Annotated in this window: 104 protein-coding genes, 7 tRNA genes, 1 pseudogene and 1 CRISPR repeat array (1 of these 113 running past the window's edge); of the genes and pseudogenes, 43 read left to right on the top strand and 69 right to left on the bottom strand. The window is 63.7% G+C overall.

Going from position 1 to position 111,166, the window contains the following annotated elements:
- From DNA98_RS08650 to DNA98_RS08670, 4 genes are all read right to left on the bottom strand, one after another.
- Positions 1-1,238, bottom strand: the 5' end (the start) of a protein-coding gene (locus DNA98_RS08650; protein ID WP_129865629.1) for an LPS-assembly protein LptD. 1,462 nt of this gene lie to the left of the window's left edge; 1,238 of the gene's 2,700 nt are visible here — the first part of the coding sequence; the start codon lies at positions 1,236-1,238; the stop codon falls past the left edge of the window.
- A gap of 14 nt (positions 1,239-1,252) precedes the next feature.
- Positions 1,253-2,293 (bottom strand): LptF/LptG family permease, encoded by a 1,041-nt coding sequence (locus tag DNA98_RS08655; protein ID WP_110529160.1) that lies wholly within the window; start codon positions 2,291-2,293, stop codon positions 1,253-1,255.
- Complete coding sequence (locus tag DNA98_RS08660) at positions 2,290-3,303, bottom strand: LptF/LptG family permease (RefSeq protein ID WP_110529163.1); 1,014 nt, start codon at positions 3,301-3,303, stop codon at positions 2,290-2,292. The genes DNA98_RS08655 and DNA98_RS08660 overlap by 4 nt, the downstream gene beginning before the upstream one ends.
- A 428-nt stretch (positions 3,304-3,731) precedes the next feature.
- A tRNA-Ile gene (locus tag DNA98_RS08670) sits at positions 3,732-3,808 on the bottom strand.
- Positions 3,809-3,952: 144 nt separating this feature from the next.
- Between DNA98_RS08670 and DNA98_RS08675 the strand changes: the two genes are divergently transcribed.
- Positions 3,953-4,029: transfer RNA gene (locus tag DNA98_RS08675), tRNA-Pro, on the top strand.
- Between the two features lie 43 nt (positions 4,030-4,072).
- Here DNA98_RS08675 and DNA98_RS08680 read toward each other — a convergent pair.
- The 19 genes from DNA98_RS08680 to DNA98_RS08765 form a co-directional block, all read right to left on the bottom strand.
- A complete protein-coding gene (locus DNA98_RS08680; RefSeq protein ID WP_110529166.1) occupies positions 4,073-5,281 on the bottom strand; it encodes a TIGR02710 family CRISPR-associated CARF protein in 1,209 nt (402 codons plus the stop codon).
- A 295-nt stretch (positions 5,282-5,576) separates the two neighbouring features.
- Positions 5,577-6,044: a type II toxin-antitoxin system VapC family toxin gene (locus DNA98_RS08690; protein ID WP_110529169.1), complete on the bottom strand. Its 468-nt coding sequence runs from the start codon at positions 6,042-6,044 to the stop codon at positions 5,577-5,579.
- 190 nt (positions 6,045-6,234) lie between these two features.
- Positions 6,235-6,369: a hypothetical protein gene (locus DNA98_RS18345; RefSeq protein ID WP_255418283.1), complete on the bottom strand. Its 135-nt coding sequence runs from the start codon at positions 6,367-6,369 to the stop codon at positions 6,235-6,237.
- 227 nt (positions 6,370-6,596) lie between these two features.
- Complete coding sequence (locus tag DNA98_RS18510) at positions 6,597-6,797, bottom strand: putative toxin-antitoxin system toxin component, PIN family (protein WP_370444441.1); 201 nt, start codon at positions 6,795-6,797, stop codon at positions 6,597-6,599.
- Positions 6,730-6,999 (bottom strand): putative toxin-antitoxin system toxin component, PIN family, encoded by a 270-nt coding sequence (locus tag DNA98_RS08700; RefSeq protein WP_110529172.1) that lies wholly within the window; start codon positions 6,997-6,999, stop codon positions 6,730-6,732. Before DNA98_RS08700 ends, DNA98_RS18510 begins: the two co-directional genes overlap by 68 nt.
- A complete protein-coding gene (locus DNA98_RS08705; RefSeq protein ID WP_110529175.1) occupies positions 6,996-7,205 on the bottom strand; it encodes a hypothetical protein in 210 nt (69 codons plus the stop codon). Before DNA98_RS08705 ends, DNA98_RS08700 begins: the two co-directional genes overlap by 4 nt.
- Before the next feature lie 44 nt (positions 7,206-7,249).
- A CRISPR array of direct repeats spans positions 7,250-7,512; the repeat unit is 36 nt; unit sequence GTTGCAATCCCCTTACGGGGCTTTTTGTTTGCGACT.
- A 344-nt stretch (positions 7,513-7,856) separates the two neighbouring features.
- A complete protein-coding gene (gene cas2, locus DNA98_RS08710) occupies positions 7,857-8,162 on the bottom strand; it encodes a CRISPR-associated endonuclease Cas2 (protein WP_110529178.1) in 306 nt (101 codons plus the stop codon).
- 1 nt (position 8,163) lies between these two features.
- The gene (gene cas1 / locus DNA98_RS08715) at positions 8,164-9,135 is read right to left on the bottom strand and encodes a CRISPR-associated endonuclease Cas1 (protein ID WP_110529180.1); all 972 of its coding nucleotides are present in this window, start codon (positions 9,133-9,135) and stop codon (positions 8,164-8,166) included.
- Positions 9,132-10,595 (bottom strand): TIGR02710 family CRISPR-associated CARF protein, encoded by a 1,464-nt coding sequence (locus DNA98_RS08720; RefSeq protein WP_110529183.1) that lies wholly within the window; start codon positions 10,593-10,595, stop codon positions 9,132-9,134. The genes cas1 and DNA98_RS08720 overlap by 4 nt, the downstream gene beginning before the upstream one ends.
- Entirely contained in the window at positions 10,549-11,337 is a 789-nt protein-coding gene (cas6, locus tag DNA98_RS08725) for a CRISPR-associated endoribonuclease Cas6 (RefSeq protein WP_110529186.1), read from the bottom strand. Before cas6 ends, DNA98_RS08720 begins: the two co-directional genes overlap by 47 nt.
- The gene (locus DNA98_RS08730) at positions 11,334-11,714 is read right to left on the bottom strand and encodes a type II toxin-antitoxin system VapC family toxin (protein ID WP_110529189.1); all 381 of its coding nucleotides are present in this window, start codon (positions 11,712-11,714) and stop codon (positions 11,334-11,336) included. Before DNA98_RS08730 ends, cas6 begins: the two co-directional genes overlap by 4 nt.
- Positions 11,714-11,968 (bottom strand): type II toxin-antitoxin system VapB family antitoxin, encoded by a 255-nt coding sequence (locus DNA98_RS08735; protein WP_110529192.1) that lies wholly within the window; start codon positions 11,966-11,968, stop codon positions 11,714-11,716. The genes DNA98_RS08730 and DNA98_RS08735 overlap by 1 nt, the downstream gene beginning before the upstream one ends.
- Before the next feature lie 31 nt (positions 11,969-11,999).
- A complete protein-coding gene (csm5, locus tag DNA98_RS08740) occupies positions 12,000-13,130 on the bottom strand; it encodes a type III-A CRISPR-associated RAMP protein Csm5 (protein WP_110529195.1) in 1,131 nt (376 codons plus the stop codon).
- Positions 13,127-13,999 carry an RAMP superfamily CRISPR-associated protein gene (locus tag DNA98_RS08745; protein WP_110529198.1) on the bottom strand — a complete coding sequence of 291 codons (873 nt, stop codon included), beginning with the start codon at positions 13,997-13,999 and terminating at the stop codon, positions 13,127-13,129. The genes csm5 and DNA98_RS08745 overlap by 4 nt, the downstream gene beginning before the upstream one ends.
- Positions 13,996-14,670, bottom strand: a complete 675-nt coding sequence (csm3, locus tag DNA98_RS08750) for a type III-A CRISPR-associated RAMP protein Csm3 (RefSeq protein WP_110529201.1) — start codon at positions 14,668-14,670, stop codon at positions 13,996-13,998. Before csm3 ends, DNA98_RS08745 begins: the two co-directional genes overlap by 4 nt.
- Complete coding sequence (csm2, locus tag DNA98_RS08755) at positions 14,667-15,077, bottom strand: type III-A CRISPR-associated protein Csm2 (protein WP_110529204.1); 411 nt, start codon at positions 15,075-15,077, stop codon at positions 14,667-14,669. The genes csm3 and csm2 overlap by 4 nt, the downstream gene beginning before the upstream one ends.
- A gap of 9 nt (positions 15,078-15,086) precedes the next feature.
- Positions 15,087-17,510: a type III-A CRISPR-associated protein Cas10/Csm1 gene (gene cas10 / locus DNA98_RS08760; RefSeq protein ID WP_110529209.1), complete on the bottom strand. Its 2,424-nt coding sequence runs from the start codon at positions 17,508-17,510 to the stop codon at positions 15,087-15,089.
- Positions 17,511-17,679: 169 nt separating this feature from the next.
- Positions 17,680-17,847, bottom strand: coding sequence for a hypothetical protein (locus DNA98_RS17800; protein WP_158531631.1), 168 nt, complete (start codon positions 17,845-17,847; stop codon positions 17,680-17,682).
- A 142-nt stretch (positions 17,848-17,989) separates the two neighbouring features.
- Positions 17,990-18,376, bottom strand: a complete 387-nt coding sequence (locus DNA98_RS08765) for a hypothetical protein (protein WP_129865630.1) — start codon at positions 18,374-18,376, stop codon at positions 17,990-17,992.
- 302 nt (positions 18,377-18,678) lie between these two features.
- Here DNA98_RS08765 and DNA98_RS08770 point away from each other — a divergent pair.
- Positions 18,679-18,755: transfer RNA gene (locus DNA98_RS08770), tRNA-Arg, on the top strand.
- A 325-nt stretch (positions 18,756-19,080) separates the two neighbouring features.
- Here the strand turns inward: DNA98_RS08770 and DNA98_RS08775 are convergent.
- Entirely contained in the window at positions 19,081-20,937 is a 1,857-nt protein-coding gene (locus DNA98_RS08775; RefSeq protein WP_110529215.1) for a phosphoenolpyruvate carboxykinase (GTP), read from the bottom strand.
- Between the two features lie 114 nt (positions 20,938-21,051).
- Between DNA98_RS08775 and DNA98_RS08780 the strand changes: the two genes are divergently transcribed.
- From DNA98_RS08780 to DNA98_RS08845, 12 genes are all read left to right on the top strand, one after another.
- Positions 21,052-21,276, top strand: coding sequence for a CDGSH iron-sulfur domain-containing protein (locus tag DNA98_RS08780; protein WP_110529218.1), 225 nt, complete (start codon positions 21,052-21,054; stop codon positions 21,274-21,276).
- A 127-nt stretch (positions 21,277-21,403) separates the two neighbouring features.
- Complete coding sequence (locus tag DNA98_RS08785; RefSeq protein WP_110529221.1) at positions 21,404-22,294, top strand: ferritin-like domain-containing protein; 891 nt, start codon at positions 21,404-21,406, stop codon at positions 22,292-22,294.
- A gap of 101 nt (positions 22,295-22,395) precedes the next feature.
- Positions 22,396-22,959, top strand: coding sequence for a sigma-70 family RNA polymerase sigma factor (locus tag DNA98_RS08790; RefSeq protein WP_110529223.1), 564 nt, complete (start codon positions 22,396-22,398; stop codon positions 22,957-22,959).
- Complete coding sequence (locus DNA98_RS08795) at positions 22,959-23,579, top strand: anti-sigma factor domain-containing protein (protein WP_110529226.1); 621 nt, start codon at positions 22,959-22,961, stop codon at positions 23,577-23,579. Before DNA98_RS08790 ends, DNA98_RS08795 begins: the two co-directional genes overlap by 1 nt.
- Before the next feature lie 77 nt (positions 23,580-23,656).
- Positions 23,657-24,145: a DoxX family membrane protein gene (locus DNA98_RS08800; RefSeq protein WP_110529229.1), complete on the top strand. Its 489-nt coding sequence runs from the start codon at positions 23,657-23,659 to the stop codon at positions 24,143-24,145.
- Positions 24,146-24,274: 129 nt separating this feature from the next.
- A complete protein-coding gene (locus DNA98_RS08805; protein WP_110529231.1) occupies positions 24,275-26,146 on the top strand; it encodes a heme o synthase in 1,872 nt (623 codons plus the stop codon).
- Positions 26,147-26,221: 75 nt separating this feature from the next.
- Positions 26,222-27,277 (top strand): cytochrome c oxidase subunit II, encoded by a 1,056-nt coding sequence (coxB, locus tag DNA98_RS08810; protein WP_110529234.1) that lies wholly within the window; start codon positions 26,222-26,224, stop codon positions 27,275-27,277.
- A 13-nt stretch (positions 27,278-27,290) separates the two neighbouring features.
- On the top strand, positions 27,291-29,681 hold the full coding sequence (locus tag DNA98_RS08815) for a cbb3-type cytochrome c oxidase subunit I (protein ID WP_110529237.1): 2,391 nt from the start codon (positions 27,291-27,293) through the stop codon (positions 29,679-29,681).
- A 130-nt stretch (positions 29,682-29,811) separates the two neighbouring features.
- A tRNA-Lys gene (locus tag DNA98_RS08820) sits at positions 29,812-29,887 on the top strand.
- 144 nt (positions 29,888-30,031) lie between these two features.
- Positions 30,032-30,910, top strand: a complete 879-nt coding sequence (locus DNA98_RS08825; RefSeq protein WP_110529519.1) for a tyrosine-type recombinase/integrase — start codon at positions 30,032-30,034, stop codon at positions 30,908-30,910.
- A gap of 2,857 nt (positions 30,911-33,767) precedes the next feature.
- Positions 33,768-33,843, top strand: a tRNA-Glu gene (locus tag DNA98_RS08840).
- Positions 33,844-33,890: 47 nt separating this feature from the next.
- Positions 33,891-33,966, top strand: a tRNA-Val gene (locus tag DNA98_RS08845).
- 284 nt (positions 33,967-34,250) lie between these two features.
- Here the strand turns inward: DNA98_RS08845 and xylB are convergent.
- Complete coding sequence (gene xylB, locus DNA98_RS08850; protein ID WP_110529246.1) at positions 34,251-35,771, bottom strand: xylulokinase; 1,521 nt, start codon at positions 35,769-35,771, stop codon at positions 34,251-34,253.
- Between the two features lie 30 nt (positions 35,772-35,801).
- Positions 35,802-36,479 (bottom strand): uracil-DNA glycosylase, encoded by a 678-nt coding sequence (locus tag DNA98_RS08855; RefSeq protein ID WP_110529249.1) that lies wholly within the window; start codon positions 36,477-36,479, stop codon positions 35,802-35,804.
- 98 nt (positions 36,480-36,577) lie between these two features.
- Here DNA98_RS08855 and DNA98_RS08860 point away from each other — a divergent pair, with 98 nt between their 5' ends.
- The 10 genes from DNA98_RS08860 (at position 36,578) to DNA98_RS08905 (ending at position 45,896) form a co-directional block, all read left to right on the top strand.
- On the top strand, positions 36,578-37,549 hold the full coding sequence (locus tag DNA98_RS08860) for a 4Fe-4S dicluster domain-containing protein (RefSeq protein WP_110529251.1): 972 nt from the start codon (positions 36,578-36,580) through the stop codon (positions 37,547-37,549).
- 44 nt (positions 37,550-37,593) lie between these two features.
- Entirely contained in the window at positions 37,594-38,478 is an 885-nt protein-coding gene (locus DNA98_RS08865; protein ID WP_110529254.1) for a bifunctional transcriptional activator/DNA repair enzyme AdaA, read from the top strand.
- Positions 38,479-38,550: 72 nt separating this feature from the next.
- A tRNA-Gln gene (locus tag DNA98_RS08870) sits at positions 38,551-38,624 on the top strand.
- 133 nt (positions 38,625-38,757) lie between these two features.
- The gene (locus DNA98_RS08875) at positions 38,758-39,159 is read left to right on the top strand and encodes a two-component system response regulator (RefSeq protein WP_110529257.1); all 402 of its coding nucleotides are present in this window, start codon (positions 38,758-38,760) and stop codon (positions 39,157-39,159) included.
- A gap of 68 nt (positions 39,160-39,227) precedes the next feature.
- Complete coding sequence (locus DNA98_RS08880) at positions 39,228-41,399, top strand: transglycosylase domain-containing protein (RefSeq protein ID WP_110529522.1); 2,172 nt, start codon at positions 39,228-39,230, stop codon at positions 41,397-41,399.
- A 5-nt stretch (positions 41,400-41,404) separates the two neighbouring features.
- A complete protein-coding gene (locus DNA98_RS08885) occupies positions 41,405-42,172 on the top strand; it encodes an RNA methyltransferase (protein ID WP_110529525.1) in 768 nt (255 codons plus the stop codon).
- Positions 42,172-42,489, top strand: coding sequence for a hypothetical protein (locus DNA98_RS08890; RefSeq protein ID WP_110529259.1), 318 nt, complete (start codon positions 42,172-42,174; stop codon positions 42,487-42,489). Before DNA98_RS08885 ends, DNA98_RS08890 begins: the two co-directional genes overlap by 1 nt.
- A complete protein-coding gene (locus DNA98_RS08895; protein WP_110529262.1) occupies positions 42,486-44,138 on the top strand; it encodes a sensor histidine kinase in 1,653 nt (550 codons plus the stop codon). The genes DNA98_RS08890 and DNA98_RS08895 overlap by 4 nt, the downstream gene beginning before the upstream one ends.
- Before the next feature lie 40 nt (positions 44,139-44,178).
- Entirely contained in the window at positions 44,179-44,736 is a 558-nt protein-coding gene (locus DNA98_RS08900) for a molybdenum cofactor guanylyltransferase (protein ID WP_110529265.1), read from the top strand.
- A gap of 47 nt (positions 44,737-44,783) precedes the next feature.
- Positions 44,784-45,896 carry an XdhC family protein gene (locus DNA98_RS08905; protein WP_110529268.1) on the top strand — a complete coding sequence of 371 codons (1,113 nt, stop codon included), beginning with the start codon at positions 44,784-44,786 and terminating at the stop codon, positions 45,894-45,896.
- Here the strand turns inward: DNA98_RS08905 and DNA98_RS08910 are convergent.
- From DNA98_RS08910 to proB, 9 genes are all read right to left on the bottom strand, one after another.
- Entirely contained in the window at positions 45,799-47,082 is a 1,284-nt protein-coding gene (locus tag DNA98_RS08910) for a VWA domain-containing protein (RefSeq protein ID WP_110529271.1), read from the bottom strand. The two genes, DNA98_RS08905 and DNA98_RS08910, sit on opposite strands and share 98 nt — an antisense overlap.
- A gap of 1 nt (position 47,083) precedes the next feature.
- Positions 47,084-47,983, bottom strand: a complete 900-nt coding sequence (locus DNA98_RS08915; protein ID WP_110529274.1) for a MoxR family ATPase — start codon at positions 47,981-47,983, stop codon at positions 47,084-47,086.
- 99 nt (positions 47,984-48,082) lie between these two features.
- Positions 48,083-48,910, bottom strand: coding sequence for a xanthine dehydrogenase family protein subunit M (locus DNA98_RS08920; protein WP_110529277.1), 828 nt, complete (start codon positions 48,908-48,910; stop codon positions 48,083-48,085).
- 91 nt (positions 48,911-49,001) lie between these two features.
- Positions 49,002-51,371, bottom strand: coding sequence for a xanthine dehydrogenase family protein molybdopterin-binding subunit (locus tag DNA98_RS08925; RefSeq protein WP_110529280.1), 2,370 nt, complete (start codon positions 51,369-51,371; stop codon positions 49,002-49,004).
- Between the two features lie 68 nt (positions 51,372-51,439).
- Positions 51,440-51,934 (bottom strand): (2Fe-2S)-binding protein, encoded by a 495-nt coding sequence (locus DNA98_RS08930; protein WP_110529283.1) that lies wholly within the window; start codon positions 51,932-51,934, stop codon positions 51,440-51,442.
- A gap of 189 nt (positions 51,935-52,123) precedes the next feature.
- The gene (locus DNA98_RS08935; RefSeq protein ID WP_110529286.1) at positions 52,124-52,735 is read right to left on the bottom strand and encodes an NTP transferase domain-containing protein; all 612 of its coding nucleotides are present in this window, start codon (positions 52,733-52,735) and stop codon (positions 52,124-52,126) included.
- Positions 52,736-52,764: 29 nt separating this feature from the next.
- Complete coding sequence (locus DNA98_RS08940; RefSeq protein ID WP_110529289.1) at positions 52,765-53,565, bottom strand: YihY/virulence factor BrkB family protein; 801 nt, start codon at positions 53,563-53,565, stop codon at positions 52,765-52,767.
- A 27-nt stretch (positions 53,566-53,592) separates the two neighbouring features.
- Complete coding sequence (locus DNA98_RS08945; protein ID WP_110529292.1) at positions 53,593-54,846, bottom strand: glutamate-5-semialdehyde dehydrogenase; 1,254 nt, start codon at positions 54,844-54,846, stop codon at positions 53,593-53,595.
- Positions 54,847-54,857: 11 nt separating this feature from the next.
- Positions 54,858-56,009 carry a glutamate 5-kinase gene (gene proB, locus DNA98_RS08950; protein WP_110529295.1) on the bottom strand — a complete coding sequence of 384 codons (1,152 nt, stop codon included), beginning with the start codon at positions 56,007-56,009 and terminating at the stop codon, positions 54,858-54,860.
- A 142-nt stretch (positions 56,010-56,151) separates the two neighbouring features.
- On the opposite strand from proB, the gene DNA98_RS08955 reads away from it, so the two are divergent.
- Both DNA98_RS08955 and DNA98_RS08960 read left to right on the top strand, forming a co-directional pair.
- Positions 56,152-56,421 carry a hypothetical protein gene (locus DNA98_RS08955; protein ID WP_110529299.1) on the top strand — a complete coding sequence of 90 codons (270 nt, stop codon included), beginning with the start codon at positions 56,152-56,154 and terminating at the stop codon, positions 56,419-56,421.
- Positions 56,422-56,610: 189 nt separating this feature from the next.
- A complete protein-coding gene (locus tag DNA98_RS08960) occupies positions 56,611-57,156 on the top strand; it encodes an NYN domain-containing protein (RefSeq protein ID WP_110529302.1) in 546 nt (181 codons plus the stop codon).
- Positions 57,157-57,175: 19 nt separating this feature from the next.
- Here the strand turns inward: DNA98_RS08960 and DNA98_RS18065 are convergent.
- The 9 genes and pseudogenes from DNA98_RS18065 to DNA98_RS09015 form a co-directional block, all read right to left on the bottom strand.
- Positions 57,176-57,319 (bottom strand): annotated as a pseudogene (locus DNA98_RS18065) (transposase); the annotation flags it as partial.
- A gap of 238 nt (positions 57,320-57,557) precedes the next feature.
- Positions 57,558-59,420 (bottom strand): DUF4249 family protein, encoded by a 1,863-nt coding sequence (locus DNA98_RS08975; RefSeq protein WP_110529305.1) that lies wholly within the window; start codon positions 59,418-59,420, stop codon positions 57,558-57,560.
- Positions 59,421-59,432: 12 nt separating this feature from the next.
- Positions 59,433-60,539: a YncE family protein gene (locus tag DNA98_RS08980; RefSeq protein ID WP_129865634.1), complete on the bottom strand. Its 1,107-nt coding sequence runs from the start codon at positions 60,537-60,539 to the stop codon at positions 59,433-59,435.
- 173 nt (positions 60,540-60,712) lie between these two features.
- Positions 60,713-60,895, bottom strand: a complete 183-nt coding sequence (locus tag DNA98_RS08985; protein WP_110529310.1) for a hypothetical protein — start codon at positions 60,893-60,895, stop codon at positions 60,713-60,715.
- Positions 60,896-60,906: 11 nt separating this feature from the next.
- Positions 60,907-61,653 (bottom strand): DUF6683 family protein, encoded by a 747-nt coding sequence (locus tag DNA98_RS08990; protein WP_129865635.1) that lies wholly within the window; start codon positions 61,651-61,653, stop codon positions 60,907-60,909.
- Between the two features lie 70 nt (positions 61,654-61,723).
- Positions 61,724-63,628, bottom strand: coding sequence for a hypothetical protein (locus DNA98_RS17805; RefSeq protein WP_158531632.1), 1,905 nt, complete (start codon positions 63,626-63,628; stop codon positions 61,724-61,726).
- A gap of 150 nt (positions 63,629-63,778) precedes the next feature.
- Positions 63,779-64,144: a carboxypeptidase-like regulatory domain-containing protein gene (locus DNA98_RS09005; protein WP_129865637.1), complete on the bottom strand. Its 366-nt coding sequence runs from the start codon at positions 64,142-64,144 to the stop codon at positions 63,779-63,781.
- 106 nt (positions 64,145-64,250) lie between these two features.
- Complete coding sequence (locus DNA98_RS09010; protein WP_110529322.1) at positions 64,251-66,392, bottom strand: S8 family peptidase; 2,142 nt, start codon at positions 66,390-66,392, stop codon at positions 64,251-64,253.
- 105 nt (positions 66,393-66,497) lie between these two features.
- Entirely contained in the window at positions 66,498-69,905 is a 3,408-nt protein-coding gene (locus DNA98_RS09015) for an AAA family ATPase (RefSeq protein ID WP_110529324.1), read from the bottom strand.
- 149 nt (positions 69,906-70,054) lie between these two features.
- Between DNA98_RS09015 and DNA98_RS18515 the strand changes: the two genes are divergently transcribed.
- Positions 70,055-70,201 carry a transposase gene (locus tag DNA98_RS18515; protein WP_370444442.1) on the top strand — a complete coding sequence of 49 codons (147 nt, stop codon included), beginning with the start codon at positions 70,055-70,057 and terminating at the stop codon, positions 70,199-70,201.
- 372 nt (positions 70,202-70,573) lie between these two features.
- Here DNA98_RS18515 and DNA98_RS09025 read toward each other — a convergent pair whose 3' ends face one another.
- Both DNA98_RS09025 and topA read right to left on the bottom strand, forming a co-directional pair.
- Complete coding sequence (locus DNA98_RS09025; RefSeq protein WP_110529330.1) at positions 70,574-70,834, bottom strand: hypothetical protein; 261 nt, start codon at positions 70,832-70,834, stop codon at positions 70,574-70,576.
- Positions 70,831-73,314 carry a type I DNA topoisomerase gene (gene topA, locus DNA98_RS09030; protein ID WP_110529528.1) on the bottom strand — a complete coding sequence of 828 codons (2,484 nt, stop codon included), beginning with the start codon at positions 73,312-73,314 and terminating at the stop codon, positions 70,831-70,833. Before topA ends, DNA98_RS09025 begins: the two co-directional genes overlap by 4 nt.
- Before the next feature lie 397 nt (positions 73,315-73,711).
- On the opposite strand from topA, the gene DNA98_RS09035 reads away from it, so the two are divergent.
- The 6 genes from DNA98_RS09035 (at position 73,712) to DNA98_RS09060 (ending at position 80,198) form a co-directional block, all read left to right on the top strand.
- On the top strand, positions 73,712-74,980 hold the full coding sequence (locus tag DNA98_RS09035) for an ABC transporter substrate-binding protein (protein ID WP_110529332.1): 1,269 nt from the start codon (positions 73,712-73,714) through the stop codon (positions 74,978-74,980).
- A 133-nt stretch (positions 74,981-75,113) separates the two neighbouring features.
- Positions 75,114-75,956, top strand: coding sequence for a carbohydrate ABC transporter permease (locus DNA98_RS09040; protein ID WP_233493162.1), 843 nt, complete (start codon positions 75,114-75,116; stop codon positions 75,954-75,956).
- A 90-nt stretch (positions 75,957-76,046) separates the two neighbouring features.
- Complete coding sequence (locus DNA98_RS09045; protein ID WP_110529339.1) at positions 76,047-76,877, top strand: carbohydrate ABC transporter permease; 831 nt, start codon at positions 76,047-76,049, stop codon at positions 76,875-76,877.
- Positions 76,878-76,911: 34 nt separating this feature from the next.
- Positions 76,912-77,889 carry a Gfo/Idh/MocA family protein gene (locus DNA98_RS09050; RefSeq protein WP_110529342.1) on the top strand — a complete coding sequence of 326 codons (978 nt, stop codon included), beginning with the start codon at positions 76,912-76,914 and terminating at the stop codon, positions 77,887-77,889.
- A 6-nt stretch (positions 77,890-77,895) separates the two neighbouring features.
- Complete coding sequence (locus tag DNA98_RS09055) at positions 77,896-78,894, top strand: Gfo/Idh/MocA family protein (RefSeq protein ID WP_110529345.1); 999 nt, start codon at positions 77,896-77,898, stop codon at positions 78,892-78,894.
- Between the two features lie 44 nt (positions 78,895-78,938).
- Complete coding sequence (locus tag DNA98_RS09060; RefSeq protein WP_110529347.1) at positions 78,939-80,198, top strand: cyclopropane-fatty-acyl-phospholipid synthase family protein; 1,260 nt, start codon at positions 78,939-78,941, stop codon at positions 80,196-80,198.
- Here DNA98_RS09060 and DNA98_RS09065 read toward each other — a convergent pair.
- Entirely contained in the window at positions 80,174-81,535 is a 1,362-nt protein-coding gene (locus tag DNA98_RS09065) for an acetyl-CoA hydrolase/transferase family protein (RefSeq protein ID WP_233493163.1), read from the bottom strand. The genes DNA98_RS09060 and DNA98_RS09065 overlap by 25 nt on opposite strands.
- A gap of 277 nt (positions 81,536-81,812) precedes the next feature.
- On the opposite strand from DNA98_RS09065, the gene DNA98_RS09070 reads away from it, so the two are divergent.
- Positions 81,813-82,004: a hypothetical protein gene (locus DNA98_RS09070; RefSeq protein ID WP_110529350.1), complete on the top strand. Its 192-nt coding sequence runs from the start codon at positions 81,813-81,815 to the stop codon at positions 82,002-82,004.
- A 349-nt stretch (positions 82,005-82,353) separates the two neighbouring features.
- Here DNA98_RS09070 and DNA98_RS09075 read toward each other — a convergent pair whose 3' ends face one another.
- Complete coding sequence (locus DNA98_RS09075; protein WP_129865638.1) at positions 82,354-82,761, bottom strand: hypothetical protein; 408 nt, start codon at positions 82,759-82,761, stop codon at positions 82,354-82,356.
- 96 nt (positions 82,762-82,857) lie between these two features.
- On the opposite strand from DNA98_RS09075, the gene DNA98_RS09080 reads away from it, so the two are divergent.
- The 7 genes from DNA98_RS09080 (at position 82,858) to DNA98_RS09110 (ending at position 88,253) form a co-directional block, all read left to right on the top strand.
- Positions 82,858-83,337 (top strand): DUF456 domain-containing protein, encoded by a 480-nt coding sequence (locus DNA98_RS09080; RefSeq protein WP_110529356.1) that lies wholly within the window; start codon positions 82,858-82,860, stop codon positions 83,335-83,337.
- Positions 83,338-83,348: 11 nt separating this feature from the next.
- Positions 83,349-83,627 (top strand): glutaredoxin family protein, encoded by a 279-nt coding sequence (locus tag DNA98_RS09085; RefSeq protein WP_110529360.1) that lies wholly within the window; start codon positions 83,349-83,351, stop codon positions 83,625-83,627.
- Between the two features lies 1 nt (position 83,628).
- Complete coding sequence (gene lgt / locus DNA98_RS09090; RefSeq protein ID WP_110529363.1) at positions 83,629-84,528, top strand: prolipoprotein diacylglyceryl transferase; 900 nt, start codon at positions 83,629-83,631, stop codon at positions 84,526-84,528.
- Positions 84,529-84,574: 46 nt separating this feature from the next.
- Positions 84,575-85,936: a bifunctional UDP-N-acetylglucosamine diphosphorylase/glucosamine-1-phosphate N-acetyltransferase GlmU gene (glmU, locus tag DNA98_RS09095; protein WP_110529366.1), complete on the top strand. Its 1,362-nt coding sequence runs from the start codon at positions 84,575-84,577 to the stop codon at positions 85,934-85,936.
- Between the two features lie 91 nt (positions 85,937-86,027).
- Positions 86,028-86,255 (top strand): twin-arginine translocase TatA/TatE family subunit, encoded by a 228-nt coding sequence (locus DNA98_RS09100; RefSeq protein ID WP_110529370.1) that lies wholly within the window; start codon positions 86,028-86,030, stop codon positions 86,253-86,255.
- A 3-nt stretch (positions 86,256-86,258) separates the two neighbouring features.
- Entirely contained in the window at positions 86,259-87,011 is a 753-nt protein-coding gene (gene tatC, locus DNA98_RS09105) for a twin-arginine translocase subunit TatC (protein WP_110529373.1), read from the top strand.
- A 159-nt stretch (positions 87,012-87,170) separates the two neighbouring features.
- Positions 87,171-88,253 carry a bifunctional 3-deoxy-7-phosphoheptulonate synthase/chorismate mutase gene (locus tag DNA98_RS09110; protein WP_110529377.1) on the top strand — a complete coding sequence of 361 codons (1,083 nt, stop codon included), beginning with the start codon at positions 87,171-87,173 and terminating at the stop codon, positions 88,251-88,253.
- A gap of 81 nt (positions 88,254-88,334) precedes the next feature.
- On the opposite strand, the gene DNA98_RS09115 is transcribed toward DNA98_RS09110, so the two are convergent.
- The 20 genes from DNA98_RS09115 to DNA98_RS09210 form a co-directional block, all read right to left on the bottom strand.
- Positions 88,335-90,032, bottom strand: a complete 1,698-nt coding sequence (locus DNA98_RS09115; RefSeq protein ID WP_110529380.1) for an NADH-quinone oxidoreductase subunit N — start codon at positions 90,030-90,032, stop codon at positions 88,335-88,337.
- The gene (locus DNA98_RS09120) at positions 90,029-91,447 is read right to left on the bottom strand and encodes a NuoM family protein (RefSeq protein WP_165363957.1); all 1,419 of its coding nucleotides are present in this window, start codon (positions 91,445-91,447) and stop codon (positions 90,029-90,031) included. Before DNA98_RS09120 ends, DNA98_RS09115 begins: the two co-directional genes overlap by 4 nt.
- Before the next feature lie 2 nt (positions 91,448-91,449).
- Positions 91,450-93,276, bottom strand: coding sequence for an NADH-quinone oxidoreductase subunit L (gene nuoL, locus DNA98_RS09125; protein WP_110529387.1), 1,827 nt, complete (start codon positions 93,274-93,276; stop codon positions 91,450-91,452).
- Between the two features lie 94 nt (positions 93,277-93,370).
- Complete coding sequence (nuoK, locus tag DNA98_RS09130; protein WP_110529390.1) at positions 93,371-93,664, bottom strand: NADH-quinone oxidoreductase subunit NuoK; 294 nt, start codon at positions 93,662-93,664, stop codon at positions 93,371-93,373.
- Positions 93,661-94,218 carry an NADH-quinone oxidoreductase subunit J gene (locus DNA98_RS09135; RefSeq protein ID WP_110529393.1) on the bottom strand — a complete coding sequence of 186 codons (558 nt, stop codon included), beginning with the start codon at positions 94,216-94,218 and terminating at the stop codon, positions 93,661-93,663. The genes nuoK and DNA98_RS09135 overlap by 4 nt, the downstream gene beginning before the upstream one ends.
- Positions 94,218-94,805 (bottom strand): NADH-quinone oxidoreductase subunit NuoI, encoded by a 588-nt coding sequence (nuoI, locus tag DNA98_RS09140; protein WP_110529396.1) that lies wholly within the window; start codon positions 94,803-94,805, stop codon positions 94,218-94,220. The genes DNA98_RS09135 and nuoI overlap by 1 nt, the downstream gene beginning before the upstream one ends.
- Entirely contained in the window at positions 94,802-96,037 is a 1,236-nt protein-coding gene (nuoH, locus tag DNA98_RS09145) for an NADH-quinone oxidoreductase subunit NuoH (RefSeq protein ID WP_110529399.1), read from the bottom strand. The genes nuoI and nuoH overlap by 4 nt, the downstream gene beginning before the upstream one ends.
- Positions 96,034-98,418 (bottom strand): molybdopterin-dependent oxidoreductase, encoded by a 2,385-nt coding sequence (locus DNA98_RS09150; RefSeq protein WP_110529402.1) that lies wholly within the window; start codon positions 98,416-98,418, stop codon positions 96,034-96,036. Before DNA98_RS09150 ends, nuoH begins: the two co-directional genes overlap by 4 nt.
- 4 nt (positions 98,419-98,422) lie before the next feature.
- Positions 98,423-99,748, bottom strand: coding sequence for an NADH-quinone oxidoreductase subunit NuoF (gene nuoF, locus DNA98_RS09155; RefSeq protein ID WP_110529405.1), 1,326 nt, complete (start codon positions 99,746-99,748; stop codon positions 98,423-98,425).
- A complete protein-coding gene (gene nuoE, locus DNA98_RS09160; protein ID WP_110529407.1) occupies positions 99,745-100,302 on the bottom strand; it encodes an NADH-quinone oxidoreductase subunit NuoE in 558 nt (185 codons plus the stop codon). The genes nuoF and nuoE overlap by 4 nt, the downstream gene beginning before the upstream one ends.
- A 53-nt stretch (positions 100,303-100,355) precedes the next feature.
- Positions 100,356-101,582 carry an NADH dehydrogenase (quinone) subunit D gene (gene nuoD / locus DNA98_RS09165; protein WP_110529410.1) on the bottom strand — a complete coding sequence of 409 codons (1,227 nt, stop codon included), beginning with the start codon at positions 101,580-101,582 and terminating at the stop codon, positions 100,356-100,358.
- Complete coding sequence (locus DNA98_RS09170; protein ID WP_110529413.1) at positions 101,579-102,205, bottom strand: NADH-quinone oxidoreductase subunit C; 627 nt, start codon at positions 102,203-102,205, stop codon at positions 101,579-101,581. The genes nuoD and DNA98_RS09170 overlap by 4 nt, the downstream gene beginning before the upstream one ends.
- Positions 102,206-102,745 (bottom strand): NADH-quinone oxidoreductase subunit B family protein, encoded by a 540-nt coding sequence (locus DNA98_RS09175; RefSeq protein ID WP_110529416.1) that lies wholly within the window; start codon positions 102,743-102,745, stop codon positions 102,206-102,208. It lies immediately after the preceding gene.
- A gap of 51 nt (positions 102,746-102,796) precedes the next feature.
- Positions 102,797-103,156, bottom strand: a complete 360-nt coding sequence (locus tag DNA98_RS09180) for an NADH-quinone oxidoreductase subunit A (protein ID WP_110529420.1) — start codon at positions 103,154-103,156, stop codon at positions 102,797-102,799.
- Positions 103,157-103,432: 276 nt separating this feature from the next.
- Positions 103,433-104,584 (bottom strand): phenylacetate--CoA ligase family protein, encoded by a 1,152-nt coding sequence (locus DNA98_RS09185; RefSeq protein ID WP_110529423.1) that lies wholly within the window; start codon positions 104,582-104,584, stop codon positions 103,433-103,435.
- A gap of 82 nt (positions 104,585-104,666) precedes the next feature.
- Positions 104,667-105,788 carry a LysM peptidoglycan-binding domain-containing protein gene (locus DNA98_RS09190; RefSeq protein WP_129865639.1) on the bottom strand — a complete coding sequence of 374 codons (1,122 nt, stop codon included), beginning with the start codon at positions 105,786-105,788 and terminating at the stop codon, positions 104,667-104,669.
- Positions 105,785-106,036: a hypothetical protein gene (locus DNA98_RS09195; RefSeq protein ID WP_129865640.1), complete on the bottom strand. Its 252-nt coding sequence runs from the start codon at positions 106,034-106,036 to the stop codon at positions 105,785-105,787. Before DNA98_RS09195 ends, DNA98_RS09190 begins: the two co-directional genes overlap by 4 nt.
- A 57-nt stretch (positions 106,037-106,093) precedes the next feature.
- Positions 106,094-106,402 (bottom strand): zf-TFIIB domain-containing protein, encoded by a 309-nt coding sequence (locus DNA98_RS09200; protein WP_110529432.1) that lies wholly within the window; start codon positions 106,400-106,402, stop codon positions 106,094-106,096.
- Between the two features lie 189 nt (positions 106,403-106,591).
- Positions 106,592-107,758 carry a PLP-dependent aspartate aminotransferase family protein gene (locus tag DNA98_RS09205; RefSeq protein ID WP_110529435.1) on the bottom strand — a complete coding sequence of 389 codons (1,167 nt, stop codon included), beginning with the start codon at positions 107,756-107,758 and terminating at the stop codon, positions 106,592-106,594.
- 351 nt (positions 107,759-108,109) lie between these two features.
- Entirely contained in the window at positions 108,110-109,195 is a 1,086-nt protein-coding gene (locus tag DNA98_RS09210) for a 5-(carboxyamino)imidazole ribonucleotide synthase (RefSeq protein ID WP_110529438.1), read from the bottom strand.
- An 88-nt stretch (positions 109,196-109,283) separates the two neighbouring features.
- Between DNA98_RS09210 and DNA98_RS09215 the strand changes: the two genes are divergently transcribed.
- Both DNA98_RS09215 and DNA98_RS09220 read left to right on the top strand, forming a co-directional pair.
- On the top strand, positions 109,284-110,246 hold the full coding sequence (locus DNA98_RS09215) for a sodium-dependent bicarbonate transport family permease (protein ID WP_110529441.1): 963 nt from the start codon (positions 109,284-109,286) through the stop codon (positions 110,244-110,246).
- Positions 110,247-110,249: 3 nt separating this feature from the next.
- Complete coding sequence (locus DNA98_RS09220) at positions 110,250-110,552, top strand: transcriptional regulator (protein WP_110529445.1); 303 nt, start codon at positions 110,250-110,252, stop codon at positions 110,550-110,552.
- Positions 110,553-110,628: 76 nt separating this feature from the next.
- Here the strand turns inward: DNA98_RS09220 and purE are convergent, their stop codons facing one another.
- Positions 110,629-111,114, bottom strand: a complete 486-nt coding sequence (gene purE / locus DNA98_RS09225) for a 5-(carboxyamino)imidazole ribonucleotide mutase (protein ID WP_370444443.1) — start codon at positions 111,112-111,114, stop codon at positions 110,629-110,631.
- Positions 111,115-111,166: the final 52 nt, after the last annotated feature.

A 111,166-nucleotide genomic window follows, 5' to 3' on the forward strand; every position in this document is an offset into this window, starting at 1 on the left:
TACGATTCGGCGTGCTCGAGCAGGGCCCGCCCGGCGTAGCCGTAGCTGCCGAAAGCCTGGCGGGCGCTGCGGTTGGCCGGGTTGGGTGGCGCCCCGTAGATGCCGACCACCATCCGCGCGGTGAGGCTGAAGCCGCCCGCGCGGTACCCCTGGGGGAAGCCCACCTCTACCTCGGGGATGCGCTGCACGTCGCCCGGGCGCGGGGTGAGGGGGTCGTGGTCGATCACCCCGCGCAACGAAAAGCGTAAGGTCGGTTCACCCCGGCGCTTGCTGATGTTCACGTCCACGTCAGTGAGTAAGGCCCGCCCCCCGAGGTTTTCGAAACGGCCGGGCAGCGCATCGCTAGCCGCGTCGTCGCGCTTGAGGTTGACCTCGTAGCGCCAGTCGGGTTCCTCTAGTCTGTACTCCGCGCTGTACTGGAGTTGGGGGACCCCCGGTAGGTTGGGGTTGGGCGGCAGGAGCAAAAAGCGGTAGTGCTCGCGGGCCACGTCGGTACCCCAGTGGTCGAACCCCAACCCCCAGCCGCGGTTCTCGTAGTAGCGCAGCAGGGTGAAGCCGAGGCCGAAATCGCTCACGTAGGGCAAGTCGGCCTGCGCCCACCAGCCCAGGGTGTCGTCCTGGCCGAGCTCGAGCCGGGGTCGCCGCTCCGAGAGGTGAAGCAGCAGCACCGGCAAGTAGAGCACCGGCTGGCCTTTGAGGAGCACCCACACCCCGCGGGCGATGATGCGGTCGCCGGGGTATAGGAGTACCTCCTTGGCCCGGAAGCCATAGTCGTCCACCGCTTGCCCGCAGCGGGCGCAGGGGGTCAGGTAGCCTTCGCTGAGCAGGATCTGCCCGGCGGCCCGTTGGCAGAGAGGGCCGGTGAGGTCGAACTGGCCGGACTGGATCTTGACGCTTATGGCCTCGAAGCTATCGTCGCTGGCGTCAAGATCGAGCTGCTCGGCCTCCACCACCCGGTTTTCCCTGTCGTTGAGCCGTACCGCGCCGAGCAAGTGCAGCTTTTTCCGGGTACGGTTGTAGATGATCCGCTCCGCTTCGATTCGGTCGTCACCCCGCACCATCCGCACCGGGTTGCCGGTGAGGATGATGATCTCCTCCGTGCCCTCGTTGCGCAGCTCGAGCCGGTCGGCCTCGACGATGCGCAGGGTACGGGCTTGGGGAGAACCCTCCGCAGGGGCGCTTTGGGCCAGGGCGGAGAGAAAGAGCAGAAAAACGGCCATTCCCCCGGTCCATTTCATCCACGACCTACAGCTCACCTGCGCCCTACCCCCAGCAGCACAACCCCGGCTACGGCGTAGAGGGTTCCCGGACCCCAGGCTGCGAGCAGCGGCGGCAGGGCTCCCGACTCGCCCATGATCCGGCCCACGCTCCAGGTGGCGTAGTAGAAGAAAGTCAGCACCACTACCCCCACCATACCCAGGTTCCGGCTGCCGCCCAACAAGAAAAACGACAGCCCCACCGCGAAGATCGTGAAGGCAAAAGCAGCGGCGGGCTCGGCCCACTTGCGGTAATAGGCGGTGAGTTCGGCGTGGTAGGGGAGCCCGCTTTGCCGGTACTGCTGGATCCGGCTTCTGAGCTCGGCCAGGGTCAGGGCGGATAGCCCGCCGGGGGCATCCTGGGCCAGCTCGATCAAGGGTACGGTGCCTCTCCCAAAGCGGGCTACCGTGCGGGGGCGGCTCCCGGCGTAAGTGACCCGGCGGCCCCCCCCGAGCACCAACTGCCCCCCTTCAAAGTGGGCGCGTTCAGAAAGCAGGATCTCCTCGGCGGTGATGACCCGCACCCCGCCAATCCCCCCCTCGTCGGCTTGGCCCACGTAGAGGATGCGCCCGTAGGCATCGGTAAAGGTGCTGCCAGGAACCAGCAGCGCTCGAGGCTTTTGAAACACCGCCTGGCGCAACAGGCTCTGCCCCGCCTGGGTAGCCTTGGGGGCGATGCTCTCCCCGATCAGCACCCCGCCGATGAAGAGTACTGCCGCCAACAGCAAAAGCGGGAAGAGCACCCGCAAAGGAGAAATTCCACCGGCCAGAAATGCCTTGAGTTCGGATTCCTCGCCCATTCTCGAGAGCACCAGGAGCAGGGCAAACAGCATCGCTATGGGCAAGCCGCGTACCAAAGCCTCGGGTACCCGGAAGGCCAGGTACTGGGCTATCACCCAAGGGTCGGCTCCCCGTTGCAGCAGCGGGGCCAGCACCTCATACAAGTAGCCCCCGATGAACGCCAGCACGATCACTGCTAACCCGCCCAAGACGGCAGCCCCTACCTCGCGCCAGAGATAACGATCCAGCGGACTCATCGCAATAACCTCACCGTGCCCCAGGCGGCAAGGGCGCCGTACACCAGGTTGGGAAGCCAGGCGCCGTAAGCCCCCCAGACGTCGAACTTGGCGAACTGCGCCGAGGCCGTCCAGAGTACCCAGTAGCCGAAGATCAGGGCCACGATGCCGATAAAAGCCCAGGCTGATTCACGTAAAGACAACCCCACCACAATAGCCAGCCAAGCCAGCACCAAAGCCCCCAGGGCGTTGGCGTAGGTGCGGGCCAGGGTGAAGCGCACCGAAGGGTCTACCCGAGCCGCTGCGTGCAGGTCTGGGAGCCGTAGGGTGAGCGCCCCCGAGGAACTGCTCTGAGGGACGAACCGTGCTGGGAAGGGAAGGGGTTGGCGGCTTACTTGGGTGACTTTGCCGTCCGGGTCCACCCGGTAGGCGTCCTCGAGCTGCCAGGATTTTTCCAGCCAGCGCCCCCGGTCGGCGCTCCAGATGGCTCCTCCGGGTTCGATCACCCGCACGCCCTCGAGGCGGGCCCCCTCAGGGTCGGGGTAGATGTGCTGCGCATAGTAGACCCCCAGACCCTCCGGTGCATAAACCTTATCGCTAAGCACCCCCGAAAGCTGGGCGCCGTAATAGATCCGGTACTGCACGGCGTCGAAACGCGCCTGAGCCTCGGGCTTGATCCAGCCTTCGTTCCATAAGGCTGCCGCCGATACGGCCAAGCCCAACAAGAGCACTGGCCAAATCAAGCTTCTGGGAGGCACTCCTGCTGCGTAGGCCGCTTTGAGTTCGGATTGGCGAATCCAGCGGGATAAGGTGACTAGCAGGGAAAATACCAACCCCAGCGGTAAGGCGATCCCCAGCGTGTAGGGAAGGCGGTAGAGTACCAGTTGTAGCACGTCGGAAAGCGGGGTGTTTTGGCGCAACAACACTCCCGACAGCGAGGAGAGGAGATCTGTGGTCAGCAAGCCGATAAAGATCAGGATGCCGACCGTGTAAAGCCCTAGGGTCTCGCGAATGAGATAACGCCGAAGCATCCTGGGGCAGTATACGCCGTTGGTCGGTGAGAATCGCCCCTGGATTGGCTAAGCCCCGGTTTCGTAGTCCACCGTCGTGAACGACGCGCTCATCCTCGTGCCGGAAGACCCCACCTTCGCTACGTCCCAAGCGGAGAACATAAGGTTTGACGTTCTCCCCAGCCCTAAAAGGGCGGGGATTCTTTCTCGCTCATCGCGAGCTACACGGGTGCGCTGATGCGGATGCCACCGCACACCCGTGGGGAACGCCATTGCCCCAACTACTGGGCCTAAGCCCAGATACTCGACACTACATCCCCATCTCCCAGGAAGACCTCAAGGCCACCCTGCGCTCCCTGAGGTTTTTGCCGTCCGGCGAAGGGGTAAACAAGGGGTAAGGAAAAAAGGAAGTCCCCGGGGCTTACCCCGGGGATTTGCCTTATCCATCGTGGTGGGCGGTAGTGGACTCGAACCACCGACCTCACGCTTATCAGGCGTGTGCTCTAACCAGCTGAGCTAACCGCCCCCGCACCAGCGAGTTCCCAATATAGCGAACTCCTCCCAACCGGTCAAGCTCCGCATTTGCCTGGCGTTTATCTGGCCAGTTGACGAACCTTCCCTCGGTCTATACACTTATATGCGCGCGTCTGGTCTATACCGGCGTGAGCAACGGGGAGTAGCGCAGCCTGGTAGCGCACACGCTTGGGGTGCGTGTGGTCGTGGGTTCAAATCCCGCCTCCCCGACCAGCTATTCGTTGGGCCCGTATAGGAACGTATACGGGCCTTATATTCACCACTTCGGCCACGCTGGAGCCGCCTCGAGCCCGCACTCTACCAGATAGTCTCGTAGAGCTCGGTAGTCCTCTACGGCTACGGGCTTGATGCCGTGGGCCAGGATGCTCTGGTGACGACGATCCAGCAACCCCTGGAGGCGCTGGGCATAATCACCATAAAGGCGCTGGGCGAGCGTACCGGTATACCCACCCCGAACATCCAGGTCGAAGGCCAGGGCCAGCGTCTCCTTGAGCCCGCGCAACCCGCTTGCTCGGTCTTTTAGGTTGACCAAGGCTTCCGGATAGGTCTCGGGCCGCCGCAGCACTACCCCGTGGCGGGCGTAGACATCGGCCTCGGCGGCCAGCTCCAGCGCCCGGTACAGCCGGGCCAGGGCGTCGTCGTAGCGCCCGGCGGCCGCCCGCCGTTCGGCGTTGGCCAGCAGGTCGGCCAATAGCTCGAAGCTGGGCGCGTTACCCCGGTTGAGCAACTCCTGGAGCCGCTCGAGCCCCTGCTTCAACCCCTGCAACACCCGCACCTTGCCGCCGTGGCCCCAGGCCTCGGCCACCGCTAGGGCGGGCTCGAGGTGCTCTCGCAACAGCTTTTGCGCGGCGGCGTGCTGAAAGCGGTCCCAGGCCACCAGCCCCTCCACCACGCCCTTCAAGTGCCGGTAAAAGCGCCGCTCCGAGGGGCTGAGTTCGCGCTGGAGGAGGGCCTCGAGGTGGGCCCCGGCCGCATCCATCTGGCCGATGTTCCAGGCTTGAACGAACTCGCCCCACTCCCGCACCCCGTAGCGCGTGGTGGGGTCTTCCAGCAGCTTCAGCCGCTCGGCCCCGCCGACCACCCTCCCCGCTTCGTCGCGCTGCTCGCCGCCCACGTAGCTAAACGTAACCCCCCGCCCCGAGAGCGCCAGCACCACCCCCGCCACCATGGGCTTGGTTCCCCCGGTCACATCGGCCACCACGCTGCGGGCTTCCCACTCCAGCGCCTTGCGCAAGGCCTGCTGAGCTACGCGGTAACTCTCCGTGAGGCTTTCGGGATCGTCCAGCAAAAAGGTGTGGTGGCGTAGGTTGGCGCCATACTCCCGCACCAACTCCGCCGCCACCACCTGAGAATCCTGGCTGGCGATAAAAACCACCCCATCCGGCGCGTGCTCCGCAAGGCTGAACTCCACAGGAGCCCGGCTGTGGCCTACTGTAGCGATGAGCACCTGTTTTATCTCCCGCATACCGACATGCTAACAGGAATGTTGCGATCCCCTTACGGGGCTTTTTGTTTGCGAATTATCCCGCCCGGTCACTCGAAAAGCGATTAGCTGAGAGGCTTGCCGCATCACGCCGGGGTCAATCCCACCGGCAGACCCTTGAAGCATTTGGTTGATGAACGGGGTGTTATGCCCGGCTTCGCGCCCTCCAGGGGAAAAAGCGGTGAGCTTCGTCCAGCACCGTCAGCACGTCGGGCATGCGGCCAGGATGCCTTTGCCTGGGCCCGACTTGCCCACGATGAGGATGCGGAAGGTTTGCCTACCGGCCACGTTCGAACTCCGAGACTGCTACAACCGGAACTTTTTCTTTTATGGCAGCCTGGTACAGGGTTTTGTCCAGGGTGAAAAATGTCAAACGCGGCCTGAACAACAAAAGGGTTTTTACCGCGGCGAGATGTACGGCATCCACCCCTTTGAGGGGGTGTTTTTGGCATAGGTCAAAGGCCAGATCGCACACACGCTTGGAAACAGGCAAAATCAGCCAATATTTTAGGTTATTTATTACAAAGTTTTGTATTTGGTTTCTTTGTTGCTTCGAAATGCGCTTATCGCGCATCATTGCGCCGGTTGCTCCGGCGATTTCTGGCAGCACCAAGTAGCACAGCCCTACTTGGCTTGCTTGGTTGTACACCTGCGCTGACAGTGCGTTGAAGCGCTCTTGGGTATGCAGTTGGATCAAGGCTCCGGTATCAAAAACGACCAGGTTATCTCCGTTGTTCGCGGACATACTCGAGGGAAGTCTTTTTCCCGGGTTTGAGTTTGACGGGTTTAGGTAGAGGGGGTTTGCCCGGCGCGGTAGGCTCAATAACTGGGAAGTCTTCTGGCCATTCCTTGATGGGGGCAGTTTTTTCTTTGGGGGTTTTCCCTTCACGCTTCATGCCCTCAGCTTATCACGCTTGGTGGGCTTGCCACAGTTCTCATGCCAGCCAGGGCCGAAGGCCACCAGGGCTTGCAGGGTGGCGATATTGCAGGTTGCGCAGGCGGCCCAGGCCGAGGTAGGGCCCGCCGGCCAGCTCGAAAGCGTTGTCTTTGGCGAAGCCAGCGATGCTCATTTACGTTTTAGCCATTTGCTGGGTGTGGCTAGAGAGTGGAAATGCGACATGCCCTTGAATCCTCTCCAATCTCTTCTCCATTCAAGCTCAAAAATTTAGCGATGCCTGCGACCAGAAGTACCCTAGGCGGCCACATCGCAAATGCCAATGCGGTCAATGAGTCGCCCTTACGGGGCTTTTTGTTTGCGGCGCGCGATTTGCGGATTCAAGTTATGCGGCAGCGCGACTCACGAAATCTCCCTGAGAAACTGCCGCACCGTGGCGATGCGGAGGCCGCGCACCTTGAGCGAGAGCAAGTGGCCTTTGTCACCGGTTATCAGCGCATCAGCTTGGCCCTCGACGGCGATTGCCAAGATCGGGTTATCGTCGGGGTCGGGCGAGAGCTGGGGGCGATGTTTGGGCTGGATCAGGATCGCGGCTTTGCGCAGCCGCGCCCAACAGTTGGGCGCGGCGGACGGGCGAGATGTGGGCTTTGAACTTAGTTTGCAAGATCCGTTTGAGTTCAGCCAGTTGAGCTTCGGAGGTGAGCAGGTCAAAACGGCCTTCGATCCAGAGGTCCAACACCTTAGCGGCGGGGCCTTGGGTCAAGGTCCCCGCCACCAGGACGTTTGTATCGAGGACGAGCCTCATCGAAGTTTCTGGTAGACCTCTCGTTCGCTCAGCCCGCTTTGAGCGCGAATTTCACGCAGGAGCGAGCCCAACTCTTGGCGTGCCTGTTCGCGCTCGAGTTCCGCCCGAAGAAGGCTGATCAGTTCCCGCGACCAGCCGCGACCGCGTTCCTTCTTGAAGCGCTCTAGGGCCTCGGCGACGCTGTTCGGAAGGGTTACGCTTCGCATGCTTATAGGCTATCACAACCGCTTTCAGCACTGCTCCTCGAGAGCGTTGCATCCCCTTACGGGGCTTTTTGTTTGCGACTGTTTTTACTCCGCGTTTTTTTGCTGAACAATATTTATTTTGTTGCAATCCCCTTACGGGGCTTTTTGTTTGCGACTGGTGATCAAGTGCAGCAAGTGCAAAAAAGAGTTTGTTCAGTTGCAATCCCCTTACGGGGCTTTTTGTTTGCGACTCCTCAAGCTCGAGGAAGCAGAGGAGGCGGGTGACAGGGAGTTGCAATCCCCTTACGGGGCTTTTTGTTTGCGACAGCATACCCCATAAAACCCCGTTCTGTACAGGGGTGCCGGAGGGTAGATTTATGAGAAAGTGGAGTTATCCACCGCCTCCCTGTGGATAAGTGGGGTGAAAAGCGGGGTTTGTGCCGATGGGTGCTTACTTCCCTGCACATTTAGATTTTGTGTCGCAGGGATTTGCGATGGAGAAGGGAAAAACTGGCTTTCAAGGTGCGCTGCGGGTGGCCCCGCTAGACATTATAGCATTTTGCGCAAAACATAACGCCGGGTTTTGAGAAGCGGGCTTTGTGCCCTTCCAGACGGGGATGGTGGTCGCTTTCTCCGGCGAGGGGGTGCGATCGCGCAGGGATTTTTTGCGGGCTAGTTGCTTTGCCCGTAGGGCAAACACGTTTTAAGGATCAGGTAGTCGGGGTTTTCGGAGATTCGGCCCACACCCAGCACCTCTACCGCTCCGCCTACGGGGTAGATGCGCACGCCGTCCTCGGTGGGCTCGAGCCTCTTCTGCAAAAGCTGCTTGAGCTGCTGAAGCTGTGCCGGGCTGAGCCAGCACTCGAAGACCGAGAGCTGCACCCGCTCGCCAAAGCCCTTGAGGGTGTTGGCCACCTTGACCGGGCGGCCATCGTCGGGGATGTCGTAGGTGATGGTGTAGAAACGTTCGGCAGACATTTCACCTCCAAAGGTAGAAGGGCGTGTAGGGCTTGCGCCCCAGGATGGCCGCCTTGAGCCGGGCGGCCTGGGTTTCGATGAGTTCCTGGTAGGGCTTGCGGAAGCCCTTGGGGTGCTGGGCCTCCTGGTTCAGGCGCTCTTCCAGCAACTTGAGCAGCACCTTGCGGCCCGTGTCGTTGAGATAGACCCCGCCGTCGCGGGGTTCGGCGTGCTTCTGGGGGTCTAGCTCGCCGCGCAGGAAGGCCGCCGTCACCACGGCATCCACCACCGGAACCCGGAACTCCTCCATCAGGTCGAGGGCCAGGGCGGGGGCGCGGCGGCCCTCGGCGTGCAGCAGGCCCAGCTCGGGGTGCAGCCCGGCCAGTTGTAAGGCCAGCAGGACGCGGCCCAGCAGCACCATGTAGCCATAGGAGAGCGCGGCGTTCACGGCGTCGGTGGGGGGGCGGCGGTTGCGCCCGGAGAAGCCGTAGGGCGAGAGCACCGCCTGAAGCCCGGCGAAGTAGGCCCGTGCGGCGCCCCCTTCCAGGCCCCGCAAGGCCTCGAGGCCAGAAGCCTGGGGCAGGGCCGCAAGGGCAGAGCGGATTTCGGCCTGCTGGGGGGCGGTGGGGGCTTGGCGCGAGAGGCGCTCGAGCAGCATCAGCCCCGAGCGCAGCTTGCCCAGCAGGAAGCCTTGGGCAAAGGGTAGGGGGTTTTGCTGGGCCTGTAGCTGCGCCCGTAGCACCTCGGGGGCCAGGCCTTGGGAGGAGATGGCCTGCCCGTAGAGCTGGCCCTCGAGGGTGGCGTACAGCACCGGCACCCCCTGGCGCAACAAAAAGGCCAGGGCCGGGGTGGTGAGCCGCACGTTACCCCACACCACCACCCCCCGCACCTTGCGGGCGGGGAGTTCGGCCAGGGTTTGCCCGTCCAGCTCTACCTGCAGCCTTCCCTGACGCAGGCGCAGGGTGGAGGACTGCTCGGTGAGGTGGAGGGTCATGCAAGGGGAATGGGCTCGAACCTGACCTCCGGTAGTCCCCCATGCCGGATGAACTCGGTCAATACTTCCGATAGGTTTTCAGCATTGGCTTCCGTAGGAAGCTCGAAGCCATGAGCAAAAACCGAGACATCGCGGGCGCTGGCTAAGCCGAGCACCTTGTTTGCGTTAATGGCCTTAGCTGGTTCATCGCCCAACGCCCGAAGCAAAAAGAAAGCGGTGCTCAAGTCTACGGCGCTTCTTTGCTCCAGTGCATCATCTGGCTTTGCCTTTGCCGCCTTGCGTTCATTCTGGTACTTCTCTTTGAGAACTTCGAGGGATATACCGAGTGCAGTGCACAACTGCTGAAAGTCTGGCTTTGCAGTATCGAAGCCTCTGAGCGCAAGGCGGTGTTGTAAAAACAGCTCGAGGGCGCGGTAGCGCAGCAGCACGGCTTCGGCGATACGGCCCGTCTTTAGCCTTCGTCCGGCCATGAAGTCGAGGGCTGCCAGCGTCCAGGCAACCTTGGTCGGTTCCGCAAGTGGGGCTGTACTCCGTTCTTTGCTAGACAGCGCACCCGTAAGCTGAATAATGGCCTCGAGCCCCTCCTTTTGAGCGCCAATAGCATCGGTGTACTTGGCGAGGGGGCTTTGTTTGTATGGATGCTTTTGTAAAAGATCGAGCAGCTCTTCTAGCCGTGTTTTTGCCAGTTTAAACTGCGCGATATCTATGGATTCATAAGCTTCGGACAAGACCGCCTCGAGGCTGCGCGCCTTATTTTCTCGCTCTGCCGCTAGGTTGAAATTCTGCTTAGCTCGTAAAAAATCCCCTTGCGAATATGCTTCTTTGGCACGGTAATAGAGCCAGTCGGGTATTACCTCGCGAGGGTTCTCGAGGCGCTTCAAGAACTCCGTTCCTGCTACGGGGCGGCGAAGCTGATCATCGTACTCTTCGTTATCCACGTAGTACACATGCGCCGTTCGGCCTTCCTCCGCTAGCGAAAAGGCAAACATGGCTAGCCCTGCAACCATCGCTTTGGTGCCGCCGGTGGGGTCGAAAGCGAGGGCTGCACTGAGAGATAGATCATCCACTATTTGGCGTACTTGCTTATAGATGTCCTCTGGGTCGCTGCGGCTAACCTGCACGGTCTTGATTCGATCAATACCCCATCCAAGCTCGGTTTCGATTGTTCGGCACTGCTTCTCCGTATCTGCGGTATGGAGTAGGTATACTTTTTCGGCGTTTAAGGCTTTTGCCGACAAGATAACCGGCTCCGGGGTAGTTCCCACAGTGTGAAAGGAAGCTGCGTAATCCTGTGCGCCTTTATCTACAAAGCCCTCCTTGGTCAGGGGCCAGATCTGGTTTTTATAGACTTCCTGCGCTTCTTTTGCCTGAGGGGTTGGCTCAACCCGAGGATTGCTCTGACCCAAAAGGCTTTTATACTTCTCCCAAAGCTCCCGCAAGTGCTCCTTGTTCCGGTTCATCAGACCTCCTTTTTTCTCGCAGCAGATCGAACCCCCGCACCCGCCCAAACCCTAAGCTGGTCTTGGCCCCTACCCCGGCGTAGAAGGCAAACCGCCCCAACGCCTGCAACCACTGGGCCTCGGTGGGGCTGGCCTTGGGCAGGTGGTAGACCACCCGGCCCACGAAGCCCACCCCCCGCTCGTCCGGGTTGGGCGCGATGCGGTGGGTGCGGCCCTGGAAAGCGCTCACCGTGAGGCGCTCCCAGGCCTGCTGCACCTCAAGGGGCACCTTGACCGGGGCGAAGGCGTTCCAGCGCTGGGTAAGCGAGTCGAGGACCAGTTTGGGCTCGGGCAGGGGGTAGCTGGTCCCCTTGCGGCGGAAGAAGGTGGGGCTGGCGAACTGGAGCCCCAGGCTGGCCGTGGCCTGGCCCTGGAAGAGCTTGGGGTAGGTGCTCACGCCGGCCCAGGGGTGCCCCTCCTGCAAGACAGCTTTCACCCGGCAGGGCTCCTTGAGCTTGACGCTCTGGCCCGCCAGGCCGAACAGGTGGGGCGAGAGGCGAGCATACAGCCCTTCATCCAGCAGGCTCACCCGCACCCACCACGCGCCCTCGGCCCCGCCCAGGCCCAGGCTGAAGGGGTTGGGCTGGGCCGCGTGAAGCTCGGGGTCTATTCCCTTGAGCAGGCCGTAGATCAGGCCGCGCCAGCCATCGGGGTCGGGGCGGGCGGGGCCTTCGAGGGGGAGAACCAAAGCCGCGAGAATCATGCCAGGTCGGTCTGGGCGAAGTCGTCGCCCACGTAGGCTAGGGGGAGGCCCGATACCTTGGCCACCGCGTAGCTCAGGCAGTCGCCAAAGTTGAGGGCCGCGGGGTGGCGGCCCTTGCCAAAGCGCCGGAAGGCCGAGAGGGCTTCATGGTAATGCTCCTCGGTAAAAGGCACCACTTCTACCCGAAGGCGGCGCAAAAAGTCTTCCAGTAAGAGTAGCTGCGCGACACCTTCCCGACGTATCAGCACCATGGCTGTTTCTACCAGCGTCGGAGCCCCTACCAGCAGCCGTTCGGCCTGGTTGAGCCGATGCGCAACCTCCGGATAACCGGGTTCGCGGAAGAGAATATGCAGCAGTACCGAGCTGTCCAGCACCATCAAAAGCCCTCCGGCCCAAAGCCCAGGATTTCTTCCTCTTCCTCCTTGGTAGGGCGGCGTCCTTTGGGCAATAGATCGTGCATCTCGCGCAGAAATTCCTCGATTACTTCGCTGCGCGGGCGCTCGGGCTGGGCCAGCCGGGCCTTGCGCTCCAGGAGGGCCTTGCGGATGGCCTCGGTCTTGGTCTCGCCCGCCAGGCGGGCCACCTCCTCGGCCAGGCGCTCGACCTCGGGGTTTTTCACGGTGAGGGCCATGGGTTCAGTGTAGCTTGAAAAAAGCAGGGTTTCAGCAGGGCTCGAGCCGGGCAAGAGCCCAACCCAGCGGGAAGCCGTCTTTGGGGCTCGAGTGCCCGGCGGTTTTGCGGGTTTTGGGCTCCTGGCCCTCCTCACCATCGAGCAGCAGCGCCAGCCGAATGGAGATGCGCCCGCTGCCAAAGCCAATGCGCAGGGGGAAGAGGCGGTTATCCTCGTTCATTCGCTTCTCCAGGGTCTCGTAGACCCTGAGCGCTTGTGCAAGACCGTGGTTTTGCGCGTATTCCCGCTCGAGGTGAAGCACCTCGCGGTAGTACTCCCGGCAGGCCTCGGCCAGCGCCTGGGCGGAAATGGCGTGGGACACCGTGTCCTTATGCCTTTGCCGGGCTAAGCCGGCGTGCAGGCGCAGGGTGGCTTGGAGCTTGGTTCCCACCCGGAACATCTCGGCCAGGATTACGGTCTGGTCCATCTGGCCCCTGGGGTGGAACACCCCGATGCGGTTGAGCAAGAGGTTGTCGCTGGGGTCGCTGTCCCCCACCCGCACCTGCCGGAAGGGGTCGCGGTGGAGGTTGGGGCTGCGCTCGGTGGCGTAGTCCAGCACCAGGGCCTCAAAGGCCTGGGCGACAGGGGTTGATATCTTCTGGGGCGGCTGAATGAGCGGCCATTCGTCGCCTTGAACCCTCGGGCCCCACTGCCAGCGACTTTTGTACTCGATATCCCGCCCTTGCTGCACCACCCGCTTGAACAGCCAGGCCGTGCGCAGCGCGCCTTTGATGGACGATCCTGGCAGGTAGGCCCCCAGCGGGCTTCTGGGCAAGGGGCGGAACTCCAGACCTGCGGCATCGGTGGCATTTTTGACGGTGTTGATGAAAGCCGGGGTTACCGGGAGGCGGCGCAGGATGGCCGGGGTGGGGTCTACCAGGCCGCTGCTCCAGAGGGATTGCAGGGTCTTCTGGGCTTGCTTGGGGCCTTGGGCGATGGCCTCGAGGTAGTTCTTTTGCTGGGTTTCGCTCAAAAGCTCCAAGAGCCGCCCCGCGTTCAGGATCAGGGCTTCCTTTTGGGCCTCGTCCACCAGGTAGCTGTAAGCCGGGAAGGCCTCCCCAGTGCCCACGTGGACGGGGCCCAGGAGCTCGAGCTCGAGGCGGTAACTCTCCAAAAAGCTCATACCCGCACCCCCAAGCAGAAGGGATAGAGGTACTCCCACACCCGCACCCCCGCCTCCGGAGCCGGTTCCGGGGTCACGTCCAAAAGGCCGGCGGTGGGCTTTTCCCGGAACACGCTGCCCTCCTTGGCCCGCAGGTAAGGGCGCTTGAAGGGGGTTTCGGCCTGGGCGTAGTGGCCCCCCAGGCGGCCCCAGTAGGTTTCCAGGGCCCAGTACCCCTCGCCTTTGGGCAGGGTGGGGGAAAGGGTGACGTAGTGGGTGGGGTTTGGGGCCTCGGGCAGCTCGAGCTCTTGCGTGCCCACCACCTCGAAGCGCCCCAGCCCCACGCTGGCCATGCCCCCGTAGCCGAAGGTGCCGATCTGCCGCAGGGCCTCCTCCAGGTAGGCTGCCTCGCGGCGAAGTTGCACGTATACCGTCCAGGTCTGGTTCAGCCAGTACACCCGGTGGGTGAAGAGGATGCCCTCCTGCGCGGTGCCGGTGGCGCGGGCGATGCCCACGCGGGTCTGGGCGGCCAGGGTCACCTTGGGGGCCTTCTGCTCTTTGAGCTCGGGGGCCTCCAGCAAAGCCTTTTCGCCCTCCCGAATCACCCGCCCGAAGGTCTCGAGGCTCAGGTAGCGCAGGCCCTTGAGCGCTTTGCGCTGTAGGGTGTCCGGCACCTGGATGGGGGGCAGCAGGGGGCGGGGCAGGTAGCCTTGGGGGAAGGCCGAGGAGAGGAGGAAAGGGGGATCGTGCCGGAAGGCCTCGAGCCACTCCTTCAGGGCCGCCTCCCCCTGGGTATAGCGCACCCACCAGGCCAGGTGGCCCCACAGGGTGGGCGCCGTGGGCGGGGCGCTGAGGCTGCCCAGCGCCAGGTGGAAAGCCTTGACCCTCATTTGTCCTCGACCTGATACTTTAGCTCTATCTGCCCATACCCCCGGCTGATATAGCCGCCCAACCCGTCGAGCTGTAAGAGCTCGAGGGCCTTCTCTACGTGGCGGAAGTTCTCCCGGTCGGTCTGGCCGCCATCCCCGGTGTCCATCACCCGGTAGACCATCTCGAAGGCGAACTCGGCCCCGGCGGGCACGCGCTCGGCGGTGCGGGGGTTGGCGTCGCCGCCGATACGAGGGATGAAGACCTCCTGCTTGACCTCGGTGAGGTAGCCGCCACGGGCGGTCATGCGCTCCAAGGCCTGCTTGGACTCGGGCGTCAGGTAGGCGTCGCGCACCAACAGACGGGTCGGACCGCGCTGAAGGGCCAGCTCTTTGCTGCGCCGATCGTTGCCGGGGGCCACACCAAAGATCCGCCCAATGGGGCCATCTTCGTCTTTGTAAACGTGGTACTGGTCGGACTCGGTGATGTACTTCCCGCCCAGGTGCCACTCGAGCAGATACCGCATCTTGCCCTTGAGCGAGGAGCCGGGGATGTAGGGCTCCTCGGTGAGGGGGTTGCGGATGACCGGGTTGTCCACGTCCCCGATGGCCATCTGGTCCTTGCTCATGCCGATGCGCAGGCCGCTTTTGAGCCGGATGATGCCGAAAATACGCTTGTAGAACAGTAGCTTCATCTGCGTCCCCCCTGGTTTTGCCCTTCCTTGGCGTAGAAGTAAGCCAGCACAGCCTCGAGGTACTGCATCATGGCCTCGAAGTCCTCGGGGCTCTTTTTGCCCGCATCGATCAAGCGGTTCATCAGGCTGACGAACCCACCGGCGTTTTGCAGGGGGCCGTTCTTGCGCTGCCCGTAGGCCAGTTTGGCTTTGAGGAGCTCGAGCTGCGGGACCAGCTTGGCAAAGGCCACCTGAGGGTTACCTTTGGCCTCGCGCTCGAAGTTAGCCTCCAACGTGCGCAACTCGTGGAAGTAGTTGCGAAATTGGCTGGACTGGATGCCCTGCACCCCGTCGGCGTCCCTTTTGGCTTCCGCGTCGAAGAGCCCCGGCCGGAGAATCTTGTTTTGCCTGTCCTGATAGAACTCCATCGTTCCTCCTTACCGCTCCAGATAAAGCCCCCACTGCACCCACACCGGCAGGTGACGCCAGGCTTGGTGGGTATGGTCGGCTAGCCGTAGGTAGTGCTGGCGTATCTCGTCGCTCCGCTCGCGCAGGGTGTAGGCCAAAAGCGGCTTGTAGCGCATCTGGCGGGCCGGGTCTTCCTGCTTTTGGTGCTGCCGCCAGAGCCTGAGCAGCCGGTAGGCCAGAGCGCTGGTCATCCCCTTCTTGCCCTCGGCACTTAGGTGCTCTTGGAAATCCCGCACCCAGGGCACCAAGCTGCGCAACTCGTCCCAGGGCACGCTCTGGCCGAAGAGGTGGAGCCGGTTGCGCCCACTGGCTTTGGCGGCTTTCTCGGCCTCCTGCACCGCCTCGGCCAGCAAGGGGATGGGCAGGCTGGGGTTCACCAGCGCGAACCCGCCCGAGAGGGTGAGCTGGGGGTGCTGGGTGAACCGGCGGTAGAGCGCTTCTAAGTCCAGGGCGAACTCCAGGAGCGTGTCCCAGGGCCCCAGCAGGAACAGGTCGTCACCCCCGGCGTAGACCGAGTAGATCAGGGGGTAGCGCCGGGCTTTTTTCCCAGCGGCTAAGTCGTCCCAGTCCAGGCGATGTTGGTAGGTTTTGGGGTTTTTGACGAGCTCCAGCACCTCGCCCGCGAAGAAGAGCTCGAGCATACGCGACAGGCTGGCCATGCGGCTGGGGCTGCTGTGGTCTTCTCCCTGCTCGTTCGTGAAGCCGGTGGCGAAGGCCTCGCCCATGCGGTCGGCGTCGAGCATCAGCGCCCCCAGGTACTTGGCCCCGGTGGAGAGCTCGGCCAGCTCGGCCAGGGTGAGGGGGTCTTGCTCGCTGCGCCCGCCCTCTTCCTCCTCCCAAAGCCCCTGCTCCTTTGCCCAGACTTGGTACTCGGCCAGGTCGCGCCAACGCCCCGTACCCAGGGCGTCTTTTAGGGTGGGGACATGCCCCGCCAAAAGCCGCACCTCCCAGGGGTGGGCCGCGGGGGTGAACTCGAGGCCGGTGCGCAGGGTGTGGATGCTGGAGGGCTCGAGCCCCACCCGCAGGCCGGGGAAGCGGTAGTGGGGTTTGGGGGCGTCCTGAGGGAAAAAGCCGATCTCCGCCCGCTTGGGAATCAGGCGGCCCGTGTGCGCGTCGCGCTCGCAGCCATAGCAGAGGGGGTTGGTGGCCGATCTGGCCGGGCGCACCCCGCAGGCCAGGCAGGGGCGCAGGCTCTGCTGGCCCGTGCTCAGGTAGGGCTGGTCAAGCTGGCTTTGCAGGGGCCTGAGCTTGGCCTCGGCCAGCTTGCGGTGCGCCTCCTGGAGCACCTGGCTGAAGCGTTTGAACCTGGCGGGGCTAAAGGGGTGCTCGGCCAGGAAGGGCAGCAGGGTGGCCCCCTGCTGCAAGGCCCATTCTTCCCATTCCTGACGCACTTCGTTTAGGGCCTGGCGGGTTTTCTCGGTGTTGGGCAGCAGCAGGTAAAACTTGCCCCCCGCGCTCATGATGCGCTGCAAGGGGGTGAAGCCGGTGCGCCGCAGGAGTTCCAAGCCCAGGGCTTCGGCGGCCAGGGAGACCTCGAGGCTGCGCGCCCGCAGGCGCTTGGCCAGGCCCCCCACCCCGGTCTGGGCCCCCTGGATGCGGTAGATGTGGCCCTGGATGCCGCCCAGGTCGCCCAGCACCAGCAGGAACTTCTCAAGGCTTTCGTCCTTGAGCGCCTCGAGGCCAGGCGACTCCCCGTGGTAGGCCCACAGCGCCGCCGCGATGGCCCCGGTGAGGCGCAGGTGGTCGAAGAGCGAGACATCCGGCTCGCCCTGGGTGTCCGAGGGCAGGTTCCACAACAGCTCCTGGAAGAGACCCAGCAGGTTCAAGAGCAGGGCCTCGAGGCCCGGTTTCCGCTGGGCCAACTCCTCCAGCCGCGCGTCCAGCCGCTCGGCCACCCGCCAGTAGGTGTCCCTTGAGACGTTGGGTCTGGCCTCCGGGTAGGCCTCCCCCGGTTTCTGGCCCACCTCCTGCTGGGCCCGTACCATGGAGTAGCCCCAGTCGCGCTGGCCGTAAGTGCCTTGCACCCGCAGGTTGGCAAAGACCGATCTAAGCGGGGTGTCGGGGGCATGCCCGCCCTGCGCATCCGATTCTTGTCGCTCGCGCGAGGCGTAGGTATCGGCCAAGGCCACGCACCACTGCTCGGGGGTCTGGGGCTGGTACTGGGGCTTGTCGCGCCAGCCCTCGTGGTGGCGGGCGGCGGTGGGGGCGAGCCAGGCGGCCTCAAGGCCCACCGGCTCGAACAACCGGTGGTGCCGGTGTATGACCCACGCGGTATAGGCCGGGTGGCTCCAATCGGCAACCCCTTCGGGCGCCCGGCCCCAGTAGGCCCGCTGGTAGAGCTTGCCGAGGTCGTGGAGGAGGGCGGCTAAGGCAAGGTGGGAAGCATCGGGCATTTGTAGTTAGTCTAGCTCACGGGGGAGGGGTCTGTGGCGGCGCTCGTTCCGGCGGTAGGATTTGATGGTGAAGTGGTCTGGTAACTTGTATGTCGTACGCTAAACGCAAGACGCACGACGCGAGGGAGGGCGGAGCGAGCTCCGTGCACCCAGGCTCGTCACCAGACCGCTAAGCCAGTCTTCGTAGGGCAAGGATGGGCACGGGGCTGCCACGAACCACGCAGGCGATGCTGCTCGAGAGGCCGGGGCTGCCGCTGCGGCTGGAGAGGGTTGAAGTGCCCAGACCCCAGGCCGGGCAGGTGCTCATCCGCGCCGAAGCCTGTGAGGTGTGCCGCACATCCGTGAGCTTAGAGAACCCAAGCTCCTGCTCATCCTGGGGCACCAGATCGTTGGAAGGGGGTCGAGTGCGAGGTTGGAGTGTTTGCTAGTGCCCCTTGAGCCTGTTGGCTCGCCCTCCGCACGGGGATGAACCGCCCCGGTTAAATTGGGCCGGAGGGTCGCTCCCACAGCACCTCGAGGGCCTCGGCAAAGCGCCTTTTGTCCGACGGATCTAGGCGCTCGACGCAAATGATCACTCCCCCTTGCATGATGACCCTCACCGCAATGTGCTGACCGTCCCACCGATAAACCAGTCGGCCGAAGTCCCAGTCATCGTAAATATCTGGGCGACCTACGGCGCGGAAAACCACCTCTTCAGACTGCGCCGCGTAGTGTTCTGGGTTGAGAAAAAACCGGCTGAGCACCTCATCTGAAGTGGCTGCCGGTGGGTATGTGGAAGGTTTACGCATGCGAACCGAAATGGACCGGGGACCTTTTGCCGTTTTTCTGGTCGGGGTGGTGGGATTTGAACCCACGACCACACGCATCCCAAGTCTATTGTAGCACCCAAGTATGCAGCGCCCTGGGTGTAGGAAGCAGGCTTTTATCATATACACCCCTCCCCCTATAGCCAACGATACAGGGGCATCGAGTTGATGAAGGAGGCCCAGGAGGAGGTTGCGCAGGGCGGCCAGAGCCTGGGCACCTTTACGGGTACGACAGGCATCCTCCTTTAGGTTTAGTCATACCTACCTAAACATACGCTATTAGTTTAGATATGCCTAAAAACCCCCGTCAAGCCTCGAGCCACCCCACCCGGTTGTGCTACAATCTACAAGCGTGTTTTCGTGCGCCCGTAGCTCAGCTGGATAGAGCGAAGGTTTCCTAAACCTTAGGCCGCAGGTTCGAGTCCTGCCGGGCGCACCAGTCCAGAACGCGAAAACCCGAGGGTGCCTTGCCCTCGGGTTGGTCGTTTTACGGTGATTCTACGGTTTATGGGCTCAAGCCTTGGCTCGAGGGGCCAGCAAATCCTTGGGGTCAATGATCCAGCCCTGATACCCTCGGCCCTGTGTAGAAATTGGCCTGGGCAACAATCTCGCAGACATAACCCGTATTCCGTTTGCCTCGGCGGAAGGTTGTGGGTTCAACACTGTAACCCACCCCTCCCTTCAACAATTGGGATTTCGGGGTTATAGCGTATGACCCGAGGTCAACCCAACGCTCCGGACATCGAGTTACCCGTGCCCTGGTATTACGAGTTGTTGACCTCTCCCACGTCCCAGTGCTCGGGCGAGCGCCAGAGGTTGGAGATCAAGAGCTCGCGCATGGCCAAAAACTCCTTGGGCATGCGCTCGTAGAGCTTGATGAAGAGCTCTTCGTGCGAGAGGATCTCCCTGAGCCAGAGCTCGCGGTCGATGGCCATAAGCTCCTGGAACTGCTCCTTGGAGAAGTCTAGGCCGCGCCAGTCCATGTCCTCGTAGCGGGGCACGTAGCCCAGCGGGCTCTCGGTGGCGTAGCCACGCCCGTTGGCCCGCTCCACGATCCACTTCAGCACCCGCATGTTCTCGCCGTAGCCGGGCCAGAGGTAGTTGCCGTCCTTGTCTTTACGGAACCAGTTGACGCTGAAGATGCGCGGGGGGTCTACGACCCGGCGACCGATGTCCAGCCAGTGGTTGAAGTAGCTCGCCATGTGGTAGCCGATAAAGGGCAGCATGGCGAAGGGGTCGCGCCGCACCTCCCCGACCTGGCCGAAGGCCGCCGCGGTGGTCTCCGAGCCCATGGTCGCGCCCAAATACACCCCGAAGCTCCAGTTGAAGCTCTGGTAGACCAGCGGTACCACCGTAGCCCGACGACCTCCGAAGATGAAGGCTTTGATGGGCACTCCATTGGGGTTCTCCCACTCGGGGTCGATGGCCGGGTTTTGGTAGGCCGGAGCGGTGAAGCGCCCGTTGGGGTGAGCGGCCTTGCGCCCGGAATCGGGGGTCCACTCCTGGCCCTGCCAGTCGATGGCCTTGGCCGGGGGCGGGCCGTCCATGCCCTCCCACCACACGTCGCCCTCGGGGGTGAGGGCCACGTTGGTGAAAATGGTGTTGGCCCGGATGGCCTCCATGGCATTGGGGTTGGTGCTGTAGGAAGTGCCCGGAGCCACCCCGAAGTACCCGGCTTCGGGGTTGATGGCGTAGAGGCGGCCGTCGGGGCCGGGCTTGATCCAAGCGATGTCGTCGCCCACGGTGGTCACCTTCCAGCCTTCTTCCTGGAAGGGCTTGGGCGGGATCAGCATGGCGAAGTTGGTCTTGCCGCAGGCCGAAGGGAAGGCGGCGGCGACGTAGGTCTTTTTGCCCTTTGGATCTTGCACCCCCAGGATTAACATGTGCTCAGCCAGCCAGCCCTCGTCGCGCCCGATCACGCTGGCGATGCGCAAGGCCAGGCACTTCTTGCCCAACAGCGCGTTGCCGCCGTAGCCCGAGCCGTAGCTCCAGATGGAACGCTCCTCGGGAAAGTGCACGATGTACTTGGTGGTGGGGTTACAGGGCCAAGGCACATCTTTCTGGCCGGGCTCCAAAGGCATGCCGACGCTGTGCATGCAAGGGACGAACTGGTCGCTCTCGCCCAGCACCTCGAAGACCCGCTGGCCCATGCGGGTCATGAGCTTCATGTTGACCACGACGTAGGCCGAGTCGGTGATCTCGATGCCGATGTAGCTGATGGGCGAGCCCAGCGGCCCCATCGAGAAAGGCACGACGTACATGGTGCGCCCGCGCATACAGCCGTCGAAGAGCTTTTGCAGCGTCTCGTGCATCTCGCGGGGGTTGACCCAGTTGTTGGTGGGCCCGGCGTCCTCTTTGTTGATTGAGCAGATGAAGGTGCGGTCCTCCACCCGGGCTACGTCGGAGGGGTCGGAGCGGGCCAGGAAGGAGTTGGGCCGTAACTCGGGGTTGAGCCGGATGAAGGTGCCTTTCTCCACCAGTAAGTCGCACAATTGCTGATATTCCTGATCGCTGCCGTCGCAGAAATGGACGGCATCGGGTTTACAAAGGGTAACCATCTCCCTGATCCACTGCTTGGCTCGAGGGCTACGGATATAGCTAGGAAACTCGATGTGACTCATATCACCCTTAACTCTAACGGGTGTTAGGGGGTGTTTGATAGCCTCCCGCCGGGTCAGCTTCCGCTCGCAAGGTCAGGGATTTACCCCGGGTACCCCATCCCAGACAATAGAACCATGAAGCTACGCCTGCGGGAGAACGGCCCGTATGTGATTGAGCTGCCCGAGGGGAGCCGGTTTTGGCTCAACGGAGAAGAGCGGGTGCTGGAGAAAGCCAAGCTGGCCCTATGCCGCTGTGGCCACTCGGGCAATAAACCCTTCTGCGACGGTACCCACAAGCAAAAGGGGTTTAGGGCAGAGGGAGGAGAGCTGGAGCTATTTCAACAGGACCGGCCTCGCTGAAGCGATTCCTATCGGGGCAGGCCCCGGCTGGGGATGATCCAAAGCCGGGGCTCTTCCGTATGGACTGGGTGAAGCGCATAGACGCTTCGGTTGGCCCGGGGGCGATCCCTGGCCAGGAGGTTAGGTCATGGCTGAACTCAACCGTAGGCAAGCGCTCAAGCAGCTGGGAGTGGTAGGTACGGGAGCGGTGTTGGGCGGGGTGATCAGCGGGTGCACCTCGAGCATAGCGGCCAAGGCGAACATCGACGTGGACGTGCTCAACTTCGCCTTGAACCTCGAGTACCTCGAGGCCGCTTTCTACCTGGCCGCGACGGGGCGCATCGGGGAACTGTACGCGGCGGGCGGGGGCAACGCCGAGATTCGCTTCCCAAGCGGGTTCGATGGTACCTCTCCCATTCCCGGCCTTAGTGACGCGGTGCGGCAGTATGCCGACGAGATCGCCACCGATGAGCTGGCCCACGTCAAGGCCATCCGAGGGGCCCTGGGGGCCAAAGCCGTAGACCGCCCGGTGCTGGACCTCGGCCTGGCCTTCGACACCGCCGGACGAGCCGCAAGCAATGGGGCTATCACGGGCTTCAACCCCTTTGCCAACGAGCTGTTCTTCCTGCACGGGGCGTTTATCTTCGAAGACGTAGGCGTGACGGCTTACAAGGGTGCCGCGCGGCTCCTCACCGACGACAGCGCAGGTGGGGTTTTGGACACCGCGGCGGGCATCCTGGCGGTGGAGGCTTACCACGCGGGGGAGATCCGTACCTTGCTCTACGCCCGCAAAGACCAGCCCGCCGCGGTGGGGCTCACCGTGGAACAGGTCACCCAAGCCATCAGCGACCTGCGGGCCAAGGTAGGCGGCGGCAAGGACCAGGGCATCACCCTGAACGGCAAGGCCAACATCGTGGTCTCCGACAACAACGGCGTGGCCTTCGGGCGCAGCACCGCCGAGGTGCTGGCCATCGTCTACCTGGGCGGTATGGGCAAGGGCGGCTTCTTCCCCAACGGCCTCAACGGAACCATCAAGTGACCGGTGGCCCAAAGGGTGGGGGGCGGCTAGCCCCCCGCCAACCCCCAGCAGGTTATCCTCATTGACTATCTTTTTGCGGTTTTTGCCTCATTATAAAAGACGTGAGCGGCAAAGGCGGGTGGCTGGAAAGCCTGGGAGACGAGGCCTTACTGGCCCTGGTGGCGCGGGGCGAGGAGGAGGCCTTAGGGGTACTGTATCGCCGCTATGCTCCGGCCATCCTGGCCCTGGCGCGGAGGATGGGCCTGGCCCAGAATGAGCGAGAGGACTGTGTGCAGGAGGTGTTTGTGCGGATCTGGAGGGGTGCGGGGTCGTACTGCCCCAAGAAGACCGCCGCCAGAAGCTGGCTGTTGGCGGTGGCGCACCACCACTTGGTGGACCAGGTGCGCTCGCGGGCGGCCCGGCCCCAGCCCCTCGAGCCCGACGAGCCGGAGGCTTTTGACCTGCCCGGCCCCGGCCTGGACGAGTTCGGCTCGCTGGACCGGATGCGCATTCAGCAGGCCCTGCGTGCGCTTCCTCCAGAGGAGCGCCAGGTGATCGAGGTGCTGTACTATCAAGGCTACCCGCACGGCGAGGCCGCCCAGCGCTTGGGCTTGCCGCTGGGTACCCTCAAGAGCCGTGCCCGCAGGGCGCTGGAACGCCTGAGAGAAGTGTTGGTGGAGGACTGATGGGAGCCGAGGAAGTCCGCGAACTGTTGCCGCTGTACGCGCTGGGAGCCCTGGGGGAAGAGGAGCGCCAGGCGGTAGAGGCAGGGCTCGAGGCCTTCCCGGAGCTACGGGAGGAGTTGCGCGCGTTGCAAGCGGCAACAGACCAGCTCGCGCTCTCTCTCCCCCCCGAACCGCTCCCGCCTGGGTTAGAGGAGCGCATCCTGGCCCGGGTCCGCCCCCGCCGCCCCTGGCTGGCCTGGCTCGGCTCGTTGGCCGCGGCGGCGGTAGTGCTGGCAGCGGGCTGGGTGGGCTTGCAGGTGTGGGATTGGGTAAAGGTGTTCGGCGATCCGGCGGCCCACGTCCTCACCCTCCAGGACCGCCAGGGCAGGCCGATAGGCCGCGCCCTTGTGCGCCCCGACCAGAGGCTGCTATTGATCTCGGCTTTGCCCGCCCCTCCGGAAGGCAAGGTCTACCAGGCCTGGGGGCTCGAGGGGGGAACGCCGGTGCCGCTGCGCACCTTCCGCTCGAGGGTGGTGTTGCTCGAGCTGCCCTCGGGCGCTAAGGGCCTCGCGGTTTCGCTCGAGCCCCCCGGAGGTAGCCGTACCCCCACCGAGGTGGTGGGGGTGAGCGTAAACCTATAGTCCCAGCCGCTTGATGTGCGCAAAGGGACAACCGGCCCTGTGGGGTTGCGCTACCTTGGCCTGGGGAGGGTAAGGGTATGCCGCTTGCACGCAAGCTCGAGCGCCTCGACCGCCGCATCACCCGCTGGCTAGCCGACAACAGCCTTACTATCTTGCGGGTTAGCCTGGGGATCGTGTTCTTCTGGTTCGGCTTTCTGAAGTTTTTTCCCGGGCTTTCCCCGGCCCAGGACCTGGCCGGGCGCACCATAGAAGTCCTGAGCTTCGGATTGGTCAAGCCTGCGCTGAGCCTCCCCATCCTGGCCACCTGGGAGACCCTGATCGGGCTGGGCCTGATCAGCGGGTTCTTTATGCGGGGAACCCTCTTCTTGCTCTTGTTGCAAATGATCGGGACTATCTTGCCGATCTTCTTTTTCCCCCAGGAGATTTTCCTGCGCTTTCCCTACGCCCCTACCCTCGAGGGGCAGTACATCTTCAAAAACCTGGTGCTGGTGGCAGCGGGGCTGGTACTGGGAGCTACCGTGCGGGGCGGGAAGATCGTGCCGGAGGCCAGTGTGGCCGAATCCTGACCCCGGCGGCTTGTGTCTGAGGGCAGAAGCTTATAGTCTTATCCCGTTTGGGTAGGGACAAATGTACCTAAGGGCTTCCCTACCGCTTTGCCATAATCGATAGGGCCACCGGAGGGTGGGAATCTGGCCATGAAACGCAGCCGATTTGCCGTTTACGTTTGGGTGACGCTCGCCGTCACCTTGGGGGTCATCCTTTGGGGCGACGTGGTGCAGGCCACGGGTTCGGGGGATGGCTGTGGGGCCCACTGGCCTACGTGCAATGGGGATTTGTTGCCCCTGGCGCCAGGGATAGCCACCTTTATCGAGTTTTTCCACCGCGCCACCAGCGGGCTGGACTTTTTGCTGGTGGTGGGGCTTTTCCTCTGGTCCCGGCGGGCTTTCCCAGGGGGTAACCCGGTGCGCTTGGGGGCTGGGGCGGCCTTAGCGTTCATGGCGGTAGAGAGCCTGGTGGGGGCTAGCCTGGTGCTCTTCCGCCTGGTGGGGCAGGATGCCAGCCTGGCCCGAGCCTTTGTGGCCCCGGTGCACCTGCTCAACACCTTGCTCCTCATCGGCTCGCTGGCTCTCACCGCTTGGTGGGCCTCGGGTGGGGCGCCGCTGCGCTGGCGTGGCCAGGGGGCGGTGGCCTGGGCCTTGGGGCTCGGGTTCGGTGCGTTGGCGGGGCTGGCCGCCTCGGGTGCGGTGACCTCGCTGGGAGACGCTATTTTCCCCGTCCACAGCACCGCTGAGGCCGTAGGGCGGGCCATGACCCTCGGCGAGCACTTCTTGGTGCGGCTCCGGGTACTGCACCCCTTTATCGCGGTGAGCGTGGGGCTTTACCTGGTGCTGGCGGCGGGCCTGATCGCTTATCTACGGCCCGGCCTGGCCACCCGGCGGCTTTCCCGGTCGGTGGGAGTGCTCTACTTGACTCAGCTTGGGATGGGCTTTCTCAACGTGTACTTCGCCGCTCCTCTGTTCACCCAGCTCCCCCACCTCCTGTTGGCCGACCTGTTGTGGATCAACTGGGTGCTCTTGATGGCTGCGGCTTTAGCGGTGGGGGCCCCTCGGCGGGAGATGAACGGGGAGGTGGGGCAAGACCCCGAAACGGGGTTAAACTCAAGGGCGATGACTCCTCCTGAACGCGCGTCCGTGCATGCCGGAACCGGCGGGGCCACCTGGCGCGATTACCTCTGGCTCACCAAACCCCGGGTGATCAGTTTGCTTTTGTTTACCACGTTAGCGGCCATGCTGATCGCCGCAGGCGGGTGGCCGGGCGGGTGGCTTTTCTTGTGGGTGTCGATCGGGGGTTATGCTATGGCCGGGGCGGCCAACGCCATCAATATGGTGATCGACCGCGACATCGATGCGCGGATGAACCGCACCGCCAAGCGCCCCACCGTTACCCACAAGATCTCCTCGCGAGACGCCCTGATTTTTGCCTCGGTGTTGATGGTGGGCGCTTTTGTTGTGCTGTGGTGGGCCGCCAACCTGCTCACGGCCTTGCTGGCCCTCTCCGGGCTGCTGTGGTACGTGCTGGTCTATACCCTCTACATGAAGCGCCGCTTCTGGAACAACATCGTCATCGGCGGGGCGGCGGGGGCTTTTCCTCCGCTGGTGGGTTGGGCTGCGGTCACCAATGACCTTTCGCTCTTTGCGATCTACCTCTTTGCGATCATTTTCTTCTGGACCCCGGTGCACTTTTGGGCGCTTTCCTTGCTGATCAAAGACGACTATGCCCGGGTGGGGGTGCCGATGCTCCCGGTGGTGCTGGGCGAGCGGGTTACAGTGGTGCAGATCGGTCTCTACGCGATCCTTACCGCGCTGATCTCGCTGATGCCCTTGTTGATGGGTGAGCTGCGCCTGGTCTACTTGCTCTCGAGCCTGGCGTTGAACGGGCTGTTGCTGTTGCGCAGCCTGCAGCTTTACCTCGAGCCCGTCCGTCCCAGGGCCGTTTCGCTGTACAAATACTCCATGCTCTACCTGGCCCTGCTCTTTGTGGCTATGGCGGTGGACAGGTCGCTTTAGCCGCTGTGCCGGAAAGTGGAGTTGTGGAATAATACGAGGGCTTTTGTTGGGGTACCCTTTACCGGAGGACGAGTAATGCTGCGACGAAGTCTGGTCTGGGCAATTCTTCTGCTAGGCGTAGCCTTTGCCTTGGGCGATGGGGGATACAACGTCAATATCCTCGATCCCGCCACCTCCAACAACCGTGAGGTGAGCAAGCTGCTGTGGTGGGTGATGGGCTTTGCCGCGGTCATCTTTGTGGTGGTTATCGGGGCCATGACCTACATCGTGCTGAAGTTCAAAAAACGCGGCGACGAGGTGGGCGAGCCTCCCCAGTTCCACGGCAACGACCGCTTAGAGATCACCTGGACGCTCATCCCTTTCCTCATCGTCTGTGTGATCTTTGGCCTCACCGCGCGGGGGATGTTTGAAATAAGCCAGGTTCCGCCCGATGCGATGCCGGTCAAGGTCACCGCCCATCTCTTCTGGTGGGACTTCGAGTACCCCGAGCAGGGTATCCGCACCTCCAACGAGCTGATCCTGCCGGTGAACCGCCCGGTGAACTTCGAGATCACCTCCAACGAGGCGGGGCCCGCCAAACCGGTCATCCACTCCTTCCGGGTGGCGAGCCTGGCTGGCACGCAAGATGCCATTCCCGGTATCGTCACCACCCGCTGGTTCAAGCCGGAGAAGGAAGGGGTCTACTACGGCCAGTGTGCCGAGCTGTGCGGGGCTAGCCACGCCAACATGCGCTTCCGGGTGATCGTGGTGAGCCAGGCTGAGTTTGACCGCTTCGTGCAAGGAGCCAAGGCTTTCCAGCCTCCCGCTCCCACCGACCCGGTGGTGGCTAAGGGGCAGCAACTCTTCAACGCTCAATGCACCGCCTGCCATGCCATCAACAACACCCAGTACCGGAGCAAGATCGGCCCCGACCTCACCTTCTTTGGCAACCGCCTCACCCTGGGGGCAGGGGTCTGGAACAATACCCCAGAGCGCCTCGAGGCTTGGATCAAGAACTCCCCTGGCATGAAACCTGGCTCCCTGATGCCTCCTTTCCCTCAGCTTTCCGCTGAGGACGCGCGCTCTATCGCTGCCTATCTGGAGAGCCTCAAAGTCGAGGGGCTGGACTTCAGCAAGCTGCCCAAGTTCTGACGGAGGATACTAGATGGCCGTAACCGCACCGACCAAACCCGCTGCGCCCGCAGGTTTCTGGGCGCACCTGTGGGACATGATGACCACCACCGATCATAAAAAGATCGGGATATTCTATCTGGCGGGATCGTTTTTCTTTTTCGGGCTCGCCGGTCTGATGGCGGTGGCGATCCGCTTGCAACTTGCCACCCCTAACGGTACCTTATTGGTGGGTGACCATTACAACCAGGTGCTCACCCTGCACGGGGCGACGATGTTGTTCTATTTCATCATCCCGGCGGGGCTTTCAGGGTTTGGAAACTTCATCGTGCCCTTGATGCTGGGGGAGCGCGACGTGGCCTTGCCGCGCATCAACTCCTTCGCCGCCTGGTTGTGGCTGTTCTCAGGGATCATCATCTACCTCTCGCTCTTCTTCGGCGGAGCCCCCGACGTGGGCTGGACCTTCTACTACCCCTTCTCTATCACTCGCCCGGGTCATGGCACCGACCTTTTCATGGTGGGCGTGATCCTGCTGGGTCTGTCCTCGTTGCTGGGTTCGGCCAACTTCGCCGCTACCGTATACAACCTCCGGGCCAAGGGCCTCTCCTTGTGGAAGATGCCCATCTTTGTCTGGAGCATCTTTGCCACCTCGATGCTCTCCTTATTCGCCCTGGCCGGGATTACCGCGGCGAGCCTGCTCGTTTACCTGGACCGCCACCTGGGGCTCACCCTCTTCAACCCGGCCAACGGTGGTGACCCCATCCTCTTCCAGCAGTTCTTCTGGTTCTACTCCCACCCGGCGGTATACATCATGCTCTTGCCCTACCTGGGCATCGCCGCCGAGGTGGCCTCGACCTTCGCCAAGAAGCCGGTGTTCGGCTACCGCTTCATGGTCTTTGCGCTGGTGGGGATCGCCGTGGTGGGCTTTTTGGTCTGGGCGCACCACATGTTCACGGTGGGCGAAAGCCTCTTGTTCCAGCTGGTGTTCGTGTTCTTCACCGCGTTGGTGGCGGTTCCTACTGGGGTGAAGATCTTCAGCTTGTTGGGGACTTTGTGGAGGGGGCAGCTCGAGTTCAAGACCCCGCTCCTTTTCGTGATGGGCTTTCTATTCAACTTCTTGCTCGGGGGGATTACCGGGGTGATGCTGGCGGTGGTTCCCTTCGATTACTCGGTCCACGACTCCTATTTTGTAGTGGCCCACTTCCACAACGTGCTGATGGCCGGTTCGGGGTTCTTGGCTTTCGCCGGACTTTACTACTGGTGGCCCAAGATCACCGGACGACTTTACAGCGAGCGCTGGGGCCAGCTTCACTTTTGGTTTTTCTTGGTGGGTTACTTGTTCACCTTCATGCCCCAGTACGTGTTGGGATTCTTGGGGATGCCGCGGCGCTACTACACCTACCCCGATGGAAACTACCTGTGGAACGAGATGAACTTCATCTCGACCATTGGGGCGATCCTGCTGGCGGTGGGTGGGATCTTCTGGCTTATCGGGATGATTGACTCTTTCCGCCGCAACCAGAAGGCCCCCGATAATCCCTGGGGCGGTTATACGCTCGAGTGGGCCACCACCTCGCCCCCTCCGGCCTACAACTTCGCGGTGAGGTTCCCCACCTCCTTCCCCTCTGAGCGGCCCCTGTACGACTGGCCACGCGAAGGGCTCAAGATGCAACCGGACGACCCCAGCCACGTCCACCTGCCGGTGGCTACGGTCTGGCCTTTCATGACCGCACTCGGGCTGACCGTAGGGGGGGTTGGGCTAGCCCTCGACTGGGCCAGCAGCTGGCCGGTGATTTTGGCCGGGGCGCTGGTGTTCCTCTACAGCCTCTTCCAGTGGGCTATCACCTGGGAGTACGACCACCCCGTCGAGCACCATACCGTCACGGGCAAGTCCAACGCCTGGGTGGGGATGGCTTGGTTCATTGTCTCGGAGATCGCCCTGTTCGCTATTCTCATCGCCGGGTATCTCTACCTGCGGCTTACTGGAGCCGCCGTACCCCCTGAGACGCGCCCACCGGTGTGGCTGGCCCTGATCAACACCTTCCTCCTGGTGACGAGCTCCTTTGTGGTGCACTACGCCCACCATGACCTGCGTCTAAACCGACCCAACCCCTTCCGCTTCGGCCTACTTCTTAGCATCATTCTGGGCTTCCTGTTTTTCCTCTTCCAGACCTATGAGTTCCTCAACTTCCACAGCCATAGCTCTTGGCAGGAGAATGTCTGGACCGCGGCCTTTTTCATCATCGTGGGGCTGCACGGCTTGCACGTGGTGATCGGGGGTACTGGTTTGAGCCTGGCCTATTACCAGGCCCTGCACCGGCGCTTGAGCCCCAGCCAGCACGGCACGCTCGAGGCGGCCGGTATGTACTGGCACTTGGTAGACGCGGTGTGGCTTTTCATCGTAAGCATCTTCTACTTGTGGTGAGGGTTTGCTCTCTCCGCAGATCGGGGCGCAGATGCGCCCCGTTTCGCTACAGGGCATCGCCCCGAGGTCGGTCGAAGGCGGGTATAGACAGCTTGAGGCGCTTTGCCTATAATCACAAGGGCTGGCCTAAGGGCCCTTAGCTCAGATGGTAGAGCAACCGACTTTTAATCGGTTGGTCACAGGTTCAAGTCCTGTAGGGCCCACCACAAACCCCCGGGGAAGGTCCGGGGGCTTTCTTATCGCAAAAATCCGGCTTCGCCCCAAATGTGGCCCACCCCACCAAAAAGGCGTCAGGTGCACACAGTCAGGTGGTTTAACCAAGTCCAAAAGTGGTTACGGGGGTGGGTCAGGTGGAACGTGTTTCAGATTGGTTAGCGGTTTTCCTTCAGGACGGGAAGGCAAGGGGGCTAAGCCCGAAAACTTTGACCTTTTACCGGGAAGGGGTTATGGCTATGGTCAGGACAATCGAAGACAAGCCGGTGGACAGGATAACAACCGCGGACCTTCGCCTTTTCTTGTCCCGTTCCCACCAGGCAGGGCGTAGCGGGGGCGGGGTCCTGGCCCACTACCGGGCGGTTAGGGTCTTCCTTAGGTGGTTGGTGCGGGAAGAAGTCATCTGGGATGACCCTACCCGTAGGCTTCGCCCCCCTAAGGCACCCCCACCGGACCTTCCCGTGATTCGGGAAGGGGAAGCGCGGCGGCTTCTTTTGGCGGCGGAAATGGGGCGCTACCCCTTGCGGGATAAGGCCCTGGTGCTTTTGCTATGGGATACGGCAGCCCGGGCGGGGGAAATCCTCGAGCTTCGGCTTGGAGATATACGGCCCGAAGGGGTCAGGGTCAAGCGGAAAGGGGGCGCGTACCAGGTCCTTCCCATAAGCCCCGCTACCCGAAGGGCGCTTTGGGCCTACCTACGGAACGAACGGCCCCAGGTGGACCATGACTTTGCCTTCGTATCGGAAAAGGGGTGGCCCCTATGCTACAACACCTTCCGGCAGCTGCTTAGGCGGCTATTCCGAAACGCGGGCTTGGTTTACAAGCCTTCCCATGCCTTCCGGCGTGGGGCGGCGGTGGCTATGGTCAAGAACGGGATGAACCCCTTCGCCCTGCAAACCATGATGGGGCACAAGTCAAACCTGATGACCGCGCACTACGTTCGCCTTGCGGAAAAGGACCTGCGGGAAATCCATTCCAAGTTTAGCCCGGTCAGGGGGCTGTTCAAGGGTGACTAAGATCGCGTCCCTAACTTCGTGAAGGGGAAGGCGCCAAACCGCGGAGTACCATGTGCTTTTACCACGGCGGGTTTCGGTAATGTGCAGGTAGTCACCCCATGCTTCCCTTTGCGCTTCGGCCAGAAGACGAAGCGTGGGAAGGTGTAGAACCAGGACAACCCCGTCCCCGTACCTGATGACTAAAACTTCGGCCTGGCTTGTCCACAACCAGCCGGGCTTCCCCCGGTCCAGGTCGGAAATGTCTTCCACGAAAACACTTGCGGTACGGGCGGGGTGATACGTCCCCCCGTAGCTCTTCACTTGTACCGGAACCGGGAAGCTGGGGCGGTCTACGATGAGGTCAACACCCTGGCGGTCCCAATAGGCGGACGCCTTTTGGATAGGAAGGCCCGGGTAAAGCTTAGCAAGGGCTTTGCGGACTTTCGGGTCTTCTTCCCCCGCTTTTCCTTGGGCCAGGTCCTTCGCCCAGTCGCGGGGTTTGGGGGCGGCGGTCATGACCCACCCCCAAGGAGCCCGTGAAGGAATTCGGCGGCTTCGGGGGCGTCCCGTGGGGGCGCCATCCCCAAAGCCCGGGCTAAAGCGGTGCTGTGGGCAAGGGCGATATCGCGGAAGCGGCCCCCGGCCTCGAGGTCAGCTAAGGTGCTTCGAATGAAACGAAGCGGGTCAATAATACGAACGCCTGGGTTCAGTTCAATGGCGCCCGGCGGAAGGGTGGGGGCGGGGTGCGCGCTTGTTTCTTCAAGAAACGCGGAAGATGCGGGGGTTTCGTTCGGAATGTGCGCGTAAAACCCTCGAGCCCCTTCAAGCCGGTCGTAGTGGCGGCGCTGATGGGCGGCCACCATGTACCGCGCGGCGGCCTTGGGATTTTGCAAGGGCTCGGCGTGAACCCGAAGGCCCGACCTTGCGGCAAGGACCGCAAGCCGTTCAGGGGTGACCCCTGCAAGAATAGCGTGGGCATGCGGGCAGAGGGCGCCATTTTCAGCCCGTGTTCCCTGGGCCAGGGCAAAGGTGGCCCCGTCCCGGCGAAGTCTTCGTGCCAGGTCCGAAAAGGAACGGGCCACGTGGGCGGGAACCCGGGCAAGAAGGCGGTCTTGTTTAGACGGCGGCGCGCCTGGGGTAAGGGTTACAAAAAGGGCATCAGGGCGGCCTTCCAAAGCCGCGGCTACCTGGTCCAGGGCTTTCAGGCGCTTACGGTATATTCGGCCACCAGGGAAGGCACGGAAGGAACGAGCCTTTCGCGGGCGCCCACGCTTGGCGCGGTGAAGTGCTAGCAGGGGCGCTAATGGGGGTTCGTCCCCATCCCCGCCTTCGCCTTCGCTTTCACTGTCGCCTTCGGGCGGCCCTTCGGGTGGGGCGGCCTTCGATACGGGCGCCCTTGGCTTAGGGCGGTTCAGCAGGACGCGGCGAAGGGGGCGGCGGGGAAGCAGCTTCCGAGGCAGTTCGCGAACGCGCACCCAGGTGACCATGCTGTGCGCCACGGCCACGAGCTTCCATGCCTGCGCAAAATCTGCGGCGGCGATGTGGTCACCTGGGCGGGTCCTAAGATATGCCCGGCGCAGTCGGGCCCGTTCACGCGCTGCCTGAACTTCGTAGGAAAGAAGAAGTCGCGTCCTGCGGCGTGCACCGCGGCGGCATGCGCGGTTGTGCTTGACGTGGGTTGGGGCTTGTGCTATTATAGCCATAGCTGCCTATCCTTTCCCCCGGGGCCATCACCCCGGGGTCTGTTTATTTTTTTATTGTACGACAAAATTTTATTCCCGCATACAGAAAGTGCCGTGACCCCTTGACACGAAAATGCGATAAAGAAGGCGCAAACCCTGATTATTGGCAAAGCATTAGTGGAATCTAAAGGGACCTTTAGACTTCGCAAGTAGCGGCATTCGTGCGTTGCCCATTCACCCCGCCTTCCTTGGGGTTCGGGGTATGAAGGCGGTAAGGTTCAAGGGCTTTGGCATATAGCTTTAAGCGGGGGGCTCGGAAAAGTGAAGTCTATCAGGCGGGGGTACACCCTAGCGGGTGGGGCGCGCGGGGGGCGGCCCGGGGTCTTGTTTCCGCAAGAAACACCCTTGGCCCCCGGGGTTGTACGTTCTTGGGGCTAACCCGCGGTTTCGGTAGGTCCTTACCCCGAAAAAAAAATCGGGGTAGTTTGTAGCGTTCGGAAGGCACTTCGTTGCATCTTTGTACGTTTTGGACACTACCAGTATCGGGGTATGAAGGTCCTTTGGACCTACCGGCCTAGCGGTATCCCGGTCCTTGTATCCCTAGGACCTTGCCCCGGAAAAAAATCGGGGGCGTTAGCTTCGTCCTGGAGGGTGTTTGTTGGGGGTTTGTACGTTTTGGACACTACCAGTCTACCAGTATGTAGCCGCCTAGCCCCGGTGCTCGATGCCCGGGCTATTGTTTCGTCAAGAACAGAAAGGTATGGGAATTGTACGGTTGGAAAATAGCCGCTAATTTGTCTTAGGGGCAATTTGTCGGGGGGCGGCTTAGGGGCCGTTATAGCCCCTGCCCTTTTCCAGGGTAGGACTGCCCCGGTGTTCGTTCGCGAAAGTTGGACTTCGCTAACCCAAACCTTGCCAGGTAGGCTTATAATCCAAAGCGTAGGGGTGGTGCCACGCCCCTCCCCCGGGGGATACGAAGAAAGCGCTTCGCAAAGCCATTTTTCCCTTTCGCGTCTTCAAGCGTTGCTTTTAATCGGTTGGTCACAGGTTCAAGTCCTGTAGGGCCCACCACAAAACATGAGGCTAGGCGGGGTAAGCGCCCCGCCTTTTGCCTTGCCAGGCTTTACGAACCCGCCCCCTTATGCTAATCTTATGAACGGTCTCGTTAGAGGGTGAATCCCTCGAGGCCTAAAAACGGCCCCATCGTCTAGTGGCCTAGGACGCCGCCCTCTCACGGCGGTAACAGGGGTTCGAATCCCCTTGGGGTCACCACAATATCCCAGGTTGGAACACCTTTGGGCCAACCTGGGATGCTTCTTGGGCGCTTAGCTCAGCTGGAAGAGCACATCCCTTACAAGGATGGGGTCGGCGGTTCGAGCCCGTCAGCGCCCACCACGATGGATAAGGCAAATCCCCGAGATTTTTCCCGGGGATTTTGCTCTAACTTACCCCTGATTGCACGCGCTCACGCTGCGAGCCTCGCCTCCACCAGCCGGATCCGGTCGCCTAGGTGGCCCAAGGCAAGGACCTGGGGGTCGGGTTCTCCTTTCGCCCCAAAATCCTACTCCAAAATCCTACTCGTGGAAAGGAAGGGTGCGGGAAGCTCTACACCTCCACCCGCGACCTGGTGCACCGCCTCGCGGGAATGGGTTGGGGGAGCCCATGAATGTGGAGACACCCTAAAAAACCCCGCTCTCCTTGAGCGCCGGGTAGAGCCGGGTGTACTGCGGGTAGAGGGAGCGGTAGGTCTGGACCAGCGAGGGGTCGGGGGAGGTGGTTTGGGGCTTGAGCCGGACGGCCTGGGCCACCGCCGCTTCCACATCCCGGTAGACCCCTACCCCCACCCCCGCCAGCAGCGCCGCGCCGAAGGCGGGTCCCTCCTCGACCTCGAGCCCTTGCAGCTCGGCCTCCAGCACCGCCGCGACGATGGCCCGCCACAGCGGGCTGCGCATCCCCCCACCCAGGGGGCGCAGGGCCTGGGGCCGCACTCCCAGGCCCTCCATCCGCACCAGGGAGTCCTTGAGGGCAAAGGCCACCCCCTCGAGGATGGCCCGCACCAGGTGGCCCTTGCGGTGGGCCAGGCTGAGCCCCACCCAAGCCCCCCGGGCCCGGGGATCCATGTGGGGGGTGCGCTCCCCGGCCAGGTAGGGCAGGAAGTACAGCCCCTCGGCCCCCGGTGCGACCCCGGCGGCCTGCTCCATCAGGAGTTCGTAGGGGTCGCGCCCGGCCTCCCCGGCCGCGGCTACCTCCTCCCCGGCCAGGGTGTCGCGGTACCAGCGCAGGCTGCCCCCGGCGGAGAGGGCTACCCCCATGAGGTGATACTTGCCCGGCACGGCGTGGCAAAAAGCGTGCAAAGCCCCCTCCGGGTCCAGGCGCAGGCGGTCGCTGTGGGCGAAGATCACCCCCGAGGTGCCCAGCGAGACCGAGGCCACCCTCTCCCGCACCACCCCGCTCCCCACCGCCGCCGCCGCGTTGTCCCCCCCACCCGCCGCCACCGGCAGGCCCGGGGGCAACCCGGTGAGGCGGGCCGCTTCCCGGCTCACCTGCCCGGTGATCTGCGGGCCTTCATAGACCCTGGGAAGCCAGTCGAGGGGGATCTCGAGCGCCTCCAGGATCTCCGGCGAGTACGCGCGCCGGGCCAGGTCGAGCAGCAGCGTCCCCGCGGCGTCCGAGGCGTCGGTGGCGAAGCCTTGGGTGAGCCGGTAGCGGATGAAGTCTTTAGGCAGCAAGACGTGCCGGACCCGGGCGTAGGCCTCCGGTTCGTGCCGGCGCAGCCAGAGGATCTTGGGGGCCTGGAAGCCGGTGAGGGCCGGATTCCCGGCGATCTCCCGCAGCCGCTGGCCCCCTACCCGTTCCTCGATCTCCCGGCACTCCGCGGCGGTGCGGGCGTCGTTCCACAGCAGGGCGGGGCGGATGGACTTCCCCTCGGCGTCTAGAAACACCGCCCCGTGCATCTGCCCGGTGAGGCCCAGGGCGGCCACCTCGAGCCCCAGCCCTTCGGCCCGTTGGGCCAAGCGGCGCAGCACCCCCAGCGAGGCCACCCACCACCCCTCGGGGTCCTGCTCCGCCCAGCCCGGGCGGGGGATGAGCAGGGGGTATTCGGCCCGCTCCGCCGCCAACACCTCCCCCTCGGGGCTCAACAGCAACCCTTTGCATCCGCTGGTGCCGATATCCAAGCCCAACGAAGCGTACGGTTTCATCAAGGGCAGTATATGCCCCGCTCTACGGGGTTAGAAAGGGAGGTCTACTTCGCTCTTCTGCGCGGCTTTAGGAGGTTTGCCCTCGAGCACCGCCTTTACCTTGAGCAGATCCGCTACTAGATCGGCCCGTGCCCCTGGGTAGCTTTCGGGGGAGTGCTCCTGTAGATGGATGAGGTAGCTGGGCTGGGGGATGCCCATGATCAGGGGCCTCGGCGAGGGCAGATCCCCGGCTAGCTTGAGGTAGGGGCTCTCGGGGGGGATCTCGAGCCACCGTCCGCCCTGCTGGGTGATTTTGAACTCCCTCCCCAGAAAGTGCTGCGCGGTCGGCCCACCCAGGCAGACGATGGCCTTGGGCTGGATGATCTCGATTTCGGGTTTGAGCCAAGCCGGAACCCAGACCTTGATCTCTTTGGCGCTGGGGGTGCGGTTGATTTTAACCCCGTTCTCCTCTTTCCAAAGCCAGCACTTGACCAGGTTCGTGATGTATACATCCTCGCGGGAGAAGCCGGCCTGGGCCAGAAGTTCATCGAAGATGTCCCCCGCTGGCCCGGTGTAGGGCTTGCCGGTCTGGGTGTCGGTGGCGCTGGGGCTGTGCCCGATAAACATCACCGGGCTGTCGGGATTGCCGCTTCCCCCCACCGGGGAGTCGCACTGCGCTTCGCCGAGCATCCGCCGGTACAAAGCCTCCAACGCGGCGCGCTTGTCCATTTGCCCAGGGTAACGCGCTTGGCTGAAGCTGGGCTTAGCGCGCGCGATTGGTGACTTCAAGCCGAAGTTTTGACCCTATAGGGCGTACTGTAGAGGATATGGGGCTTTTCGACAACCTGGTGAACGCTTTTCTCAAGCTCACCGACCCGACCCCCAAATTTACTCCCTCGCGTTGCCTGCTCGAGAAGAACGCGGTGGGAGGATGCGACCTATGCCAACAGGCTTGCCCGCACGGAGCGGTGCGCTTAGAAGGCTACGCCGTCGAGATTGATGAGGCGCTATGTACGGGCTGTGGGCTTTGCACCCAGGTGTGTCCGGGAGCTGCGCTTGAGTTCCCCCTGGGGCCGCTACAGGAATCGCTGCACCGCGGCAGGGGGCAGATCCGCTGCTCAAAAGCGCCTGGGAGTGGAGAAGAGGTGCTCTGTTTGGGCCGCCTAACCCCCGGCCTGTTGGCCGAGGCCGCCAGTCGCCAAGGGCCCCTTACCCTGGCCCACGGGGACTGTGTGCGCTGCAAAATCGGCGGGCCAGACGTTCTACGGCGCTTGCAAGAGGTGGTGGAGGAGGGGAAGAGGTATTTTCCCGGGCTCGAGGTCAGCCTCACCATGGAGCCTTTACAGGGGGCCGCGGTGGGCCGCCGTGAGATGTTCGGTGCGCTGTTGGGAAGCGCCAGGCGGAGCGCGGCGGAGTTAGTGCCCGACCTCCCCTTCATCCAGATCGAGGAGGAGCCGACTGGACTTCCGGCAGAACTGCGTTTGCGCGCGCTGGCGGCCAAGCGAGCTCCTGCGGAGGGCCTGCGTTGGCCCAAGATCAAGGTGGCGGAGGGGTGTACGCTGTGCCCAGTGTGTACCAACGTCTGCCCGACCGGGGCAGTGGAGCGCATCCGCGAGGGTGTCGAGGGCCTGAGCGAAGAGTACGTGCTTAAGTTGAACGTTTCGGCCTGTACGGGGTGCGGAGCGTGTGTGAGCAGCTGTCCGCCGCAGGTAATCACGCTCGAGGAAGCCGCGCCGGAGGAGGTATTTGGCGCACCGCTCGAGCTATACCGCGGCAGGCCGCCCTGGTACGACCTTTGAAAAGCGGATAGCGAAAGGGGAGGGGGGTAGCTAGCTTAGGAGGTATGGAAATGCCGCTCACCGCCGAACCTACACAGCGAGAAGGGGCGCTTGAGAGCGAATCCGCTTTGGTGAAGCGGGCTTCGGAGGTGCTGGAGAACTTTGAGACCGTCCCTACCCTGGTCTGCTGGAGTGAGGCGGTGGGGGTTGAACCGTATCGCTTACGGGCAGCGTTTAAACGGATACTGGGGGTTTCACCGCGCCGCTACGCCGAAGCGGTGCGGTTGGAAAAGCTCAAAGCTCGGCTCAAGAACGGGGAGGAAGTGACCCGTGCCTTGTACGAGGCGGGTTATGGCTCCTCGAGCCGCCTCTACGAGAGGGCTAAACAGAAACTCGGCATGACCCCTGGGGCCTACCGCAGGGGCGGGGAAGGGGAGGTGATCCGCTACGCCACCACCCCAAGCCCCTTGGGCTGGCTGTTGGTGGCGGCTACCGAGAAGGGGGTCTGTTCGGTTTGCCTACGCGACGACCTTGAAGAGGTTCGTAGGGCCCTACGGGTCGAGTTTTCTAAGGCCAATCTGGTCGAGGACGCCGAGGGCTTGAAAGGGTATCTCGAGGTCATCCTGGATTACTTTGAAGGCCGCGCGGTCCATCTTGATCTGCCGGTGGATCTGCGGGTGACGGCTTTTCAGTTGCAAGTGCTGGAGCTACTGCGGCGCATCCCTTACGGGGAAACCCGCTCCTACAGCCAAATCGCCGAAAACCTGGGCAATCCCAAAGCGGTGCGGGCGGTGGCCCAGGCCTGCGCCGCCAACCCGGTGCCCATCCTTATCCCCTGCCACCGGGTGGTACAAAAAGATGGTGGTTTGGGCGGCTACCGCCTAGGCCTCGAGCGTAAACGGGCGCTTTTGCAGCTCGAGCAGCAACACAAGGGAGAGTTTATTGATTGACGGCGCGACGACTTCCCTCTAAGATATTCGGTGCTGGAAGAGGAGAACCTCACCGGCTCAAACCCAACCCGCTGGGGCATCGTCTAATGGCAGGACAACGGTCTTTGGAACCGTCGGTCGTGGTTCGAGTCCACGTGCCCCAGCCAGGTCTAGGACGCGAAAACCCGAGGGTGCCTGACCCTCGGGTTGGTCACGTTGTGCGTGCTAAAATTGGGAGCAGGGCTGATCTTTTAGCGCCACTTGCTCCGTATATACACTTGGGAGGTAGACCATTTCGTTATGGTTGACGCCGCTTCACCCCTTGTCCTGGTAGTCTCGCCCAGCCCCACCTTGAAAGCCCAACTCGAGCTGCTCGTAGAGGAGCTGGGATTTAGATGGGCGAGCTTTTCCCAAGCCCGGGAGGGGCTGGACTTTCTTAAGGAACACACCCCCACAGCCATCGTTCTGGATGAAGGATTGGACCCCGATGCCTTTGCCATCGCGGGGCGACTCAAGATGATTAAGCGCCTGCGGGACGTGCCGCTGGTACTCCTCGTATCCGAGCAAAACGAGCGCACCACCATCACGGCTGAAGTCTCTCGCGTGGACCACCTCTTCTCTAAGCCGATCGACCGCCGCCGCCTCAAGAGCCTGTTGCGTTCTTTGGCTCATCCTAGCTCAAAGAGCCCCCTGGTAGACTGAACCTCGTGCGGGCTTCTCGCCTCTCCCGAAAACCCTCGCCGCTTCGTCGCCTGGCGCGGGCTGCCGGGATGCTCCTGTTGGCGGCCCTCTTCGGCGGAGCGCTGGCGGGGGGGTATGTGTTTTACTCCGCAACGCGTGACCTCCCTACCCTCGAGGCCTTTGAGAACCTCCGGCTTACCGCCACCAGCACCCTCTACGCCCGCGACGGCACCCCCATCGCCACCATCGCCTCGGTGGAGGATGGACGGGCGGTAAACCGTACCCTGGTCCGGATCTCCGATGTATCGCCGGCGGCGATCTCGGCGGTGGTCTTCTCCGAGGACAAGCGCTTCTATCAGCATTACGGGGTGGATCCGGTGCGTCTGGTGGGAGCGCTTTACTACATCCTCCGGGGCGACTTGCAGGGAGGCAGCACCATCACCACCCAGGTGGTCAAACAGACCCTGTTGCGCGAGCTGGCCGGCGAGCGGGCCCTCGAGCGCAAGCTCAAGGAATTCCCGCTGGCCCTCGAGCTCGAGCGGCGCTACTCCAAGCAGGAGATCCTGGAGATGTACCTCAACGTGGTGCCCTGGGGGGGCAACGCCCAGGGCATCCAAGCGGCGGCCGAGGCCTACTTCGGCAAAGACCCGGCTGCCCTGACGCTGGCCGAGGGGGTCTACCTGGCCCAGCTCATCCCTGGCCCCAACCCCCGCTATTTTGACCTGAAAAGTAGCCGGGCGCGGATGAAGCGCCAGCTCGAGGACATGGTAGCCGAGGGCTGGATCTCCCACGCCGAGGCTGAGGCCGCTTGGAGGCAGCCCATCGTTCCCAACGGCTGGCAGGCCAAGTACGATGGCCAGGGTAACTTGCTTTCGGCCAAGCTGGTGGATCCCTCGGCCCGGGTGCTACCCGAGTTGGTCAAGGCCCATGCCCCTCACTTCGTGCTGGCGGTGCGGGCAGAGCTGGAGAGGCGCTTTGGCAAGGAGAAGCTCTACGGCGAGGGGGGGTTGCAGGTCTACACCAGCCTCGACCTGAAGATGCAGGAGGCCGCCGAGCGGGCGGTGAGTGGGGCGCGGTTGCCGGTGGGGGCTCAGTTGGCCCTGGTGGCGTTGGACCCCGAGACCGGTCAGGTGCTGGCGATGGTGGGGGAAAAGCCCGGCACGGGCGGCCAGTTCAACCGGGCCACCCAGGCCTGGCGCAGCCCTGGGTCGGCCATCAAACCCTTTGTCTACGGCACTGCCTTGGAAAACGGTTGGACCCAGGCCACCACCGTTCCCGACGCTCCGGTGGAGTTCCGCGATCCCAGCCAACCCGGCGGGGTCTGGCGGCCCAAGAACTTCTCTGGCCGTTTCCTGAACCGCCCGGTGACCATCCGCTACGCGCTTGACCAATCGCTGAACCTGCCCGCCATCCGTACGGCCGACGCCGTGGGCCTTCAAAAGATCACCCGCAAGCTCAAGGCCGCGGGCTTCCGGTTAGCGGGGGAGGGCAACCTTTCCAACGCCATCGGGGGGGGTGCGGAGATCACCCCGGTGGGGCTAGCCGGAGCCTATGCGGCCTTTGTCAACGGCGGCTATCGGGTCGAGCCGGTGCTGATCACTCGGGTTGAGGACGCGGCGGGCCGGGTGATCTATCAGCCAGAGGACAACCGCGTCCCGCTGTTTACCCCCCAGGTGGCCTACCTGGTCTGGGACATGCTCAAGGGCTATGTCTACGACTTGGGAAGCCGCAGCCTGGCCCCGGTCGCGATCCCGGGCCGGGTGGTAGGGGGCAAGACCGGAACCACCAACGAGGCCACCGACCTGTGGTTCGCCGGGGCCAGCCGGGGATTGGTGGCCACCCTCTGGATCGGGCGGGACGACCATAAACCCCAACGCTTGCCCAATGGGCGCGAGCCCAGCAGCTCGTTGGTCAACCCCCCGATCTGGCGGGCTTTTGTCGAGGAGGCCTTGCGGGGGCGGCCAGGGGGGGACTTCCCGCAGCCTCCGGGATTGGTGGCGAGCCGGATGGATCTGATCTCGGGGAATCCCAGTCCGTCGGGAATCCCTGTCCTCTTCACCCAGACGCCGATCCGCAGCCAGGAGGCAGCGGCCTCGAGCCCCCCGCCGAACGCCTCCGGCGATAACTCTCCCGCCCAGGCCACGCAGACGGTGGCCCTTGACCGCCTCACCGGCTGCCTGGCCGGACCCGATACCCCGCCCGAACGGATGATCTATCGGCAGGTGCCTCCCGAGCGAGTGGAGAGCTACCGGTGCCCCTAGCGGATATGAGCGCTTCCCTTTTGGATTCCATTCGCGTCGTCCTGGTCGGCCCGCAGGAGCCCATGAACGTCGGAGCAACGGCCCGGGCCATGCGTAACTTCGGGCTCAGCGACCTATGGCTGGTAGCCCCTGAGCCTAGCGTGGCGAAGACCCTAGACGCCCCGCTTGACCCAAAGGCTTACCACCTGGCCGTGCGGGCTGAGGAGATCTTGGACCGCGCCCACCGCAGCAAGACGCTGCTCGAGGCGGTGCGAGACTGCGTGCTGGTGGTCGGGACCACCGTGCGCAGCCGAGATGTCTACACCGGCCCGCTGGTTTCTCCACGCGCCCTCGCCCCGGAGGTGTTGAAGGCCGCGCAGAAGGGCAAGGTGGCGCTGGTCTTTGGCCGCGAGACCTTTGGCCTCACCAACCAAGAGCTCGAGCTTTCCCAGTGGGTGCTGCGCATCCCGACCGCCCCCGAGCAGACCAACCTCAACCTGGCCCAGGCGGTGCTCCTGGTGGCGTATGAACTCTTCCTCCAGGCGGAGAACCCCCCCGAGCCCCCGGCTGACCAGCCCGCGCCGCGCGGCGACCTCGAGGCCCTATTCGCCGACCTGGAAAGCTACGTGCTCGAGATCGGCTTCACCGATCCCCGCCGCCTGCCCTACACCCGCCGCCGCCTGCGCCGCATCCTACACAAAGCCACCCTCAGCGAGGCCGAGGCCAAGATGCTGCGCGGGTTTTTGCACCAAAGCCGCTGGTACGCCCGGCACAAGGATAAAGCCGAACGCTGATGATCCGCTTTCCCGGTGGCAGGGTCTGGCAGGTCGAAGAGTGGATTTTTTGGGGGCTGTGGCAAGACGCTCGACCGCACCTCAAGGGATTGCCCGAGCTGGCCAGACGCCTCTACCCGATGCTGGACGCCGCCGAGCCCAGGTTGGACCTGCGGGGAGCGGAGCGGGAGTGTGTGCGCCAACTCCGGCTCTTGGTGATGCTGGTGCGGCGGGATAACCTGAGGTTGAAGGGGAGGAATTTCGCCGACCTCGAGGGGTTTACCGCCTACATGCGCGCGCTGGAAGATCTGCTCGCCCTAGCCGCGGAGGAGTCATGACCAAGGATACACCCAGCAAGGAGGCCGTCCTGAGGGAGGTAGGGCCGCCTGTGGAAGTTGCCTCCGGGGACCCAGTCCCTAACGTGTACCGCTTCATCCGCCTGGCCCGCCTGATCCTTCCGTTTCTGATCGTGATGGTGGTGGTGATCTTTGAGGTCGCGCTAGAGCCGATAGGGATCAGCCGCCCCAGTTTTTGGGCCCACCTGGCCTTTTACGGGCTTTTAGGACCGCTGGTGACCTTCGTCACCCTGGAGTGGATCGCCCAGCAAGTCCTCGAGCGCGAACGTGCCCAGGTGGCGCTGTTCGAGGCCAACCGGCGGCTTTCGGTGGTGGGCAGGGTATTGAAGCGTTCGCTCTCGGCGGAGAACCTGGAAGAAGCCCTAAGCACCATCGCGGAGGAGTTGCGCCAGGGAACGGGTAAAGAAGTAGCCTTGACCCTCGAGGGGGTGCGGGCCGCCTCGGCGGGGTTTGCGCCGGGGCGTGAGACGCTGACCTTTCCTTTGGCTGGCCTTTCCGGCCTCCTCGAGGTCCAGTTTTCCCACCCCCCTGGCCCCGAAGAGCGGGAGTTCCTGGAAGTGCTCGCCGGGGAGATTGCCGGCGCTTTGGGCGCGGTGCGCAGCCGTACCCGCGACCTGCTCACCCTCTACGAGGTGGACCAGGCCCTCCGGGCGGAGGCCAACCTGGAAAAGCTGCTCGAGGGGCTCCTCAACCGGATCCTGGAGTGGGCCCAGGCCGAAGGGGGTGGGGTGATGCTGTTGGACGAGGACCATTTCCTCCAGCCGCGCATCATCCGGGGGTTATCCCTGCCGGGCCACGCCTTTCTGCCGGAGGGGGGGTGGGCCCAGGCGCTCGAGGCCCCTACCTTTGTGCAGGAGGATTTGCTGGCCCTGCCGCTGCGTGAGCAGACCCCGGTGGGCTTACTGCTGGTCAGGGGAAAGGCGGAAAAGCTACGCCCCCGGGTGCCCTTTTTGCGCTTTTTGGCCGCCCAGGTGACCTTTGCCGTGCGCAACGCCCAAGCCTATCTGCGGGCCGAAGAGCTGGCCCTGGCCGAAGAGCGTAACCGCATCGCCCGGGAAATCCACGATGGGATCGCGCAGGCCCTGGCTTTCATGGCCCTCAAGCTCGATCTCGCCGAGCGGCTGCTGGATACCGACCGAGAGCGAGCCCTAGCCGAGATGGCCCAGGTGCGCGACACCTTGAGGGCGCAGATTCGCGAGGTGCGCCGCAGCATCTTTGCCCTCAGGCCCATCGACCTCGAGCGCTACGGCTTTTTGGAGTCCTTGCGCCGCTACTCCCTGGCCTTCGCCGAGCAGGCCGGTTTCCGGGTGCGCCTGGACCTTCCCGAACAGGTCGAACTCTCCCAGGCTTCGGAGCTGGTGCTTTTCCGGGTGTTACAGGAAGCCCTCACCAACGCGGCCAAACACGCTCGACCCGGGTTGGTCCAGGTGCGCTTGGTCGCGCTGGGGGAGCGGGGAGCGCGGCTTGAAGTTCGCGACAACGGCAGGGGTTTTGCCCAGGCTACCCCCGGCGGGATGGGCGGCTTCGGCCTGACCCAGATGCGCGAGCGGGTGGAGGCCCGGGGTGGCCGGTTTGCCGTCGAGTCGGTGCCGGGGGAGGGAACGGTGGTGCGGGCGGAGTTGCCCTACTGATGCCGTACTTTGGCGTAAGACGCGCGACGAATCTCGAGCCATGACCTACAGCGGCGCAGTTCTCGCAGGCGGGAAGTCCCGGCGCTTCGGCCAGGACAAGGCCCGCTTCCTCTGGCGCGGGAAGGCGCTGCTGGAGTGGAGCCTCGAGGCGCTCTCCGGGGCCTCCGAGCGGTTCGTCGTGGCTAACCAACCCTACCCCGAGTTCGCCGTACGGGTCTACGCGGACCGGATTCCGGGCGGGGATTCCCTATCCGGCCTGCACTCGGCCTTGAGCTACGCGCAAAACGACTGGGTGGCGGTGGCGGCGTGCGACCTGCCCTTTTTGACCCCGGAGTACTGGGATTTTCTGGGGGGGCGCGCCGGGGCGTACCAGGCGGTAGCCGGGGTCGGGCCACAGGGTTTTCCCGAGCCCCTGGCAGCTTTGTACCACCGCGCGCTCTTGCCCGAGGTCGAGGCCCGGCTGATCAGGAGAGAGTTGAAGCTGCAAGCCGTACTACGGTCGGCCCGTACACTGTACATTCCCTGGTCGGAGCTCGAGCTTCGCTTCGGCCCTCACCTCTACACCAACCTCAACACCCCCGGCGACCTGGGCCGGTAGCGCGCGGTGCCACTTTCGTCGGTGGAGGGTTGGGCTAGGATTAAAGCATGCAACAGCACGAGGTTCGTGCGCTCCTAGCGGGTTTGCGCGAGGGCCTGGCGCAGGGTGAGGGGCTGGCCTTGGCGACCATTGTGGGGGTGACGGGTTCGGCCTACCGCCGCGAGGGCACCAAGATGCTCATCCGGGCCGACGGCAGCTACACCTGTATGCTCTCGGGGGGCTGCCTCGAGCCCGAGATCGTGGAGGCCGCCCGGGGGGTGGTGGCTTCGGGAGAACCCCTCCTCACCCGTTACAACCTCGACGAGGAGGTGATGTGGGGCCTGGGCATCGGCTGCGGGGGTGAGGTCGAGGTCTACATTGAAAAAGTCCAGCCGGATGCGGTGACGGAGCCCTGGTGGGAGGCCCTCGAGCGCGGGGAGCGGGCCCTGTTGGTCACCCCCCTCGAGCCCGGCCTGGGCCGGTGGATGATTTCCGCCGAGGCGGAAGCGGGAGGGCTCGAGGACCCAGCCTTGGCGGCCCAGGTGCGGGAGAGGGCAAAGGGCTTGCTCGAGCAGCTCCAACCCCAGCCCCTAACCTACACTTTCCATCGTTCCGATGGCCGAAGGGTCCGGGTATTCATTGACGTGAACCTGCCCCCGGCGGAGCTGGTGATCTTCGGGGCCGGGCACGACGCCATCCCCCTGGTGCAGATGGCGGTGAACCTGGGGTTTCGGGTGCGGGTGGTGGACATGCGCGCCCAGTTCGCCCAGCCCAGCCGCTTCCCTGGGGCCGAGGTCGAGGTGTTGCGCCCCGAGCAGTTCGCTGCGCGCCTACACCTGGATGAGCGCAGCCTGGCGGTGGTGATGAACCACAACCTGCTGGTGGACCAGAGCGCCCTCGAGTTCGTCCTGCACACCCCTGCGGCCTATGTCGGGTTGCTGGGGCCCCGGGCGAGGTTCGAGAAGATCCTGGAGGGGCTCGCCCGGGAGGGTCGCCCCCTGCGCGAGGACCAGATTCGCCGGGTGCGCAACCCCATCGGGCTGGCCATAGGGGCCGAGTCCCCCGAAGAGGTGGCCGTCTCCATCATCGCGGAGGTTCTGGCGTTTCAGCGGGGGTTCGGCGGGGGTTTTCTGAGCGGACACCAGGGGCGGATCCACCGGCCATCCCCGGCTGCCGGGTGACGGGGCGGGGGGGTAGGGACTCGAGCGCCCTGGCTAGCCCCTCCAGGCTGGCCAGGTTGTGCACCGGCAGGAAGTCGTCGGTGAAGGGAAGGGCGGCTTGCAGCCCCCGCGTGAGGGGTTGGTAGCCGGGGATCCCTAGGAGGGGGTTGAGCCAGATCAGGCGGTGGCAGGACTTTTGCAGGCGCTCCATCTCGAAAGCCAACAGCTCCGGTTCGCCCTGGTCCCACCCGTCCGAGATCAACAGCACCACCGCCCCCCGTCCCAGCACCCGCTTGGCCCAGGTGCGGTTGAACTGGTGCAGGCTGCTGCCGATGCGGGTTCCCCCTGACCAGTCCTTGACCGTTTGCCCCACCTCGGCCAAGGCCGCGTCCACGCTGCGCTTTTTCAGCGAACGGGTGATGCGGGTGAGCCGGGTGCCAAAGACAAAGGCTTCCACGGTGCGCGCGCCCTGGCGGGTCTGGGCTTGGGCGAAGGCGTAAAGGAAGTGCAGCAGCATCCGGGAGTAGCGCTCCATCGAGCCGGAGACGTCGGCGATGAGGACCAGGGGGCGGGGTTTGGTTTTGCGCTCCCGCCAAAAGAGGTGCACCAACTCGCCCTGGTGCCGGAGCGCCCTGCGGAAGCTCTTGCGCAGGTCCGGGAAGTCCCCCGAGTTCGCGGGCTTCCGCCGGCGGGTAGGCCGAGGGGAGATGCGCCAGTCAAGGCCCGAGAGCAGACGGCGGGCGGCCTCGAGCTCGGCTTCGCTCATCTGGTCGAAGCGCTTCTGCCTCAAGACCTCCTGCTCGCTGTAGGTGAGGGCGCGATCCACGACGTGTACCGGCGGGCCTTGGCCCGTGCTGGACGGCTTCTCTTCGCGCCCGACTTCGCCGGGTCGGGGCTTTGGTGCTCTGTTGGGGGGAAGGGGGGTAGGGGGCAGCAGCTCTTCGGGGAAGCGCTCGAGGCCCAGTTTTTGCCAAAACTTCCAGAAGGCCCTCTCGAACTTGGGATAATCCTCGCGCCGGGTGACGAGCGTGCTGCGGGCGGTGTGGTAAAAGATCTGGGGGTCGAAGATGGGAACCTCGGCCAGGGCCTGGGCGAAGAGGGTGGTTTGCCCCGGGGTGACCGCCATCCCCTCGCGGCGCAGTTCGCGGGCGAAGCCGACCACGTGGGAGAGGAGCTGTCCACCGGGGAAGGTCGTGGGCTCCGGCATGCTATAGGGGAGAGGGCACCTGGGCCCTGGCTAAGAGATCCTGGGCGGCGCTCTTGGCCCGCACCACGTCGTCTTGGTATTTGAGGAGGACGCCCAGGGTCTCCTCGACCAGGGTGGGCTCGAGCCGCACCGCGTCCAGGGCCAAGAGCGAGGCGGCCCAGTCGAGGGTTTCGGCCACCCCGGGGGCCTTGTAGAGGTCTTCCTTGCGCAGCTCCTGCACAAAGGCCACCACCTGCGCGGCGAGCTTCTCCGGCACGCTGGGTACCCTCTCCCGCACGATGCGGTACTCCTTGTGAAAATCCGGGTAGTCGATCCAGAAGTAGAGGCAGCGCCGTTTGAGTGCGTCGTGGATTTCCCGCGTGCGGTTGGAGGTAATCACCACCACCGGGGGCTGTTCGGCTTTGACCGTGCCCACCTCGGGGATGGTGATCTGCCAGTCGGAGAGGAACTCCAGCAGGAAGGCCTCAAACTCTTCGTCGGCGCGGTCGAGTTCGTCGATGAGCAGCACCGGGGCCTTGCCGTTCACGCTCTTCAAGGCTTGCAGCAGGGGGCGCTCGAGCAAGAACTCGGAGCTGAAGACCTCCTGGCGCACCTTCTCCCGGTCGTGCTCGCCGCTGGCCTCTAAGAGCCGTATCTGCATCATCTGACGAGCGTAATCCCACTCGTAGACGGCGTTGTTGATATCTAGCCCCTCGTAGCACTGGAGCCGGATCAGCCGGGTTTGGAGCATATCCGCCAGTACTTTGACGATCTCGGTCTTCCCCACTCCGGGCTCACCCTCCAAAAGCAGCGGGCGCCCCAGCTTGAGGGCCAAAAACACCGAAACCGCCAAGCCCTTTTCGGTGATGTAGTGGTGGGCCTCGAGGGCTTTTTGGGTTTCCTCGACGGTGGAGGGCATCATGGCTCCATTTTCGCCAAATGCCGGGGGGCAAGCGCGAGACGAGCGACACTTAAGGGGCCGGTAACAGGATTTGCGTACGACGCGAAGTCGGCCCTCACGCTAAATCAGCCGCATCAGCGCGCGTTTGGCCAGCACGTCCACGAGATGAGCCCGGTACTCGGCGGAGTGGAGGTGGTCGCCCATCAGCTCCTGCGGGCTCACGATGCCCTGGCAGGCGGCCTCGATGGCCTCGGCGGTGAGAGGTTTTCCGGCCAGGGCCTGCTCGAGCTTGGAAAGCCGCACGGCCCGCTCGCCCGCCCCGGTGAGGGCGGCCCGCAGCCCGTTCGCCCCGACCACCACCGCCACCCCCACCACCGGGTAGCGCGAGGCGGGGTGGGGGAACTTCTCGTAGGCCTGCTTACCGGCGTTGGCCGGGATGTGGATCTCGGTGAGGATCTCCCCAGGCTCGAGGGCGGTGGTGTACATCCCCTGGAAGAAGTCGCCCGCATCCACCATACGGCTCCCGCCGGGCCCCTGAATCTTCATCCTGGCCTCCAGCGCGAGCATCGCTGCTGGAAGGTCAGCAGCGGGGTCGGCGTGGGCCAGCGAGCCGCCGATGGTCCCTTTGTGCCGCACCATGGGGTCGCCGATGTGCTGGATGACGTCGGCCAGGATAGGGGCGGCTTGCTTGACCTGCTCGTGGCTGGCGATCTCGTAGTAGGTGGCGGCGGCCCCGATCACCAGGGTATCCCCCTCCAGGCGGATACCCCTGAGTTCGGCCACCTTGGAGATGTCGATGAGCATAGGCGGCTGGGCCAGGCGCAGCTTCATGGCGGGAATGAGTGAGTGTCCGCCCGCCAGGAGTTTGGCCTCGGGGTTTTGTTGCAACATCTGGATGGCCTCGGCAACGCTCGAGGCTTTGCGGTAGGTGAATTCAGCGGTGTACATGAAACCTCCGGTTCGGTCGTACGCCCTACGCCCTACGCCAGACCCCTCCGGCGTAAGACGCACGGCGCACGACGTATGACATAAGCTCGGCTCAATCCGCTGCTTGCGGCATCCGCCGCCCGGCCTGGATGGCCCGCCAGACCTTCTCGGGGGTGTAAGGCATGTCCAGGTGGATCACGCCAAACGGGCGCAAGGCGTCGATCACCGCGTTCGCCACCGCCGCCGTAGAGGCGATGGTTCCGGCCTCGCCAATGCCTTTGATGCCCAAGGGGTTATGGGGGCAGGGGGTGATGGTGTGGCCCACGTTGATCTGCACCAGGTCGTCAGCGCGGGGCAGGGTGTACTCCAGGAAGTTCGCCGTTACCAGGTTGCCGCTCTCGTCGTAGACGGCTTCTTCCAGCAAAGCCTGGCCCAGGCCCTGGGCGATGCCCCCGTGGACCTGGCCCTCGGCGATCATGGGGTTGATGAGCGGGCCGCAGTCGTCCACGCAGGTGTAGCTTTGCAGCTTGACCTTGCCGGTATCGGGGTCCACCTCCACCACCGCGATATGGGTACCGAAGGGGAAGACGAAGTTCTTGGGGTCGTAGAAGTGGGTGGCCTCCAAACCCGGCTCGAGGTCGGCGGGGTAGTTATGGGCCAGGTGGGCCATCAGGGCGATGTCGGTGAAGCTCTTGGCGCGCTCGGGCACGCCCTTTACCCTAAACTGTCCGTCCACGTGCTCGATGTCCTCGGGGGCGGCTTCTAGGAGGTGGGCGGCGATCCTCTTGGCCTTGTCCACGATCTTACGGCTGGCCAGCACGATGGCGGAAAGCCCGGTGGGGGCGGACCTCGAGCCATACGAACCCCAGCCGTAAGGCATCCGCCCGGTGTCGCCGTGCACGAGCACCACATCCTCCACCGGAATTTGCAGCTCGTCGGCTACCACCTGAGCGAAGGCCGTCTCGTGGCCTTGCCCGTGGCTGTGGGTTCCGGTGAAGACCTCCACCTTGCCGGTGGGCATCACCCGCACCAAAGCGCTCTCCCACTGCCCGGCCTGAGCCCCCAAGCTCCCCACCAGGGCCGAGGGGGCCAGCCCGCAGGCCTCGAGATAGCTCGCCAGGCCGATCCCGATGTAGCGGCCTTGCTTGCGCAATTCCTCCTGCTTCTGGCGGAGGGCTTTGTAGTTGGCCATCTCTAGGGCTTTGTCGAGGGCGGCCTCGTAGTTGCCCGAATCGTAGACCAGCGCCACCGGGGTTTGGTAGGGGAACTCGTCGGGCTGGATGAAGTTCTTGCGGCGGAATTCGGCGGGGTCCATGCCTAGCTCGTGGGCCATGGTGTCTACCAGCCGCTCGATCAGGTAGGTCGCCTCGGGGCGGCCCGCCCCCCGGTAGGCATCCACCGGCACGGTGTTGGTGAAGGGTGCGGTGACGTGGCAGTAGATCTTTTGGGTCTTGTAGGTCCCGGCCAGGAGCGTGCCGTAGAGGTAGGTGGGCACGGCGGGGGCGAAGGTGGTGAGGTAAGCCCCCATGTTGGCGATGGTCTCCACCCTGAGGGCGGTGATCTTTCCGTCCGCGTCCACCGCCATCTCGGCTACGGTCTCGTGGTCGCGCCCGTGGGAGTCGGTGACGAAGCTCTCCGAGCGGCGGGCGGTCCACTTCACCGGCCGGTTCAGTTTTTTGGAGGCATACAGGACGATGATCTCCTCAGGGTACTGGTAGATCTTCGAGCCGAAGCCGCCGCCCACGTCGGGGGCGATCACCCGCAGCTTGTGCTCGGGGATACCCAGGATGAAGGCCGCGATCAGCAGGCGGTGGATGTGGGGATTTTGCGAGGTGGTCCAGAGGGTGTACTCACCGGAAGCCTTGTGATACTGGGCCAGCGAGGCGCGGGGTTCCATCGCGTTCGGCACCAGGCGGTTGTTGCGGATCTCGAGCCGGACGGTCTTGTGGGCTTGGGCAAAGAGGGCATCCACCTCGTCCTTGTTGCCGATGCTCCAGGTGAAGCAGACGTTGCCGGGGGCCTCGGCGTGGATTTGCGGCGCGCCGGGTGCGAGCGCCTTGCTCCCGAGGGTGACCGCCTCTAGAGGCTCATAGTCCACCTCCACCAAAGCCGCTGCGTCCTCGGCGATCTGGCGGGTCTCGGCGATCACCGCGGCCACGATCTCGCCCATATGCCGCACCTTGTCGGGGGTGATGGCGTAGTGTGGCGGCAGCTTGATTCCGGGGTGCAGCCATCCGGTGGGGATACTGCCCACCCCGGCCTCTTTCATCTCCTGCCCGGTGATCACCGCCAGCACGCCGGGCACCGCTTGGGCCGCCTCGGTGCGAATCGCCTTGATGTTGGCGTGGGCATAGGGCGAGCGCACCATCGCCGCGTGTACCATGCCGGGCAGCTGCATATCGTCGGTGTAATTCCCGCTCCCGGTGATGAACCGGGGGTCCTCCACCCGTTTCATCGCCTTGCCCATCATCTTCTCGGCCATATGTTCCCTCCGGTCGCGTCGTACGTCCTAAAGGCTTTTGCGCTTAGCATACGCCGTACGACAAAGCCTCAGTCATCCGCCGCCACGCCCGATTGCATCTTCTGCGCGGCGTACTGTACCGCTCGCACGATGTTGTGGTAGCCGGTGCAGCGGCAGAGGTTGCCCTCGAGGGCGTGGCGGATCTCCTGCTCGGAGGGGTTGGGGTTTTTGTTCAGAAGATCGGCCGCGGCCATGATCATCCCTGGGGTGCAAAAGCCGCACTGTAGCCCGTGCATCTCCCAAAAGCCCTCCTGGACCGGGTGCAGCCGGCCCATCTCTCCCAACCCTTCAATGGTAGTGATTTTGGCGCCGTCGGCTTGTACGGCGAACATCGTGCAAGATTTCACCGCCTGGCCGTCCACGTGCACCACACAAGCCCCGCACTGGCTGGTGTCGCAGCCTACGTGGGTGCCGGTGAGGCCCAGGGTTTCCCTCAGGTAGTAGACCAAAAGCTGTCGGGGCTCGACCTCACTGGTGTGCTCGACCCCGTTGACCTGTACGCGGATCCTGACCTTTTCTGCCATGCTTTCCTCCGAATGCCGAGTCTCGAGAGCGCTTCTATGCTTGGGCTACGGGTGCTCCTAGGGGCGGGGCAAGGCTGCTGTTCACTTCGGCTCTACCTCCCTGAAGAAGCGGGGAAAATCTGGATTGCTGGGTTGTACTATAGCGGCCCAAGGCGCGCGCTGACAAGGAAGCAGGGCACACTGGGGGGACTACATTCCAGAATCGGCCAGGCGCCGCAGGGCCTCTTGGTAATCATCTGGGGTGTCCAAATCAAAAAGGGCCGCCTCCGGCATGGCCAGCGTCACCGCTTCCGCCGCATACCGCCGCAACACTTCCTTCCCGCCCTGGCCAGGCTCTTGCCCCAGTTCGGGGAAAAGCTCTCTCTGGAACAGGTGCGGTGGAGCCAGAACCTCCCCGTAGCGACAGACCACCAGCTTGGGCCTGCTGGCACGGTAAGCTTCCAGCACCTCTCGGTAGAGCCCAGCGCTGAGAAAGACCTGGTCGGCCAGGGTGAACATGGCCGCCTCCACCCCCTCGGGCAGGGCCTGTACAGCAGCGCGGAAGGAGCTTCCCAGACCTTGTGGATAGCGAGGGTTTTCGACGGCGAAGACGGGCAGCCCCTCGAGTTCGGCTTTCACCTGCGCAGCATCTCGCCCCACCACCGCCCACACCGCGTCAAACCCGGCCTCAAGGACCTGCCGTACCGCCCGGCGCACCACGCTCTCCTGGCCTAGCGGCAGCAGCATTTTGTTCTGGCCCATGCGGCGGCTTTCTCCTGCCGCGAGCACCACCGCCACGACCGGACCTCGGCTTTTGCTCATCGTGCTTCAGTCTAAGCTATGCGGGGTCCTCAGGCCCTGGGTGCTGTTTGATCTTCCAAAACGCGGGCCAGCAGCCCCCCTACCAGCAAAATCCACATGCTGAGATAAAAGCCCAGCATGGCCAGCAAGAACCCCGCCAGCGGGCCATAGAACAGCTCATACTGCGAACGGGGTAACAAGGCCGGGATCCCCAGCCGCACCCCCTCCCATACCAAGGCGGCGAAGCCTGCCCCCAGCAAGGCGTGGAGGTGCCGGGGGGCCGGCCGGGGCAGAATCCGGTAGATGAGGTAGAAAAGTCCAGCCGCCCCCAGCACCGGTAGGACGTGCTCCAGGCTCCCACGCAAGAATCCCAGCTCCGGCGGCAGATACCGCAGCACGAAAGCTAGCGAAAGGCCCCCCAAAGCCAGCAGGATGATCCCCAACCCCAGCGCCCCTGGGGCGATCAGGGCGATGATCCGGTTGCGAAAACCCGGGGGGGTCTGGAAGATCACCCCCATCGCGTAGGCCAGCGCGGCAAAGAAGTTGCTGGCGCTCCAAAACAGCACCAAGAAGCTACCCGCCGTGAGCGGGGCGGCCCGCCGGGTGAGAAAGGTCAAAAGGCCCTGGGCCAGGTCCGGCTGGGTGGGGAACAATAGCAGCGCCACCTCGCCTAGGCGTTGCTGGATGGCCTCGAGCAGCGCCTTGTTTCCTGAGAGGACCAGCCCGAAGATGCCGATGAGCAAAAACAGCAAGGGCATCAGGCTAAAGAGCGCGTAATAGGCCAGCGAGGCCGCAAAGAAGGGGATGTGCGACTGGTTGTAAAGCCGGTAGGCGTGCCGTAGGAAGTCCATGTTGACGGTTGGAGGGTGGGCCTGCCGCTACTCCCGAACCTGCCCGCTCCCCAGCGCTATCCACTTGGTCGTGGTCAGCTCGCGCACCCCCATCACCCCGTAAGCGTGGAGCTTGGAGGTGCTGATGCCGATCTCGGCCCCCAGCCCCAGCTGAAAGCCGTCGTTGAAGCGGGGAGAAGCGTTCACCAACACCAGCGAGGCGTCTACTTCGCGCAGGAAGCGCAGGGCATGGGCGTGGTGGTGGGTGCAGATGACCTCGGTGTGGTGGGAACCGTAACGGGCGATGTGCTCGAGCGCTTCCTCGAGCGAGTCCACCACCTTGAGGGTGAGGATCAGGTCCAGGTATTCGGCGCTCCAGTCGGCCTCGGTGGCGGGGCGAAGGCCGGGCAAGATCGCGCGAGAGCGCTCGTCTCCTCGGAGTTCCACCCCCGCTGCGGCCATGACCGCCTCGAGCCGGGGCAAAAACCGCTCCGCCTCCGCAGCGTGGACCAGCACCTTCTCCAGCGCGTTGCAGGTAGCGGGGCGCTGGGTCTTTCCGTTGTAGGCAATGTTCAAAGCGGTCTCGAGGTCCGCCCCGGCGTCCACGTAGAGGTGGTTGACTCCTTCAGCGTGGGCCAGCACCGGCATCCGCGCTTCCCGCCGGACCAGCTCGATGAGCTCCTTGCCCCCACGGGGGATCAGCAGGTCCAGGGTTGCCAAGCGGCACATCTCCAGGATGGCCGCGCGCTCGGTGGTCGGGACCAGCAGCACGGCGTCCTCGGGTAGCCCAGCCTCGCTCAGGCTCTGGCGGAAGAGTTCCACCAGCACCTCGTTGGAGCGGAAGGCTTCCTTGCCCCCGCGCAACAAGATGGCGTTCCCGGCTTTGAGGGTGAGGGCGCTGGCCTCCACCGTAGCGCCCGGCCGCGACTCGTAGATGAAGCCCACCACCCCCAGAGGAACGCGCATCCGGCCCACCTGTAAACCGTTGGGTCGGACTGTCAACCCCTCGATCTCGCCCACCGGGTCCGGCATGGCCGCGACCTGCTCGAGCCCGGCGATCAGGTCGGCCAGGGTTTTGTCATCGAGCCTGAGCCGGTCCAGCTTGGCCTTGGCGAGGCCGCCCGCGCGGGCGGCCTCGAGGTCGGCTTGGTTCGCTGCCACGATATCGGCGCGGCGGCTGCGCAGCTTTTCAGCCATGCGCTGCAGGGCTTTGCTCTTGGCCTGCGGGGAGGCTTTGGCCAGGGCTTGGCTGGCGGATTTGGCCCGCAGGCCGTAGGCGTTCAGTTCTGAGGGGGCAATCATAGCCTTATATTCTACGACCCGCTCGAGGGGGCCAGCTCACCGGCGAGGGCGAAGTGGTCGCGGTGGATAACCTCATCGGAGTGACGGTACCCCAGGATGGCCGCGATGTCCTTGGTCTTGGCCCCCTTGATCCGCTCGATCTCCGCCGAGGAGTAGTTCACCAGCCCCACCCCGATAAGCCGACCGTTGGGGTCCAGACAGCGCACCGCCTCTCCCTCGCCGAAGTTTCCCCGCACCTCCCGAATTCCCGCCGGCAGCAGCGAGGCTCCGCCCTGGCGCAAGGCTTTGGCTGCTCCTGCATCCACCACGATCTCTCCGGCGGGTTTAGGGAGTTGCGCAAGCCACAGCCGTTGCCCCCCGTAGCGCCGGTTGCCGGCGGCAAAGAAGGTTCCCACCGGCTCTCCGCGCAGAGCTTCGGCGATGCTGTGGGGGTTTAGCCCCGGCAGCAAGAGTAGGGGAATCCCAGCGTCTTGAGCCTTTTTCGCTGCCAGGAGCTTGCTCCGCATACCCCCGGTGCCCGTCCGGTTGGGGGCGTCCCCGGCCATGCGCATCACCTCGGCATCGACCTGCTCGATGTAGCGCACCGGCTTGGCCGCCGGGTTGGTCCGCGGGTCGGCGTCGTAGAGCGCGTCGATGTCCGAGAGCACCACCAGCAGATCCGCCCCCACCAAGGAGGCGATCAACGCCGAGAGCTGGTCGTTGTCGCCGAACTTGATCTCGTCCACCATCACCGTGTCGTTTTCGTTGATGACGGGGACTACATGCCAATCGAGCAGGGTCTCCAGGGTGCGCCGGGCGTTCAAGTAGCGGTGGCGGTGGGCTAAGTCTTCGGCGGTGAGCAGAATCTGCGCCACCTGCAGGCTATACCAGGAAAAGGCCTGCTCCCACAGCTGCATCATCAGCGGCTGCCCCACCGCGGCGGCGGCCTGTTTGCCGGGCATGGTCTTGGGGCGCTCTTTGAGGCCGAGTTTGGCCATCCCGCTAGCTACTGCCCCCGAGGAGACCAGCACCACCTCGCGCCCCTCGGCCTTGAGGGCGGCGACCTGCTCGGCGATGGCTAGCTGCCGAGCCCGCCCTGGGGCCCCAGCCAGCACGGCACTGCCGACCTTGATCACCAGGCGGCGGTAGTTCCTCGAGTCCAGCAAGGGGCGCTCAGGGCGCATAAACCGAGCATATCATCAAAGCCGGCCAACGGTGAGCAGCCGCTGTTGCGCTTGCGGTTGGACGGGCGGGACAGGCGGGTTGGAGGGGGGAATGGGCATGCTCCCTACAGAGCTTCGGTTCAGGGCGAGTTAGGCTGTTTTTGTGGATTGGCGGCTCGACCAGGTGATCTATTGGAAGGAGGGGGGCCGGGTGGTAGTCCAGGTGGACCTCTTCGACCCGCTGGGCCGACTGCGCTCGGAGAAGTTTTACCCCGCCACCTCCGATGTGGAAGAAGCGCTGGAAAGGGTGGCCCTCGAGCTTTCCGCGCGGAGGGTAACAGGAAAAAACCCTAGGGTGAGGCAGCGGATTAAAAACGGGCTCTTCCCGGCAGAGGCGGCGAAAAAGCGCTTCCTTAAAGCCCTCCAGGATTAAGATCCTCATCTTGCGCTCAGGATTGACCCGTGTTACACTCAACTTGCCCTCAAGGGCAAAGTGTCTTGATCCGTTATACTGCACCACCGTTGGGCATAGCAACGGTGGTTTATCCTCTCTGTTTATCCCGCGCGGGGGGTGAAACGTTCTCATCTCCTACCGCCTATAGTAAAAAGCGAGGTGCATATTATGGAACGGGTAGCGGTATTTATAGATGGTAGCAACCTTTATAAAGGGCTCGTATCCAGCCTAAGCTCCGATTACCGGCTTGACTTTGTGCAGTTCATCGAGACCCTGGTGGCCGGGCGCAAGCTCCTGCGGGCGTATTACTATAACGCCCCCTTGCCCGTCGAAGATCCTGCGGCCAAGGCTCATCAGAGTTTTCTCAATTACCTGAAGCGGGTTCCTTATGTGGCCGTGCGGTTGGGGAGGCTCGAGCGCCGGGGGGAGGGCTTCGTCGAAAAAGGGGTGGATATCCAGATCGCCATCGATCTGTTGCGGTTGGCCTATGCCAACGCCTACGACGTGGCGGTGCTGGTCTCGGGAGACGGGGACTTTGCCGACGTGGTCAAGGTGATCCAGGACATGGGCAAGCAGGTGGAAAACTCTACCTTCCAGGCCCTTGCCTCCCACCGCTTGGCCCAGCAAGCCGACCGGTTTTTTCCGCTCGATGAGCTACCCTGGGAGCGGCTACGGGCGCGCCCCCAGGAAGAGCAGATCACCGCTGAGGACTGAGAGACTGTCTGATAAGGCTCTAGGAAGCCAATCTTCTCACCATAAGGCGGATCATTGCGACGTAGATTAAGGTTCCCGTGGTTTCGGGCAGAAACTCATAGTCCCGGTTGCGCCTGCGGTTGAAGCTGAGCCAGGCAAAAGTACGCTCCACCACCCAGCGACGACGGCCGCGGGTCTTTTGGCCAAGCCCCTCAAGTTTGCATGACCTGCGCCGTCCGGCCCAGGGTCCGGCGTTTGTATCCTCTAACATCGGGGCCTACATTGGCGGGGTGGCTTCCTTTAGCCTGCGTGGCTGGGTCTGGCTGCTCATGGCCTTGTTGGGCACTGGGGCTGGGCTGCTACGGCCGTGGTTTGGGCTGTCCAACCCCAAGCCCACCGACTTCTATTGGCCAGAAGGGGCTTCAAGGGGCGGTGAGAGTGATGGTAATGGGATTGGCCATCTGAACGCTATAAATCTGGCCCTGCATCCCGATACCGGTAATGTTATCGGTGATGTCCAGGTTGCTCCCGCTAAAGGCACCACTAAACGCACTGAGCGTGACGGTATAGGTGCCCGCAGTGAGCGGGGTGGGGGGGTCGGTTTGGGCTCGAGGTTGGAAGGTGCGATCCGAGCCGAGATAGAAGGCCAGATCGGAGATACCCGAGCCGCCGTTGCGTTGGAAGGTGACCTGGTACAAAGCATTGTAGCCAGGCTGGGCTGCAGCGCTGTCGCTCCAGGATGCGGTTAGGCTAGAGGCGCTGTAGCTCCCCCCGTTCGACAGGTTGCTCCAGGCCACGTTGCCCACCGCAAAGGCCGAACCGCTGCCATCTATGCTTCCGTTGCCATCGGCGTCTATGTTCAGGGTGTAGCGCTTGCCGGGTTCGACCGCGAAGTTGCCGGCAGAGTAGACTCCCGGCGTCAACTCGCTAAGGGTCGCTTCCTTGCCCGTGTTGTCGCTGATGGTGATTTTGGCCCCGGCGGCAGGCTCGGCGTTCTCCAGTTCGCCATCGGCGTTGGGGATGCCCTTCTCGAGCTGCATGAAAACGGCCCCACCAGGCTGCAACAAAGCGGTTGCCCTGAAGAAGCCCTCGGGGGCCAAGCCCAGTTGGATGCGAACCGGGTCGTCCTGTTCGCCCTTCATGGCCCCTACCCGCTGGGAAAGACCACTACGGCACGGCCCGAACTCAAGCGGCGCTAGATCAACCTCCTCCACCCGCCCGATCTCGATCACCTTGGCACCCTTTTTAGGCACCAGGTTCCCCTTGTCGTCCACATAGGTGTCGGTGTAGGTCTTGGTGGCGAAGAACTTGACCGGCACATCTCTCTCCACGGTGATAAAGGCGTCGCCGTTCTTGTCGCTCACCGACCGCAGCCCTGGGCTCGCGGTGATCACCGCCCCCTCAAGGGGTTTCCCGGTCAGCTTACTGGTCACATTTACGAACACGCAGGCCTGATGCTGCACCGCCGGAGCCCCGCCATACCAGGAGAAGTGGCGGATGCTGGCCTTGAGCACCGGGGTGGTGCCGTCCACGCTCGAGCGCTCCACCGTGCCTTCTACAAAGTCTTCCCAGCGCCCGGTCTGGGGGTTGTAGGCGTAACAGTGAATCTTGTCACCAATTTTGTACTCGCTGCGCAGTTCGGGCGGGATGGGGAGTTCGACAATCGCGCTAAAGCCTGGCTTGAGGTTGATGCGGCGGTTTTGCGAGTCCAGGATGCTGAACTCGGCGAAGGTCACCGCTCTCAGCGGGGTGGGGCTGGCGCTCCCGGCCACCAGGTCGCCCGGCAGGGCTGCGCCTTCCTTGGTGGGGTCGAGGGGGGTCACCACCACCTGCAGGTTGGTGTCGGTGGTGTCTAGGCTATTGGGTTGGAAGATGACGGCATAAGGACCGGCCTCGGTGGGCTGGAAGAGGGTGCGGGCCTGGGTGGGGTTGTAGTTTTGTTCCGCGCCACCTTTTTTCAGCGCCACCACGATGGCTTGTGCGCTGTCGGTGGACTCGGCCAGACCATGCCCAGGTGCATAGCCCGCTTTTTCCAGGTCAACCTTGACCAACCCCGGCGGCAGGTTCTGCAAAATGAACTCCCCTCGGCTGTCGGTGGTGGTAGTCTGATTGCTTCCTACCACCGAGACCTTGACGCCGCTGAGCCGAGCTCCGGTGCCGATATCGGTTACCAGTCCTACAACCGTATTGGTAGCGCTTGAGCCGTTGTTCCCACCCCCACCATTGTTGCCGCTGCAAGCCACCAGAAAACCCAATAATGCACCCACCCATAGAGCATTCCTCATGGTTTCCTCCTGTTACCTACGTACCACCACCACATCAAACGAAAGGCCATCAATGGGGATGGCTTTCAAAACGCTGGAACTTTTCAAGTCGAACACCAATAGGTGGCCCTCGGTGCCGCTGCTCACGATGTAAGCCAGGCGCCCATCCGGCGATAGGGCCGCATGGGTGGGGTTGACAAAGGTCTTGCCGGCGAGCTCGAGCCGGTGATTTTCGCTCTGGCCGGTCTCTAGGTCGAGTAGCGAGACCGCGTTGGAGTAGTAATTGAGCGAAAGGATCAGACCCTCTCCCACCCGCAGCATGCCCAGCGGCCCGGGGGTGACGGTGAAGCTTTTGGGTGGGGTGCCGGGTGCGTGCAGGCTGAGGGTGTTGGACTCGAAGTTAGAAACCAGAGCACTGTTTTCCAGAGGCAGCACAAACGCAGGGTCGGAGCCGCTGGGGGCTTCGGCCAGGGTCTGCCAGGTTTGTTCGTCGAGCCAGCGAACCGCGCTTGCTTCGGTGCTGGGATGGCGGGGGCGCAGGGCCACCACCAGCCTCGAACCCACCCTGGCCACATCGGCGGCCTCATTGGCTGCGCCCGTAGGGGGCAGGTCTTGCAAGCGCACTACCGCCCCATCCTTCAGGTCAATTTCGCTCAAGCGCCCCTGGCGGATGTGCGATACAAACAATTTAGAAGCGTCGCTCGAGAGCGCAATCCCCACCGGCCGCTCACCCACAATGAAGGGCTTGGCCCCGCCGGGGTTGTGGCAGGCAAAGCAGGTGGTTTTGGAGAACGCATCCTGGTCAAAATGAGCTTGAATCACGCTGCCATCGGCGCGTTTGTCGGGCACGGGCGCGGTGAGGAAGGTGCGGGAGACCTCAAGACGCTGCACATCCACCTCCGCTACCGCCTGCGAACCCACCAGCACCACATAGACCTTGCTACCATCCGGGTTCAGAAGCATCCGGTGAGGCAGCCCACCCACGGTGATGCGCTTGAGTGTGCGGCCCTGCACCGGGTCAACCACCGCGATGGTGCTCGAGCCGGCCTGGCTCACCAGCACATAGTGGGGGCGGGCCGGCAGCGCAGAGGAGCATCCTAAAAGCAGCAGGCCCAGAGCTAGTACAAGAGCCCTACGCATCGTTATCTACCCTTATCGCAGTAAGCGGGCGCACCCGGGGTTGGCTGTTGGGGTTGATCGACCGCACATATGGCCCAAGTTGCCAGCAGTAGCTGGGCTCCTACCAGTTGTTTCGTACATCCCGACCCCCTGTGCCAAGGGTAGACAACCCCGCATGACTGGAGCATGACCGGCTACTGGGGCCTCTCCTCCGACTCGGTTTCCATCTCCTGCTGCAAAAACGCTATCAAGGCACTGAGTTCGGCGAAATAGTGGCGCTCCTCGCCCTGGCTGACCGAGGCCCGCCAGACCACACCTTCGGGGGTGGGCTCGTACCAGATGCGAACCACATAGATTTGGGTGCTGGTAGCGGCCACAGTCTCTACCTTTAGCGCACCTCGAGGCCCCTGTCGGTAAACCTGAGCTGCTCTGGCTTCACCCCCAGCACTACCGAGAGCAGCCCCCCGGCGATCTCCTGGTAGGTCTTCATTAGGGCTGCATCGTTTTCTTGCGTTGCTACCGAGTAACCGGCCAGAGGAAGGGTAGCCATCAGCACGAAAAGCTCATATAGGCGCTGGCGCTCCGGGCCGGTGGCTTTTTTGAACTCGGGCGAGCCTCCAAACGCTTCTTCCACTACCCTCCACAAACCCAACAGCGCCTGTTCCGAGGGCTCTTCGCCGGTGTAAACCAGGTAGCAGACCCCCACGAAGTACGTAAAAGCCATGGCCACGTTGTTGGGGCGGTCCAGCCGCCGGGCTTCGTCTTCGTAAAGCTCGAGTCCCAGCTCGAATACTTTGACAAGCTCGGCTTGCTGGGCTTTGTTCTTGGTTAGGGATTGTGCGAAAGCCTGCGCCAGTAACGGTTTAGGGCCGGGGCTAAAGGTAGTTTTGGGAATCGAAGGAGGTAGGGCGCTCCCCCCTTGTTTTTGCCGGTTTTGTTTGAAGTACGACTGCATTACAGCCTTATTGATGGCCATCTGGGTTGTATTCATGAGATTGCTGTAGGCCATGTAGACGTTGGCCTGGTAAATGTTGTTGAAACTCTGTATGGGAGTGCTCCATCCCCCAGCACTGTACTGAGCCTGCGCCGCGCTCATCAGTGAAAACACCAATAACGCCAAAGTGTGCCTGCTCATTGGCTCTCCTTTCCTGCCAAGGAAATGTGGGTGTCGGCAGGAGGAGGCACTCCACCGACACCCCGAGGTGCTACTTCTGTACCGTGATGGTGGCGCCGGTAATGGGTAGACCACTCACGGTGGGGCTTCCCTGGGCGCTCACGGCAGTCAGGTTGATCTGATAGGTCTTATTAACTGGAACCGTGTTCTGGTCTCCGCCCCCACAGGCGGCCAGGGTCAGGGCCAGCGCCAGGGCCAGGAAGCCCGCCCTTAACGAGCGCATCCGCCACGCCCCCAGGAGCATCAGGGGCAGCAAGCCAAGCAAGAGAGGCGCAGGCAGGGATGGGAGGCTCTGGGCCTTCAGCACCGCCGGATGGGCCGCCAACGTGCTGGCGATATCGGCGGCCACCAGGAACTGGCTGTTGCCCGTGCTGAGGGCCAGCGGGCTGGAGAGGGTAAGCGTAAGAGTACCATTGTCGGCGCTAAAGGTGCCGTTGGCAATGGGGGTTTCGCCTGAGTCAATCTGGCCGTTGGCGTTGGCATCGCGGATCAGCTTAACCGCCGTAAGGTCTAGGCTGTCGTTGCCGCTGCCACTGGCTTGCAGGGTGATGCTTTGCAACTGGGTGGCCTGCGAAGGATTGAGGGTAAAAGCCAGCATCGCGACATTGCTCTGGCCCTTGCTGCGGGTGGCATCGGTGGGGGCGTTGGCGGGCTTGGCTGCGGTGATGGTCAAGCCCGCGGGTGCGGTGTTGAAGGTAGCGGTCACGGTTTGGGCGGCATTCATGGTGACGGTGCAGGTACCCGTACCCGTGCAGGCCCCACTCCACCCGGCGAAGGTAGAGCCGCTGGCCGCCGCTGTGCTTAGGGTTACCGAGGTCCCGGCGTTGAACGCAGCAGAGCAGGTAGCACCGCAGTTGATCCCCGAAGGGTTGCTGGTGACGGTACCGCTGCCGCTGCCGGCTTTGTTGACGGTCAGGTTGAAAGTAGATGTGGGTGCGGTGTTGAAGGTAGCCGTGACCGACTTGGCTGCATCCATGGTGACCGAGCAGGTTCCGGTACCCGTGCAGGCCCCGCTCCACCCAGCAAAGCTCGAGCCCGACGCAGGGGTGGCGGTTAGCGTGACCGTGGTGCCCTGGGCGAAGTTGGCCGAGCAGGTAGCGCCGCAGTTGATACCTGAGGGGCTGCTCGTCACGGTGCCCGAACCCGTACCGTTCTTGCTAAGCGTAAGGGCAAAGGTAGGGGCCACCAAGGTGGTGAAGGTCTGGGTGGGGCTGTTGAAGGTTCCTGCATCGGTGACGAAGCGGTAGCGCCAATAGTAGGTGGTAGAGGGGTTCAGACCCGTGAGGTTGGTGCTGACGCTGGGAAAGTTGAGGCTGGTATTGGGTACGTTGGTTCCGGGGGTGGACGAACCAAAGGATGTGCTGGTTCCGTAATCTACATAGAGCAAGCCGCTTTTGTAGTAGCTGTAGAGGTTGGTGGCAAGGGTAGCAGAGGTAGAGGTCACACCCGAGCTCTGGGTGTTTTGGAAACTAGCCTGGTAAAAAACCGTTACTGGCTGATAGGGAGTCGCATTGCCATAGGCAGTTTGAGCAACTGCGCTCAAGCGGTGGGTGTTTGGCCCTCCTAGACCCAATAGCTGCTTGTTGAACCGCACCGGCACCCGAATTTCCACCCACCAGCCCGGGGCCACCGCCGACCAGCCGTAGTACAGGCCGCCGAATGGCCCTGTGGAGGCCGTCTGTGAACAGGCCCCGTTGGCATCGTTGGTAAAGGCTTCTGTGTACCCATCGCTGAAGCGCACCCGGTAGCAATACACCGGATAGGAGGCGCTCACCACCGGGGTCGCACCATCGGGCAGGAAAAAGTCAAAACCCACCGCATCGTTGACACAGCCGCTCACATTGGCGCTTACCGCCCGCACATAAGCGATGTCGCCGGTTTTGGGATAGGGTTCATTGGGGTCGGTGAAGTAGCCAACAAAGCTTTGTGAAACCACGACGATATTGCCTGTGACTGGACAGGCAGTTTGTAGCGATTGAAAATTACCGTCAAAGTAGGCTCGAGCCGCCAAGCCGCTTCCAAACCACCCCATCATTAGAACAAAGGCAATCAAACTTCTTGGCACGATCATTTTTCCTTCCGACGGTTAGGGTTGAACAAGCTGGATGTTGATGCCGCTACGGGGCGGTTTTACGATTGCAGGATTGCCCTGGCTATCCAGGTAAATCCCAATCAGGCCCTGGGCCTCGTTCTGGGCAACAATAACGTAATCACCGGCTGCTAAGCCTTCTATACTGAAATTGCCGCTTCTGCCAGAGGTGTTGATGCTGGTGGTTTTACTTTTGTCTTGGTCACACGAGTCTGTAGCGGCCAGGTAGAAGCAGGCCAACACCACAGTGCCCTGTACGGTGGCCCCTGCAGGAGCCGTGACAGTGCCGGAAAAGCCGCCGCCGCCCCCACCCCCACAAGCGCCTAAAGTAAGCAAAATCCCAAGAGCCAACAAAGCTTGCATCGGCCTCATATGATCCTCCCTCCCTCGCGGTGCCTAAGATAGGAAAAGCAGCATGACTGGAGGATGACCGAACAAAACAGACCCCCGCGGGGGTCTGTCCGAAGGGTTATCTGGATCGGGCTTGCTCGAGCCACCTTCGCTGGTCTGGCGTCAGGCGGGACAGGTTGTCGCTCAGCACATCTAGCTGGAAGTTGGCCTGAAGGTTGCCAGGCCGGACGGCCGCCAAGTTGCCGCTATTGTCCACCACCCCGCCCAGGTAGTCGCCCTGGTCTACATTCTTGTTGTTGTTCAGGTCTTTCCAGCCCAGCACTGCGTAATCGCCGTCTGTCAAATCGGCAATGGCGTAGCTGGCCGAGGTACCACCCTGATCGATCTGGATGGCCTTGGAGCGGCTAGGGTCGCAGTCGCCCTGGGCGATATAACAGGCCAGTACCACCGTACCTTGCACGCTGGCATTGGTGCCGCTCCCGACCCTCAGGCTAAGGGGCAGGTTGGCAAAGGTGCTACCCGAAGTGCCCCGCACTGTGAGGGCATAGGTTCCGTTGGGAACACTGGCGGCTACATTCAGGGTCAGGGTGCTGTCGTTCGAGGAGGTGTTGGCCGGGTTGAAGCTCCCGCTCACCCCGGTGGGTGCGCCTTGTAGGCTCAGGCTCACCGCTCCGCTAAATCCGCCGCTGCGGCTGATGGTGATGGGTACATTCACGCTGCCGCCTGGCTGAGCGGTCAGGATGGTATTGGTAGTGGACAGGCTGAAGCTCGAGACCGTGCCACCCTGCACCGCAGCCAGGGCCGCATTGGCGTCAATGAGGCCCGCCCCGCAGTCGTTGCCGCTGGGCCGGCTGCACTGGGTGGCGGTCAGAGGCCTGGCGGTGGACTTCAAGATCTGCAGGGCCTGCGCAGTATCGAGGTTGGGGCTAAGGGCCTTCATCAGGGCCACCACCCCCGCCACGTGGGGTGCGGCCATCGAGGTGCCGTTCAAGAATTTGTAGTTGAACTGCTTGGTCTGGTCGTCGAACCCCAGGCTCAGCACCCCATCCGAATAGCCGTCATTGTTTAGATCTTTGCTCACATCCCCGCCCGGCGCCATCACATCCACGCGGGCGCCGTAGTTGGAGTAAGGTGCGCGGGCCCCCGCATAGTCGGTGGCTCCCACGGTGATGACGTTGGCGCAACTGGCCGGGCTGTAGAGCGAGGCATCGTCGTTTTCGTTGCCGGCGGCCACCACCACCACCACCCCCTTACCGGTTACCAGATTGATGGCGTTCTGTCGGGCGGTGGTGCAGGTGCTCTTACCCCCCAGACTCATATTGATGACCTTGGCCGGGTTGGCGTTGGTGGGCAGGCCGGGCACCGGCTCGCCTGCGGCCCACAGGATGGCATCCACCTGGTCGGCCACGGTGGCCCCCAGGAGGCCAATCACCCGCACGTGCAGGAGGCGGGCTGACCAGTCTACCCCGGCCACGCCCTGGTTGTTGTTGGTCGCAGCCCCCACCGTACCGCCCACGTGCGTGCCGTGATAGTGGGTGCTTTGCTCGTCGCCCACGTCGTAGGGGTCGGGGTCGCGGCCATCGCCGTCGCCTGCGTTGGCAAAGGGGTCGGCACCGCTGATGGGCGAGACCATGTCGTAGCCCGGTACCAAGCGGCTGTCGATGTCGGGGTGCGACCGGGCTGTGTTGCTAGGGCTGAAGAGTACCCCGGTATCCAGGATGGCCACCACTACGCTGTTGGAGCCCGTGGTGCGATCCCAGGCCTGAGGCAGGTTGATGGCGGAGTAGTGCCACTGCAGATCGTAGTACTCGTCGTTGGGCGCAGCCAGGGGCTGCTCGAGCCAGTTCAGGTCGGCAGAGGCCACGTCCGAACGGCTGCGAAGGGCGGCCAGCAAGGCCGGGGTCTCGGCTTCGCTTACATCGGCTCGGTACAGGGCCGTGCGGGGCAGCCCCAAAGGCCGCACTTGCTGGAGTTCCACCGGCCTACCCTGCACCTCTAGCCGCAGGCTGCTCACCGACTGGAGGCTGACCCCCCCCTGAAACTCTACCAGCACCTCCCCCGGTATAAAGCGCGCCTCGCCCGTGCGCCGGAGTGGGCTCGGCTGGGGGTCAATTTGAAGGCGCTGTCCGGTGATGCTGGAGCCCAGCGAAACCGTCCCGCCAATGTTGCCCGACCCTCCCCCAATACTGCCCGACCCTCCCCTCGGGCAAGCCGTCAGTAGCGTCAGCAAGATCCCGCCCAATAACCACCTTGCATACATGGCCTACCTCCTGCTCCTGATCAAGCGCCCTCTTGCCTTAGAAGAAAATCCGGCAACCATGTCGCGGAAAATAACCCCCGGGGCGTGACTGAAGGATGACAGGCGCTAAAAGGTAGTAATCCCCGCCGACTGGGCCGCCTCGAGGATCGCCTTGCAGAGGGGGTTTTGGCTCAGAAAGCTGGGGCGGTGCGCAGGGGGTACTTGCTGCTGAGCAATTTGCAGCAGGTGGTGTACTACTGATTGAAGCTGGGCGTTATCGGCCTTGTGGCCGGTCGCTTGAACCCGGTAGTGAACCCACAGCACCTCGAGCCTTGTACAGCCCGTGGGCCAGTATGTCTGTAGCTTCTTTACTGCCGCCCGAATGTGGCGCTGGGCTTCTTTCAAATGTCCGGAAGGCGCGGGCGCTTCCAAGCAAACTTTAGCCCAGAGGGTGTGGGCCGCGATCTCGAGACTCGGCCAGTCGTTTTTCTGGGCCAGGGTCAAGGCTTCTTGAAGAAGTTGTAAAGCCTGCCCTGAGATGCTCATGCGGGCTTTGGCTAGCAGATAGCGGCCATAAGCCAGGCCTCGGTGGTCGGAAAAAAGCACCTTGAGTCGCTTGAGGATGGGCACCAGCGGTGCACCTTGCTGGTGGGCCAGAAGGGCTTGCAAAATACGGTAGGTGGCCTCATCGCGCTGAGGAAGTTCGGGTTCGCCCAAGGCCCGACCCAGCCAGTCCGAAGCCAACCCCCACTCGCCCCACACCCAGTACAAGCGGGCCATCTGGTACTCGCTGAAAGCCCGCGTCCAGCCCCACTCTTCGGGCACAATATGCAAAGCGCGTTCCAGGGTTTGCTGGGCTTCGGCGTAGCGCTCCAGGTCGTAGTAGCGCAGGGCTAGGTTGTTGAGGTGGTGTACCTCGCGACCCACCACCCCCTGCATGCCCTCGAGCAGTCGCTGAGCCTGTAGCTGGGCTTCCAGGGCTGCCTCGGCGTAGCCCAGCGCCGCCAGAGAGACTGCGCAGTTGTGGTGAAGGCCCATTTGGGTGAGCCGGTTGGCGGATTGCACCAGAACAGGCTCGGCTTCCCGGTAGTAAGCCAGGGCCTGGCGGTGGCGCTCGAGCTGGTCGTAGGCGATGCCCAGCCGGGATGTGCAGATGGCCGCCTGGAGCGCATCGTCCCGCTCCAGATGAAGCTGCCGCAGTTGCTGTAGCGCCTCCAGCAGGGCCGGGGTCTTGCGCTGCACATAAAGCGACTGGGCCAGGGCGTCCAACAGTCGCACCTGCAGGTCGGGCTCTGCCACCTGTTCGGCTAGCTGCAAGCCCTGCCGGGCTGCTTCTTCGGCCTCGGGGCCGTAGGCATGTTCAGCTAGTCGGATGGCCTCGCGCAGCCAGACCCGGGCCTGCTGGGCGGGGGTTTCGGCCAGGGCATGCATGCGTTCGATGAGCGCCGCGTGGCGCTGGCCGGTGTCGAAGCGCACGAGCACCTGGCTCAGGGCCTCCAGGAGTTCGAAGGCCTGGGGTTGGCTGGCATGCTCGAGGGCCTGCTCGTAGAATTGGGCGGCTTCGGTCAGCCGGTAGGCGGCCTCGGCCTTTTGGGCAGCTTGCACCAGAAAGGGAATGGCCCGGCGGGGCTCGCCCTCGAGCCAGTGCTGCGCAATGCGGGCCGCATCGGCTTGCTGGCCTTCTAGATACAGCGCGATTTGCTGGTGCAGATAGGTTTTGACGCTGGCCGGAACGCTGCTCAGGGTCGCCTCGTAGAGTAGGTCATGGACGAAGCTAGAGCCGCGCAGGAGTTGGGCTGCCTCGAGTTCGGCCCAGGGCTTGAGCAGTTCCAGGGGGGTACTCTGGAGCACGGTAGCGGCCAGCTCGAAGGAAAAGTCCAGCCCGGCCACCGCCGCCGTGCTTACCAACCGTTGAGCGCCCAGAGAGAGGCGCTCTAGGCGGGACTGGATCAGGGTGGTGATCTTGCTGGAAACCGGCAGGCGGGCTGGCTTCCGCTGGCCGAGCCCGCCCGATTCCCATAGGCTGCGCAGGGTCTCGAGCAGGAAAAAGGGGTTGCCGCCGGTATGGCGGAAGAGCACCTGGGCCCAGTCTGGAGCAGTCTCATCCAGCTCTGGTAGCTCGAGGCTCTCCAGCAGCCCCTGTACCGCGGCAAGATCCAGCGGCTGTACCTCAACCCGCAAGGCCCGGCCGCTCTGGACATCCTGAGCCAATAGCGCTTCAAACTCCGCCGGTAGTTCGCCGGTACGAAAGGCCAAGACCATGCGCAGCGAGCCCGGGCTGCTCCAGTGCGGGCTAAAAACGAAATGCAGCACCTCGAGGCTGGCCAGGTCGGCAAAATGCAGGTCGTCCAGACAAATCAGCCCCATCCCTTCGGCCACCGCCCGCCGCACCAGCTCGGCCTGGGCCTGAAAGAAGCGCAATTTATCGGCCTGGGTTTGCATGGGGGGTTGGGCCGGGCCGAGTTCGGGCAGAACACGCGATAGCTCGAGCCGGGCCCATTCCGGCAGGGCCAGACCCGGAAAAAGCTCCAGAATCTGGCGGCAGATTCGGCTGTGGGTCGCATAGGGAACGCCCATATCACCCGGGCGGCCCTCGCAAAGCAAAGCCCGGCCCTGGTGGCTCCTCAGAAAGTCCTGTAACAACCGGCTTTTACCCACCCCAGGTGAACCCGATAGCAGAATGACCTGCCCTTGGGCCCAGGCCTGCTCCATCTGGGCCCACTCGGCCTCGCGCCCTAAAAGGCGGGGCGGGCGCAGCACCGAGAGCGGAATCTCCGGGCAGGGCACTGGGCGGTGGGGAACGACGGGTTCTCCTCGCTCAATCTGCCGGAAAAGCTCCAAGGTCTCCGGCAGCGGCTCTACCCCCATCTCTCGCTGAAGCACTCCCCGGCAACGCTCAAAAGCCGCTATGGCCGCGCTCCGGTCACCCAGCAAGTACCACAAGCGCATCACCCGGCGGTGGGCGGTTTCTGAAAGAGCATCGAATTCCAGGAGGCGTTCGGCGTAGCTCAGAGCCTCCCGGTACTGCCCAGTCTGCTCGAACCCATCGGCCAGCGCTGTTAGCGAGTTGCGACGCAAATCGTCCAAACGTTCGCGCCTGATCAAGAGCCAGTCGTCGAAGTCGGGGCAGTCGTCGTAGTCGTGGCCCTCGAGCAAGCGGCCCCGGCTTTGTACTACCTCGGCATGGCGGCCCGCAAAGTGGGCGACCTCGAGGGCAGCCACGTCTACCTCCAGCCCTTGCAATTCCAGCACATCCCCTCCCCTTACCAGCTCGGCCCCCGTAGCCTGCTTGAGCCGCCGCAGAGCCTGGGCCAGGTTGTTGCGGGCGGTGGCCTCGGGGGACTCGGGCCAAAGCAAGCCCGCCAGCTTAGAGCGGCTGGTGGAGCCTTCCAGGGTTAGGTAGGCTAGAATGCCCGCCGTCTTGCGCTCAACCGGGCGAAGCTGACGCGTTTGGATCTGCAAAACCGGAACACCCAACAGCTCCAGACGCCCACGGGATATCTGGGCCTCCTCCGGGCGTTTAAGTTCCGGCATTTAAACATTGTAGGAATCCACGTCAAGGCCGAGAGTTTGTTTGGCACAAAGTTAACCAGGCATTTTTATGGATCAAGTGGTCCAAGAATGGGGAGTAGTTGTAAGTTGGGCGGGTGGATGACACTCGCCTGAGCGATAAACCGTGGGCGGTGCTACCCCCCCGACCTGCGAAGGGGCGTAGGCGCGGTCAGGATCGAGCGGTGCTGAGCGGGATCATGTACCGGTTGAAAACGGGGTGCAGGCGGCGGGATATGCCGCCGGGAGCCCCGGCCACTACTGGCCTGACCGCTGGGTGAGAGAAGGATCGCGGGGGCGCTCGTGGCAGCAGATACTGAGTAGGCTGTGGGCGGCGGGGAAGCTGGGGCCCAGCCAGGCAGTACCCACTGGACGCGAGCCTGGACAAAGCCTTCGACTCCATGCCCCTGCGCCGCAAGCTCCGAGCCCGGGCCTCGGTTCCCGAACGCCGGTACACACATCGCCGTCACCGCGGCCCCAAACCCACCGGCGCCACCAGGTTGAGCGCCTGCACGCCTGGATGGACCACTACCGGGTTTTGCTGCCTCGCTCCGCTCGGCGAAGCTACGCCACATCTGCATCCGCGCCCTGCTCAACTGGTGAGCCTTGTTCTTGGACTAATTGGTACAACGTTTGACCTACGACCCCCAGGATCAGGGCTTCCACACCGCGATCACGCTAGGGTCGATGGGGGTGATCTTATGTTCGGCGGGCAAGTAGGCCGCCTCGCCCCGGCGCAGGTGCAGGTAGCTGCCCTCGGGGAGGTCTACCACCACTTCGCCCTCCAGCACCAGGTACATCTGGGGCTCGTGCACGTCTTCGGGTTTTTGCAGGTAGTAGGCGCGAAACCTCTCCACGCCGGGGAAGCGGGCTTCGCCTTGGGCTTTGCAAAGACGGATCAGGTGGAGTTTCACGCGGTAACGGCTTCTTTCTTGCTGCGCCCGTAGGCCATGCGCAGCTTGAACATGCCCTTGCGGAAGAGGGTGAGGGCTTCATCTTCGGGTAGGTTCAGGGCCTTGGCGGCTTCGGGAACCGCTTTTTGCTGCCCCTGGGTGCGCCGCACTACCTCGGCTTCCTGGGCCGGTAGGTTTAGCCGCGCCACCAGGGGCTCGAGGTCCTTCCAGGTCGCGGGCTTTTTCTTACCCTGGGCGCTGGCCGCTTTGCGCTTGGCGTTCGGGGCCTTTCCGTTCTCCCGCCGCTCGTGCAGCGCCTTGAGGTCGGGCCCGCCGTAGCGTTCGCAATCGGGGTTGGAACAGGCGGTCTTATCGCGTCCTTTTTGGATCTCGTTCCAGCCGCAGATGGGGCACTTGGACTCGAGCACCCGGTCAAAGGAGAGGAAATCGCAATTGTTGCAGCGGTAGTAGGGCTTGCCGCGCCTGGAGATCTTCTGCACGATCTCCCCGGCGTGGCACTTGGGGCATTCTATGCCCGTGGATGGGGCTTCGTCGCGGGAGTAGTCGCACTCGGGGTAACGGCTGCAGCTGATGAAGCTGCCGTAGCGCCCGTGGCGGCGCACCAACTCACCCTGGTGGCATTTGGGGCACGCCTCGCCGATGGGCTCGGCGGCCCGCTTAGCCTCGAGCCGCTCGGTGTGGCGGCACTCGGGATAGCCAGTGCAGCCCAAGAACTGCCCAAAACGGCTCACCTTGACCTCCATCGGCCGGCCGCAGACCGGACACGTCCGGCGCGGCAGGCGACTCACCTCCTCCATGAAGGGCTCGTAAAACTCGCGCACCACCTTAGGCCAGGGTACCTTGCCCTCTTCGATCCGGTCGAGGTGATCTTCCATGGTGGCGGTAAAGTCGTAGGCCACCACCCGGGGGAAGTGCTCCACCAACCACCGCACCACGTCCTTGCCAAGCGGGGTAGGTTTGAGGGTTTTTCCGTTGCGCTCGAGGTACAGCCGCTTCTCCAGGGTATCTATGGTAGGGGCGTAGGTGGAGGGGCGTCCGATGCCCAGCTCCTCCAGGGTCTTCACCAGCGAGGCGTCGGTGTAGCGCGAGGGGGGCTCGGTGAAGTGCTGTTCGGGCTCGAGCTCCAAAAGCCGGGTGTAACTTCCCTCGCTGAGATTGGGCAACGAGCTGTCGGCTTCCTCCTCGGATTCGCGGCCCCAGACCTTCAAGTAGCCGTCGAACTTGAGGATCGAGCCCGTGGCACGAAACACGAAACGGCCTCCCTCGACCGTCACCGTGGTCTGGTCGAACAGCGCCGGGGTCATCTGGCTAGCTACAAAGCGCCGCCAGATCAGGTCGTAGAGCCGGTATTCCTCCTCGGTGAGGTGTTTTCGTATGGAGTCGGGGGTGCGGCTGGGTGAGGTCGGGCGGATGGCTTCGTGGGCGTCCTGGGTGCTCGCAGTTTTCTTGCCGCTGTAGAAGTTGGGCTTATCGGGTAAGTAGGGGTGCCCAAACCGCTGGGCGATCACCTCGCGCACTTCCGCCAGGGCTTCCTGCGAGACCCGTACCGAGTCGGTGCGCATATAGGTGATGAGGCCCACCGTGCCCTCGGGCAGGTCAATGCCCTCGTAAAGCTTTTGGGCGACGCGCATGGTGCGCCCTGCGGTCCAGCCCAGGCGTCCGCTGGCGGCTTGTTGCAGGGTCGAGGTGGTGAAGGGAGCCGCGGGGGAGCGCCGCCGCTCGCGCCGGTCGATCTTGCCGATGCGCCACTGGGGAACCTGCCGGATGCGCTCCACTACCTCGCGGGTTCGGGCTTCGCTGGTAAGCAGGAACCTCTCGGCGGTCTGCACCCGTTCGCCCTCCACGCTGTAGAGCATGGCTTTAAAGCGCTCCGGACCGCTCTCGAACAGCCCTGCGACCGTCCAGTACTCTTGGGGCACAAAGGCTTCGATCTCGGCCTCGCGCTCGACCAGCAGCCGGAGCGCCACCGACTGCACCCGCCCGGCGGAGAGCGCCCGGCGGCGAAACTCCTGGGCCAACAAGGGAGAGAGGTTATACCCCACCAGCCGGTCGAGGACGCGCCGGGCCTGCTGGGCGTCTACCAGGCTTTGGTCGATGGGGCGGGGGTTGCGGATGGCCTCGCGCACCACGCGGGGAGTAATCTCATGGAACTCGACGCGCATGGGCCTCGAGGGGTCCAACTCCAGCAGCCGCGCCACATGCCAGCCGATGGCCTCACCCTCACGGTCGGGGTCGGTGGCGATCAGCACATCCTTGCCCTTGGCGGCCCGTTTGAGTTCGTCCACCACCGGTTTTTTGTCCTTCTTGACCTCGTATTCGGGAGCGAAATCCCGCTCGACATCCACCCCCAAATCGCGCTCAGGGAGGTCGGCCACATGGCCTTTGCTGGCTTTGACCTCGTAACCGGCCCCGAGCATCTTGGCGATGCTCTTGGCTTTGGCCGGGGATTCGACGATGACTAAAGTTCCTTTGTTTGCCATGTTGCTCCAGTGCCCGAGAGGGGCTGGGCTCACCCGGGAAGAAGGAAGAGGGCGGGGTGAGATGCTCGGCTCACTATATAGGGGATAAGATGCGCAATCTGTCAAGTGCGCTAGTAGCTAGGCTGGGGCTAGAGGTTCTAAACGCGCCGGCAATGTGAGGTATGTCGTACGCCATACGTCGTGGGCGAGACGCCAAATGCAAAGCGCGGGGGACCACTAAATCCACGGGGCTCGGTAGAACCAACATGCACACGAAATCACAAAACCCGCCTTGACGCGGTTCCTGAGGAAGTGTATACCAATAGCGAACCAAATGCGTAACGGGCGGGAAATCTCCCGGAAAAGGACGACCTGAAGACCATACACCATCTGCTGTCCCGGAGGGTAAGGAGGCCGAATGAAAAAGTACTTTGGAGTGTTGCTAGCGGGTTTGGCGGCGCTATCCCCGGCGCTGGCCCAGAACAAGGTCAAGCTCACCATCGAAAGCTGGCGCAACGACGACCTCAAGATCTGGCAGGAGACCATCCTCCCGGCTTTCATGAAGAAGCATCCCAACATCGAGGTGGTGTTCGCGCCCTCGGCCCCCACCGAGTACAACGCGGTGCTGGACACCAAGCTCAAAGCCGGAACCGCTGGAGACCTCATCACCTGCCGCCCCTTCGACAAGAGCCTCGAGCTCTTCAACGCCAAGTACCTCGAGGGCCTCAACGACCTGCCTGGCATGAACAACTTCTCCGAGGTAGCCAAGGCTGCCTGGAGCACCGACGACGGTAAGACCACCTTCTGCGTGCCCATGGCCTCGGTGATCCACGGCTTCCTCTATAACAAGGCCATCTTTCGTGAACTCGGGCTTACTGCGCCCAAAACCGAGGCCGAGTTCCTAGCGACTTTGCAAAAAATCCAGGCCAGCGGCAAGTACTCGCCCTTGGTGATGGGCACCAAGGACCAGTGGGAGTCGGCCACTATGGGCTACCAGAACATCGGCCCCACCCTCTGGAAAGGGGAGGTGGGGCGCAAGGGCCTCATCGCCGGGACCCAGCAGTACAACAAGGGAGGCTTCTTGCAGGCGTTCGAGGCCCTCGCCAAGTGGCGGCCCTTCCTGCCTCGCGGCTACCAGGCCCTGGCCTACCCTGACGCACAGAACCTCTTCGCCCAGGGGCGTGGGGCGATTTACCCTGCTGGCTCATGGGACATCGGCGTTTTTCGGCAGATGAACCCCAAGCTCGAGCTCGGCGCTTTCAAGCCTTACACCTTCCCCAATCTCGGGGCCACCCAGTGCGTCATCAACGATCATCCGGACATCGCCATCGGCCTCAACGCCGCCAGCAAGAATAAAGAGGCTGCTCGCACCTTCCTCTCCTGGGTCGCCAGCGACGAGTTCGCCCAGCTGTACGCCAACGCCCTGCCTGGGTTCTTCCCGCTGGCCAACGTGAGCTACACCGTCTCTGACCCGGTGGCCCAGGAGTTCTTAAGCTGGCGCAAGCAATGCCAGACCTCCTTCCGCACCGCCTACCAGATCCTCTCCCGCAACGCCAACCCCAACAACGAGAACGACCTGTGGAACGCTTCGGCCCAGGTCTTGAACGGCACCATGACCCCCAAGCAGGCCGCCGACTTTGTGCAGTCGCGGTTAGCCTCGTGGTACGGACCGCAGAGAGGCAAGTAAGCAGGCGAGGAGTGGGGAGGGCCACCCCTCCCCACCGGACAAGAGCGGTGTTTTCATAGCGATGAAGCGCAGGCCGTTCCCCTGGCATCTAGTGGTCTTTTTGGCCCCGGCGGCTATCATATATACGCTCTTCATGACCTACCCGCTGCTGGGTTCGCTGGTGCTGTCCTTGCAGAACAAGTCTGCCGCCGGTACGGAGACTTTCGTGGGGCTGCACAACTACCACACCCTCTTTACTGCCCCGGAGTGGTCAAAGCCTTTTTGGAATGCCTTTTGGAACAACGTCAAGTTTTTTGCCATTCACATGTTGGTGCAAAACCCGGTGGGCCTGCTGCTGGCGGCCTTGTTGGTGAGCCGTATCCGGGGGGCTTGGCTCTACCGCACGATTATCTTCACCCCCACCATCCTCTCGGTGGTGATCATCGGTTTCGCCTGGAAGCTGATCCTGAACCCGGCCTGGGGTATCTCGCAGGGGATTCTGGATGCGGTGGGGTTGGGAAACCTCAACCAGCCATGGTTGGGGCTCGAGTCCACTGCCCTGCCTACCTTGTCGCTGATCTCGGTGTGGCAGAACGTCGGCATCCCCATGATGCTCTTCCTGGCCGCCCTGATCCGTATTCCCGACGAGCTGATAGAGGCCGCCCGGGTGGACGGGGCAGGGGCTTGGACGATCTTCTGGAGGGTCCAGTTCCCCCTCATCCTGCCTACGGTGGGCATCGTTGCGGTGCTGACGTTTGTGGGTAACTTCAACGCCTTCGACTTGATCTACGCCACCCAGGGGGCTCTGGCCGGGCCTAACTTCGCCAGCGACATCCTGGGGACCTTCTTCTTCCGCACGTTCTTTGGCTACCAGCTCCAGCCCGGCGACCCCTATATGGGGGCCACGGTGGCCGGGGTGATGCTGCTGATCATCTTGAGCGGGGTGCTGGTGTACCTGTTCGCTTGGCAGCGGCGCCTGCAGAATGTCCAGTTCTAGCACGTCATGGGGAGTGTACCCCTGATGAGCCCAAAGACCCCACAGACCCCGCACCGAGGAATTATAGGCCCATCGGGATGGAGGCCTGGCGTGGCGCGTGCTCATTGGCTGCGGGTCATCGGCCTTCATATCGCCCTGATCGCTTACTCGATCCTGGCTTTGTTCCCGGTGTTGCTGGTGGTTCTCAACGCCTTCAAGGACAAGCTCGCAATTTTCAGCGCGCCCTACGCCTTGCCGAACGCCCAGACCTTTACCCTCGAGGGCTTCCGCACCCTCGCGGCCACCGCCAACTTTCCGGCGTACTTCCTCAACAGCTTTTTGGTCACGGCGGGCTCGCTGCTACTGATCATCCTGGTAAGTTCGATGGCCGCTTTTGCCCTCGCCGAGTACGCCTTTCGGCTCAACACCGTCATCGCTCTCTATCTCTCTATCGGCATTATGGTGCCGATCCGGCTGGGCACCATCGGGATTCTCCAGCTTGCAGTTAAGCTCGATTTGGTCAATACTTTGTGGATCTTGATCCTGGTCTACACCGCCCAGGGCATCCCGCTCGCGGTGTTCGTGCTGACGTCTTTCATGCGGCAACTGCCCAAGGACCTAAAAGACGCCGCCCGCATAGACGGCGCCAGCGAGTACCGCATCTACTGGCTCACCCTACCCCTGGTGCGCCCCGCTATCGGCTCGGTGCTGGCGATCTCGATGATTCCCATCTGGAACGATCTTTGGTTCCCTCTCATTCTGGCCCCCGGCGAGTCGACCAAAACTATCGTATTGGGGGCCAGCGTGTTTTTGGGGCAGTTTGTCAACGATTACAACGCGGTGCTGGCTGCGCTGACCTTAGCGATTGTCCCGGCGGTGGTCTTATACCTGATCTTTTCCCAGCAGCTCATTCGGGGCATCACCGCGGGGGCGGTGAGGTGAGGCTTGAGGGCAAGATGCCAAGAAGGGAGGTTCGATGCGCGTAGGAATCGTGGGAAGCGGGGTGATGGGCGAGGTTCACGCGGCGGGGTGGCGAAGCACCGAGGCCGAGTTGGCAGGGTGTTTTTCGGCGAACCCGGAGCAAGCGCGGCGCTTGGCCGAAGAGTACGGGATGAAGGTCTACCGGGATTATTCCGCGTTGCTCGAGGACGTGGACATCGTCGACATCTGCGTACCGACATACCTGCACAAGGCCATGGTGCTCGAGGCCGCCGCAGCTAGAAAACACGTGATCTGCGAGAAACCCATCGCCCTGACGTTCAAAGACGGCCAGGAGATGATCGCCGCCTGCGAGGAGGCCGGGGTGCGGTTCTTCGTGGCGATGGTGGTGCGGTTTTTCCCTCAGTACCGGCTCTCCCGCGAACTGGTAGCCAAGGGGCAGATTGGCCAGCTGGGGGTGTTGCGGCTCAAGCGGGTCTCCTACCCGCCGCACAAGCCGGCGGATAACTGGTACGCCGACGAAGCCCGGTCGGGGGGGATGGTGGTGGACTTGATGATCCACGACTTCGATTACGCCCGCTGGCTGGGGGGCGAGGTGGAGCGGGTGTTCGCTCGAGCCAACCAGGCCACCGACGGCCTCGGCCAGTACGCCCAGGTGATTTTGCGGCACAAAAGCGGCCCGATGGCCCTGGTAGAGGGAGGTTGGGTGTACCCACCGGGTGTGTTCCGCACCGCCCTTGACCTCTCCGGCACCGACGGCCTCATCGAGTGGAGTTCCGACGAACACGCCCCGCTGCGGAGCTTCACCCTCACCCGCCAAGGGGGAGGTGCCGCGGTGGGCCTGCCGGTGGCGGGCTTGGCCGAGGATCCCTATGCCCTCGAGCTCCAACATGCCTACCGCGCCATCGCGAGCGGCGAACCATTTGAGGTGACCCCTCAGGACGCCCTCGAGGCCCTGCGCATCGCCCTGGCCGCCAAGGAGTCCATCCGCACCGGCAAGCCCGTCAATTTGTGAGGCCCTATGCGCATCGGGATGCTTTCCTTTGCCCATCTACACGCCGAGGGATACCAGGCCCTCCTCCGGGCCATCCCGGGGGTCGAGCTGGTGGGGTTTTCCCACGAGGAGGCCGAGGAGGGTCGGCACTTCGCGGCGGAGTACGGCCTGCGCTGGTATCCAAGCCACCAAGAACTGCTGGCCGAGGGGCTAGACGGGGTGGTGGTCTGTTCGGAGAACGCCCGCCACCGCGAGCTGGTAGAGATGGCCGCCGAGGCCCGCTGCCACGTGCTGTGCGAGAAGCCCATCGCAACCCGTCTCGAGGACGCCCGGGCCATGCAAGCCGCCTGTGAGCGGAACGGGGTACACTTCATGACCGCTTTTCCTATGCGCTTCGCCCCTTCAGCGCAGGCCCTTCGGAGCGCAATCCGGCAGGGACAGCTGGGCTGGGTGTACGGGGTCAACGGGATCAACCACTCGGAGATCCCTAAGGCCCACCGGGCCTGGTTTGCGGATGGAGGGCTGGCCGGGGGTGGCGCGGTGATGGACCATGTGGTGCACCTGGCTGACCTGCTGCGCTGGTACTTCGGCGCCGAAGCGACCGAGGTCTACGCCGAGGTGGACAATCTCTTTTACCCGGGAGCGGTGGAGGTGGATACCGCAGGGCTCTTGCTCCTTTCGCTTTCCAATGGGGTCCAGGCCAGCATTGACTGCTCCTGGAGCCGCCCCACCTGGTACCCCCGCTGGGGCCACCTGAAGATGGAGGTGGTGGGAGAGCGCGGCGCGCTGGTGCTGGATGCTTTTGCCCAGTACGTGACGCTGTACGCGCGCAACGCCCCCCGTAAGGTGAGCTGGGTGGGCTTCGGCCCTGACCCCAACCGGGGAATGTTAGAGGAGTTTGTCGCCAGCATTCGTGAGCGGCGCCCACCTGCCGTGACCTGGAACGATGGCTACCAGGCTTTGCGGGTAGCGCTGGCGGCCTACGAATCGGCCCAGGCCAAAGAACCGGTGCGGCTCTCAGGGTGAGGGGCCTTCGCCCTTTTCACTCCACGGGCATACTATCCTGAGGTATGGCGGGCAAAACTCGGGAAGACCTACCGGCGTTGCGGCTGTTGGAAAGGCTTCTCCCGCGCGAGCGGAGCTTTGCGGTACGTATGGGAGAACACCTGCTGCCTGCTACCCAAGCGGCCCAGGCTACCGTAGTGCTCCACCCGCGCCTCCTCGAGCGGCTGGCCCCGCCGCTGGATTTGGCCTTGGGCGAGGCGTACGCGCGAGGAGAGCTCGAGGTCGAAGGGGACCTAGAAGCGGTGTTGGCTGCGCTAGAAGGGCTCGAGCCCTCCTCTTTGCGGGTGCTGGCTGGGTGGGGCAAGGCCCAAGGCCTGCCCCGGCTCGCCGCCATGTTGCGCGGACGGCCCCATTCCAAGTCTCGCGACCGAGCGGCCATCCAGCACCACTACGACCTCTCCAACCGCTTCTACGAGCTTTGGTTGGACAAGCGGATGGTCTACTCTTGCGCTTACTTCCCTACCGGCCAGGAAACCCTGGATCAAGCTCAAGAGGCCAAGCTCGAGCACATCTGTAGGAAGCTCCGCCTCAGGCCGGGCGAGCGCTTGCTGGACGTGGGCTGCGGGTGGGGTGGGCTGGTCATCTATGCGGCCCAGCGCTACGGGGTAGAGGCTTTGGGGATCACCCTCTCCACTGCGCAGCTCGAGGAGGCGCGGGCCCGGGTCAAAGCGGCGGGGCTCGAGGGGCGGGTGCGCATCGAGGCCCTCGACTACCGCGACGTCGGCGGCAGTTTTGACAAGGCCGCCAGCGTAGGCATGGCCGAGCACGTCGGGCACGAGAACCTGGGGCGCTACTTCCAGGTGGTCTGGGAATGCCTTGAGCCGGGCGGGCTCTTCATGCACCACGTCATCACCCGGGGGCCGGTTCCGCCCTCGGTGCCCGCCTGGGTGGCTTCGGGTGAGTTCATGCGCCGCTATATCTTCCCTGACGGGGAGATCTTGCCCCTGTGGCAAAACCTCCAGGCCGCGGAAGCGGTAGGCTTCGAGGTGCGCGACGTGGAGGATCTGCGTGAACACTACGCCCGTACCCTGCGCCTGTGGCGCAAGAACCTCGAGGCTCGCTTCCAGGAGGCGGTGGAGGAGGTGGGTCTCGAGCGCGCCCGGCTATGGCGGCTCTACCTGGCCGGCTCGGCCCACCAATTCGCCTACGGGCACCTCTCGATCCACCAGAGCTTGCTGGCCAAGCCGGGGCAAGGAAGCCGGGTGGAGTTGCCGCCCTCGAGGGCTGATTTGTACCGCCCCTACACCGCCGTAAACCCCGGGTAGCTCTTGGGGAGCAGCCCGCGCTCGAAAGCAGCTTTGGAGAGCTCTTCCCGGAAGTTGGGGTGGGCGATCTCGATGAGCGCCTGGGCCCGTTCCCTTAGGGACTTCCCGAAGAGTTCCGCCACCCCGTACTCGGTGACCACATAGTGCACATCGGCACGGGTCGTTACTACCCCGGCTCCGGGCTTGAGTAGCGGGACGATGCGCGAGAGCGTCCCGTTTTTGCCCGTGGAGGGGAGGGCGATGATCGGCTTTCCGCCGTCGCTGGCCGCCGCCCCCCGGATGAAATCGAGCTGCCCGCCGAAGCCGGAGTAAATCTTGGTCCCGATGGAATCCGCACAGACCTGCCCGGTGAGATCTACTTCCAAGGCCGAGTTGATGGCGATCATCCGGTCGTTGCGGGCGATGTTGAAAGGATCGTTGACCCAGTCGGCGGGGCGCATCTCGAAAAGCGGATTGTTGTGCACGAAGCGGTATAGCCGCTCGGAGCCCAGCACGAAGGTGCCAACCACCTTGCCGGGCAGCAGGGTCTTTTTGATCCCTGTCACCAAGCCGCGCTCGAGCGCTTCCATCACCCCGTCGGAGATCATCTCGGTGTGGATACCCAGGTCCTGGCGGCCCTCAAGGTTGGCCAGCACCGCGTCGGGGATGGCCCCGATGCCCATCTGTAGGGTGCAGCCGTCGTCAATCAGGTCGGCCACGTACTTGCCGATCCTGGCCTCGACCTCGCCGCAGGGGGCGCGCGGCAGGGTGGGCAGGGGCGTATCTACCTCCACGAAGGCCGCGAACTTCGAGACGTGGACGAAGGTATCGCCCAGCGTGCGGGGCATCTGCGGGTTGACCAAGGCGATGACTTTCCTGGCGCTCTCGACCGCCGCCTTGGCCGCGATGACCTCCACCCCCAGGCTTACGAAGCCGAACTCGTCGGGCGGTGAGACCTGCACCAGTGCGAAGTCCAGCGGCAGCACCCCGCGCTTGAACAACCAGGGGACTTGGTGCAAGGAGATCGGCACGTAGTCCGCCCGACCCCCATTCACCGCCTCTCGGTCCGCAGGGCCGACGAAGAGCGAGCGGCGGCGGAAGTGGCCTTCCATCTCGGGGGCCAAAAAGGGGTCCGGCCCGAGCTGAAGCACGTGGATTAGCTCGACGTTTTGTAGCTCGTCCTTGCGGGCCGCCAAGGCTTCCAAAAGGGGGATGGGGGTAGCGGCGTTCCCGGAGATGAAGACCCTGGAGTGGCTTTGGACGAACTCGGCGGCGGTCTCGAGGCCCACCAGTTTGGCGTGGTAGAGCTTGCCGACCTCGCTTCGCCGGAGGGCTTTTCCGGTACGGGTGGCCTTCATGCCCTTATTAGACCCGCATCAGGGGCGGCAAATGTCCCGGCGAAAAGGGCGGCACAGGACAAAGGGTTTGGCGTTTTGTGGAACGCGCACAAAAAGCCTTTGCCTGTGGCTGTGGAAAGGCTACCCGCAGGCCACACCGGCTCGAGGCGCTCGGTGGCGTGCTTGGACGGAGCGGGGAGCCTGGGGTGCGTAACGCGGGATTAACGCTGGCCTTGGTACGGTGGCGGGTAAGGGCGACTTGTCGCTTGAGAAGAAACTAATAGGGGTATTCCAGAGTATGCGCCCGAAGCCGGTGGTGCTCATCGTGCGGTTGTGGCAGGTGAAGGATAAATTGCGGGCCTCGGTGCGGCCCGCCCACGGGGGTGCGACCCGCTATTTCAAGGATATGGCCTCGCTGTGTGCTTACCTGGTCGAGGTTCAGCGGGTCGGGGCAAAGGTCAAACCAGAGGATCCCCAGGGCTTGAAGTGACCTCCTCCCCCCACTAAAGTGGGGGGATCGAACCTAGCCCTTCGGGCTGACCCCCCTTCGCCGACGAGGCTTATGCGCACGTAGGGATGGCTTCCCACCGTCCGAACAGCGGCCCTCATCTCCAGGGGCGTGACTTCGGGCCGGTCCGGCCCTAGGGCCTGATCAGGGCTCAGGCCAAGCCCTTTTCTGAGGATGACCAGGGCGACACCCATTGGCGTCGCCAGGGTTTCCTTGGGCCTGGCTTTCAACCCGCCAATCGCCATCGTGTGGAGGTCCATGTATCCCCCCACTAAAATGGAGGGCATTGTAGCTCCCACACCCCCTTCTCTGTAAGGCCCGCGGGCTTTTCTTATTTCACCTCGAGCGCGAACACCAGATTGCTCACCTGGCGCAGCACTAGACGTAAGGTGTCGTTGCCCCGCTGGATGCGCAGCTCCTCCAAGGGCGGGGTGAGCTGGTAGCGTCCGTCCAGGATCTGCCACCCCCCCACCCGGAGCTGATCCCGCAGGTACTGCCGCAACTCCTCAAACGAGGCGGCACTCTGGAAGCGGCTTTCGCTCTGGCGTCCGGCGTAGCGCTGCGCGAGCAAGGTACTGCCGGGGTAAGCCGCCAGGGGCAGGTAGCTCGAGAGCAGGGGAACCCCTGCGCTGTTGCGCACCACCAGAAGACCGGTTGCCACCACCACCCCTCCCGCCCGAGAGGTCGTTGGCTGGGGAGCACAGGCCGCGAGCAGGATCAATAACCACAACCAGCGCACCCGCTCAGTGTAAAGGGCCGGGCGGGGTCTATTTTTGAGGTTATGCATAAGACGGGGATGGGCTGCTTCTCATCCGGTGATGCTAGATTGGGCGGCGTGAACCCCGTGGCCGATTGGATCTTCGTGGCCTTGTGGTTGGTGGGGCTACTTGGAACTTTTATCCCGATTCTGCCCGCGACCCTTATCATCCTGGGGGCAGCCCTCCTGCACGAGCTGCTGGTAGGATTCTCTGAACTCCCTCGGGGGGTGTGGATCGGGTTAGGGCTGCTGACGGGGCTGGTGTTTCTGGTAGACAACCTGGCCGGGCTCTTGGGGGCGCGGCGCTACGGGGCCTCTCGAGCCGGGGTTTGGGGGGCTTTTTTCGGAGGGCTGCTGGGGATCTTCATCCTTCCCCCGCTGGGGCTTTTCGTGATGCCCTTCGTGGGGGCTTGGGTGGGTGAGGTGGTAGCCGGGCGCCCCATGGAAGCCGCGCTTCAGGCGGCCTGGGGTACGGTGGTGGGGATGTTTGCCGGGATGCTGGGGAAGTTCCTGATCCATGTGGCCATGGGCATCCTGGTGTTGCGGGCCATCTTTTAGTGGGGGTTGGGATGCCGGACAAACCCGAGACCCATAGCGATAGCCGGGCAGAGGGCTGCATGGGTTACGTGCTGGTCTCCCGCCGGGGCTGTCATCTCTGCGAGGAGGCCGAACAAGCCCTCAAGGCGGCCTCATTGCCCTACCATTGGCGGGATGTAGACGCTGATCCAGGCTTGCGCGGCTATACTTTTCGGGTTCCGGTGTTGCTCCATAGGGGCAAAGTGGTTTTAGAAGGAGCGATCACCCACGATAAACTGATGAGGGCGTTGAAGCGAATAGAGGAGTGTTGATATGGATCCCACCATGATCGAAATCGGGCCGTTCCGCATAGCCTGGTACGGCTTCTTTCTGACCGTGGCGATCTTTGCCAGCTTTGAGATCGCCAAGCGCATCCTTAGGCGCTGGAACTTCGACCCCAACCAATTTGAGCAGGCCGCTTTCTGGGCGGTGGTGTGGGGGGTGGTGGGGGCCCGGGTGGGCTATGTCCTCACCAGCCCCGGCGAGTTCGTGCGCAACCCGGTAGAGGCTTTATATATCTGGCATGGCGGGCTCTCCTTTCACGGGGCCATCATCGGCGGGGTGCTGGCCTTCTACTACTACTACCGTCGCTACGGTTACCCCATCCTGGCCTATCTGGACGCCTCTATGCCAGGGGTGGCGATCGGCATCATGGCGGGGCGGTTGGGAAATTTCATGAATGGCTCTGATACTGTAGGCCGCCTGACCAACCTCCCCATCGGCTTTACCTGGCCCCAGAGCGCTACCGGCTTTCCCGGAATCTGCAAATCCACCAACGACCTGGCCTTTGGCGGTTGTTTGGGGGAGGTCGTGCGGGGGCCGGTACACCTCACCCAGCTCTACGGGTTTCTAATCGGTTTGGTGCTGTTGTTTCTGGGGTTGTACTGGATCCGCCAGAACCGCCCTTTCGGTTATGTGTTCTGGCAGTTCGTGTTGTGGTATAGCGCGCTGCGCTCGGTGTTTGAAGAGACCTTCCGGCTCAACCCCTTGTGGTGGAGAGTCTACGAAAACGATCAGATCGGTATCGGCCTATTCACCGCCACCCAGCTCATCTCGATCCCGCTTATCCTCCTGGCGGTCTTTATGCTGCGTCGCCTGCCCAGGGGTGAGCGCCAGCCCGCTTCGGTGGTGGCCCCGCCCGCTCCGCCGGCCAAACCAAGGCGCAAGGGGTAGCGGTTATAGCCTCGCCTCGAGGTAGACTGAGCGTTTGGATATGGTTATGGGTCATGCGGTCGTGATTCTGGCTGCGGGTCTGGGTACCCGCATGCGGTCGAAGCTGCCTAAGATGCTCCATCCGCTGCTGGGCAAACCGATGGTGGCTTACGCGGTAGAAACCGCCCTCGAGAGCGGGGCTGAGCGGGTGGTGGTGGTGCTGGGGCATGGGGCAGAGGAAGTGCGCCAGGCCCTCAAGGGCTACCCGCTGGAATACGTCGTTCAGGAGCGCCAGCTGGGCACTGCCCATGCCCTGCTGCAGGCCCGCCCCTTGCTCGAGGACTACCCCGGCCCCATCGTGCTGCGGCAGGGGGATACCCCCTTAGCCCGCCCCGAGACCATAATCAATCTGGTCAAGGCCCTCGAGACCTCCGACCTGGTGCTCCTCACCGTGAAGATGGCCGATCCCACCGGAATGGGCCGCATCATCCGCGACGGCGACGGTGAGATCATCGCCAACGTGGAGGAAAAAGACGCCAACCTGGCCCAGCGGGCGATCAAAGAGGTGAACGCCGGGGTCTATGCCTTCCGCAACGACGTGTGGGCGGCGCTCGAGCAAATAGACAACCGTAACGCCGCCGGGGAGTACTACCTGCCGGACCTGATCCGGATCTACCGGGCCATGGGCAAGCACGTCAAGGGGTTGGAGTCCAAGGACCCCGGCGAGCTGTTAGGGATCAACACCCGCTCCCAGCTGGCCCAGGTGGAGGCCATCCTGCTCGCACGGTTGCGGCAGCAGTGGATGGACCGGGGGGTGCGGATGATCCAGCCGGAGACCATCTACCTCGAGCCCAGCGTCGAACTGGCCCCTGATGTGACCCTCTGGCCGGGGGTGATCCTGCGCGGGGCGACCAAGATCGGGGAGGGCTGCGAGATCGGGGCTTACTCGGTGCTCACCAACATGGAGCTCGAGCCCGGGGTCATCCTCCGCCCCAACGTGGTGGCCGAAAACTCGCTCATCAAAAGCGGGGCCGACGCGGGGCCTTTCGCCCGCTTTAGGCCAGGGGTGGTGCTCGAGGAGGGAGTCCACGTGGGCAACTTCGTGGAGCTGAAGGCCACCCGCATGCGCCGGGGGGCCAAGGCCGGGCACGTGGCGTACTTGGGTGATGCTGATATCGGCGAGGACTCCAACATCGGGGCCGGGACCATCACCGCCAACTACGACGGAAGGCAAAAACACCGCACCATCCTGGGTCGGGGGGTATTCGTTGGCTCCAACAGCACCTTGATCGCGCCCATCAAGATTGGGGACCGGGCCTATGTCGCCGGGGGGAGCACGCTCAATCAGGATGTGCCCGAAGACGCCCTGGCCATCGCCCGCGAACGCCAGCGCAACATCGAGGGCTACATGAAGCGCAAGCGGGGCTGAGAGCTAGGAGCGGCCACCGACCGGTCTTCGGCCGGGAAAGTATTCATTTGTAATTCAGCGATGGGAGTACACTTAGGCTTAGGAGAATGCCATGAACCTGGGAATGCCTGAGATCCTGATCATCTTGCTGGTGGCGCTGCTGCTCTTCGGGCCGCGCAAGCTGCCCGAGCTGGGCCGCAGCCTGGGGCAGTCCATTCGCGAGTTCAAGCGAGGGGCCCAGAGTATCCGCGAGGAGTTTGAGAGCACGGTGAACCTGGACGAGAAACCGCGGCCGGTCGCGGCCAAGCCGGAGGAGGCTACTCCGGAGAACAAGTCCTAGTTTATGCGCGAAGCGCCCTTGATGGAGCACCTCGAGGAGCTGCGCTCGAGGATCATCTGGTCGTTGGTGGCCTGGGGGGTGATGACCGGGGTGGCCTTCACCTTCCGGGTGCAGCTTTTGGATTGGCTCAAGAGGCCGCTGGATGCCTTCAACGCCGCCAGCAACATCAAAGCTGAGCTGATCGTCCTCAACATTACCGAACCTTTTCTCACCGCCTTCAAGGTAGCGGCCTTCGGCGGTTTGGTGTTTGCTCTTCCTTTCATCGTCTATCAGATCTGGGCTTTCATCGCACCTGGCCTGTATGATCACGAGCGGCGCTTGGCGGCCCCTTTCCTGCTGGGGGCGGGTTTTAGTTTTGCCGCGGGGGCGGTATTTTCTTATTTTGTGCTCCTGCCCTTTGCGGTGCCGTTCCTGTTGGGGTTTTTGGGCGACGTGGTGACGCCGCAGATCTCCATCGGCATGTATATGGGTCAGGTGTTAGCCTTTATGGGGCTGATGGGCCTTCTGTTCGAGATGCCGGTGGTGAGCTACCTGCTCGCTCGGCTGGGCTTCCTGACCAGCCGTTTCTTGATCAGCAACTGGCGGATCGCCATCGTGCTGCTCATCACCTTAGCGGCGGTGATTACGCCTACGGTGGACGTGGTGAACCTGTCCTTGGTGGCCCTGCCGCTGTTGTTGCTGTACTGGATTTCGATCTTCCTGGTGAAGTGGGCCGAGCGCTCGAGGCCCAAAGATATCGAAAAGACCGCAGCCTAGGGGTCTGGCAACACGGGCGGCCGGTATCGGCCGCCGGCCTAACCCGGGGCTGTCAGCCCCATCCGCGGTCGTTCGGGGCCTTGATGGGCAAGAACGAGGCCGGTGCTTTGGTATACCAGTTGCGCAAGGCGAGGCGGGTGGGCTACAATCCTCCAATCTATGGACCAACGCATCCAGGACCTTCGGCGGGAAGTAGACAAGATCAACCGTGAGCTGCTGCGCCTCCTTTCGGAGCGGGGGAAGCTGGTCACCGAGATCGGCCGTATCCAGACCGAGCTAGGTCTACCCCACTACGACCCCAAGCGGGAGGAGGAGATGCTGGCCTACCTCACCGCGGAAAACCCCGGTCCTTACCCGGCCAGCACCATCAGGGGGCTGTTCAAGGAGATCTTCAAAGCCTCGATGAACCTCGAGGAGGCCAAGGACAAGCAGAAGTTTCTCTACTCCAGGAAGGTCAAGCCCGACGACACCAAGGTCAGGGTAGGGGAGGTAGTGTTTGGGGAGGGGAAGCTTCTGGTGGCGGGGCCTTGCTCCATCGAGTCCGAGGAGCAGATGATGTCTACCGCCCGCTTCCTGGCCGAGCGCGGGGTCAAGGTGTTGCGGGGTGGGGCCTTCAAACCGCGCACCTCGCCCTACGGTTTTCAAGGTATGGGCGAGCCCGGGTTGCGCCTCGGTCGCAAGGCTGCCGATGCTTACGGCATGGTCTTCGTTAGCGAGGTGATGGATACCCGCGATGTAGAGCTTTTGGCGCAGTACGTGGACATTCTCCAGATCGGCACCCGCAACGCCCACAACTTTGCCTTGCTCAAGGAGGCGGGCAAGGCCAGCAAGCCCGTACTGCTCAAGCGCGGCTTTGCCCAGACCGTAGAGGAGTGGTTCTATGCGGCCGAGTACATCCTCTCGCACGGCAACGGCCAGGTGATCCTCTGCGAGCGGGGTATCCGAACCTACGAGAAGGCCACCCGCAACACCCTGGACCTCTCGGCGGTGGTCCTCGCCAAGCAAGAGACCCACCTCCCGGTGATCGTAGACGTGACCCACGCAGCCGGCCGCACCGACTTGCTGGCCCCGCTGGCGCGGGCAGCCTTGGCGGCTGGGGCCGATGGCGTCCACGTCGAGGTGCATCCCAACCCCAAGGTGGCCCTCTCCGACAACGATCAGCAGATGGACTTCGCCCAGTTCGAGAAGTTTTTGGCTTCAATCGCCGATCTGATGCCCGTGACCTTGGTCGCCAAAGAGTAGAGGCGGCGCTTGCGGCCCACACGAAAACCCCGGCAAAGCCGGGGTTTATCGCACCCTTTAGTCGGGCGGCTTTGTCCTAGCTCAAGCGGGCAGCACCCCGGCGCTGGCGTCGTGGCCGGGGACAGCGCTGGAGGGTGCGGTGACCTTCACCCTAACCGAAGGGCCCCCGGCTTGCCCGGCCCGCCGCACCTGGTAGGTGTGGAGCCCGGGGCTGGGGGCAGGCTCGAGGGCGAACGACCATCCGCCGTTCTGCTCCACCGTTACGCTGCCGAGCTTGGTGGCGCCGTCGTAGATCTCCAGGGTTTCGCCGGGTTGGCCGGTACCTTGCAGGCTGAACCCGCCCGCCGGGACCTCGGCCCCGTCGGAGGGCGAGGTGATGCTCAGGTTGGTGTTGAGAGGAACCCGTACGGCGAGGTCGGGCTGCCCCGCGGCGAAGGCCCGATACCCCAGGAAGGGCAGGATGCCTAGAAGCCCGATCAGGACCATGGCCAGGGTCATGGCCCAGCGAGCGCTGCCGAAAGCGGGGGTGGCGGTGGGCCAGGGCGGGAGTACCCCAGCCCGGTCTTCTTCCCGCCCGTCTTCGGGCTGCCGCGAGAGCAGCGCCAGGCTGAACAGGCGCAAGTAGTAGTAAGCGGCGATGGCCGAGGTGACCAGGGCCAGCACCAAGAGGGGGTACTGGTGGGCCTTGGCGCCCTCGAGGAAGACCAGCAGCTTACCCCAGAAGCCGGGGAAGGGGGGTAACCCCGTCAGCGAGAGCATGGCGAAGCCCAAGCCTATCCCTAAAAACCGGTTGCGCCCGAAGAGGCCCCGCAGGCGCTCGTAGGGGACGTTGCCGTTGGAGATCGCCGAGAGCACAGCGAACGCCAGGCCGGTCCCCAGCAGATAGGTCAGCAGGTAAAAGCCAATGGCTGGGGCCGCGGTCGCGCTGTAGAGGCCGATCCCTACGTATCCGGCGTGGGCGATGGAGGAGTAGGCCAGCAGGCGCTTGGCCTCGCTCTGGGCCAGGGCCCCCAGGTTCCCGAAGATCAAGGTCAGGACGATGACCGCAGCCAGCGCCGCGCCCCAGGCGGGCAGGCCCTCGGAGGTGAGGCGTACCAAGGCGGCGAAAGCGGCGGCTTTGACCGCGGTGGCCATGAGCAGGCTGACCCCGGTAGGGCTGCCCTGGTAGACGTCAGGGGTCCACCAGTGGAAGGGCACCATCGAGGCCTTGAAGGCTAGGCCGATCAACAGCAGCACCATCGCCGCCGTGTAGAGCGCGCCGCTGCCGCTCGTTCCGGCGTTGAAGCTACCGGTGGCGCCGAAGTGCAGCGCGATGCCGTAAAGGAAGATGGCCGCCGAGATGGCCCCCAGCAGGAAGTATTTGAGGCCCGCTTCGTAGCTTTGCTCGTCGCGTCGCCAGGTGGCCAGCACGTACAGGGGCAGCGAGAGGGCCTCGAGCGCGATGAGGATCACCACCAGGTTCGGCGTGGAGGCCATCAGGAGCATCCCGACCGCGGCGTAGAGAGCCAGCAGGTAGTACTCTGCCCGCTCGCTCGTTTCCCTACCGATCACCACCGCCCACAACACCCCCAGCAAGGCCACCAAGGTGAGCCCCTGAGCCAGGGAGTCCCAGCGGAAGAGGCCGAAGTACTCCGCCGTCTGGTTCCACCCCACCAGGATGGCTCCCACCGCAACGAGGACGCTCCCCGCGGTGAGCCATTTGGTGACCCGCAGCGGGATCCATAAGGCCAGCAAGGTGAGGACAGCGGCGGCGCTCGAGAGGATCAAGAGGGGGATCATGCCGCACCTCCGAAGAGCGCGGCAAACGCCTTGGCCAAGGGTTGCAAGAGCTGGGTAAAGAGCTTAGGGTACAGGCCCAGCAGGGCGATAGCGGCTACGATCACCACCGCGAAGCTCCATTCCTGTAGGGTCATGTCGGGGACGGCGCGGCTCTCGTTTTCGTGGAAGACTTTCTGGTAGGCGGTAAGGGCATAAGCTGCCGCTGCGATCACCGAGAGGAAGGCCACGAAGGTCAGCCAAGGGCTAGCCTTGTAGGCGCCCAAGAGGGCCATGAACTCTCCGGGGAACCCGGCCAGCCCCGGCAGGCCGATCATGCTCATCACCAGGATCATGCCCAGCGCAGCCAAAGCAGGGGCACTTTTGGCCAGCCCCCGCACCGGGCCAATCTCCAGGGTGCCGGTGCGCTCGTAGAGCAGGCCCGTAAAGAGAAACATCCCGCCCGTGTAGACGAACGAGGCGCCCAGCAGGAACAAAGCCCCCACTGCGCCCTCGCTGGTTCCGCTGAAAAGCCCGATGGCCGCCAGCCCCATGTGCGAGATCCCCCCGTAGGCCAGCAGGTTTTTCCAGTCCTTGGCCCCCCAGGCTGCCCAGGCCGCGTAGATGGCGGTGAAGGCAGCCACCGCCAGCAGCAGCGGTTGCAGGTTTTGGAAGCCCTCTGGGGCTAGGGGCATGGCCCAGCGGAAGAAAGCGAAGACACCTACCTTGTATAAGGTGCCCATGGCGTCGGCCAGGCCGCTGGGGTGGCTTTCCTGGTGGAAGCTGGGCAGCCAGGCGTGGAGCGGGAAGAGGGGGGTCTTCACCGCCAGGGCAAAAAGGAAGCCCAGGAAGACCCAATTGGCGATGGAACCTTTGAGCGGGTGGTTTTGTAAGTCGCCGATCAAAAAGCTCTCCGCCCCTCCCAGGAAGCGGGCCGCCAGGATAGCAGCCAGCATCGGCAACGACCCCACCAGGGTGAACAGGGCGAAGGTGTAGACGGCCCGCATCCGCTCACGCCCGCCGTACAGCCCCAGCATGAGGAGGGCGGGAATTAGGGTGAACTCGAAAAATACGTAGAAAAGCACCAGGTCCAGGGCGGCGAAGATGCCCAACAACCCGGTTTCCATCATCAGCGCGTAGCCCACCATCCGCAGCGGGGCTTTAGCCACCCAGACGCCCAGAAAGACCGTAAGGGTCACCGCCAGCCAGAGGAACATGGCCGCGTTGTCGAGGCCCACTGCGTAGTAGATCCCGGCAGGGGCCAACAAGGGGGCCTGGGTGAGGTAGGCGATCCCTTCCTTGGGATGGAAGACGAACATCCCCAACGCCAGCACGAAGACCCCGCCCGAGGCCACCAGGGCAAAGGCCCGCCCCAGCCCCGGCCATAGCACCAGGGCGATCCCTGCCAGCAGGGGAAGGAAGAGGACGATGTCGGCCAGGTTCATCGGCTTACCCCCCATAGGAGGAGCAGTACCGCTCCGACCACCAGCCCCGCTGCGTAGAAGCGGATGTAGCCGGTCTCGAGCCTAGCCAGCAGGTTCCCGATTCCGGCGGTGAGGGTTCCCAGCCAGCCGAAGCCGCCCAAAAGGCCTCTGTCGCCGTCAAAGAGCAGGCTGCCCAGGCCCTTGAGCGGATTTACGATGAAGGTGTTGTACATCTGGTCCACGTAGAAGCTATGCTCGGAGGCCTGCGCAAAACGCGTATACCAGCCGGGCAGGAGTTTTTGCTGGAAGAAGCGGTAGCCCAGGTAGAGACCGGCCAGGGCCACCAAGGCCGAGATCAGCACCAACGTCCACTCGAGCGCCAGGGATGGCTTTTCGTACTCGAGGTGGGCCAGGTTGGGCTCGAGAAAGCGCTCGAGGAGGTTAGGGAAGGGTTCCGGCAGGCCGATGTAGCCGATGAACACTGCTCCCAAAGCCAGGATGTGGTTGGGGAAGAGCATCACGCCCGGGGACTCATGCGGGTGTGCATCCCCCCGGTATTGACCCAAAAACACCGTCACAAACCAGCGCATCGAGTACATGGCGGTGAGGAAGGCGGTAGCCAGCAGCAGGAGGTAGAACACGAGGCTCGAGTTTACGCTGTAGAAGAGGGTGGAGTAGAGGATCGCATCCTTCGACCAGAAACCCGACAACAGCGGCATGCCCCCCAGCGCCAGGGCCCCGATCAGCCCGTGCCAACGGGTTTGGGGCAGGTAGCGCCACATCCCGCCCATTTTGCGGATGTCCTGCTCGCCGCCTAGGGCGTGGATCACCGAACCCGAGGCCATGAACAACAAGGCCTTGAAGAAGGCATGGGTGAGCACGTGAAAAAGGGCGACCCAATAGGCTCCCATGCCCGCGGCCACGAACATAAAGCCGAGCTGGGAGAGGGTCGAATAGGCCACGATGCGCTTGATGTCCTGTTGCCCAAAGGCCGACAGCGCCCCATAAATCGCGGTGAGAAGCCCCAGGATGGCGATCCACAGCGAGACCTCCGGCGCGTTGATGTAGAGGAAGCTGCTGCGGGCCAAGAGGTACACCCCTGCCGTGACCATGGTGGCGGCGTGGATCAGCGCTGAGACCGGGGTGGGGCCGGCCATGGCGTCGGGTAGCCAGACCATCAGGGGAACCTGGGCGCTCTTGCCGACGGCTCCCACGAAGAGCAACAAGGCCGCCAGGGACAGCCCGGCGGGGATGAAGAGGTTCTCCTCGAGCTTGGCGTTGATCTCGGAGATGCCCAAAGTCCCGAACATCGCCCACAACAGCCCCATACCCAGCAAGAACCCCAGGTCGCCGATGCGGTTGACGATAAAAGCTTTGCGGGCCGAGTCGGCGTTCACCCGGTCCTGGTACCAGAAGCCGATCAGGAGATACGAGGCCAGCCCCACGCCTTCCCAACCGATGAACATCACCACGTAGTTGTCGGCTAGGACCAGGGTGAGCATCATGGCGATGAAGAGGTTGAGGTAGGCGAAGAAACGGCTGAAACCGGCATCTGCGTGCATGTAACCGATGGCGTAGACGTGGATCAAGAAGCCCACGCCGGTCACGATCAGGAGCATGAGCCCGGAGAGGTGGTCCAGGTTGAGGCTGAAGGAGATGCCAGGTAGCCAGTCGCTGATGGCAAACTTGGCCCCACCCTGGGCCAGCAGGATCACGCCCAGCACCAAGCTGGCGAGCACCAGCCCCGAGGCGATCACTCCCGGCAGGGGCTCCCGCATCCGTTTGCCGAGCAGACCCAGCAGCACGAATCCCAGGAGGGGAAAGAGAATCGTCAACACCAGCATGGGCCGATACCTCCCTGGTCTAGGCGCAGAGGCAGCGAGCGGGCACGTTGCCCCTTGCGGTTGGCGCAGCTTGATAAACCATCAACTCGTCGGATCATCCCTTTAGCTCCCTGAGTTCATCCACCCCGGTGCTTTCCCGGCGGCGGAAGATAGCTACGATGAGCCCCAACCCTACCGCAACCTCGGCGGCGGCGATGGCGATTACAAAGAGGGCTACGGTCTGGGCATCGAGAGAGCCGTACATTTTGGCCAATGCGACAAGGGCCAGATTGGCCGAGTTCAGCATCAGCTCCACCGAGAGAAAGACCAGGATGGCTGTACGGCGGGTGAGTGCACCAAACACCCCGATGGCGAACAAGATGGCAGAAGTGGCCAGCCAGAGGTTCATCGGCGCACCTCCTCTTTCGAAGCCGGGGTACGCCGGATTTTTTCCTCGTCGGTGAGGGCATCCAGCGGTTTATCCGGCTGGACCAACGCCACCGCAGCGACGGTTGCCACCAGCAGCAAGAAACCCACCGCCAAGAGCGCGTAGCGCCAGGGGCCATAGAGCACCGGCCCGATAGCTTGGGGTAGCCCGCCGTTCAGGTTGCCGACCTGCGGTGGCACCGGGACATCGCGGCTGGCGAGCATCAGCACGACGGCCAAAGCAAGGGCCCCTAAGGCGGCCACAGGGGTGAGCCTCGAGAGCGGGTTGATGCCCACCTCGGCCTGGGCCGCCGAGAGCAACATGATCACGAAGAGGAACAGCACTACGATGGCCCCGGCGTAGACGATGATCTGCACCAAACCCAAAAAGCGGGCGTCCAGCGAGATATAGATACCAGCCAACACCAAAAAGTTAGCGATCAGCGCCAAGGCGGCGTGCACCGCGTTGCGCACCGTCACCACCAGCAGGGCGCTGGCGAGGAGCAGCACGGCGGCTACAATCTCCCAAAAGCCCATCAGTGCCCCCCTAGCGGTTCATTCTGGCCGGTTTCTTTCCGCTTGACCTGGCGTAGCGGGGCCTTGAATCCTTCCAACTCGGCCCGCACGTAGGGCACGGTGTAGCCCTTCTTGATGGGTTTGCCGGTGTAGGCGGCTTCGCGGCGCTGGGGCTTGGTACCTTGCACCTCCACCAGCATGTCCTCCTTGCTGTAGATCAGGTCGGAGTAGCGGTAGTCGGCCATCTCGAAGTCGTAGCCCAGCACCACCGCCCCGGTAGGGCAGGCCTCCTCGCACAGCCCGCAGAAGATGCAGCGCAGCATGTTGATCTCGTAGACCTTGGCGTAGCGCTCGCCCGCGCTGGTGGGGTGCTCCGGGTCGTTCTCGGCGGGCTCGACGTAGATGGCGTACGCCGGGCAGATCGCCGCGCACAGGCTACAGCCGATGCACTTCTCGAGCCCGTTGGGATGCCGGGTCAGCACGTGGCGCCCGTGCCAGCGGGGTTTGAGCGGCACCGGGGCGTCGGGGTAGGGAATGGTCACCGGTTTGGAAAACAAGGCCTTGAGGGTGATCCCTAGGCTCTGGGCCAGTGCAGCCACACTGCTCATGCTCTCACTCCTTTTGCTCTAGGGGTGGCGTTGCGGACTTGGATGCCCCGAATTGTTATAGCCGCCACGATGGCCGCGATCCCTGCCAGCGAGAGCCAGATCAGGACGGTGGGGCTGGCCCCTAGCGCTTTGACCAGGGCGCTCACCAAAAACCACCCCAGGGCGACCGGCAGGAGTACCCCCCAGCCGAAGCGCATCAGCTGGTCGTAGCGTAGGCGGAACCAGGTGGCGCGGATCCAGATGAAGAGGAAGAGGAAAAGGGCGACCTTGAGGAACATCCATAGGTAGGGGATGTCGGGGATGGGCGCGGGCATCCGCCAGCCCCCCAGGAAGATGGTGGGGATGAGGGCCGAGGCGGTGATGAGGTGGACGTACTCGGCCATCTGGAACAGGGCCCATTTGATCGAGGCGTACTCGGTGTTGTAGCCGCCTACCAGCTCCTGCTCAGCCTCGGGGAGGTCGAAGGGGGTACGGGCGGCCTCGGCCAGCGAGGTGATGGCATAGACGCCGAAGGCGATGGGAGCGAAGAGGATGAGCCAGCCGTGGGCGTCCTGCCAATCCACGATTTGCCGGAGGTTCAGGCTCCCTACCACCAACACCGGGGCCAAAAGGCTGGTGCCCAGGGCCAACTCGTAGCTGATGAGCGCGGCGGAGGAACGCAGCGAGCCCAGCAGGCTGTACTTGGAGTTGCTGGCCCATCCGGCCAGGAAGATACCGTAGACGGCCATCTCGCTCACCGCGAAGAGGTAGAGAATTCCCGCGTCGAGGTTGATCACCCAGGGCTGACCGCCGAAGAAAGACCCCGGCGGTCCAAAGGGGATCAGCCCGAAGCCCACCAAAGCGAAGGTGATGGAGATGATCGGGGCCAGCACGAACACCAACCGGTCGGCGCGGGCGGGGACGATGTCCTCTTTGAGGATGGACTTGATGGCATCGGCCAGGGGCTGTAACAGCCCCCACGGACCCACCCGGTTCGGCCCCAGCCGCACCTGGAAGCGGGCCAAGAGGCGGCGCTCGACGAGGGTCATGTAAGCAAAAGCGGTGAGCAGTGCAAACACTACCAAAAAGGCCTTGACGGCCACCAGCCATAGGGGGTCTTGGGGATAGAGGTTGGCGGGGTTCTGCGCAAAAGCCGGGCTGGCCAGCAGTACGAATCCTGCTGCGCGTCGGCCAGACCTCCTGCGCGAAACACCCGCAGTGGGCAGCGTTTTGCGTTTCGCCTTCGGCCTCATCGCGTCTCACCTCCTGCCGGGACCAGCACCCGGGCCGCCACCCGCCGCCCCACCCACGGCCCCAGCGCCGGAGCGAACAGGAAGCCCTTGGGCAGGCGGTCGTCAAGCCTGACCGTGGCCGAGAGGGGACCACCGGGGGCCTCGAGCTCCACCGTGGCTCCTTCCATGAGCCCTTCGGCCCGGGCGGTCTCGGGATGGGCCTCGAGGTAGAGCCGGACGGCCCGGGCTACCTCGGCCACCCGCTGCTCGCGCCGCCACATGCTGGGGCGCAGGTAAACCGTTGTCCCCCCCGGCGCCGCCTGTCGGGCCTCGAAGGTCGGCTGGGCGACCTTGGGCCGCCATAGGCTAAAGGGCTTGGGGAGCTTGTACTTCTCCTCGAGCAGCTTGGCGGCCTGGCGCAAAAGACGCACCGGGGGTTTGACCCCTGTGGCCTCGGCGAGCAAGGCCAAAGCCGCGACGGCACCGTCGGCCTCGCCGTTGTTGATCCCGGCGGGGTAGAGCTCGAGCACGCGGCCCTCGAGGTTCACAGTGGTGCCGCGCTTTTCGTAGAAGGTTTGGCCCGGCAGCACCACATCGGCGTAGCGGGCGGCCAGGGGGGAGAGGTGGGTGAGGTGCAGGATGCGGAAGCCGGTCGCTTTGAGCTGTTCCTCGGTAGGGAGGTAGCCGAAGTAGGCGGCTTTCAGCCCCCCTTGGGTCCAGCCCAGCCCTCCCTTGCCGGGGAAGAGGCCTACGGCCTCGAGGCCGCGGGCGTTGGCCGCCGGGGTCATGGCCATGACCTTGGCCCCTTTCCCTTCGGCTAAGGTTTTGGCTTTGGCCGCGGCCTCGGGGTTGTTCAGCACGTCCGCGCCCAGGATGAGCACCACCCGCTCGGCCTCGCTCCAGCGGCTTTTGGCCCAGGCGATCGCATCCGCCAGCCCTTGGGGGGCCTCGCCCTGGCCCAGCAGAGCGGCTAGCACGGCGGCCTCCTGCCCTGGCGCGTACACGCCCGAGGCCCCGGCCCACTTGAACAGCTGCGCCGGGTAGGTGTTGAAGTGGGCTAGTTTCCGCTTGTCCCGCTCCATCCGCTCCTTGATGCTGAGGTCGGCAAAGGGAATGCCGTGTTGGAGCGGGGCGGGGGGTTTGAGGCCCCGGCTGTACTCCGAGAGGCGCGGGTGCAGGGTGGGGGCTTCCTCGCTGGGGTCGCCCAGGATCAGGGTGAACTGGGCCTCGTTCAGATCCTGGAAGGTGGCGGGCACAAAGCCGGAGGCCAGCGCCGCGGTCCGGCCCGCGAAGTCCCGGTGGGGGCTGCCCCAGGTATCGGCCAGAAGCGCCGCGGCCAAGCCCTCCTCGAGGGTAGCCATGCCCTCTAGATAGATCCCGATCTCAGCCCCCGGTACCCCGTTTAGGCCAGCTTTGATCGCGGCGGCGGCCTCTTCCCAGCTGGCCTCCACCAGCTTGCCGCCCCGGCGGACCAAAGGCCGCAGGACCCGTTCCTGGTTCACCCATTCGTGCCCGAAGCGGGCTGCGTCGGAGATCCAGATCTCACTGGTCTGGGGGCGAAGGGCGGCGCGGATGCGCTCGAGCTTGCCGCTGCGGGTGTCCACCAAGATGCCTGCCCCCGCCGCGTCGTCCATGCTGGTGGTCTCGGTGGTGTCGTACTCCCAGTTGCGGGCGCGGAAGCGAGCGGTGAGGTCCAGCAGCGCCCCTACCGGGCAGATGTCGGTGATGTTGCCGGTGAAGTTCGAGGGAAGCCCCCCTTCATCGCTGCCGATGAAGGTATGGACCCCGCGCTCGATAAAGTCCAGCACCTCATCGCCGGGGATCTCCTCGAAGTAGCGCACGCAGCGCTTGCAGTGGATGCAGCGCTCGCGGTCCAGCACGATGAACTCCGAGAGCGGATGGTGTTTATCCTCGTGGCGGCGGGTGAGCTCGAAGCGGGTGTAGAGGGGCAGCTCGGTGGGGTTAGGCTGGTAGAACTTCTCGTACAGCCCGTACTCGTAGCTGCGGTCTTGCAGCTCACAGGCCCCGCCCTTGTCGCAGGTGGGGCAATCCAGCGGGTGGTTGGCCAGGGTGAGTTCCACCATTCCCGACTGGGCGTGCTTGACCTCGTCGGAGAGGGTGTCTACCACCATTCCCTCGCTCACCATCGTCACGCACGAAGCTTGTAGCTTGGGCATCCAGAAGATCTTGGGCGCACCGCTTTCGTCCAGAATCCAGTTCCCGTCCGGCCCCTTGCGCGGGTTGCCCACCTTGACCAGACACATCCGACACGCCCCCACTGGCGATAGGTAGCGCTCGGAGCAGAACAGCGGTACGTCGTCCCCGGCATGGAAGACCGCGTCCATCACGCTGGTGCCCGCGGGAACCTCCACGACCTTGCCGTTAATCGTCACCGTTGGCATGCGTTTACCTCCACCGGGGCGTAGCGCGTTCGACGGCTTTGCCGTTTTCCACCAAGTCCACGTACTGGTGGCGGAAGTGCTTGAGGCTGCCGCGCACCGGCCAGCAGGCGGCGTCGGCCAAAGCGCAGAAGCTGCGCCCTTCGATCTGATCGAGAAGGTTTTCCAATAGCTCCACGTCGCCTTTCTCGCCCCGTCCGGTCCCGATCTTTGCAAAAAGGCCCACCATCCAGCCCGAGACCCCTTCACGGCAGGGGGTGCATTTGCCGCAGGACTCGTGGCCATAGAAGCGGGTCACGTTCCACATCGCATCCACCATGCTCATGCTGGCCGGGATGCCGATGACTCCGCCGGTGCCCAGCAGCGACCCTTTGGCGGCGAGGGACTCATAGTCCATGGGGGTGTCGAGGATCTCGTCGTTCCAGGGCAGCGGAGGGCAGGAGGAGCCGCCGGGGATGATGGCCTGGATGGGCTCGGTAGGCCCCCCGGCCCAGTCCATGAGCAGCTCGCGGAAGGTTGCCCCCATGGGTAGCTCGTACACGCCGGGGCGTCGGAACGGCCCCGAGACCTGGTAGAGCTTGTGCCCTTTGGACTTCTCGGTGCCCATGCTGGCGAACCAGTCGGCCCCACGGTCGATGATGTGCACCACCGAGCACAGTGACTCGACGTTGTTGATGGTGGTAGGCTTGCCCCACAAACCCGCCTGGGCGGGAAAAGGCGGCTTGAGGCGGGGGTTGGCGCGCAGGCCCTCGAGCGAGTTCATCAGCGCGGTCTCCTCGCCACAGATGTACGCCCCGGCCCCCCGGTGCAGGTAGAGGTCAAAGCTAAAGCCGCTGCCGAAGAGGTTTTGGCCCAGATAGCCTTTGGCGTAGGCTTCTTGGATGGCCCCCTTCAGGCGGTCGTAGGCCCGCCGGTATTCACCCCGGATGTAGATGTAGCCCTTGGTGGCGTGGATGGCGTACCCGGCGATGATCATGCCCTCGATGAGCTGGTGCGGGTCATCTTCCATGAGGTAGCGGTCCTTGAAGCTTCCCGGTTCGCTCTCGTCGGCGTTGCAGACGATGTAGTGTTGTTTCCCCGAGGGCTTGGGCATGAAGCTCCACTTGAGCCCGGTGGGGAACCCCGCCCCGCCGCGCCCGCGCAGCCCGGATCGCTTGACCTCCTCCACCACCTGCTCCGGGGTCATGGCGAGGGCTTTCTTGGCCGCGCCATAGCCGCCGTGGGAGAGGTAATAGTCCAAGGTCCAGCTGCCCTCCACCCCTACGTGCTTGTAAAGGGTCTTCTCAAAGCGGGGGTCGCGCCCGGAGACGATAGGGCCGGAAGGAAGGCTCACGCCACCACCTCCTCTCCTGCATTGTGCACCACGTGTCCCACCTTGCCCGGCAGCTCGATTTCCTCGAGGCGTTTGCCCTCGCGCAGGCCCTGTAGCAGGGCGTGGAGGCGGGCCTTGGTCACGCACTCCACGTAGGGCTCATCGTTGATCTGCACCACCGGAGCAGTGTGGCAGCTTCCTAGACATTCCACTTTTTGGATCGAGAAAAGGCCATCCGGGGTTACCTCGCCCGGCAGAATGCCCAGGGTCTGCACCAACTCGTCCCACAGCTCGTCGGCCCCGCCGATGGCGCAGGATAAAGTAGCGCAGACTTGGAGGTGGTGTTTGCCGGTAGGGAGGCTTTGAAAGTAGGTGTAAAAGCTCATCACCCCGGCTACCTCGGTGGCGGTGGTGCCCACGATTCGGGCGATCTCCTCCTGCCGTTCGGGGCTGATCCAACCCTCCTCCTGCTGCACCCGGCGCAGCAAGGGCATCAATGCTGCCCGCCGCCCTTCGGGGGGGTACTGGCTGAAGACCTCGGCCAGCCATTCTTGTTTATCGTCGAAGAATCCCATTCTTCCTCCGTTTTACGTATTACGCCAGGCGTTGAACGCGTAAGACGTACGGCTCACCGGTCCACATCCCCCATCACGGGATCCAAAGAGGCGATCACCGCTACCATGTCCGGCACCTGGATGCCTTTGCAGGCGTAGGGCAGCGCCCGCAGGTTGACGAAGCTGGGGGCCCGCACCTTGACCCGGTAGGGCATTGAGCCGCCGTCGGAGATGATGTAGTAACCCAGCTCGCCCCGGGCGCTTTCGGTCGGCACGTACACCTCGCCCAGGGCGGGGTGGAAGCCCTCGGTGACCAGCTTGAAATGGTAAATGACCGCTTCCATGCTGGTCTCGAGCAGCCTCCTGGGGGGCAGCGAGATCTGGGGGTTGGGGTCGCGGATGGGGCCTGCGCCCATCCCCTCCAGCCGCTCCACGGCTTGGCGGATGATCTTCACCGACTCGCGCATCTCCTGGATGCGCACGATCATACGGTCGAAGATATCCCCGTTTTCCCCCAGCGGCACGTCAAAGCTATAGGTTTCGTAGCCCGCATAGGGATAGGCCTTGCGCACATCGTAGTTCACCCCGCTGGCCCGCAGGTTGCCGCCGGTGAGCCCCAGGTTGATGGCGTCTTCGGGGGGGATCACCGCGACGCCCTTGGCCCGCTCGTAGAAGATGGGGCTTTCTCGGAAGAGCCCCTCGTACTCGTCGATGCGGTGGGGCATGGTCTGGAGAAACTTCCTGACCTCGCCCAAAAACTCTGGAGGCAGATCCTCCTTGAGCCCGCCGATGCGGATGTAGTTGTGGTGGAAGCGCTGGCCCGTGACCCACTCAAAGAGGTCGAGCACCGCCTCGCGCTCGCGGAAGGCGTAGAAGAAAGGGGTGAGGGCGCCGAAGTCCAGCAGGCCCGTGCCCAGGAACACCAGGTGGGAAGCGATGCGGGAGAGTTCGTTGAGCAAAACGCGGATGGTTTGGGCGCGGAGGGGGACTTCGGCCCCGACCAGCTTCTCCACCGCCAGGGCGTAGGCCAGGTCGTGGGCGAAGGAGTGCAGGTAATCCATCCGGGGGGTGTAGGTGATGTTTTGCAGGTAGGTGCGGTTCTCCATGTTCTTCTCGAAGCCGGTGTGCAGATAGCCGATGTGCGGCACCAGCTCGAGCACCTCCTCCCCCGAGAGCGTCACCACCACCCGCAACACCCCGTGGGTGGAGGGGTGCTGCGGCCCCACGTTGAGGGTCATGACCTCGCTGCGCAGCTCGGTGGGCAGCTCGGGGGGCTCTGTGGGCGCGCTGATTGGTCTCATTGGCCCTCCTTTTTGCTGACCTGGGCGATCTCCCGGTAGACCTCCTGGTAACCCCGCCGGGTGCCCCCGCGCCAGCCCGTCATGCCGCTGTCCTTTCCGGTGAGGCCGGCCCGAAAAGCCGCCGGATCGATGAAACGGCCTTCTTTAAAGAGGGTCGGGGTCTCGCCCAGCGGGTAGTCCTTGCGCAAGGGGTGGCCCTCGAGGTCCTCGGGGGTGAGGATCTTGCGCAGGTCCGGGTGGCCCTCAAACCGGATACCGAAGAGGTCGTAGACCTCGCGCTCGAGGTAGTCGGCGGAAAGCCACAGATCCACCACGGTGGGAATCACCGGATCTCTCTCCGGGAGATACACCCGCACAAACATCCGGCTGCCGTCTCCGTCCTTGTAGCCGGGCAGGGAGACCAGCTCGTAGACCACCGAGAAGCGCTCGGGCTTGGCTTCGGGGTAGTTGAGATAGTCGATCCCCACGATGTCGGCCAGGTAGTTGAAGCCCATCTCCTGGAAAGCCCGCATCTGCGCCTTAAACTCCTCCCGGGAAAGCACCACCCAGGTGTTGCCGTGTTGGCTCTGGGTCTTCCAGCCTTTAGCCGAGGCCAGCTGAAGTACTTGCTCGAGCCGGGTCATCTATCGCCTCCAGGCTTCTACTGGGGGAAGCTTGCGCCCTTGGTCGTCGCGGGCTTTGCCCTGGACCTTCTTCTGAAGCTGCATCACCGCGTAGATGAGCGCTTCCGGGCGGGGCGGACAGCCGGGGACATAGACATCCACCGGTACCACGCTGTCCACGTTTTGCACGATGGCGTAGTTGTTGAACATCCCCCCCGAGGAAGCACAAGCCCCCATGCTGATGACCCACTTGGGGTCGGGCATCTGGTCATAGACCCGGCGCATCACCGGGGCCATTTTCTTGCTCAAGCGCCCGGCCACGATCATCACGTCGGCTTGGCGGGGGCTGGCCCGGAACACCTCCGAGCCGAAGCGGGCCAGGTCGTTTCTGGCGTCGGTGGAGGCCATCATCTCGATGGCGCAGCAGGCCAGCCCGAAGGTGGCGGGCCACAGCGAGTTGGAACGGCCCCAGGCGACTAGTTTCTCGAGGGTGGTGAAAAGCACCCCCTCGTTCTCGAGCTCTTGCACGTCTTTTTGGAAGAGGTCAAGCAGTGAAGGCATTTAGTTCCCTCCGGGAACGCCGGATGTACGGCGTACGGCTTAGGTCTGTGGCTAGTGCCATTTCGTCACTCCCTTGAACCACTCGTAGAGGAAGCCCACCAAGAGCAACACCGTGAAGATCAAAAGCACATAGAAGCCGGTGAGGCCCAAGCCGCCCGCGCTCAGGGCGTAGGGCCACAAGAAGGCCACTTCCACATCAAAGATGATGAAGAGCATGGCCACCGCGTAAAAATGGATCGGGAAGCGCTTGACCTCTCCGGCGGGGTCGTTGCCCGACTCGTAGGCCATTAGCTTGGCCCGGCTAGGGCGCTTAGGGCCCAGGAGGGCCCCCACCCCCACCGCCAGCACCCCGATCGCCAGCGCTACTGCCAGATAGACCAGCACATTGATGTATTCCGAGATGGGCGCCAAGACCGTTCCTCCTTTAGGCAGCTCCTGCTTGGGCTTTACCCTTCGTGCCAGACTTCACATAATTACGTGTGAGATATTGCACGAAGGTGGATACTGTCCGATACATCTTACAACCCTCTCACCATCAGGGGGAGTGGGCTGGAATGCGGTCTGAGTTTTGGCTTGGGAATCGGCCCTAGCGCTTTGGGCACAAGATTTGTGCCCTCTTCGCCAGAGGATGATCCACCGCGTTTGGCGTACTAAGATATCTGCGCGGGAAATCGAGTCACCAGCGCCCTAGAGGTGTTTACCGAAGCGCCGGTCTATCAGAGGGGGGCCCTCCAGGCTCGGGTCGGCCACGATCTCGTCCAGCTTGATCCCGGTAGCCCGCTGGAGGGCCTCGCCCAGCCCTGGGGGGACCGCCTCGGCCTTGAGCCGGAGGACAAGCTTGTCAGTGCCGCCCTCCTTGCTCTCCACCACCAGCTGCGCGCCGCCGCGGGGGTCGATTCCGAACGCCCCGAGGATCGGCGCGAGCTCGGTGGGGTAGAGCTTGACCCCCTTGACCTTCACCATCAAGTCGGTGCGCCCGAACACGCCCCGAGGGAGGCGCACCCGGCCATTTTCGCGCACCGCGACGGCCAGATCGCCGGTGCGAAAGCGGAGCATGGGCATCAGGGTGCGGGAGAGGGCGGTCACCACCAGTTCGCCCTTCTCGCCGTCGGGGGTGGGCTCGAGGGTTTCGGGGTCGAGCACTTCCAGGATCGCCATCTCCTGGACCTCGAGCAGGCCGTTTTTGTGCCGATCCTCCCCGGCCACGATGCCGAGCTCGCTCGTTCCGTAGGCATCCAAGGCGACCCCGCCGATGGCCTGCTCGAGCCTCTCGCGGTAGCCGGGTACGCTGGTAAAGGGTTCACCCCCAGCCAGCAGCAGCTCGAAGCGGCCCCCGGCCTGGGCGATCTTCAGCGCGAAGGAGGGGTTGCAGACCAGGACGTCGAAGCCGTACCTCTGTGTGAGCTGGGCGATGCGCTCGGCCTCGCCGGGGCCGTGAGGGAACACCACCGCCCCGGCGCGCTGCAAGGCCTCGTGGAAGAGCCAGCCCCCGGCGAAGACATGGTAGCTGAAAGCCACCAGCACCCGCTTCCCGGCCACCCCCAGCCGCCCAAAGTGCGCGGCCAAGGCTTGGGATTGGTATTCTAGATCGTCTTGGGAGAGGTACTCCGGCATCCAGCCCAGGGCGGGGCTGGGGGTAAGGTGTACCAGGGCGGTGCCCGTCGGGGGCTGGGGGTTGGCCCCGAGGTGGGCGATCCATTCCTCGCGGGTGGTTAGGGGGAGCCGGGCGATGGTCTCGGGGGTGATCGTCTCCAGGTCTATGCCCTCGAGCTTCCGGGCGTAAACCGGGTGGTTACGGGCGTGCTCGAGCACCTGACGCAGCCGGGCGGTACGGTCCATGGAGCCTCCTTGTTTGGACAAAGTATATCGTAGCCTGCGGGGGGCCACCCTCGCCCGAAGCGGAACCGTAGACCCAATTGCCTCAGGGGATTACCAGCCGAGTGCCCGGAAAGATTTGGTCGGGGTCTTTGATTTGCGGGTTGGCGGCTAGGAGATCGTTGGGGCTTATCCCATAGCGGCGGGCGATCCGCTCGAGGGCGTCGTTCTCCTGTACCACGTAGGTCTGGCGGATGGGCTGGGCCGCCCCCGGCACGGTGAGGGTGAGGCTGGCCAGCACCGGCCCGGAAGGATTGCCCCGCTTCCTGAACTCGTAGCGGAAAGTGCCCACCCCAGGATCTGAGGTCATCCCCCAAGCGCAGCGGTTATTGACCCTCACAAACCAGCGGGGCCGCCCGTTGATGTAGACGGTATACTCGCTGCCCTCGGGGCCGCCGGTACCGGTGAGGCGGAAGTTCCGTGGAACGGTCGCCCCGTCCTGTGGGGCGGTGACGGCGAAGGGGCCGGTACACAGGGCTCGAGGCTTGGGGGGTATGGAGTTATTCACCAGCGGCCTTTCCACCGGCTGTTCCGCGACCTGCACGCTCACCGAGGGGCCGGTCGGCTCTCCCACCCGGCGCACTTCGTAGCGGGCGGTTCCGGTTTTAGCGGTGACCGTGAACCGCCAGCGCCCTTCCGCATCGATGGTAGTTCGGCCTAGGTTTTGTTCGCCGGCGAAGACCTCTAGCTCGTCGCCAGGGGTTCCACGGCCTTCCAGGGCTAGCGCTCCCGGTTGGACGAGGCTCCCGGCCTGAGGAGAGGTGATCTGCGGCGGGAGCGGGGGGGCTTTGACCTCGAGCGGGAGCGCCTCCGAAGCCATGCCCGCGCTCCCGTCCGGCTTCAGGGCCTGCACGACGATCCGCTTCGAGCCGGGTTCGTTCAAGGTGAGAGGGAAGCTCCATCCCCCCGCCGCCGAGACCTCGGCACTGCCCACCGGCTGCCCCTCCACTAGAATCTGGACCCGGCTGTTTGGATCGGCCAAGCCGGTGAGCACGAAGGGAACCCCGGCCACTGCCTCGCTCCGGCTGCCCACCAGGCTAGGCGGTCGAGGCTGCTCGCCCTGACGGATAAACCACAACCCACTCACGCCCAGGGCGAGGAACAGCGCCACGGTGAACTTGAATAGGTCATAGGCCCGCACCTCAGCGGGGCTACGGCCTCGGATCACGCCCCCTCCCTGGGCCGCGGGGGCTCGGCCTCGAGCCGGGTTTGACGCTTGGACAGCTCGCGCAGCTTGAGCCGCATGGCGTCAAGCTCGGCTTGCAGGCGGCCCACTTCCGCTTCCAGCAGCACGAGCTGGCGGTTGGCCCGCTCATCCCCTCGCCGCCAGTAGACGCGGTCGATAAGCCATTCCACCAGCCAGCCCAGTAAAAACCCCAGCGCCAATCCGACGACCAGCTCCAGATCGAAGCCCACCCTCACCTCCGTGCTCGAGCCCTACTCTACTGCTCCCCAGGGGCGCGGGTCGAGGGTCTAAAAGTCAAAGATATCCAGCAGCTGGCTCAGCTTGCCTTTTTTCTTTCGCTTGACATACTCGTCGTAGCCGTGATCGGTGTCGTAGGGGTTGCGCGGCTTGGGGTAGGGCGGCGAGGAGGGTGGCCGGTAGCCCGCCAGCTCCTCCTCGTACTCCCGCTCCGCAGTGCGCACCTGGCCCAACAGCTTCTCCAGCTCTCCCCGGTCCAGCCAGACCCCGCGGCAGGTGGGGCAGATGTCCAGCTCGACCCCGCCGCGCCGGACCACTTGCATGGGCGTGTTGTCATTCGGACAAGTCAACAGGGGCATATAGGGATACCTCCTCCTCTAGGATGCCCGAATCTGATCCAGTTGACATGAAACGTCCACTCGGGCGCGGGTAATTTCGGGAGCATTGGGCTCTGATCGCCTCGTACGCGAGACGCGATGGGGCGTCTTCGGGTCTGTGGTGTTACCAGAGCGCTAAAAATTTTTCCCAAGGCGCAGAAATCTTGTGGACTACACGGCCGCAAGGGCCTGCGTTAGGTCGGCCCGCAGGTCCTCGAGGTGTTCGATTCCCACCGACATCCGCAAGAAGCCCTCGTGCAGGCCCAAGGCTTCGCGCTCCTGGGGCGGTAGGAAGCGGTGCGAACTGGTGGCGGGGTGGGAGAGGGTGGTGTTGGCCCCGCCCAGAGAGAGGGCCAGCCGGATGTATTGAAGGTGGTGCAGCAGGGCATTTACCGCCTGGCGGGAAGGCTCGAGTTCGAAGGAGAGCATCGCCCCAAAGCCGCGATGCAGCACCGTTCGGGCCGTAGCGTGGTCGGGGTGCGAGGGAAGGCCGGGGTAGTGCACCCGGCGCACCTTGGGGTGGTCTTCGAGGAATTGGGCCAGCTCGAGGGCATTTTTCGAGGCTCGCTCCATCCGTACCGCTAGGGTCTCGCTCCCCCGCACGGCCAGCCAGCACTCGTAGGGGTTGGAGACCAGGCCCATCCGCACCGCCACCGTGCGGATTTTCTCGACCAGCTCTTTCTTCCCCGCCACCGCCCCCAGCATCGCGTCGGAGTGGCCGTTGATGAACTTGGTCAGGCTTTCCATCACCAAGTCTACGCCGTGCTCGAGCGGACGGCAGTGGTAGGGCGAGGCGAAGGTGTTGTCCACCACCACCACCGCCCCCGCCTGGTGGGCCAGGGCGGAGAGTTTGGGCAGGTCGGGGACGCGCAGCCGAGGGTTGGAGGCGGTCTCGAGCACCAGCAGCTTGGCCCCTTGTAGCTCCCGTTCCATCCCGGCTACGTCGCCCAGGTCCACCGTCGCGGTTCGCACCCCGAAGCGCCCCAGGTCACGCAGCACGTTCAGGGTCGAACCGTAGAGGTCTTGCGAGGCCACCACTTTATCGCCGGAGCCCAAAAGCCCCAGGAAGGTTGCGCTCAAGGCGCTCATTCCGCTGGCGCAGGCGATGGCGGATTCGGCCCGGTGCAAGGCGGCGAAAAGGGCCTCGAGGGCGCGGTGGTTGGGGGTACCGTTGCGCCCGTAGATGGTGCCTGCCCGGTGCCCTTCGTAGACGGCGTCCACCTCGTCCAGGTCGCGAAACGTCCAGGAGGCCGATTGGTAGATGGGCGGGGAGACCGGCTCGTTTAGGGGTGGTTCGGCCTTCGCAGCGTGGACGGCAAGGGTAGCGAGGTCATCCATGCAAGGATTCTCGAACGCCATGCACCAAATGTCAAACCGTCGGCATGGAACGCCAGAGGCCAATCGAAGGCCCTGATGTCCCGGCTTGAAGGGTGGGGGCGCAAGGCATCGAGCCTTCGCCCCTGGAAATCCGCCCCCCGCTTTATGCACTCCGCGGAACGCCCCAATTCGCCGCGTGTTACGTACGACGTAAGGGCAGCACCGTATGCTCAGGTCGCGCCGGAAGTATGGCCCTCCGGGGATGCTGTTCTCGCCCTAGCCCAACCCCGGAGCGCCCGGATGTACCCCGGGGGTGATGTCCGTGGGGGTCCAGGTCCAGCCGCCCGCGCAGGCCCGCTCGGTCGTAAGGTTCTAGAGGATGCCCGATAACGCCTCGAGCCGCTCCTCGAGCTCCTCTCGGCTCTCCGCCCGCAACGTCACGTGCCCCAGCTTGCGCCCCAGCCGGGGCTCCTTGCCGTAGAGGTGGAGGTGCGCCCCCGGCACGGCCAGCACCTCTTGGGGCCGGGGGAGCTTGCCGATGAGGTTGAGCATGGCGCTGTACTCGCGCGGGGCCGTCGAGCCCAAGGGCAGCCCGCACACCGCCCGCAGGTGGTTCTCGAACTGGCTGGTCTCGGCCCCTTCGATGCTCCAGTGGCCGGAGTTGTGCACCCGAGGGGCCATCTCGTTGGCCAATAGTTGCTCTTCCACCTGAAAGAACTCGATGGCCAAGACCCCCACGTACTCGAGCTGCAATAGCACCCGCCGGGCGTACTCCTCGGCCTGGGCTTGCAGGGTTTGGGTAAGGCGCGGGGCGGGGGCTAGGCTGCGCCGCAGGATGCCCTGCCGGTGCAGGTTTTCCACCAGCGGGTAGAAGACCATCTCCCCGCTTCGGCCCCGCACCGCCAGGATCGAGACCTCGCGCTCGAAAGCGACGAAAGCCTCGAGCACCAACGGCACCCCCCCCAGCTCCTCCCAGGCTTTATCGGCGTCGGCGGCGGTCTCGATCTTCGCTTGCCCCTTGCCGTCGTAACCGAGGGTGCGGGTCTTGAGGAGGGCCGGGTAACCGACCTGCTCTAAGCCTTCCAAGAGGTCGTTCTTGCTGAGCACCGGGTAAAAGGGCGGGGTCGGGATGGAAAGGCCGCGGAAGAAGGTCTTCTCGACCACCCGGTCCTGGGCGGCCTCCAGGGCTTGGGGGGGCGGGTACACCGGGGCCAGGCGCTGTAAAAGCCGGGCGGCCTGAACCGGCACGTTCTCGAACTCATAGGTGATGAGGTCGAGCCCTTGGGCAAAGCGCAAGAGTGCCGCCTCATCGTCGTAAGCCCCCACCACGAGCTCCGCCAGGTGCCCAGCGGGGGCCTCTGCCGCCGGATCGAAAAAGCGGAAGCGCAGCCCCAACGGATAGCCGGCCAGGGCCAGCATCCGCCCCAGCTGGCCCCCGCCCAATACACCAATCCACATACCTCACTACCTTATCAGAGGGGCAGGGCTGGGTTTTGCGATCGTATGCGATTGTACCAAACCCTCGGTTCGTGCTAAGACCAAGGGCATGGACGTGCTCGAGCTGCTGCGGCTCAACCTGTTGTCTCCCATGGTGCTCGCTTTTTTCCTGGGGGTGCTGGCGGTGGGGCTGGGGAGCGACCTTACCTTTCCCGAGGGGCTTTATACCGCGCTCTCGCTGTACTTGCTGTTCGCCATCGGTTTCAAGGGTGGGGTAGAGCTATCCCACACGCCGGCTCGAGCGATCGCGCTGCCCGCTTTAGCCACCTTGCTCCTGGGCTTGCTCACCCCGACGGTGGCCTACTTAACGGCGCGGCGCTTCCTGAGGCTGGATGGGACGAACGCAGCGGCCCTGGCTGCCCACTACGGCTCGGTCTCGGCGGTGACGTTTTTGGCCGCCCTCTCATTCGTCCAGGCTTCCGGGCATCGGGCAGAGGGGTTCATGCCCACTCTGGTGGCTTTGCTGGAAGTGCCGGGGGTGATCATCGGTATCCTCCTGGCCCGCCGCTTTAGCAGCGGGGGCCGTTTGGGAGAAGCGATTCAGGAAGTCTTGACCGGAAAGAGCGTGTTCCTCATGGTGGGGGGGTTGTTGGTGGGGCTGCTCTCTGGCGAGGAGGGTATGAAGAAGGTAGAGGCCTTTTTCGTCGCCCCTTTCCAGGGGGCCCTCACGCTGTTTTTGCTCGAGCTGGGGATGGTGGCGGCCCGGCGCTTGGCCGACTTAAGGCGCCTGGGGGTGCGCTTGGTCGTCTTCGGCATGGCGGTTCCTGTACTGCACGGGAACGTGGGGTTGGTCTTGGCTAAGTGGGCCGGGCTTTCCTTAGGGGGTGCGGTGGTACTCGCCACCATGGCCGCTAGTGCTTCGTATATCGCGGCCCCGGCTGCGGTGCGCCTGGCTTTGCCTCAGGCTAACCCTTCTTTGTACCTGGCGGCGGCTTTGGGGGTCACCTTTCCCTTTAATCTGGTGCTGGGAATACCGCTGTACTACGCCATAGCGCTGCGGCTTTGGGGGTGAGGCGTGGAGCTAGTGCGCTTGAAGTTGGTCACTATCGTGGCGGAGGCGTTATTGGAGAAGCGCCTGATCGAGGAAGTTCGGCACCAGGGGGCCAAGGGCTACACCCTCACCGAGGCCCGGGGAGAGGGCTCGAGGGGGCTGCGCACCATGGACTGGGAGGGGAAAAATATCCGCCTCGAGGTCATCGTGAGCGAGGAGGTGGCCGAACGCATCCTGGGTGTGCTACAGGAGAGTTATTTTCCCTACTACGCGGTGATCGCTTTTGTGGAGAACGTAGAGGTAGTGCGGGGATATAAGTACGTCTAGTGCGCTGGCGACTTGATTTTGGGGCATTGGGCTTTACCACAACGCGGTGGATCAGGCCCACCGGGTTACCAGAACGCTAGCCGCGGGGGTCGGGCTGGGCCAAGACGCTTTGGGTCTGCTGCTGGCGGTAGGCCTCGAGGCTAGCCGCCACCTCCGGGTACTTGTTGGCCAGGATGCTCGCGGCCAGCAAGGCTGCGTTTACCGCTCCGGCCCGCCCGATGGCCAAAGTCGCCACCGGAATGCCAGCGGGCATCTGCACGATCGAAAGCAGGGAGTCCAACCCCTTCAGGCTATGGGACTCCACCGGGACCCCCAGCACCGGCAGGGGGGTTTTGGCAGCGGTCATGCCGGGGAGGTGCGCTGCACCCCCCGCCCCGGCGATGATAACCTCGAGCCCCCGCCCTTTTGCGCTCGCCGCGTACTCAAAGAGCAGATCCGGGGTGCGGTGGGCCGAAACCACTCGTACCTCGTAAGGGATGCCTAGCTGCTCCAAGGTAAGAGCGGTGTGGCGCATCGTCTCCCAATCCGATTTGGAACCCATGATAACCCCAACCTTGGGCAAGGCGCTCTCGCTCACGGCCTCTTTATAACCCACGGCGGGCTAATTTGGGCCA

Origin of the sequence: Meiothermus sp. Pnk-1, assembly GCF_003226535.1 — a bacterium.
In the GTDB taxonomy this organism is placed as follows: Bacteria; Deinococcota; Deinococci; order Deinococcales; family Thermaceae; genus Allomeiothermus.

What these genes read in the sequence shown, in the direction of transcription:
- DNA98_RS08655 (WP_110529160.1), bottom strand. Translation starts at nt 2,293, where the DNA reads ATGAGTCCGCTGGATCGTTATCTCTGGCGCGAGGTAGGGGCTGCCGTC.
- DNA98_RS08660 (WP_110529163.1), bottom strand. Translation starts at nt 3,303, where the DNA reads ATGCTTCGGCGTTATCTCATTCGCGAGACCCTAGGGCTTTACACGGTC.
- DNA98_RS08680 (WP_110529166.1), bottom strand. Translation starts at nt 5,281, where the DNA reads ATGCGGGAGATAAAACAGGTGCTCATCGCTACAGTAGGCCACAGCCGG.
- DNA98_RS08690 (WP_110529169.1), bottom strand. Translation starts at nt 6,044, where the DNA reads ATGTCCGCGAACAACGGAGATAACCTGGTCGTTTTTGATACCGGAGCC.
- DNA98_RS18345 (WP_255418283.1), bottom strand. Translation starts at nt 6,369, where the DNA reads ATGAGCATCGCTGGCTTCGCCAAAGACAACGCTTTCGAGCTGGCCGGC.
- DNA98_RS08700 (WP_110529172.1), bottom strand. Translation starts at nt 6,999, where the DNA reads ATGAGGCTCGTCCTCGATACAAACGTCCTGGTGGCGGGGACCTTGACC.
- DNA98_RS08705 (WP_110529175.1), bottom strand. Translation starts at nt 7,205, where the DNA reads ATGCGAAGCGTAACCCTTCCGAACAGCGTCGCCGAGGCCCTAGAGCGC.
- cas2 (WP_110529178.1), bottom strand. Translation starts at nt 8,162, where the DNA reads ATGTCTGCCGAACGTTTCTACACCATCACCTACGACATCCCCGACGAT.
- cas1 (WP_110529180.1), bottom strand. Translation starts at nt 9,135, where the DNA reads ATGACCCTCCACCTCACCGAGCAGTCCTCCACCCTGCGCCTGCGTCAG.
- DNA98_RS08720 (WP_110529183.1), bottom strand. Translation starts at nt 10,595, where the DNA reads ATGAACCGGAACAAGGAGCACTTGCGGGAGCTTTGGGAGAAGTATAAA.
- cas6 (WP_110529186.1), bottom strand. Translation starts at nt 11,337, where the DNA reads ATGATTCTCGCGGCTTTGGTTCTCCCCCTCGAAGGCCCCGCCCGCCCC.
- DNA98_RS08730 (WP_110529189.1), bottom strand. Translation starts at nt 11,714, where the DNA reads ATGGTGCTGGACAGCTCGGTACTGCTGCATATTCTCTTCCGCGAACCC.
- DNA98_RS08735 (WP_110529192.1), bottom strand. Translation starts at nt 11,968, where the DNA reads ATGGCCCTCACCGTGAAAAACCCCGAGGTCGAGCGCCTGGCCGAGGAG.
- csm5 (WP_110529195.1), bottom strand. Translation starts at nt 13,130, where the DNA reads ATGAGCTTTTTGGAGAGTTACCGCCTCGAGCTCGAGCTCCTGGGCCCC.
- DNA98_RS08745 (WP_110529198.1), bottom strand. Translation starts at nt 13,999, where the DNA reads ATGAGGGTCAAGGCTTTCCACCTGGCGCTGGGCAGCCTCAGCGCCCCG.
- csm3 (WP_110529201.1), bottom strand. Translation starts at nt 14,670, where the DNA reads ATGAAGCTACTGTTCTACAAGCGTATTTTCGGCATCATCCGGCTCAAA.
- csm2 (WP_110529204.1), bottom strand. Translation starts at nt 15,077, where the DNA reads ATGGAGTTCTATCAGGACAGGCAAAACAAGATTCTCCGGCCGGGGCTC.
- cas10 (WP_110529209.1), bottom strand. Translation starts at nt 17,510, where the DNA reads ATGCCCGATGCTTCCCACCTTGCCTTAGCCGCCCTCCTCCACGACCTC.
- DNA98_RS08765 (WP_129865630.1), bottom strand. Translation starts at nt 18,376, where the DNA reads ATGCGTGTGGTCGTGGGTTCAAATCCCACCACCCCGACCAGAAAAACG.
- DNA98_RS08775 (WP_110529215.1), bottom strand. Translation starts at nt 20,937, where the DNA reads ATGAGTCACATCGAGTTTCCTAGCTATATCCGTAGCCCTCGAGCCAAG.
- DNA98_RS08780 (WP_110529218.1), top strand. Translation starts at nt 21,052, where the DNA reads ATGAAGCTACGCCTGCGGGAGAACGGCCCGTATGTGATTGAGCTGCCC.
- DNA98_RS08785 (WP_110529221.1), top strand. Translation starts at nt 21,404, where the DNA reads ATGGCTGAACTCAACCGTAGGCAAGCGCTCAAGCAGCTGGGAGTGGTA.
- DNA98_RS08795 (WP_110529226.1), top strand. Translation starts at nt 22,959, where the DNA reads ATGGGAGCCGAGGAAGTCCGCGAACTGTTGCCGCTGTACGCGCTGGGA.
- DNA98_RS08800 (WP_110529229.1), top strand. Translation starts at nt 23,657, where the DNA reads ATGCCGCTTGCACGCAAGCTCGAGCGCCTCGACCGCCGCATCACCCGC.
- DNA98_RS08805 (WP_110529231.1), top strand. Translation starts at nt 24,275, where the DNA reads ATGAAACGCAGCCGATTTGCCGTTTACGTTTGGGTGACGCTCGCCGTC.
- coxB (WP_110529234.1), top strand. Translation starts at nt 26,222, where the DNA reads ATGCTGCGACGAAGTCTGGTCTGGGCAATTCTTCTGCTAGGCGTAGCC.
- DNA98_RS08815 (WP_110529237.1), top strand. Translation starts at nt 27,291, where the DNA reads ATGGCCGTAACCGCACCGACCAAACCCGCTGCGCCCGCAGGTTTCTGG.
- xylB (WP_110529246.1), bottom strand. Translation starts at nt 35,771, where the DNA reads ATGAAACCGTACGCTTCGTTGGGCTTGGATATCGGCACCAGCGGATGC.
- DNA98_RS08855 (WP_110529249.1), bottom strand. Translation starts at nt 36,479, where the DNA reads ATGGACAAGCGCGCCGCGTTGGAGGCTTTGTACCGGCGGATGCTCGGC.
- DNA98_RS08860 (WP_110529251.1), top strand. Translation starts at nt 36,578, where the DNA reads ATGGGGCTTTTCGACAACCTGGTGAACGCTTTTCTCAAGCTCACCGAC.
- DNA98_RS08865 (WP_110529254.1), top strand. Translation starts at nt 37,594, where the DNA reads ATGGAAATGCCGCTCACCGCCGAACCTACACAGCGAGAAGGGGCGCTT.
- DNA98_RS08875 (WP_110529257.1), top strand. Translation starts at nt 38,758, where the DNA reads ATGGTTGACGCCGCTTCACCCCTTGTCCTGGTAGTCTCGCCCAGCCCC.
- DNA98_RS08880 (WP_110529522.1), top strand. Translation starts at nt 39,228, where the DNA reads ATGCTCCTGTTGGCGGCCCTCTTCGGCGGAGCGCTGGCGGGGGGGTAT.
- DNA98_RS08885 (WP_110529525.1), top strand. Translation starts at nt 41,405, where the DNA reads ATGAGCGCTTCCCTTTTGGATTCCATTCGCGTCGTCCTGGTCGGCCCG.
- DNA98_RS08890 (WP_110529259.1), top strand. Translation starts at nt 42,172, where the DNA reads ATGATCCGCTTTCCCGGTGGCAGGGTCTGGCAGGTCGAAGAGTGGATT.
- DNA98_RS08895 (WP_110529262.1), top strand. Translation starts at nt 42,486, where the DNA reads ATGACCAAGGATACACCCAGCAAGGAGGCCGTCCTGAGGGAGGTAGGG.
- DNA98_RS08900 (WP_110529265.1), top strand. Translation starts at nt 44,179, where the DNA reads ATGACCTACAGCGGCGCAGTTCTCGCAGGCGGGAAGTCCCGGCGCTTC.
- DNA98_RS08905 (WP_110529268.1), top strand. Translation starts at nt 44,784, where the DNA reads ATGCAACAGCACGAGGTTCGTGCGCTCCTAGCGGGTTTGCGCGAGGGC.
- DNA98_RS08910 (WP_110529271.1), bottom strand. Translation starts at nt 47,082, where the DNA reads ATGCCGGAGCCCACGACCTTCCCCGGTGGACAGCTCCTCTCCCACGTG.
- DNA98_RS08915 (WP_110529274.1), bottom strand. Translation starts at nt 47,983, where the DNA reads ATGATGCCCTCCACCGTCGAGGAAACCCAAAAAGCCCTCGAGGCCCAC.
- DNA98_RS08920 (WP_110529277.1), bottom strand. Translation starts at nt 48,910, where the DNA reads ATGTACACCGCTGAATTCACCTACCGCAAAGCCTCGAGCGTTGCCGAG.
- DNA98_RS08925 (WP_110529280.1), bottom strand. Translation starts at nt 51,371, where the DNA reads ATGGCCGAGAAGATGATGGGCAAGGCGATGAAACGGGTGGAGGACCCC.
- DNA98_RS08930 (WP_110529283.1), bottom strand. Translation starts at nt 51,934, where the DNA reads ATGGCAGAAAAGGTCAGGATCCGCGTACAGGTCAACGGGGTCGAGCAC.
- DNA98_RS08935 (WP_110529286.1), bottom strand. Translation starts at nt 52,735, where the DNA reads ATGAGCAAAAGCCGAGGTCCGGTCGTGGCGGTGGTGCTCGCGGCAGGA.
- DNA98_RS08940 (WP_110529289.1), bottom strand. Translation starts at nt 53,565, where the DNA reads ATGGACTTCCTACGGCACGCCTACCGGCTTTACAACCAGTCGCACATC.
- DNA98_RS08945 (WP_110529292.1), bottom strand. Translation starts at nt 54,846, where the DNA reads ATGATTGCCCCCTCAGAACTGAACGCCTACGGCCTGCGGGCCAAATCC.
- proB (WP_110529295.1), bottom strand. Translation starts at nt 56,009, where the DNA reads ATGCGCCCTGAGCGCCCCTTGCTGGACTCGAGGAACTACCGCCGCCTG.
- DNA98_RS08960 (WP_110529302.1), top strand. Translation starts at nt 56,611, where the DNA reads ATGGAACGGGTAGCGGTATTTATAGATGGTAGCAACCTTTATAAAGGG.
- DNA98_RS08975 (WP_110529305.1), bottom strand. Translation starts at nt 59,420, where the DNA reads ATGAGGAATGCTCTATGGGTGGGTGCATTATTGGGTTTTCTGGTGGCT.
- DNA98_RS08980 (WP_129865634.1), bottom strand. Translation starts at nt 60,539, where the DNA reads ATGCGTAGGGCTCTTGTACTAGCTCTGGGCCTGCTGCTTTTAGGATGC.
- DNA98_RS08990 (WP_129865635.1), bottom strand. Translation starts at nt 61,653, where the DNA reads ATGAGCAGGCACACTTTGGCGTTATTGGTGTTTTCACTGATGAGCGCG.
- DNA98_RS09005 (WP_129865637.1), bottom strand. Translation starts at nt 64,144, where the DNA reads ATGCAAGCTTTGTTGGCTCTTGGGATTTTGCTTACTTTAGGCGCTTGT.
- DNA98_RS09010 (WP_110529322.1), bottom strand. Translation starts at nt 66,392, where the DNA reads ATGTATGCAAGGTGGTTATTGGGCGGGATCTTGCTGACGCTACTGACG.
- DNA98_RS09015 (WP_110529324.1), bottom strand. Translation starts at nt 69,905, where the DNA reads ATGCCGGAACTTAAACGCCCGGAGGAGGCCCAGATATCCCGTGGGCGT.
- topA (WP_110529528.1), bottom strand. Translation starts at nt 73,314, where the DNA reads ATGGCAAACAAAGGAACTTTAGTCATCGTCGAATCCCCGGCCAAAGCC.
- DNA98_RS09035 (WP_110529332.1), top strand. Translation starts at nt 73,712, where the DNA reads ATGAAAAAGTACTTTGGAGTGTTGCTAGCGGGTTTGGCGGCGCTATCC.
- DNA98_RS09040 (WP_233493162.1), top strand. Translation starts at nt 75,114, where the DNA reads ATGACCTACCCGCTGCTGGGTTCGCTGGTGCTGTCCTTGCAGAACAAG.
- DNA98_RS09050 (WP_110529342.1), top strand. Translation starts at nt 76,912, where the DNA reads ATGCGCGTAGGAATCGTGGGAAGCGGGGTGATGGGCGAGGTTCACGCG.
- DNA98_RS09055 (WP_110529345.1), top strand. Translation starts at nt 77,896, where the DNA reads ATGCGCATCGGGATGCTTTCCTTTGCCCATCTACACGCCGAGGGATAC.
- DNA98_RS09060 (WP_110529347.1), top strand. Translation starts at nt 78,939, where the DNA reads ATGGCGGGCAAAACTCGGGAAGACCTACCGGCGTTGCGGCTGTTGGAA.
- DNA98_RS09065 (WP_233493163.1), bottom strand. Translation starts at nt 81,535, where the DNA reads ATGAAGGCCACCCGTACCGGAAAAGCCCTCCGGCGAAGCGAGGTCGGC.
- DNA98_RS09070 (WP_110529350.1), top strand. Translation starts at nt 81,813, where the DNA reads ATGCGCCCGAAGCCGGTGGTGCTCATCGTGCGGTTGTGGCAGGTGAAG.
- DNA98_RS09085 (WP_110529360.1), top strand. Translation starts at nt 83,349, where the DNA reads ATGCCGGACAAACCCGAGACCCATAGCGATAGCCGGGCAGAGGGCTGC.
- lgt (WP_110529363.1), top strand. Translation starts at nt 83,629, where the DNA reads ATGGATCCCACCATGATCGAAATCGGGCCGTTCCGCATAGCCTGGTAC.
- glmU (WP_110529366.1), top strand. Translation starts at nt 84,575, where the DNA reads ATGGGTCATGCGGTCGTGATTCTGGCTGCGGGTCTGGGTACCCGCATG.
- DNA98_RS09100 (WP_110529370.1), top strand. Translation starts at nt 86,028, where the DNA reads ATGAACCTGGGAATGCCTGAGATCCTGATCATCTTGCTGGTGGCGCTG.
- tatC (WP_110529373.1), top strand. Translation starts at nt 86,259, where the DNA reads ATGCGCGAAGCGCCCTTGATGGAGCACCTCGAGGAGCTGCGCTCGAGG.
- DNA98_RS09110 (WP_110529377.1), top strand. Translation starts at nt 87,171, where the DNA reads ATGGACCAACGCATCCAGGACCTTCGGCGGGAAGTAGACAAGATCAAC.
- DNA98_RS09115 (WP_110529380.1), bottom strand. Translation starts at nt 90,032, where the DNA reads ATGATCCCCCTCTTGATCCTCTCGAGCGCCGCCGCTGTCCTCACCTTG.
- nuoL (WP_110529387.1), bottom strand. Translation starts at nt 93,276, where the DNA reads ATGCTGGTGTTGACGATTCTCTTTCCCCTCCTGGGATTCGTGCTGCTG.
- nuoK (WP_110529390.1), bottom strand. Translation starts at nt 93,664, where the DNA reads ATGAACCTCTGGCTGGCCACTTCTGCCATCTTGTTCGCCATCGGGGTG.
- DNA98_RS09135 (WP_110529393.1), bottom strand. Translation starts at nt 94,218, where the DNA reads ATGGGCTTTTGGGAGATTGTAGCCGCCGTGCTGCTCCTCGCCAGCGCC.
- nuoI (WP_110529396.1), bottom strand. Translation starts at nt 94,805, where the DNA reads ATGAGCAGTGTGGCTGCACTGGCCCAGAGCCTAGGGATCACCCTCAAG.
- nuoH (WP_110529399.1), bottom strand. Translation starts at nt 96,037, where the DNA reads ATGAGGCCGAAGGCGAAACGCAAAACGCTGCCCACTGCGGGTGTTTCG.
- DNA98_RS09150 (WP_110529402.1), bottom strand. Translation starts at nt 98,418, where the DNA reads ATGCCAACGGTGACGATTAACGGCAAGGTCGTGGAGGTTCCCGCGGGC.
- nuoE (WP_110529407.1), bottom strand. Translation starts at nt 100,302, where the DNA reads ATGGGATTCTTCGACGATAAACAAGAATGGCTGGCCGAGGTCTTCAGC.
- nuoD (WP_110529410.1), bottom strand. Translation starts at nt 101,582, where the DNA reads ATGAGACCAATCAGCGCGCCCACAGAGCCCCCCGAGCTGCCCACCGAG.
- DNA98_RS09170 (WP_110529413.1), bottom strand. Translation starts at nt 102,205, where the DNA reads ATGACCCGGCTCGAGCAAGTACTTCAGCTGGCCTCGGCTAAAGGCTGG.
- DNA98_RS09175 (WP_110529416.1), bottom strand. Translation starts at nt 102,745, where the DNA reads ATGCCTTCACTGCTTGACCTCTTCCAAAAAGACGTGCAAGAGCTCGAG.
- DNA98_RS09185 (WP_110529423.1), bottom strand. Translation starts at nt 104,584, where the DNA reads ATGGACCGTACCGCCCGGCTGCGTCAGGTGCTCGAGCACGCCCGTAAC.
- DNA98_RS09200 (WP_110529432.1), bottom strand. Translation starts at nt 106,402, where the DNA reads ATGCCCCTGTTGACTTGTCCGAATGACAACACGCCCATGCAAGTGGTC.
- DNA98_RS09205 (WP_110529435.1), bottom strand. Translation starts at nt 107,758, where the DNA reads ATGGATGACCTCGCTACCCTTGCCGTCCACGCTGCGAAGGCCGAACCA.
- DNA98_RS09210 (WP_110529438.1), bottom strand. Translation starts at nt 109,195, where the DNA reads ATGTGGATTGGTGTATTGGGCGGGGGCCAGCTGGGGCGGATGCTGGCC.
- DNA98_RS09215 (WP_110529441.1), top strand. Translation starts at nt 109,284, where the DNA reads ATGGACGTGCTCGAGCTGCTGCGGCTCAACCTGTTGTCTCCCATGGTG.